Origin of the sequence: Bradyrhizobium sp. LjRoot220 (assembly GCF_964252915.1) — a bacterium.
Lineage (GTDB): Bacteria > Pseudomonadota > Alphaproteobacteria > Rhizobiales > Xanthobacteraceae > Bradyrhizobium.
Genome location: NZ_CAXUPS020000001.1, coordinates 401248 through 516319, shown reverse-complemented (window position 1 = coordinate 516319; position 115072 = coordinate 401248). Strand labels below are relative to the sequence as shown.

102 protein-coding genes and 2 pseudogenes (2 of these 104 running past the window's edge) are annotated in these 115072 nt (G+C 63.1%); 47 read left to right on the top strand and 57 right to left on the bottom strand.

The genetic code is table 11. The features are described 5' to 3' along the window. Positions 1 to 766: the 3' portion of an ABC transporter permease gene (locus tag ACSQ84_RS02250; protein WP_436210016.1), read on the top strand. The gene continues 20 nt to the left of window position 1, outside the view; the window shows 766 of its 786 coding nt (coding positions 21-786); its start codon lies off the left edge, out of view; the stop codon is at positions 764 to 766. Between the two features lie 155 nt (positions 767 to 921). On the opposite strand, the gene ACSQ84_RS02245 is transcribed toward ACSQ84_RS02250, so the two are convergent. The 21 genes from ACSQ84_RS02245 to ACSQ84_RS02145 form a co-directional block, all read right to left on the bottom strand. Beyond that, a complete protein-coding gene (locus ACSQ84_RS02245; RefSeq protein WP_436210015.1) occupies positions 922 to 2139 on the bottom strand; it encodes a M24 family metallopeptidase in 1218 nt (405 codons plus the stop codon). Positions 2140 to 2158: 19 nt separating this feature from the next. After that, a complete protein-coding gene (locus ACSQ84_RS02240) occupies positions 2159 to 3043 on the bottom strand; it encodes an ABC transporter permease (RefSeq protein WP_436210014.1) in 885 nt (294 codons plus the stop codon). A gap of 20 nt (positions 3044 to 3063) precedes the next feature. Next, positions 3064 to 4107: an ABC transporter substrate-binding protein gene (locus tag ACSQ84_RS02235; RefSeq protein WP_436210013.1), complete on the bottom strand. Its 1044-nt coding sequence runs from the start codon at positions 4105 to 4107 to the stop codon at positions 3064 to 3066. 31 nt (positions 4108 to 4138) lie between these two features. Beyond that, complete coding sequence (locus ACSQ84_RS02230) at positions 4139 to 5191, bottom strand: ABC transporter ATP-binding protein (RefSeq protein WP_436210012.1); 1053 nt, start codon at positions 5189 to 5191, stop codon at positions 4139 to 4141. Between the two features lie 2 nt (positions 5192 to 5193). Further along, positions 5194 to 6024, bottom strand: a complete 831-nt coding sequence (locus ACSQ84_RS02225) for an ABC transporter permease (RefSeq protein ID WP_436210011.1) — start codon at positions 6022 to 6024, stop codon at positions 5194 to 5196. Between the two features lie 27 nt (positions 6025 to 6051). Further along, on the bottom strand, positions 6052 to 7290 hold the full coding sequence (locus ACSQ84_RS02220; protein ID WP_436210010.1) for an amidohydrolase family protein: 1239 nt from the start codon (positions 7288 to 7290) through the stop codon (positions 6052 to 6054). A 6-nt stretch (positions 7291 to 7296) separates the two neighbouring features. Further along, entirely contained in the window at positions 7297 to 8532 is a 1236-nt protein-coding gene (locus ACSQ84_RS02215) for an amidohydrolase family protein (RefSeq protein ID WP_436210009.1), read from the bottom strand. A gap of 229 nt (positions 8533 to 8761) precedes the next feature. Continuing rightward, positions 8762 to 8977, bottom strand: coding sequence for a hypothetical protein (locus ACSQ84_RS02210; protein WP_436210008.1), 216 nt, complete (start codon positions 8975 to 8977; stop codon positions 8762 to 8764). A gap of 96 nt (positions 8978 to 9073) precedes the next feature. After that, entirely contained in the window at positions 9074 to 10387 is a 1314-nt protein-coding gene (locus ACSQ84_RS02205; protein WP_436210007.1) for a c-type cytochrome, read from the bottom strand. Between the two features lie 73 nt (positions 10388 to 10460). Beyond that, on the bottom strand, positions 10461 to 10856 hold the full coding sequence (locus ACSQ84_RS02200; RefSeq protein WP_436210006.1) for a gamma-butyrobetaine hydroxylase-like domain-containing protein: 396 nt from the start codon (positions 10854 to 10856) through the stop codon (positions 10461 to 10463). 15 nt (positions 10857 to 10871) lie between these two features. Beyond that, positions 10872 to 11027 (bottom strand): hypothetical protein, encoded by a 156-nt coding sequence (locus ACSQ84_RS02195; RefSeq protein WP_436210005.1) that lies wholly within the window; start codon positions 11025 to 11027, stop codon positions 10872 to 10874. A 34-nt stretch (positions 11028 to 11061) separates the two neighbouring features. After that, positions 11062 to 12072 (bottom strand): formate dehydrogenase subunit gamma, encoded by a 1011-nt coding sequence (locus ACSQ84_RS02190; RefSeq protein WP_436210004.1) that lies wholly within the window; start codon positions 12070 to 12072, stop codon positions 11062 to 11064. A 65-nt stretch (positions 12073 to 12137) separates the two neighbouring features. Continuing rightward, positions 12138 to 12734 (bottom strand): formate dehydrogenase FDH3 subunit beta, encoded by a 597-nt coding sequence (fdh3B, locus tag ACSQ84_RS02185; RefSeq protein ID WP_100418683.1) that lies wholly within the window; start codon positions 12732 to 12734, stop codon positions 12138 to 12140. A gap of 14 nt (positions 12735 to 12748) precedes the next feature. Further along, positions 12749 to 15715: a formate dehydrogenase subunit alpha gene (locus tag ACSQ84_RS02180; RefSeq protein WP_436210003.1), complete on the bottom strand. Its 2967-nt coding sequence runs from the start codon at positions 15713 to 15715 to the stop codon at positions 12749 to 12751. A 13-nt stretch (positions 15716 to 15728) separates the two neighbouring features. Then, complete coding sequence (locus tag ACSQ84_RS02175) at positions 15729 to 15953, bottom strand: hypothetical protein (RefSeq protein ID WP_436210002.1); 225 nt, start codon at positions 15951 to 15953, stop codon at positions 15729 to 15731. A 41-nt stretch (positions 15954 to 15994) separates the two neighbouring features. After that, on the bottom strand, positions 15995 to 16786 hold the full coding sequence (locus tag ACSQ84_RS02170; protein ID WP_436210001.1) for a Cro/CI family transcriptional regulator: 792 nt from the start codon (positions 16784 to 16786) through the stop codon (positions 15995 to 15997). A gap of 140 nt (positions 16787 to 16926) precedes the next feature. After that, entirely contained in the window at positions 16927 to 17619 is a 693-nt protein-coding gene (locus ACSQ84_RS02165; RefSeq protein ID WP_436210000.1) for a DUF3306 domain-containing protein, read from the bottom strand. After that, complete coding sequence (locus tag ACSQ84_RS02160) at positions 17616 to 18140, bottom strand: DUF3305 domain-containing protein (protein ID WP_436209999.1); 525 nt, start codon at positions 18138 to 18140, stop codon at positions 17616 to 17618. The genes ACSQ84_RS02165 and ACSQ84_RS02160 overlap by 4 nt, the downstream gene beginning before the upstream one ends. Before the next feature lie 25 nt (positions 18141 to 18165). Next, entirely contained in the window at positions 18166 to 19188 is a 1023-nt protein-coding gene (locus tag ACSQ84_RS02155) for a DUF6352 family protein (protein ID WP_436209998.1), read from the bottom strand. Next, entirely contained in the window at positions 19185 to 19760 is a 576-nt protein-coding gene (locus ACSQ84_RS02150; RefSeq protein WP_436209997.1) for a DUF6505 family protein, read from the bottom strand. Before ACSQ84_RS02150 ends, ACSQ84_RS02155 begins: the two co-directional genes overlap by 4 nt. Positions 19761 to 19767: 7 nt before the next feature. Continuing rightward, a complete protein-coding gene (locus ACSQ84_RS02145; RefSeq protein WP_436209996.1) occupies positions 19768 to 20523 on the bottom strand; it encodes a biotin/lipoate--protein ligase family protein in 756 nt (251 codons plus the stop codon). Between the two features lie 183 nt (positions 20524 to 20706). Between ACSQ84_RS02145 and ACSQ84_RS02140 the strand changes: the two genes are divergently transcribed. From ACSQ84_RS02140 to ACSQ84_RS02130, 3 genes and pseudogenes are all read left to right on the top strand, one after another. Next, entirely contained in the window at positions 20707 to 22695 is a 1989-nt protein-coding gene (locus tag ACSQ84_RS02140; protein WP_436211148.1) for a 4Fe-4S binding protein, read from the top strand. 4 nt (positions 22696 to 22699) lie between these two features. After that, positions 22700 to 23557: pseudogene (locus ACSQ84_RS02135) on the top strand (Mrp/NBP35 family ATP-binding protein); the annotation flags it as partial. Positions 23558 to 23800: 243 nt separating this feature from the next. After that, positions 23801 to 24631: pseudogene (locus ACSQ84_RS02130) on the top strand (LysR substrate-binding domain-containing protein); the annotation flags it as partial. Positions 24632 to 24718: 87 nt separating this feature from the next. Here the strand turns inward: ACSQ84_RS02130 and ACSQ84_RS02125 are convergent. The 9 genes from ACSQ84_RS02125 to ACSQ84_RS02085 form a co-directional block, all read right to left on the bottom strand. Further along, positions 24719 to 26176, bottom strand: a complete 1458-nt coding sequence (locus ACSQ84_RS02125) for an amidase (RefSeq protein WP_436209995.1) — start codon at positions 26174 to 26176, stop codon at positions 24719 to 24721. A gap of 8 nt (positions 26177 to 26184) precedes the next feature. Continuing rightward, positions 26185 to 26988, bottom strand: coding sequence for an FAD binding domain-containing protein (locus ACSQ84_RS02120; RefSeq protein ID WP_436209994.1), 804 nt, complete (start codon positions 26986 to 26988; stop codon positions 26185 to 26187). 11 nt (positions 26989 to 26999) lie between these two features. Next, positions 27000 to 29387, bottom strand: a complete 2388-nt coding sequence (locus tag ACSQ84_RS02115) for a xanthine dehydrogenase family protein molybdopterin-binding subunit (RefSeq protein ID WP_436209993.1) — start codon at positions 29385 to 29387, stop codon at positions 27000 to 27002. 2 nt (positions 29388 to 29389) lie between these two features. Further along, positions 29390 to 29878 (bottom strand): (2Fe-2S)-binding protein, encoded by a 489-nt coding sequence (locus tag ACSQ84_RS02110; protein ID WP_436209992.1) that lies wholly within the window; start codon positions 29876 to 29878, stop codon positions 29390 to 29392. A gap of 27 nt (positions 29879 to 29905) precedes the next feature. Then, positions 29906 to 31012 carry an ABC transporter ATP-binding protein gene (locus ACSQ84_RS02105; RefSeq protein ID WP_436209991.1) on the bottom strand — a complete coding sequence of 369 codons (1107 nt, stop codon included), beginning with the start codon at positions 31010 to 31012 and terminating at the stop codon, positions 29906 to 29908. A 10-nt stretch (positions 31013 to 31022) separates the two neighbouring features. Beyond that, on the bottom strand, positions 31023 to 31889 hold the full coding sequence (locus ACSQ84_RS02100; protein WP_436211147.1) for an ABC transporter permease: 867 nt from the start codon (positions 31887 to 31889) through the stop codon (positions 31023 to 31025). A gap of 23 nt (positions 31890 to 31912) precedes the next feature. After that, positions 31913 to 32773, bottom strand: a complete 861-nt coding sequence (locus tag ACSQ84_RS02095) for an ABC transporter permease (RefSeq protein ID WP_436211146.1) — start codon at positions 32771 to 32773, stop codon at positions 31913 to 31915. Positions 32774 to 32864: 91 nt separating this feature from the next. Further along, positions 32865 to 34211: an ABC transporter substrate-binding protein gene (locus ACSQ84_RS02090; protein ID WP_436209990.1), complete on the bottom strand. Its 1347-nt coding sequence runs from the start codon at positions 34209 to 34211 to the stop codon at positions 32865 to 32867. Positions 34212 to 34516: 305 nt separating this feature from the next. Next, positions 34517 to 34972, bottom strand: a complete 456-nt coding sequence (locus tag ACSQ84_RS02085) for an Lrp/AsnC family transcriptional regulator (protein ID WP_436209989.1) — start codon at positions 34970 to 34972, stop codon at positions 34517 to 34519. Between the two features lie 158 nt (positions 34973 to 35130). Between ACSQ84_RS02085 and ACSQ84_RS02080 the strand changes: the two genes are divergently transcribed. Then, the gene (locus tag ACSQ84_RS02080) at positions 35131 to 38598 is read left to right on the top strand and encodes an indolepyruvate ferredoxin oxidoreductase family protein (RefSeq protein WP_436209988.1); all 3468 of its coding nucleotides are present in this window, start codon (positions 35131 to 35133) and stop codon (positions 38596 to 38598) included. Here ACSQ84_RS02080 and ACSQ84_RS02075 read toward each other — a convergent pair. Further along, positions 38595 to 39620 (bottom strand): histone deacetylase family protein, encoded by a 1026-nt coding sequence (locus ACSQ84_RS02075; RefSeq protein ID WP_436209987.1) that lies wholly within the window; start codon positions 39618 to 39620, stop codon positions 38595 to 38597. The genes ACSQ84_RS02080 and ACSQ84_RS02075 overlap by 4 nt on opposite strands. Positions 39621 to 39681: 61 nt before the next feature. After that, positions 39682 to 40368 carry a GntR family transcriptional regulator gene (locus ACSQ84_RS02070; RefSeq protein ID WP_436209986.1) on the bottom strand — a complete coding sequence of 229 codons (687 nt, stop codon included), beginning with the start codon at positions 40366 to 40368 and terminating at the stop codon, positions 39682 to 39684. A 152-nt stretch (positions 40369 to 40520) separates the two neighbouring features. Here ACSQ84_RS02070 and ACSQ84_RS02065 point away from each other — a divergent pair, with 152 nt between their 5' ends. The 8 genes from ACSQ84_RS02065 (at position 40521) to ACSQ84_RS02030 (ending at position 49833) form a co-directional block, all read left to right on the top strand. After that, positions 40521 to 41294, top strand: a complete 774-nt coding sequence (locus ACSQ84_RS02065) for a class II aldolase/adducin family protein (protein WP_436209985.1) — start codon at positions 40521 to 40523, stop codon at positions 41292 to 41294. Positions 41295 to 41351: 57 nt separating this feature from the next. Then, on the top strand, positions 41352 to 42923 hold the full coding sequence (locus ACSQ84_RS02060; protein WP_436209984.1) for an ABC transporter substrate-binding protein: 1572 nt from the start codon (positions 41352 to 41354) through the stop codon (positions 42921 to 42923). Positions 42924 to 43010: 87 nt separating this feature from the next. After that, positions 43011 to 43982: an ABC transporter permease gene (locus tag ACSQ84_RS02055; protein WP_436209983.1), complete on the top strand. Its 972-nt coding sequence runs from the start codon at positions 43011 to 43013 to the stop codon at positions 43980 to 43982. Beyond that, a complete protein-coding gene (locus tag ACSQ84_RS02050; protein ID WP_436209982.1) occupies positions 43979 to 44818 on the top strand; it encodes an ABC transporter permease in 840 nt (279 codons plus the stop codon). The genes ACSQ84_RS02055 and ACSQ84_RS02050 overlap by 4 nt, the downstream gene beginning before the upstream one ends. A 2-nt stretch (positions 44819 to 44820) precedes the next feature. Next, complete coding sequence (locus ACSQ84_RS02045; RefSeq protein ID WP_436209981.1) at positions 44821 to 46437, top strand: ABC transporter ATP-binding protein; 1617 nt, start codon at positions 44821 to 44823, stop codon at positions 46435 to 46437. A gap of 3 nt (positions 46438 to 46440) precedes the next feature. Beyond that, on the top strand, positions 46441 to 47376 hold the full coding sequence (locus ACSQ84_RS02040; RefSeq protein ID WP_436209980.1) for a 2-hydroxyacid dehydrogenase: 936 nt from the start codon (positions 46441 to 46443) through the stop codon (positions 47374 to 47376). Positions 47377 to 47607: 231 nt separating this feature from the next. After that, on the top strand, positions 47608 to 48549 hold the full coding sequence (locus ACSQ84_RS02035; protein WP_436211145.1) for a phosphotransferase: 942 nt from the start codon (positions 47608 to 47610) through the stop codon (positions 48547 to 48549). Positions 48550 to 48552: 3 nt separating this feature from the next. Further along, positions 48553 to 49833, top strand: coding sequence for an aspartate aminotransferase family protein (locus ACSQ84_RS02030; protein ID WP_436209979.1), 1281 nt, complete (start codon positions 48553 to 48555; stop codon positions 49831 to 49833). A gap of 12 nt (positions 49834 to 49845) precedes the next feature. Here ACSQ84_RS02030 and ACSQ84_RS02025 read toward each other — a convergent pair whose 3' ends face one another. Further along, a complete protein-coding gene (locus ACSQ84_RS02025; RefSeq protein WP_436209978.1) occupies positions 49846 to 51093 on the bottom strand; it encodes an aminotransferase class III-fold pyridoxal phosphate-dependent enzyme in 1248 nt (415 codons plus the stop codon). Positions 51094 to 51273: 180 nt separating this feature from the next. Between ACSQ84_RS02025 and ACSQ84_RS02020 the strand changes: the two genes are divergently transcribed. Further along, entirely contained in the window at positions 51274 to 53583 is a 2310-nt protein-coding gene (locus tag ACSQ84_RS02020; RefSeq protein WP_436209977.1) for a penicillin acylase family protein, read from the top strand. Between the two features lie 10 nt (positions 53584 to 53593). On the opposite strand, the gene ACSQ84_RS02015 is transcribed toward ACSQ84_RS02020, so the two are convergent. The 3 genes from ACSQ84_RS02015 to ACSQ84_RS02005 all read right to left on the bottom strand — a co-directional run bounded on the left by ACSQ84_RS02015 (position 53594) and on the right by ACSQ84_RS02005 (position 56465). Further along, positions 53594 to 54052 carry a RidA family protein gene (locus tag ACSQ84_RS02015; protein ID WP_436209976.1) on the bottom strand — a complete coding sequence of 153 codons (459 nt, stop codon included), beginning with the start codon at positions 54050 to 54052 and terminating at the stop codon, positions 53594 to 53596. An 84-nt stretch (positions 54053 to 54136) separates the two neighbouring features. Next, entirely contained in the window at positions 54137 to 55816 is a 1680-nt protein-coding gene (locus tag ACSQ84_RS02010; RefSeq protein WP_436209975.1) for a benzoate-CoA ligase family protein, read from the bottom strand. 154 nt (positions 55817 to 55970) lie between these two features. Beyond that, positions 55971 to 56465: a MarR family winged helix-turn-helix transcriptional regulator gene (locus tag ACSQ84_RS02005; RefSeq protein ID WP_436209974.1), complete on the bottom strand. Its 495-nt coding sequence runs from the start codon at positions 56463 to 56465 to the stop codon at positions 55971 to 55973. A gap of 214 nt (positions 56466 to 56679) precedes the next feature. On the opposite strand from ACSQ84_RS02005, the gene ACSQ84_RS02000 reads away from it, so the two are divergent. Beyond that, the gene (locus ACSQ84_RS02000) at positions 56680 to 57870 is read left to right on the top strand and encodes an ABC transporter substrate-binding protein (protein ID WP_436209973.1); all 1191 of its coding nucleotides are present in this window, start codon (positions 56680 to 56682) and stop codon (positions 57868 to 57870) included. 30 nt (positions 57871 to 57900) lie between these two features. Then, a complete protein-coding gene (locus tag ACSQ84_RS01995; protein WP_436211144.1) occupies positions 57901 to 58356 on the top strand; it encodes a cupin domain-containing protein in 456 nt (151 codons plus the stop codon). Between the two features lie 175 nt (positions 58357 to 58531). On the opposite strand, the gene ACSQ84_RS01990 is transcribed toward ACSQ84_RS01995, so the two are convergent. The 4 genes from ACSQ84_RS01990 to ACSQ84_RS01975 all read right to left on the bottom strand — a co-directional run bounded on the left by ACSQ84_RS01990 (position 58532) and on the right by ACSQ84_RS01975 (position 64117). Further along, on the bottom strand, positions 58532 to 59776 hold the full coding sequence (locus ACSQ84_RS01990) for a flavin-dependent oxidoreductase (protein WP_436209972.1): 1245 nt from the start codon (positions 59774 to 59776) through the stop codon (positions 58532 to 58534). Between the two features lie 77 nt (positions 59777 to 59853). After that, complete coding sequence (locus ACSQ84_RS01985) at positions 59854 to 62205, bottom strand: bifunctional salicylyl-CoA 5-hydroxylase/oxidoreductase (RefSeq protein ID WP_436209971.1); 2352 nt, start codon at positions 62203 to 62205, stop codon at positions 59854 to 59856. A gap of 201 nt (positions 62206 to 62406) precedes the next feature. Beyond that, the gene (locus tag ACSQ84_RS01980) at positions 62407 to 63243 is read right to left on the bottom strand and encodes an enoyl-CoA hydratase family protein (protein ID WP_436209970.1); all 837 of its coding nucleotides are present in this window, start codon (positions 63241 to 63243) and stop codon (positions 62407 to 62409) included. A 112-nt stretch (positions 63244 to 63355) separates the two neighbouring features. Continuing rightward, positions 63356 to 64117 (bottom strand): SDR family NAD(P)-dependent oxidoreductase, encoded by a 762-nt coding sequence (locus ACSQ84_RS01975; protein WP_436209969.1) that lies wholly within the window; start codon positions 64115 to 64117, stop codon positions 63356 to 63358. 142 nt (positions 64118 to 64259) lie between these two features. Here ACSQ84_RS01975 and ACSQ84_RS01970 point away from each other — a divergent pair, with 142 nt between their 5' ends. Further along, positions 64260 to 64709, top strand: a complete 450-nt coding sequence (locus ACSQ84_RS01970; protein WP_436209968.1) for a cupin domain-containing protein — start codon at positions 64260 to 64262, stop codon at positions 64707 to 64709. A gap of 418 nt (positions 64710 to 65127) precedes the next feature. Here ACSQ84_RS01970 and ACSQ84_RS01965 read toward each other — a convergent pair whose 3' ends face one another. Together ACSQ84_RS01965 and ACSQ84_RS01960 are read right to left on the bottom strand one after the other, a co-directional pair. After that, the gene (locus ACSQ84_RS01965) at positions 65128 to 65964 is read right to left on the bottom strand and encodes an SDR family NAD(P)-dependent oxidoreductase (RefSeq protein WP_436209967.1); all 837 of its coding nucleotides are present in this window, start codon (positions 65962 to 65964) and stop codon (positions 65128 to 65130) included. A gap of 59 nt (positions 65965 to 66023) precedes the next feature. Continuing rightward, on the bottom strand, positions 66024 to 67073 hold the full coding sequence (locus tag ACSQ84_RS01960; protein WP_436209966.1) for a hydroxyacid dehydrogenase: 1050 nt from the start codon (positions 67071 to 67073) through the stop codon (positions 66024 to 66026). A 374-nt stretch (positions 67074 to 67447) separates the two neighbouring features. Here ACSQ84_RS01960 and ACSQ84_RS01955 point away from each other — a divergent pair, with 374 nt between their 5' ends. The 3 genes from ACSQ84_RS01955 to ACSQ84_RS01945 all read left to right on the top strand — a co-directional run bounded on the left by ACSQ84_RS01955 (position 67448) and on the right by ACSQ84_RS01945 (position 69064). Then, the gene (locus ACSQ84_RS01955) at positions 67448 to 68005 is read left to right on the top strand and encodes a thiamine pyrophosphate-binding protein (protein WP_436209965.1); all 558 of its coding nucleotides are present in this window, start codon (positions 67448 to 67450) and stop codon (positions 68003 to 68005) included. Between the two features lie 8 nt (positions 68006 to 68013). Then, positions 68014 to 68619, top strand: coding sequence for a thiamine pyrophosphate-dependent enzyme (locus tag ACSQ84_RS01950; RefSeq protein ID WP_436209964.1), 606 nt, complete (start codon positions 68014 to 68016; stop codon positions 68617 to 68619). A 79-nt stretch (positions 68620 to 68698) separates the two neighbouring features. Beyond that, entirely contained in the window at positions 68699 to 69064 is a 366-nt protein-coding gene (locus ACSQ84_RS01945; protein WP_436209963.1) for a VanZ family protein, read from the top strand. A gap of 43 nt (positions 69065 to 69107) precedes the next feature. Here the strand turns inward: ACSQ84_RS01945 and ACSQ84_RS01940 are convergent, their stop codons facing one another. The 4 genes from ACSQ84_RS01940 to gcl all read right to left on the bottom strand — a co-directional run bounded on the left by ACSQ84_RS01940 (position 69108) and on the right by gcl (position 73127). Then, positions 69108 to 69497: a DUF1236 domain-containing protein gene (locus tag ACSQ84_RS01940; protein WP_436209962.1), complete on the bottom strand. Its 390-nt coding sequence runs from the start codon at positions 69495 to 69497 to the stop codon at positions 69108 to 69110. A gap of 122 nt (positions 69498 to 69619) precedes the next feature. Continuing rightward, positions 69620 to 70507: a 2-hydroxy-3-oxopropionate reductase gene (locus ACSQ84_RS01935; RefSeq protein WP_436209961.1), complete on the bottom strand. Its 888-nt coding sequence runs from the start codon at positions 70505 to 70507 to the stop codon at positions 69620 to 69622. Between the two features lie 26 nt (positions 70508 to 70533). Continuing rightward, positions 70534 to 71319, bottom strand: coding sequence for a hydroxypyruvate isomerase (gene hyi, locus ACSQ84_RS01930; RefSeq protein ID WP_436209960.1), 786 nt, complete (start codon positions 71317 to 71319; stop codon positions 70534 to 70536). Between the two features lie 14 nt (positions 71320 to 71333). Continuing rightward, positions 71334 to 73127, bottom strand: a complete 1794-nt coding sequence (gcl, locus tag ACSQ84_RS01925; protein ID WP_436209959.1) for a glyoxylate carboligase — start codon at positions 73125 to 73127, stop codon at positions 71334 to 71336. 27 nt (positions 73128 to 73154) lie between these two features. On the opposite strand from gcl, the gene ACSQ84_RS01920 reads away from it, so the two are divergent. The 3 genes from ACSQ84_RS01920 to ACSQ84_RS01910 all read left to right on the top strand — a co-directional run bounded on the left by ACSQ84_RS01920 (position 73155) and on the right by ACSQ84_RS01910 (position 75650). After that, positions 73155 to 73388, top strand: coding sequence for a hypothetical protein (locus tag ACSQ84_RS01920; RefSeq protein ID WP_436209958.1), 234 nt, complete (start codon positions 73155 to 73157; stop codon positions 73386 to 73388). 107 nt (positions 73389 to 73495) lie between these two features. After that, positions 73496 to 74914 (top strand): APC family permease, encoded by a 1419-nt coding sequence (locus ACSQ84_RS01915; protein ID WP_436209957.1) that lies wholly within the window; start codon positions 73496 to 73498, stop codon positions 74912 to 74914. Positions 74915 to 75062: 148 nt separating this feature from the next. Continuing rightward, the gene (locus ACSQ84_RS01910; RefSeq protein WP_436209956.1) at positions 75063 to 75650 is read left to right on the top strand and encodes a GNAT family N-acetyltransferase; all 588 of its coding nucleotides are present in this window, start codon (positions 75063 to 75065) and stop codon (positions 75648 to 75650) included. Positions 75651 to 75667: 17 nt separating this feature from the next. Here the strand turns inward: ACSQ84_RS01910 and ACSQ84_RS01905 are convergent, their stop codons facing one another. After that, entirely contained in the window at positions 75668 to 76561 is an 894-nt protein-coding gene (locus ACSQ84_RS01905) for a LysR substrate-binding domain-containing protein (protein WP_436209955.1), read from the bottom strand. Between the two features lie 201 nt (positions 76562 to 76762). Between ACSQ84_RS01905 and ACSQ84_RS01900 the strand changes: the two genes are divergently transcribed. The 3 genes from ACSQ84_RS01900 to ACSQ84_RS01890 all read left to right on the top strand — a co-directional run bounded on the left by ACSQ84_RS01900 (position 76763) and on the right by ACSQ84_RS01890 (position 79827). After that, positions 76763 to 77233 (top strand): (2Fe-2S)-binding protein, encoded by a 471-nt coding sequence (locus ACSQ84_RS01900; protein WP_436209954.1) that lies wholly within the window; start codon positions 76763 to 76765, stop codon positions 77231 to 77233. A 10-nt stretch (positions 77234 to 77243) separates the two neighbouring features. Further along, positions 77244 to 79493 carry a molybdopterin cofactor-binding domain-containing protein gene (locus ACSQ84_RS01895; protein WP_436209953.1) on the top strand — a complete coding sequence of 750 codons (2250 nt, stop codon included), beginning with the start codon at positions 77244 to 77246 and terminating at the stop codon, positions 79491 to 79493. Between the two features lie 190 nt (positions 79494 to 79683). Then, positions 79684 to 79827: a hypothetical protein gene (locus ACSQ84_RS01890; RefSeq protein ID WP_436209952.1), complete on the top strand. Its 144-nt coding sequence runs from the start codon at positions 79684 to 79686 to the stop codon at positions 79825 to 79827. 78 nt (positions 79828 to 79905) lie between these two features. Here the strand turns inward: ACSQ84_RS01890 and ACSQ84_RS01885 are convergent, their stop codons facing one another. The 4 genes from ACSQ84_RS01885 to ACSQ84_RS01870 form a co-directional block, all read right to left on the bottom strand. Then, complete coding sequence (locus ACSQ84_RS01885) at positions 79906 to 80268, bottom strand: DUF6665 family protein (protein WP_436209951.1); 363 nt, start codon at positions 80266 to 80268, stop codon at positions 79906 to 79908. An 85-nt stretch (positions 80269 to 80353) separates the two neighbouring features. Beyond that, complete coding sequence (locus ACSQ84_RS01880; RefSeq protein ID WP_436209950.1) at positions 80354 to 81853, bottom strand: tripartite tricarboxylate transporter permease; 1500 nt, start codon at positions 81851 to 81853, stop codon at positions 80354 to 80356. Continuing rightward, on the bottom strand, positions 81853 to 82347 hold the full coding sequence (locus tag ACSQ84_RS01875; protein ID WP_436209949.1) for a tripartite tricarboxylate transporter TctB family protein: 495 nt from the start codon (positions 82345 to 82347) through the stop codon (positions 81853 to 81855). Before ACSQ84_RS01875 ends, ACSQ84_RS01880 begins: the two co-directional genes overlap by 1 nt. Continuing rightward, entirely contained in the window at positions 82344 to 83312 is a 969-nt protein-coding gene (locus ACSQ84_RS01870; RefSeq protein WP_436209948.1) for a Bug family tripartite tricarboxylate transporter substrate binding protein, read from the bottom strand. Before ACSQ84_RS01870 ends, ACSQ84_RS01875 begins: the two co-directional genes overlap by 4 nt. A gap of 266 nt (positions 83313 to 83578) precedes the next feature. Here ACSQ84_RS01870 and ACSQ84_RS01865 point away from each other — a divergent pair, with 266 nt between their 5' ends. Beyond that, positions 83579 to 84541: an aldolase/citrate lyase family protein gene (locus ACSQ84_RS01865; protein WP_436209947.1), complete on the top strand. Its 963-nt coding sequence runs from the start codon at positions 83579 to 83581 to the stop codon at positions 84539 to 84541. An 81-nt stretch (positions 84542 to 84622) separates the two neighbouring features. Here ACSQ84_RS01865 and ACSQ84_RS01860 read toward each other — a convergent pair whose 3' ends face one another. Both ACSQ84_RS01860 and ACSQ84_RS01855 read right to left on the bottom strand, forming a co-directional pair. After that, complete coding sequence (locus ACSQ84_RS01860; protein WP_436209946.1) at positions 84623 to 85471, bottom strand: IclR family transcriptional regulator; 849 nt, start codon at positions 85469 to 85471, stop codon at positions 84623 to 84625. A 233-nt stretch (positions 85472 to 85704) separates the two neighbouring features. Beyond that, positions 85705 to 87834, bottom strand: a complete 2130-nt coding sequence (locus ACSQ84_RS01855) for an acetate--CoA ligase family protein (RefSeq protein WP_436209945.1) — start codon at positions 87832 to 87834, stop codon at positions 85705 to 85707. 213 nt (positions 87835 to 88047) lie between these two features. Here ACSQ84_RS01855 and ACSQ84_RS01850 point away from each other — a divergent pair, with 213 nt between their 5' ends. From ACSQ84_RS01850 to ACSQ84_RS01795, 12 genes are all read left to right on the top strand, one after another. Next, positions 88048 to 88743 carry a GntR family transcriptional regulator gene (locus ACSQ84_RS01850; protein WP_436209944.1) on the top strand — a complete coding sequence of 232 codons (696 nt, stop codon included), beginning with the start codon at positions 88048 to 88050 and terminating at the stop codon, positions 88741 to 88743. 59 nt (positions 88744 to 88802) lie between these two features. Next, complete coding sequence (gene oxc / locus ACSQ84_RS01845; RefSeq protein WP_436209943.1) at positions 88803 to 90536, top strand: oxalyl-CoA decarboxylase; 1734 nt, start codon at positions 88803 to 88805, stop codon at positions 90534 to 90536. 62 nt (positions 90537 to 90598) lie between these two features. Further along, on the top strand, positions 90599 to 91876 hold the full coding sequence (frc, locus tag ACSQ84_RS01840) for a formyl-CoA transferase (RefSeq protein ID WP_436209942.1): 1278 nt from the start codon (positions 90599 to 90601) through the stop codon (positions 91874 to 91876). Positions 91877 to 92082: 206 nt separating this feature from the next. Beyond that, positions 92083 to 92220, top strand: a complete 138-nt coding sequence (locus ACSQ84_RS01835; RefSeq protein WP_436209941.1) for a hypothetical protein — start codon at positions 92083 to 92085, stop codon at positions 92218 to 92220. A gap of 532 nt (positions 92221 to 92752) precedes the next feature. After that, the gene (locus tag ACSQ84_RS01830; protein ID WP_436209940.1) at positions 92753 to 93763 is read left to right on the top strand and encodes a Bug family tripartite tricarboxylate transporter substrate binding protein; all 1011 of its coding nucleotides are present in this window, start codon (positions 92753 to 92755) and stop codon (positions 93761 to 93763) included. An 84-nt stretch (positions 93764 to 93847) separates the two neighbouring features. Then, a complete protein-coding gene (locus ACSQ84_RS01825; RefSeq protein WP_436209939.1) occupies positions 93848 to 94342 on the top strand; it encodes a tripartite tricarboxylate transporter TctB family protein in 495 nt (164 codons plus the stop codon). Positions 94343 to 94458: 116 nt separating this feature from the next. Beyond that, positions 94459 to 95961, top strand: a complete 1503-nt coding sequence (locus ACSQ84_RS01820; RefSeq protein ID WP_436209938.1) for a tripartite tricarboxylate transporter permease — start codon at positions 94459 to 94461, stop codon at positions 95959 to 95961. A gap of 241 nt (positions 95962 to 96202) precedes the next feature. Beyond that, on the top strand, positions 96203 to 97495 hold the full coding sequence (gene oxlT, locus ACSQ84_RS01815) for an oxalate/formate MFS antiporter (RefSeq protein WP_436209937.1): 1293 nt from the start codon (positions 96203 to 96205) through the stop codon (positions 97493 to 97495). A gap of 172 nt (positions 97496 to 97667) precedes the next feature. Further along, entirely contained in the window at positions 97668 to 98261 is a 594-nt protein-coding gene (locus ACSQ84_RS01810; RefSeq protein ID WP_436209936.1) for an NUDIX domain-containing protein, read from the top strand. Positions 98262 to 98643: 382 nt separating this feature from the next. After that, the gene (locus tag ACSQ84_RS01805; RefSeq protein ID WP_436209935.1) at positions 98644 to 99072 is read left to right on the top strand and encodes a CBS domain-containing protein; all 429 of its coding nucleotides are present in this window, start codon (positions 98644 to 98646) and stop codon (positions 99070 to 99072) included. A gap of 106 nt (positions 99073 to 99178) precedes the next feature. Then, complete coding sequence (locus ACSQ84_RS01800) at positions 99179 to 100198, top strand: 2-dehydropantoate 2-reductase (RefSeq protein WP_436209934.1); 1020 nt, start codon at positions 99179 to 99181, stop codon at positions 100196 to 100198. A gap of 230 nt (positions 100199 to 100428) precedes the next feature. Beyond that, positions 100429 to 101493, top strand: a complete 1065-nt coding sequence (locus ACSQ84_RS01795) for a ketopantoate reductase family protein (RefSeq protein WP_436209933.1) — start codon at positions 100429 to 100431, stop codon at positions 101491 to 101493. A gap of 100 nt (positions 101494 to 101593) precedes the next feature. Here ACSQ84_RS01795 and ACSQ84_RS01790 read toward each other — a convergent pair whose 3' ends face one another. Further along, on the bottom strand, positions 101594 to 101812 hold the full coding sequence (locus ACSQ84_RS01790) for a hypothetical protein (protein WP_436209932.1): 219 nt from the start codon (positions 101810 to 101812) through the stop codon (positions 101594 to 101596). Between the two features lie 320 nt (positions 101813 to 102132). On the opposite strand from ACSQ84_RS01790, the gene ACSQ84_RS01785 reads away from it, so the two are divergent. The 3 genes from ACSQ84_RS01785 to ACSQ84_RS01775 all read left to right on the top strand — a co-directional run bounded on the left by ACSQ84_RS01785 (position 102133) and on the right by ACSQ84_RS01775 (position 105287). Then, a complete protein-coding gene (locus tag ACSQ84_RS01785; protein ID WP_436209931.1) occupies positions 102133 to 103128 on the top strand; it encodes an NAD(P)H-dependent flavin oxidoreductase in 996 nt (331 codons plus the stop codon). A gap of 158 nt (positions 103129 to 103286) precedes the next feature. After that, positions 103287 to 104255 (top strand): zinc-binding dehydrogenase, encoded by a 969-nt coding sequence (locus ACSQ84_RS01780; protein ID WP_436209930.1) that lies wholly within the window; start codon positions 103287 to 103289, stop codon positions 104253 to 104255. A 183-nt stretch (positions 104256 to 104438) separates the two neighbouring features. Continuing rightward, positions 104439 to 105287, top strand: coding sequence for an SMP-30/gluconolactonase/LRE family protein (locus ACSQ84_RS01775; protein WP_436209929.1), 849 nt, complete (start codon positions 104439 to 104441; stop codon positions 105285 to 105287). A gap of 48 nt (positions 105288 to 105335) precedes the next feature. Here ACSQ84_RS01775 and ACSQ84_RS01770 read toward each other — a convergent pair whose 3' ends face one another. Beyond that, entirely contained in the window at positions 105336 to 105818 is a 483-nt protein-coding gene (locus ACSQ84_RS01770; protein ID WP_436209928.1) for a hypothetical protein, read from the bottom strand. A 432-nt stretch (positions 105819 to 106250) separates the two neighbouring features. Further along, positions 106251 to 107141, bottom strand: coding sequence for a LysR family transcriptional regulator (locus tag ACSQ84_RS01765; RefSeq protein ID WP_436209927.1), 891 nt, complete (start codon positions 107139 to 107141; stop codon positions 106251 to 106253). Between the two features lie 104 nt (positions 107142 to 107245). Here ACSQ84_RS01765 and ACSQ84_RS01760 point away from each other — a divergent pair, with 104 nt between their 5' ends. From ACSQ84_RS01760 to ACSQ84_RS01745, 4 genes are all read left to right on the top strand, one after another. Further along, positions 107246 to 107650 (top strand): cupin domain-containing protein, encoded by a 405-nt coding sequence (locus ACSQ84_RS01760; RefSeq protein ID WP_436209926.1) that lies wholly within the window; start codon positions 107246 to 107248, stop codon positions 107648 to 107650. 224 nt (positions 107651 to 107874) lie between these two features. Next, on the top strand, positions 107875 to 108375 hold the full coding sequence (locus ACSQ84_RS01755; RefSeq protein ID WP_436209925.1) for a hypothetical protein: 501 nt from the start codon (positions 107875 to 107877) through the stop codon (positions 108373 to 108375). Between the two features lie 875 nt (positions 108376 to 109250). After that, positions 109251 to 110642, top strand: coding sequence for a cation-efflux pump (locus ACSQ84_RS01750; RefSeq protein WP_436209924.1), 1392 nt, complete (start codon positions 109251 to 109253; stop codon positions 110640 to 110642). Between the two features lie 202 nt (positions 110643 to 110844). Beyond that, complete coding sequence (locus ACSQ84_RS01745; RefSeq protein WP_436209923.1) at positions 110845 to 113145, top strand: PAS domain-containing sensor histidine kinase; 2301 nt, start codon at positions 110845 to 110847, stop codon at positions 113143 to 113145. Positions 113146 to 113149: 4 nt separating this feature from the next. On the opposite strand, the gene ACSQ84_RS01740 is transcribed toward ACSQ84_RS01745, so the two are convergent. Continuing rightward, a complete protein-coding gene (locus tag ACSQ84_RS01740; RefSeq protein ID WP_436209922.1) occupies positions 113150 to 114040 on the bottom strand; it encodes a LysR family transcriptional regulator in 891 nt (296 codons plus the stop codon). A gap of 603 nt (positions 114041 to 114643) precedes the next feature. On the opposite strand from ACSQ84_RS01740, the gene ACSQ84_RS01735 reads away from it, so the two are divergent. Then, a protein-coding gene (locus ACSQ84_RS01735) for an acyl-CoA desaturase (protein WP_436209921.1) crosses the window boundary here: on the top strand, positions 114644 to 115072 show its 5' end (the start). 738 nt of this gene lie beyond the right edge of the window; 429 of the gene's 1167 nt are visible here — the first part of the coding sequence; it begins with the start codon at positions 114644 to 114646; the stop codon falls past the right edge of the window.

Below are 115072 nucleotides of genomic sequence, written 5' to 3'. Positions count from 1 at the left end.
CCGCATCGTCTTCGTCGTGTTCTGCGCGCTGGTGCTGCTGTATCTGATCCTGCCGGTGCTGATCATCGTGCCGATGTCGTTTTCGAGCACCCGCTTCCTGACCTTCCCGCCGCCGTCGCTGTCGCTGCGTTGGTACGAGGAATATATCGGCAATGCGGCCTGGATGCAGGCGACCCGCGTCACCTTTGCGGTGGCCATCCTCACCGTCCTGATCGCAACCCCGCTCGGCGTCGCCGCCGCCTACGCCATCAGCAATTCGAAAATGCGCCTCATGCGCATCGTCCACATGATGCTGATGCTGCCACTGGTGGTGCCGATCATCATCACGGCGGTCGGCATCTTCTTTGTCTATGCCAAGGTCGGCCTGGTCGCGACGATGTCGGGACTGGTGCTCGCCAACGTCATGCTCGGTCTCCCTTACGTCATCACCTCGGTGGTGGCGGGCCTGCAGAGTTTTGATCCGGCACAGGAGATGGTGGCGCGCAGCCTCGGCATGAACCGCTTGCGCAGTTTTTTCGCCGTCACGCTGCCGCAGATCAAGGCCAGCGTGCTGACGGGCGCCATCTTCGCTTTCATCTCGGCGATGGATGAGACGGTGGTCGGCCTGTTCATATCAGGCGGCCAGTACCAGCCCCTGACAAAACGGATGTTCACGGCGCTGCGCGACGAGATCGACCCGACCATCGCCGCGATCAGCACGCTGATGACGGCGGCCTCATTCCTGCTCGTGCTGATCGCCAGCACGCGGCAGAAGAAGAGCGGCTGACAAGGCTCCTTGCCCTAGCTCGCCCTATCGCGTCATCCTGAGGTGCGCGCTCTTGCGCGCCTCGAAGGATGAGAAGCGCCCGTGGCCCATCCTTCGAGGCTCGCTTCGCTCGCACCGCAGGATGACGTGTGCCGATACGATCTAGTCATCCCGCCTTACTTCTCCAGGCCGAAGGGGTCGTCGACCGAATGCGCCGGCTGGGTGAACCAGCGCGCGCCGGTTTCGGTGATGACCATGTGGTCCTCCAGCCGCACGCCGAACTCGCCGTAGATGCAGATGGTCGGCTCGTTGGAAAAGGTCATGCCGGGCTTCAGCACGGTCTTGTCGCCCTTCACCAGATAGGGCCATTCGTGCACATCCAGGCCGATGCCGTGGCCGGTGCGATGCGGCAGGCCCGGCGTCGCATAGCCAGGGCCGAAACCGGCGCCATTGATGACACCGCGCGCGGCGATGTCGATGTCCTCGCAGCGGTTGCCCGGCCTGGCGGCGGCGAAGCCGGCGGCCTGCGCCTCCTTCTCCAGATTCCAGACGTCGCGCTGGCGCTTGCTCGGTTCGCCGAACACGTAGGAACGCGTGATGTCGGACAAATAGCCATCGACCGGCGCGCCGGTATCGATCAGGATCATGTCGCCCTGCTGCAACGTCTGCGGATAGGGCACGCCGTGCGGATACGCCGTCGCCTCGCCGAACAGCACCGCGTTGAACGGCGGATCGCCTTCCGAGCCGAGCTTGCGGTGCGCGGCGGTGAGGAAGGCCTGCACTTCGGTGGTGGTAATGCCTTCGCGCATGATGCGGGCTGCGGCTTTGTGGGCTTCGAGCGTGATGTTCTTGGCCGTCTGCATCAGCGCGAGTTCCTGCTCGGACTTGATCATGCGGCAACCGGCGGTGACGTCGATCGAATTGATGAAGGTGTAGGCGTTGCCGGCGCGGCGCAGCCCATCGAACGTAAAGAACGGCGTCGCCTCATCGACGGCGATGGTGCCGGAGGGATAGCCGAGCGCGCGCACGGTCTCGGTGACGGTGGCTGTGGGGTCCTCGTCCTCCTCCCACACCGCGATCCGTTCGCCGAACGAGGTCATGGTTTTGAGTTTCTCGACCTCGAAGGCCGGCGAGATATAGACGATCTCCCCCCTCGCCGGCAGCACCGCGCTGTGCATGCGCTCGGTGCGGCGGAACTTCAAGCCGGTGAAATAGGTCATGCTGGAGGAGACATCGAGATAGAGCGCGTCGATGCCCTTCTCGCGCATGATGGCCTGGGCGCGGGCGATGCGCTGCAGCCGTTCCTCGACACCGATCGGCGGCGCGTCGCCGCGCATGTTCTTGAGGGCGGCGAGTTCCGCCTCCGCGGTCGAACCGCCAACACCAACCGTCATCGCACGTGCCTTTCAACGTTCATCGCCGGAACCGGCGCTGTATCAGGATATTTGCCGCCGCCGTCAACCCGAGGGTTGCCGTCATCAGGACGAACGCGACGGACGCACCGAACGGCCAGTTGTTGAGTTGAAACTGTCCGTACACCAAAGGTCCCATCATCTTGAACCTGGGGCCGCCGAGCAGCACCGGGGTCGCATAGGCGTTCATGCCGAGGATGAAGGTCAGGATGGTGCCGGCAAGGATGCCCGGCAGCGACAGCGGCAGCAGCACGCGGCGAAACATCGTCGCCGGCCCGGCGCCGAGACTGAAGGCGGCCTCCTCGACATTGCGGTTGATACCCTCGATCACGCTCTGCAGCGACAGCACCATATAGGGCAGATTGACGGCGATGATGCCGGCAATCACGGCGCCCTCGGTAAACATGATCTGCAGAGGCTGGGTGATGATTCCGATCTGCATCAAGGTGACGTTGAGAAAGCCCTTGGAACCGAACAGCGTCATCCAGCCGGCGGCGCGCACCGCATTGCCGACGAACAGCGGCAGCACCACCAGCATGATCAGCACATTCTTGTACCGCGACTGGGTGCGCGCCAGCACATAAGCAAGCGGCAGACCCATCGCGAGGCAGACGACGGTGCAAAGCGCGGCCACCCGCAACGTCGTCGCCAGCACGCCGGTGTAATACGGGTCGGAGAAGAACTTGACGTAATTGTCGAACGAGAATGTGTCGATCATGATGCGCCGCGCGTCGACCTTGTCGAAGCTGTAGCGCAGCAGGATCGCCAGCGGCAACACCAGACCAGCGACCACGAACACCGTCGCCGGCCCGACCAATGTCGTGGCCGAGAGCAGCGACGAAGGCTTCTCGTCGGACTGGAACTGCGCTGGCGCGGGCACGGCCATCGGCTGCTGCTAATGCCAGCTCAACCCTTCAGCTCCTTGTCCCACCATTCCTTGAGCGCGACGTCGTTCTTGTTGAGATAATTGTAATCGAGATCGACCAGTTTCTTGATCTCGTCGGGGGTGAAGCCGATCCGCTTGTTGAGATCGGGCGCGACCGTGGCGTTGGTGACCGTGGGATTGTAACCCATGTCGACGGCGAAGGCCTCCTGCGCGCTCTTGTCCAGCATGGCGTCGAGATAGGCGTAGGCGCCTTCCTTGTTGGGCGAGTTTTTCGGGATGACGAAGCCCGAGACATAGGCCAGTGCGCCTTCGGTCGGAGTCATCGACGTCACGGAAATACCCGCGTTCTGCCATTGCACCACGCGGGCTTTCCACATCACGCCGAGGCCGAATTCCTCCGACTTCAGACCTTGGGCAAACGCCTCGTTGGTCGGATAGATCCGCATGCCGGCCTTCTTGCACTCCAGCAGCAGTTTCTTGCCAGGCTCGAGGTCATCGACCTTGCCGCCGGCGGCGAGCGCGGCGCAGACCAGTGTGTATTGGTACTGGATGTCGATGATGCCGACCTTGTTGCCTTGCTTGGGGTCGAACACGTCCTTGTAACTGACCGGCGGGGTCGTGATGATCTTCGGATTGTAGACGCCGACCTTGCCCGAATAGATATGGCCGACGCCGTAGGGATATTTCATCGCCGGCAGCAGATTGCCGGCATTCTTGAGCTTGCCGTAGTCGATCGGCAGCACGGTGCCGGCGTCGTGCATCTGGAACATGTTGATGGCCGAAAGACCCTGCACATCGGTCGTGCCGCGCGGCAGCCGCTTTTCGGCGAGCATTTTCGAGCGCCGTTCGGGATCGCCGGCCTGATCCTGTACCACCTCCCAGCCGTCCTTGATCAAGAGCGGCGCCTCGACATTCTTGTTGAGCAGGCGGGCATAGTCCCCGCCCCAGGTGCCGACGACGATGCGGCCCTTGGCTTGCGCCGATGCCATGCGCGGCAGACCGGCGGCGCCGGCCAGGGCAGCGGCACCGAGCAGGACTTCACGGCGGGATTTCGATCGGTTCATGGTGGTGCCTCCGGGTGTTGGTTGGCAGATATCAGGATTGAAAGACGCGGCCTGTCGATTTGCTCCAGCCGATATGGACCTGTTCTCCGATCACCGGCAGCGGCTGCTCCGGGCGGTTCTGGATCTGCACGATGACGCGCTCCTTGGGCGACAGGCGGACATGCAGATCCACCTGCGAGCCGAGATAGGAGATGAACTCGACCGAGCCGGGAAAGCTGTTGTCCATCGCCGGTGCTGCCGCCGACATCAGCGCGAGCCGTTCGGGACGGAGCGCCAGCGAGGCGCTGCCGGCAGCGGTCCCTTCGCAGGCAACCACGAGGCCGCCGGCCGAGACGAAGCGCCCGGGGCCATCCATGCGGCCGTCGATGAAGGTGGAGCGGCCGACGAAATCGGCGACGAATTTTTCCGCGGGGCGTTCGTAGAGATCCTGCTGCGAGCCGATCTGGCGAACACGGCCTTCGCTCATGACGACGAGGCGGTCGGCCATGGTCAGGGCCTCCTCCTGGTCGTGGGTCACCATCACGGTGGTCAAGCCGAGCTTGCGCTGCAGTTCGCGGATTTCAACGCGCACGTCCTGGCGCAGCTTGGCGTCGAGATTGGACAAGGGCTCATCGAGCAGCAACACGTCGGGGTGGAACACCAGCGCACGAGCCAGCGCCACGCGCTGTTGCTGGCCGCCGGACAATTGCCGCGGCAGCCGGTCGCTGAGATGATCGAGCCGCACCAGGCGCAGGGCCTCGGTGATCTTCGGCGCCATCTCCGCCTTCGGCATCTTGCGCATCTCGAGGCCGAACGCGACGTTCTCGGCCACGCTCATGTGCGGAAACAGCGCATAGCTCTGGAACACGAGGCCGGTGTTGCGCTTCCATGGCGGCAGCGAAGTGACGTCGCGATCGCCCACGCGCACGCTGCCCGAGGTCGGCTCGATGAAGCCGGCGATGATGCGCAAGGTCGTGGTCTTGCCGCAGCCGGAAGGGCCGAGCAGGACCAGAAACTCGCCATCGGCAATGTCGAGCGACACGTCGTCGGCGGCCTTGAACTCGCCATAGCGCTTGGTGATGCCGGTTAATTGCAGACGCGCCATGCTCAGACCACGCGACCGATCTTGACGAACCGATCGGTCAGCAGCATGGCCCCGGCGATAAACAGGATCTGCAGCACCGATACCGCGGCGATCGTCGGATCGATCTTCCATTCGAGATATTGCAGGATGGCGATCGGCAGCGTGGTGCGGCCGGGGCCGACCAGGAACAGGCTCATTTCCAGATTGCCGAACGAGGCAATGAAGCCGAACAGAGCGGCCGCGACGATGCCGGGCAAAATGGCCGGCAGCGTGACGCGCCGGAACGTGGTCAGACGATCGGCGCCGAGGCTTTGCGCCGCTTCCTCGACGGCGCGATCCATCCCGACGAGGCTCGCGGTGATCAGGCGCACCGTCCAGGGGATCGCGATCAGCACGTGACCCGCCACCAGACCGCCGAGCGAGCCGAGGATCGGCCAGCCCGTCATGATCTCGGTTTCGACATGGAAGACATAGAGCGCAATGCCGAGCACGATGCCCGGCACGATCAGCGGCAGCAACAGCAGGTTGTTCACGGCCTCACGTCCGGCAAAGCGCCCGCGCACCAGGCAAACCGCGGCGGGAACGCCGATCGCAAGACCGATCGATGTCGAAACCACGGCGACCTGCAGGCTGAGGAGGAATCCGTTGACGAACCTGTCATTGCCGGGAACAGCGCGAAACCATTTCAGCGAATAGCCTTCCGGAGGGAATGACGGAATTTCCTGTGCGAAGAACGCCAGCCAGATCACGAAGAACATCGGCAGCAGGATATATGCAAGCGACACGCCAGCCGCCGTCCCGAGCGCCATCCGGCCGACAACGCGTGATGAAGTCCATCGGGGTACGACGGTCAAGATCGCCTCTTTATGAGAACCCTGCGATCAATTCAGCCGGTTCTTGTGCAGAACGCCGGCCTTCATGATCAAGGAGAGATGTTTGCCTTGATCGCCAAGCAGCGCAAGGTCTTTCAGCGGATTGCCGTCGACCAGGATGGCGTCGGAGAAGGCACCTGCCTGCAATGTACCCACCCTGCCCGGCATGCGCAGAACCTCGGCGCCGATCGTGGTCGCCGAGCGGACGATCTCGATCGGCGAGACCACCTCCTGGCGGATCGTGAACTCCTTGGACTGGTCCCAATGCAGTTCACCCAGGAGGTCGCTGCCATAGGCGACCGGAATATTATGCCGCTTGCAGATCTCCAGCGATTTCAGCCCGCCCTGCAGCACGATTTCGTTCTTGGCGAGGCTTTCGCCGATCATGCCGAACTGCTTGGCGCGGTCTTTCATGGCGTAATAAGTGACGAGGTTGGCCACCAGGAACATGCCCTTCTCGGCCATCAGCCTGGCCGATGCATCGTCGATCAGATTGCCGTGCTCGATGGTGCGGACGCCAAGCCGTGCGGCGCGGGAAATGGATTCAGCGGAATAGGCATGGGCGCAGACGTAGCGGCCGAAGGCGGTCGCCTCCTCCACCGCCGCGCTGACTTCGCCGTCCGAGAATTGCAGGCTGTCGAGCGGATCATAGGGTGACGCGACGCCGCCGGACATCATGATCTTCACATGGTCGGCGCCCTGGCGCATCTGCTCGCGCGCGCATTTGCGCACTTCGTCGACGCCGTCGGCGATCGCGGACTTGAATTGCAGGCCGTTGCAGCAGACGCACTCGCCGCCCGGATTGGTGCGGCGGCGCGAGTCCGAATGGCCGCCGGTGGGACCGATCGACTGGCCGGCGATATAAAGCCGCGGACCGGTAATATGCCCGGTTTCGATCGCGGTCTTGATGCCCCAATCGGCACCACCGGTGTCACGTACAGTGGTGAAGCCGCGGTCGAGCATGGCGCGCAACCGCGTCGCCGCGCGCGCGGTGACCAGCGTCAGCGGCAACATCTCCATGAAGCGAACGTTGACCTCGCTATGGATCGCGTGGACGTGGCAATCGATCAGTCCCGGCATCAACGTGCGCTTGCCGCAGTCGACGATTTCAGCCCCAGCGGCCTTGATCGAGCCCTCGCTGAGTTCCTTGATGGTATCGCCCTCGACCAGCAACTGATAGCCGCCGCGGAGCTCGCCGAACGAAGGCTCCAGCAATTCGAAATTCTTGAACAGGATTTGCTTCGTCATCCGAACTCACTGCAGCCGGTTCTTGTGGAAGCGCCCGGCCTTCATGATGACCGAAAGGTGCCGGCCCTGGTCCCCGAGCAGCTTGAGGTTCTTGAGCGGATCGCCGTCGACAACCAGCAAATCGGCAAACGCGCCCGGCTTCAGGCAGCCGATCTTGCCTTCCATGCGGGTGACCTCAGCACCGATCGTGGTGGCGGAGCGGATGATCTCGGCCGGCGACAGCACTTGCGCGCGCAGCGAAAACTCCTCCGACTGCGCCACCTGCAACTCGCCGAGCAGATCGGTGCCGTAGGCGACCGGGACACCGTGGCGCTTGCAGATTTCGAGCGATTTCAGAGCGCCGTCGATCACGAGATCGTTCTTGGCCAGCATGTCGGAATTCATGCCGTATTCGGCCGCATGCTTCTTCATCTCGAAATAAGTGACGAGATTGGCGATCAGGAACATGCCCTTCTCGGCCATCAGCTTTGCCGAGGCATCGTCGATCAGATTGCCGTGCTCGATGGTGCGGACGCCGGCGTTCGCCGCGCGCGTGATCGCCTCCGGTGTATAGGCGTGCGCGCAGACATAGCGGCCAAAGGCGTGCGCTTCCTGCACGGCAGCCTCGACTTCGCCGACCGAGAACTGCAGGCTATCGAGCGGATCATACGGCGAGGCGACACCGCCGGACATCATGATCTTGACCTGGTCGCAGCCCTGACGCATTTCCTCGCGCACTGCGCGGCGGACCTCGGTGATGCCATCGGCGACGCCCATGGAGAACGACATGGCGTTGCAGCAATGACAGCGTGAACCAAAATCGGTGCGACGGCGGGCGTCGCTGTGGCCACCGGTGGGGCCGATCGCGCGCCCGGCGATGAACAGCCGCGGCCCGGGTATCAGCCCTTTATCCGTCGCCTCCTTCAGGCCCCAATCGGCGCCGCCGGTGTCACGCACGCTGGTGAAGCCGCGATCGAGCATCTTGTGCATCAGGCGGGCGGCGCGCGCCGTCATCAGCGTCAACGGCACGTTTTCCATGTTGCGGATCACGACCTCCGACAACACCACATGGACATGGCTGTCGATCAGGCCGGGCATCAGCGTACGCCCGCCGCAGTCGATCACGCTGGCCTCGGCAAGCCGGATCGGTTTGGCCGAGATTTCCCGGATCGTGCCGTCTTCGACGACCAGTTCATGGCCGCCGCGCAATTCCCCAACCTCCGGGTCGAGCATTTCGAAATTCTTGAAATGGATGACATCCATAGTCCGGCTTCCGATCATTCGCGCGTTGATCCGCGCGTTGATCGAAATGTCCTATGCCGGTTTGCCCACGTCAATGGGCAAGCCATGCGCTCATTTGCTGAGCGCTGTGCCCTGGGCGATGTGGCTATCGGGCGAATCGAAACTGCTGACGGAAGCAAGCGCGTCGTGATGCGAGTTCACGCGCCGGCGTCGGCGAAGTCGCGATAATCAATCATGCCGTCCGCACGGTTCAGCGCTTGGGCGGCTCCGAGAAGACCAGCGACATATCCTCAAACTCCTCGATCGGAAGTTTGTTTCGGACGGTCGAGGTCTGGTGTTGTTGCGGCGAGGCCATGCCAATCGTCGCGGTGGCACGATGGCCCCAGAGTGCGTGCGACGGCAGCATGGTGATTGCAGCAGCGAGAATGGCGACCGCAATGAATCCAGAAAGCATCAAACGGTTCATGGGAACCTCCGTTCGGAGAAGCCCACCCCGTTCTTGCCTTAGCGCAACGCCCGACCCACGCATGTGAACTGTGTCACAGACGCCGCACGCTTTCTCCTACCGCTTCGTCGCGCGCTCGAGGAACTGCACCAAAGCGGCACGGTCCTGTTCGGAGCCAATGCGCTGCTCGGGCATCTTGGTGCCCGGCGTGTAGGCCGCAGGCCCGATCTCGAACAATCTGGAAACCGTCTCCGGCGTCCAGACGATATCGAGCCGCTTGAGCGCGTCGGAAAAATCATATCCCGGCAAGGTCGCGATGCGCCGGCCGAACAGGCCCGCCAGCGTCGGCCCTGCCCGGTTAACCTGATCGGAGCCGAGCGTGTGGCAGGCTACGCAGGCGCGAAAAATATCCGCGCCGCGGTCGCCGGCGTACGCGGCCAGCGGGTCTGCCGCATTTTCAAACAGCAACGCGTCGACGAGATCGCCTGTCACCGCGTTCCAGCGGCGGATGGTGCTGTCCGCACCGCCGGTCAGCAGCGTTCGACTGTCCGGCAGAAACGCCACCGACCAGACCGGCATCCCGGGACCGACCAGCGTGCGTGCGAGATTGCGCGTCTTGCGATCGATCACCGCGACCGCGCCGCCGATACCGGCGGCCGCGACCCACGCACCGTCAGGCGAGATCGCCATCGAGATCACGGGCCTCGGGCCGGCTTCGACGTCACCGGAGCGGGTGCCGTCGCTGCCCAGAAAATACAGCCTGCCGTCAGCGCCTCCGGCCGCGATTTCGCCATCGCGGCCAATCGCGACCGCGTTGAGCGGGCTCGGCATCGCAATGACGGATGGTGGCGACGTGTCCGCCAGCGGCCAGATGCGAATGCTCTGATCGTAGCTGACGCTGACCAGCGTGCGGCCGTCGGGCGCGAACGCCACGCCATTGACGTTTTGCGTATGCCCTTCCAGCACGCGCGGCGCGCCGCCCGCCAGCGGCCACAGACGCACGGTGTGATCCCACGACACGGAAGCCAACGTTGCGCCGTCAGGCGAAACCGCAAGGGCTGCGATCGGCGCGCTATGGCCTTCCAGCACCGCGTCGGGCCGGGTGCGGCCGGCGGTCCAGATCGCAATGCGGCCATCGGCGCCTGCCGTTGCGGCCCTTCCCTCCCCAAGCAAGGCGACCGCGTTGACGGCATCGGCGTGGAAACGAAGCACCTGCTCGGCGGCATTTGATGTCAGCGACCAGCGGATCGCGGTTGAATCGAAGCTGCCAGAGATGGCGGTCGCACCGTCGGGCGAAATCGCCAAGGCCCGCACCGGTCCGCCATGGCCGCGCAACTGCGCGTGGGCGGCGCTGGTTCCAAAGGCCGGCAGGACCAGCAAAGCGGCCCAGGTCAGCCACACGAAACGGAAGATGGTGTGAGCACGGAGCATTCGCGGCGATCGTTTCGTCCGTTCGTGTCGCCGTCAAGGCAGCTGTGCTGAAAGGAGGCGCTCGAAAACGCTATCAGCGCATGCCCGGCTTGTCGCGATCGAGGGCCTTGGCCTGCAGTTCGTCGAGATAATCCTGAAAGCGCCGCTCGGCGTTGAGGCCGAGATCGCGCAGGAACGCCCAGGAGTAGATGCCGGTATTGTGCATGTCGTCGAACCCGAGCCGCACCGCGTAATTGCCGACCGGATCGACCGAGAGAATGGTCACGTTGCGCTTGCCGCCGACCGTCTTGCGTTGCGCTTCGGAATGCCCCTGCACCTCGGCGGATGGACTGGTCACGCGCAGCAGTTCGGCCGACAGGTTGAACTCCGCGCCGTCGTCAAAAGTGACGCGAAGGGCGCGGCGGTCCTTCACCAGCCGGATTTCAACCGGCCACGCCGCGACTGGCTTAGCTTGCTTCGGTGCGTTCACGATCCGAACCGAAAATCAGTTCGGCCCGATCAGATTGTGGCCGGGATCGCCGACCCTCGCCCCGCTGGTGGTGTAGGCAACCGAACTCGGCTGCTGGATGGTGTCGAGCACCGACGACACACCGAACGCGGCGATTGCCGCAAACGCCAAAGCTGCCAGAAAGCTCTTCATCGTATTTCCCTCGAACCGCTCCGCATCTGCACCGTCATTCGGCCGCTACGGCGCGGGTATCGCTTCCCGACGGCGCGCGGCCCTTGGCCTGCTCTTCCTCGACCCAGAGCGCGTGATGCTCCTTGGCCCAGTTGAGGTCGACCTCGCCGGTGCCCATCGCATCGAACGCGCCCTCCATCCCGACCGAACCGATATAGATGTGGGCGAGCATGACCGCGATGAAGAGCATCGCAATCACGGCATGGATCACGGTCCAGAACTGCAACGTCGTGACATTGCCCGGAAGATACGGGAACAGCATGTACCATCCCGACACCGACATCAGCACGCCGCCGATGATCACGATCCAGAAAATGCCCTTCTGCCCGGCATTGAATCGTTTGGCCGGTGGATGTTTGCCGTTGGGCAGAATGCCGCCGCCCTGTTTCAGCCATTGCCAGTCGAGCTTGCCGGGGATGTTATCCTTGATCCAGATCAGGAACATGATGGCGAGGCCGAGCATGAACGGAAACGCCAGGTAATCATGCGCGATCTTGGCCCAGCCCGACATGGTCGCAAACGCCTGGGCGCCGAACAGCGGCATGATCAGGACCCGCCCGAAGCTGATGTTGAGGCCCGACAGCGCCAGCACGACGAAGCAACTGGCCGTCAGCCAATGCGTGAAACGCTCGAAGCTCGCAAAGCGAAGGATCTTGGTGCCGGAGAAACCGTGATCGACGCGAATCCGGCCGCGCACCATCAGGAAGACCGCCAGCAGCACGAGCATGCCAAGGATGGCGACGCCGGCGATGATCGGCAGCTTGCTGCGTTGAAAATCGCGCCAGTCGCGGCCCGCGGGCTGGATCAGGCTGGAGGCCATGGTGTCCGGGATCGTTATCCGCCCGGTGATCTTGTCGCCCTCCTTCAGCGCGTTCAGGAGTTTGTCTTCCTGAACCGCTTCGGCGGTCGGCTTGAACGAGAGCTGCGCGGCGGCAGGATGCGCGAACACAAACAGCAGCGCGATGGCGGCGCATAGCGCCCGGAGGCTTGAAAGTGAGCTTGGCATAGGCCCGTGACCTTCCCGTTTCTCGTGACATGAGCGCCGCCGCGCGCCGCGCGACGGCCAAGGCATCAGCCGGTCGGTGAATCCGCGTAAGCCGTTTTCCAGCCCCACATGCCCGAACCGTAACCGCGCTTCATCACGCGCTCCTTGTAGATTTCGGCGATGATGGCGCCGTCGCCGGCGAGCAGCGACTTGGTCGAGCACATCTCGGCGCAGATCGGCAGCTTGCCTTCGGCCAGACGGTTGGCGCCGTATTTGGCGTATTCGGCCGGCGTGGAATCCGCCTCCGGCCCGCCAGCGCAATAGGTGCATTTGTCCATCTTGCCGCGCGAGCCGAAATTGCCGACCTTCGGATATTGCGGCGCGCCGAACGGGCACGCGTAGAAGCAATAGCCGCAGCCGATGCAGAGATCCTTGGAGTGAAGCACCACGCCGTCGGCGGTGGTGTAGAAGCACGACACCGGACAGACCGCGGCGCATGGCGCATCCGTGCAATGCATGCACGCCATCGACACCGAGCGTTCGCCGGGCTTGCCGTCATTGATGGTGACGACGCGGCGGCGATTGATGCCCCACGGCACTTCATGTTCGTTCTTGCAGGCCGTCACGCAGGCATTGCATTCAATGCAACGGTCGGCATCACAGAGAAATTTGACGCGAGCCATGATCTATTCTCCCCTCACGCCGATCGGATCTGGCACAGGGTCACCTTGCCCTCGTGCATGCCCGTGACCGGATCGTAACCGTAGCTTGTGATCGCGTTCACGCTTTCGCCGAGCACGATCGGATCGCTGCCTTTTGGATATTTGCCGCGCTGGTCGACGCCCTGGAACCAGCCAGAGAAGTGGAACGGCATGAACGCCACGCCCTTGCCGACTCGGTCGGTGACGAGCGCCTTGACGCGCGCCTTCGAGCTGTTTTCCGGGCCGTAGACCCAGACCCAGCCGCCGTCCTTGATACCGCGCTCGTTCGCGTCCGCGGTGTTGACCTCGACAAACATGTCCTGCTGCAACTCGGCAAGCCAGCGGTTCGAGCGGGTTTCCTCGCCGCCGCCTTCATATTCGACGAGACGACCGGAGGTGAGGATGATCGGGAATTGCTTCGCAAGCCCCTTGTCCACCGCCGCCTTCTGAATCGAGAAGCCGAGATTGGCCATGCGGAACTGACGGCCGTCCGGACGCGTCGGGTATTTGGCGACGAGGTCCGGGCGCGCCGTGTAGATCGGCTCGCGATGGACCGGCACGGGATCGGGCAGATTCCACGCCACCGCGCGGGCCTTGCCGTTGCCATAGGCCATCACGCCATGTTCGAGCGTGACACGGATGATGCCGCCGGACAGATCGACCGCCCAACCGACGCCGTCCGGGTTGTTGCCGCCGATCTTTTTGATGGTGGCAAGTTCAGCTTCGGTGAGGTCCTTGTCCCAGCCGAGCTTCTTCAGCACGCCGTAGGTGAACTCAGGATAGCCGTCGGTGAGTTCCGAGCCTTTGCTGTAAGAGCCTTCGGACAGCATGTTGACGCTCTTCACCGAACCGTCCGGCTGCTTCTCTTCATAGACCACGCCGAACCGCGCCCGGAACGTCCCGCCGCCATCCTTCACATGCAGGTTGGTGTTGTAGAGCGTGTGCGTTCCCGGATGCCTGATCTGCGGCGTGCCCCAGCACGGCCACGGCAGGCCGTAATAGTCGCCGCCGATTTCGGGCTCGTCGGCCTTGGCGCGCAGGGTCACCAGGTCGAACTTGCCCTGGTTCTTCATGTGCGCCTTCAGCCGCTCCGGCGACTGGCCGGAATAGCCGGTCGAGAATCCGCCGCGGTTGATTTCGCGCAGCAGCTCTTCCGGCGACGGCCGGTTGTTTTCCACCTTGAGGTTCTTGAACATCGGATCGGCGAAGCCGAGCTTCTTGGAAAGCAGGTAGATGATCTCGTAGTCGTCCTTCGATTCGAAGATCGGCTTGACGATCTGCTCGCCCCACTGCAGCGAGCGGTTGGAAGCCGTGCGCGAGCCCGAAGTCTCGAACTGGGTGCAGGCCGGCAAGAGATAGGTACCGTTCTTACGCTCGGAGATCGCAGCGAATGTGGTCGGATGCGGATCGGCGACGACGAGCAATTCGAGTTTTTCGAGGCCCTTCACCATCTCCGTCATGCGCGGCACGGTATTGCCGCCGTGCCCCATGATCACCACGCCCTTCACGCTGTCGCGTTGATCGACGTCATCAGGGTTGGAAAGCGTCGCATCGAACCAGCGGGTCCACGGGATACCTGGCAGTTCCATGTTCTGCTTGCGGGTACGGGCCGGACGGCCGGCCTTGGCCGGCACTTCGTCGAAGCGCGACTGGAAGTAATCATAATCGACTTCCCATACACGCGCCCAGTGTTTCCAGGCACCTTCGACCAGACCGTAATAGAGCGGCAACGACGTGATATCGAGACCGATGTCGGTCGCACCCTGTACGTTGCAGTGGCCGCGGAAGATGTTGGCGCCGCCACCGAAGGTGCCGACATTGCCGGTCGCCAGCAGCAGGTTGCAATACGCCCGGACGTTGGCGGTGCCGACCGTGTGCTGAGTGCCGCCCATGCACCAGATGAAGGTCGATGGCCGCTGCTTGGCAAAGGTCTCGGCGACCTTCTTCAGTTGCTCGCCGGGAATCCCCGACACGCGCTCGACTTCTTCCGGCGTCCACTTGGCGACTTCAGCGCGGATCTGGTCCATGCCGTAGACGCGTTGCTTGATGAATTCCTTGTCTTCCCAGCCATTGTTGAAGATGTGGTGCAGCATGCCCCAGATCACCGCGATGTCGGTGCCGCCACGGAACCGGACATATTCGGTGGCGTGGGCTGCGGTGCGCGTGAAGCGCGGATCTAGCACGAAGACGTTGGCGCGGTTGATTTCCTTGCCGGTGAGGATGTGCTGCAGCGACACCGGGTGCGCTTCGGCGGCGTTCGAGCCCATGAAGACGATAGTCTTCGAGTTTCTGATGTCGTTGTAGGAGTTGGTCATCGCGCCGTAGCCCCAGGTGTTGGCAACACCCGCGACCGTGGTCGAGTGACAGATGCGCGCCTGGTGATCGATCGAGTTGGTGCCCCAGAACGCCGCGAACTTGCGGAACAGGTAGCCGCCTTCATTGGAGAATTTCGCGGAACCGAGCAGGTAAACGGAATCGGCACCGGACTTGGCGCGGATTTCCAGCATCTTGTCGCCGATCTCGTTGATGGCGACATCCCACGATATTTTCTGCCACTCGCCGTTGACGAGCTTCATCGGGTACTTAAGTCGGCGGTCGCCATGCACCAGTTCGCGCACCGAGGCGCCCTTGGCGCAATGCGAGCCACGATTGAGCGGACTGTCCCACGCCGGCTCCTGACCGACCCAGACGCCGTTCTGGACTTCGGCGATCACGGTGCAGCCGACCGAGCAATGCGTGCAGATATTCTTTCTGATTTCCGTCGGCGCGCCGACCTTCTCCGGTCCCGCCTGCGCCTTGCGCACCGAGCCGAGCGGCATCAAACCAAGTGCCGCGCCCGCGCCTGCCGCCAGACCCGACCGGCGCAGGAACGTGCGGCGGTCGAGAACCCCCGAAGCCAGGCCGGCGGCGACACCCTGCAAACGCGCCCTGCCTGCGGATCCGTCTCTTCGCTTCATCAACATGTGCGTGGTCCCATCAATAGCGGTTGACGCGGTAGAAATTCTTGACGTGATCGGTTTCCTTGTAGCGGGCCTTGACGCGCTCGGCCTGCGGCTCGTCCGCAACCGCCTCACCGCCCGCGAGCGGCACGACGGCAGCTGCAGCCACCGCCGATCCGCCCATCAGGAACAAGCGGCGGCGATCGAGCCCCTTGGCATCGAGCGGCTTATCGGCCGGTGCCTTGTCGGATGGCTTGCTCATTGCGGTCTCCTCCACTTCGAACTTTCAGTTGCCTTTGCGCGTCACTCGGACAGCGTGAAGGCCTCGGCTTCCAGTTCCATAAACACGCGGCCGACGCCGCCGACGGCACGATAGAATTTGGCGGTCCCGGACATCTCCAGATCGGCGAACATCCGCGCCGCCCACGGCTTGAGATGGCGATCGAAGAATCGCGCCTGTTCGGCGAACTCGGCGTCGAAGTCGCCGCGGGTGAGGCCTGCCATCACTTCAAGAAGAATCGCGATGTGGTCTTCCGGCTCGCGCGACGGGCCGGCGCGCTCGATGCCGAGCAGGTCCAGATCCTCGCGCACACGCGCCAGCGGGCGCTCGTGCAGGAAGCCGGTCAGGTAATAGGAGGCATAAGGCAGCAGCTCGCCGCGCCCGAGCCCGATGAAGAGATCGAAGAATTCCTTATTGGCGGCGCGATCATCCGTCGCTGACGCGGCCGCGGCGAGTTCGACATGCGCCATGCCGAGATCGGAGGCGTCGCCCTTCAACTGCGCGACGCGCGCGAGCGTGTCCGCGGCCGGCGCCTTGCCGAGCAGCAGCGACAGCAAGCCGTACTCCGCGGCGCGCAGCTGATCGATCTCGTCGATTTCCGGTCTCGATGACAGGTTAGGTGACACGGATAATCCATATAGATCGGGGCGAAGCACGGAACGCTCGACGCGGGTCAAGGCCTCGACCGCAAGAACCCGCTCGGCGGGAACCTGCGACCAAGCAGAAACCGACGGCTGCGCAATGCCGATCGCCCGCGCTAACGACGCGACGCCACCCGCTGCCTTGATTGCCTGTCCCAGTCCGGCATCACGCATGGTGAACCCGACTTCTCCCCCGCCCGCGCCCACTGCCTCAGAATCTCACTGCCTCTTAATCGGGCATACAATTTAGAACTGGAATTATTCCAGTCTCAAATTAGTAGCATAGGTGTTGCCTATGTCTCGAAAACTTTTGTCTAAACAACAGGTTTTGCCGAGCCATGGCGTCGCACCGCTTGCTGCGGTGCAACAGAATCGGACGCCTTATGGGAGGCCTGGGAGTCTGTTTTCTGCCCGTTTTGGGGGCCGGCCGCCTCGTCACCACCCCGGGAATTCTGCTCCGACCGAGCCGCTTGAGCACTCAATCTCAGCGGTTGTTCCGGCAGATCCGGCTTTGGATCATCGGACGATTCAGGCGCGTTCGCGATCTCTGCCGGGACCTTGGGGACCGCAACTGGTTGCTCGGCGGGCGCTTCGCCGGTGCCCATGATCTGGGTGACCATTCGCGCGACATCGATTCCGGCGCCGAGCTCGCTGTTGCCCGGCACGCCGCCCGGCGTGTTCCAGTCATAGGCGTAGTCGAGCGCGGGATTGACATAGTTACGGATCGCGGGATCCAGCGCCCAGGACTTTCTCAAAGCCGCATTGCGCAGATGCTCGGGAACGCCCTTGCGCAGAAAGGCGGTGATGTCCGTTTCCGACGTCAATTCATCGAGCGATGGCAGGCTGGAGAGATCGAACTCAGGCGCAGCCTCAGACTCAGTCGCCGGAGCAGCAGCGATTTCAGCGTCGGCAACGGGCGCTTCGCGCTCGGGCTGCTTGGCCTCCTGCTTGCGCTGCGACCATCGCGCCAAAAACCCCTTATCGTCGCCCTGGTCCGGACCACTCATGCGCGCCCTGTCCCTTCCCCTTCCGGGCCGCGATCCTTTGGATCACGCGGGCGATCGCCGCCGGCCCGATCGCGCTTGCGCTTGTGGAATACCCGCTCGACGTGAAACTCATCGACAAAGGCGGCGATCCAGGACGCGATCTCCGAAGACATCGGAACCGTGCCGATGACGTCGCAACCGCTTTCGAAGATCGCCTCCCCTTCGGTCGGATCGGCCGTGACCTTGGTTAGCTCGAGTTCAGATCCGCCGGCTTGACGCCGCAGCGCCACCCAGATCCGCGGTTCGCCGTCGGCGAGATTGTCGCGATAATTCGCGGTGTCGGAGCTGAACAGATCGATGCTGGCCGCGCCCGCGTAATACGTCATCGCGTCGGGCTCGGTGGACAGCACGGTCCATGGCGCGGTCGCCGGCACTTCGTCCAGCACCATCGCCGGCGACCACACGTGATCGATCCAGGGATTATCGACCGCACGGCGCCGCACGACCACGCCCACTTCGCGGGATGTCTCGGTCATCGCCATGACACATCCTCCGTCAGCCGGCCGATCATGCCGCATTCTCCTTCGGCGCGAGCGGCAGCCCGGCGACCAGGTTTTGCGGCTTCAAGCGCACGATCTTGTCCGCGCCCATCGCCAGAATAAGGTAGACCGGTTTGTTGCCGACGCGTTCATCCACCAGCCGCGTATCCGCGATGGTCAGGCGCATCAGGGCCACGATGCGCTCTGAAGCGTTGGCGTCGACCCCGCTGCCGTTCCACAGCGCATTGCCGATTTTGGTGCCCTCGCTGTCGAGGCCGACAAACCAGCGCCAGTCGCGGTCTTCGATCGAGGGAACCGTCTCGACGCTGACGGTAACGCCGAGCAGATGGGCGATCCATCGCTCGATCACCCGGCAAAGCCCGGCGCGCGCCTTCGGATTGCCGCCGATGTTCATGACCATCGCGTGCGCATCCGAACGTGACCAATAGGTCCAGGCGTTCTCGTCGTCCATCACGTCCATTTCGCCGAACGCCTTTGGCGGCGCCAGCATCGCCGTCAGCGGCGACGCATGCAGGTCATGCTCGGCGTGTTGCTGCGCCTCGATAATTTCGGCATCAGCGAGCAGCAGCGTGCCCTCATGCAACGCCGCCTGCTGGCCGCGATAGAATAGTTCCGCCGCGCGCAGCATGTAGGGATCGTCGCAGCCTTCGAGCGCGTTGCGCAGGATCAGATGGCAAAGCTGCGAGACAAAGATCGGCGGCAGGTCGCCGGCGCCATTGCGGGCGAGATTGAGATAAACCGCCTCGAGCGAGGGTGCCGCGACCAGCCGGTCGCGGAAGTTCATCATAAAGGTCCAGTTCTCGCGTGCATCGGGATCGGCGAGTGCGGCGATATCGGTTTTAGAGACCGGGCGAAGCGGATCGGCCAACAAGCCCGCATGCAGATTGCGTTCGGCCTCGCAGGCGTCCGCCGGCGGCATCAGTTCGGGCCGCGCCAGATAGGCCATGATCAGTTCGGGTGTCGCGATCAACCCGCCGTGATCGGCGCGTCGCGTCAGATGATGGCCGGAGGCAACCCAGAATTCTCTCATTTGCGTGTTCCGCTTACCCGGTCGGTTCCCATCAAGCCCAGCAGATCGACCTCCTCGGCAGGTTCATCGTCGCCTTCGACCTCATGAAAGGTAAAGGCGCGGGCATGCGCGTGCAACCGGTCGGCATCGGCTGCGGCTTCGCGCGGCTTGAGGGTACGAAAGCGCTCGCGGATTTCACCATCCTCGATGCTGCGTTGCACGGCGAGCAAGGTCTGCGCCGGGTGGTCGCACAACGAGGCCGCAAACGCGACCTCTTCTTCGGCGGCGGCGCGCGCGGCTTTAAGATCCGGCGCCCTGAATTTTTCCAGCAATTGCGCTGCAAGCCGATCGACCATGGTTTGCCGCTCTGCCTCCGTCGCCTCGGTCACGATCGCGAGCGTCGACCAGCCCAGACTTTCGATGCCCAGAAAGCCGGACCGCAGCGCCACACGCTGCTTCTGGGCGAGATCAGCCGGATCCTGGTTCCAGAAAACGAACGCGCCCGAAACCGCCCATTCGCCGGGTTCCGCGGCACGCTCAAAGACAAACGTGTCGGAAGGGTCGAGCCTGATGGTTCGCGGCAGCTTCAGCATGTCCGCCTCATCCGAGTTTCGGACCGCGCGCTTGCGGATCATACCAGTCCGCTTGCGCCAGCGCATCCACGAGACTGGACCGATCGGGCGGCCCGCTGCCGGCAGGCGGCTTGACCAGCAGATCGCCGTTGGCGTCGATGGCTCTGGTCTCACCGGCTTTACGCCTGGGAAGCCGTTCCAGATAATCCTTGGCGATGGCGTCAAAACCGCGCTCGTTCCAGCGGTCGAACGCCGTCATCAGATGGCGGGCGAAGCTGCCGATGATCGCATCGGTGTCGACCATCTCAAAGCCTGCGCCCAGCATGGAAACCCCGGATGCGGCCTGCACCTCGTCGAGATGCACCATGTCGGCGGCGCGCAGGATCACGCCGAACACCAGCCACGGCGGCACCTCGGTCTCGGCGCAATCGCCGGGCCAGCCGAGCCGCGCGCCGCCCAGCAATCCTGCGTCGAACCTTATTGCATCGGGCCAGATGAAACTTACATCCCGTTCGGGAGGACAATGGGCCGCGATCGCGTCCGCCAGCGCGTTCATGCCGGCGAACAACGCCCGGCGCGCCGAGTTCAAGGGTTCGTCGGGTTCGAGAACCACGGCGAATTCGACCAGGTCATAGCGCCGCACCCAGACCAGCGTTCCGGCGCCGGCTTGGGCCGCGATCTCGCACCCGTGGGCAAACGCATCGCCGAGTTCGCGTAACGCGACCAAAGTATAACCGGGTGGCAGATCGGGTGTCTGATCCGCTTCCCCGCGACGCGATATCATCGAACGGCTCATCCTGCGTGGCTTTGCTAAATTGCTTTGCAATCCGCCGGTGTATGCTATCCCCGTTGGGCTCGCAACGCGAGCGGAACCAGAAAACGAACCGTGTGATGTGTGCGCCGGTTCAGGAAGTTAACGATGGCTACGGTGGCGTCTCATCTTCTGATTTGCAGTTGCGAGAAGACCATGCCGCTCGACGTGCCGGCGATCAGCCGCGGCTGCGCCGGAACAATCACCCAAGCCAACCAGCTGTGCGGCCTCGAACTCGAGCGGTTCAAGCAGGCGCTTGCCGACGGCGCGCCGATCACGGTGGCCTGCACGCAGGAAGCCCCGCTGTTCCGCGAAGTCGCTGAGGATTTCCCGCAAGCCCAGCTCACCTTCGCCAACATCCGCGAAGCCGGCGGCTGGTCGAATGATGCGGCCGCGGCCGGCCCAAAGGCTGCGGCACTGATCGCGGCCGCGCAGGAAGACATGCCGCCGATCTCAATGGTGACGCTGGAGAGTAGCGGCGTCGCGCTGATCTATGGCCGCGACGAACTCGCCATCGAGGCCGCGCAGCGCCTCGCCGACCGTCTCGACATCACCGTGCTGCTGAGCAAGCCCGGCGATGTCGTCCCGCGCCGGAGCAATGAGTTTCCGGTTCTCAAAGGCACGATCCGCAACGCGCGCGGTCATCTCGGCGCGTTCGAGCTTGGGATCGACGACTACGCGTTGCCGCTGCCCTCCTCGCGCGCAAAGCTCGTGTTCGGCCCCGCGCGCAACGGTGCGACATCGACCTGCGACCTGATCCTCGATCTCAGCGGCGGCACGCCGTTGTTTCCAGCGCACGAGCTGCGTCCGGGATATCTGCGCGCCGATCCGCGTGACCGCGCCGCCGTCGAGCGTGCGATCGCGGATGCGGGCAATCTGGTCGGCACCTTCGACAAGCCACGCTTCGTTCAATTCGACGAAGCGCTGTGCGCCCATTCGCGCTCAGGGATCACCGGATGCAGGCGCTGCCTCGATCTTTGTCCGACCGGCGCGATCACGCCAAACGGCAATGCCGTCGCGATCGACGCCAATGTGTGCGCCGGCTGCGGCGCCTGCGCCTCGGTGTGTCCGACCGGTGCGGCTTCATATGCACTGCCCAGTGCGGACGCGTTAATGCGGCGATTGCGCACGCTGCTGCAGACCTATCGCAAGGCAGGCGGCAGCAACGCGATCGTGCTGTTCCACGACGGCGAGCATGGCGACGCACTGATTGATGCGCTGGCACGGTTCGGCGCCGGGCTGCCGGCCCACGTGCTGCCGCTGCGCGTCAATGAAGTGACGCAGCTCGGACCGGAGAGCCTTGCCGCGGTGTTTGCTTATGGCGGCGCCGGCGTCGCGATCCTGACTCGAGCCAAACCCAGGCACGATCTTGCAGGACTGCGCCGAACCGTCGAAACGTCCGATACCGTGGTTGCAGCGCTCGGTTTCGGCGCGGGCCTCGTGCGCGTCATCGAGACCGACGATCCGGATCAGCTGCGCGAGATGCTCGATGCGGCGCCAATTGGCGTCGCGACGCAAAAGCCGGCCGGCTTCGTGCCGCGCGGCGCCAAACGCGGCGTGCTCGAAACGACGTTTCGCGAACTCCATCTCGCCGCCCCCGCGCCGGTCGATGCGGTGCCGCTTGCGCCGAATGCGCCGTTCGGCGGCGTCAATCTCAATGTCGAGGGCTGCACGCTCTGCCACGCCTGCGTCACCGCCTGCCCGACCGGCGCGCTATCAGACAATCCCGATCACGCCATGCTGCGCTTCACCGAAAGCCTGTGCGTACAGTGCGGGCTCTGCGAGGCGACCTGTCCCGAGAAAGTCATCACGCTCGAGCCGCGGCTGGATTTTGCGGCTTGGAACGCGCCGCTGCGTGTTCTCAAGGAAGAAGAGCCGTTCAACTGCATCGCCTGCGGCAAACCGTTCGGCACCAGGAGTTCGATCGAGCGCGTATTGGCAAAACTCGGCGAGAAGCACTGGATGTTCCAGGGCGCCAACGCCAGACGTATCGATGTCATCAAGATGTGCGCGGACTGCCGCGTCGAAGCCGTGGTCAATGAGGGTTTTGATCCGCACGGCGCGCCGCAGCGGCCGCCTGTGATGTCGACGGAAGATTATTTGCGGGCGCGCGAGGGCAAGAAAGGCGATCCCATTGGATCGTAAGGAGCCCGCTGTGTCCGCCGCCCAGCCGGCCCCGGCAGCCCGTGCGACGTCGCGCGCGTCCGGCATTCCCGGCGTCAAACACGTCATCGCGGTCGCCTCCGGCAAGGGCGGCGTCGGCAAGTCCACCACCTCGTGCAATCTGGCGCTCGGTTTTGCCGCCATCGGGCTGAAAACCGGCATCCTCGACGCCGACATATACGGCCCCTCGCAGCCAAAGCTGTTCGGGCTGCGCGGCAAGCCGCGCCAGGTCGGCGCGCGCATGCTGGAGCCGCTGGAACGCTTTGGCGTCAAGGTGATGTCGATCGGCTTTCTGGTCGAGGAAGACCTCGCCATGATCTGGCGCGGGCCGATGGTGATCTCGGCCATCACCCAAATGCTGCGGGAGGTAGCATGGGGCGATCTCGATATATTGGTTATCGACCTGCCGCCGGGCACCGGCGACGCGCAGCTCACGATGGCGCAGCAGGCACCGCTGGCGGGAGCGGTTATCGTCTCCACGCCGCAGGACATCGCGCTGATTGACGCGCGGCGCGGCATCGCGATGTTCGAGAAAGTGAACATCCCGATACTGGGTCTGATCGAAAACATGTCGGCGTTCTGCTGCCCGGCCTGCCAGAAGCTCACGCCGATCTTCGGCCAGGGCGGCGCACGGCAGGAGGCCGAACGGCGCGGGATTCCGTTTCTCGGCGAGATACCGCTCGATATCAATATTCGTCAGACCTCGGACGATGGACGCCCGATCGTCGCAACCGAACCTGACGGCGTTCATGCGCGCCACTACATCGAGATCGCCCGCGAGGTCTGGACCACGATCACCTCCGGCGCAGCAAGCCGGCCGCCGCCTCGCATTGTCATTGAGTGAACGAAACGGCCGTGCTTCATTGCATCGGTATGGGCGATCCATGGGCTGGCCGCCGCTTTGGCCGGTCCCCGCGACCGTTCGCGCGATCGCGGGGTCCGAATGATCGTTAGGCGACCAAAATCCAACGAGATTGGCGCCCTTGTATACAATACGCTGTGCGCAGCGCTCCGGCGTGCGTTCCGCTTGCCGTATCCCAGCACGAAAATTGCATGACCGAGCCCGGTCTGGAGAGCGAGCAACGTCATGAACCTGATCAACCTGGACATCCGCATGCTTCGCTCGCTGATGTCGGTCGTCGAGACCGGAAGCATCACCGAGACCGCGCGGCGGCTCGGCCGCACCCAGCCGGCGATCACCCTTCAGCTGCAGCGGCTGGAGGAGCTCACCGGAAAGGCGATCTTCATCCATGAGGGCCGCCGGCTGTTTCTGACGGCCGAAGGCGAAACCGTGTTGAGTTACGCGCGGTCGATCGTTGGCTTTCACGACGAAATGCTGTCGCAGCTCGCCTCCCCCGACATCGAAGGTCATGTCGTGCTCGGCACGCCCGACCTCTATGCGGCGTTCATGTTGCCGTCGATCCTCAAGATCTTTCGAAAAGCCTTTCCGCGCGTGCAGCTGGAGCTGAACTGCTCGCTCTCGACGCCGCTGGTCGGATGCGTGAAGCGCGGCGAAGTCGATATCGCACTGGTGACGCGGATGAACGATTTCACCGGCGGACAGGTGGTGCGGCAGGAGCAACTGATCTGGATGACTGGCGAGCAATCCACGGCGCATAACGAAAAGCCGATCCCGCTGGCGCTGCTGCCGCCGGGCAACATCTTCCGCGACCATGCGATCGAACGGCTCGAAGCCGCCAAGCTGCGATGGCGCATTGCCTGCGTCAGCCATAGCGTCAGCGGTTTGCAGGCTGCGGCGTTCGCCGGCATGGCCGTGACCGTACTCGGTCGCAGCGCGCTGGTGCGCAACATGCGCGAGATCGGCGAGAACGAAGGGCTGCCGCCGCTGCCGAAAGTCGATCTTCTGCTGTACAAGTCGCCGGCCGCGACATCGAAGGCCGCGAGCGCCCTGCACGACTACCTCGCGCATTATCTCAATCTCGACGACGAATTGCTGCTCGGCAAGGAACTGCCGTTGTCGGCCGAAGATAGCGGCGCGGGCCGGTCAGGACATCTGGGGACGAAACTGGCTCCAGGGTCGCGCCCGCTCGAACGCGGCGGCGATGCGCACGATCAACCCCTCGTCGAGCCACGGCGCAACAATCTGAAGCCCGATCGGAAGTCCGTCGCTGTCGAAGCCACAGGGAATCGTGGCGGCCGGCAGCCCGGTCAGGTTTATCGGCCAAGAGAACGGCGACCAACCTAAGTGGCGGTCGACGGTCACGCCGTCGACCTCGTCAACACCGAGCGCACCGGCGGAAAACGCAGTCACTGCAACAGTCGGGGTGACGATCGCGTCGACCTTGCCGAATATTTCCAGGAACGAGGCGCGCAGGTTATTGCGGCGATAGCCGGCCTCGACATAATCGACGCCGCTATAGGCCGACCCTTTCGCGACCATGTCGCGGTACTCGATGTCGGACGCCACCAACGCGCTGGCACCACGCGCCGAGACGGCCGCCGCCTGTTCGGTATAGGCGATCGGCTTCAGGATTCGTTCGAGCATGTCAGGCTCGAAATGAATGCAATCCGGAACAATGTGGGCGCCGAGCGAACCCAATGTCTCGACCGCCGACTGGAATGCGCGGCGAATGTCAGGCGCCACCGCGGCATAGCCGAGATCGACGCTGCTTCCGATTCTGATGCCATCGAGCTTCACCGGCGTGGCATCGAAACTCCGCGCCGGCACCGGCAGGCTCGCGGCATCGCGCAAATCGTGGGTCGCAACCGCTTCCAGAAGCAGCGCTGCGTCGGCAACGGTGCGCGCGATCGGGCCGGTGTGCGCCAGCGACGCCCATGACGGCGGTGAAAAGCCCGGTGACCGCGGCACCAGGCCGAAGGTCGGCTTGATACCGACCACGCCGCAAAACGCCGAGGGAACACGGATCGAACCGACGCCATCGGTGCCGATCGCCAGCGGACCGCATCCGGCGGCTATCGAAGCCGCCGCACCGCCGCTCGATCCGCCGCTGGTGCGGGCGCGGTTCCAGGGGTTGCGGGTGATGCCCGACACCGGACTGTCGGCGGTGAGCTTGTAGCCGGACTCGCAGGTCGTGGTCTTGCAGGTGACGATCGCGCCCGCTGATTTGAGTGCCGAAACGGCGGCCGAGTCGAAGGTCGGCACCAGGTCCTTGTTGGCGGGAGCACCGCCCAGCGCCGGCACGCCCGCGACATAGACGAGGTCCTTGATGCTGACCGGCACGCCGGTCAATTTGCCGGGTGGCCGCCCGGCGGACCAGGCCGCGGTGGCGCGATCGGCGGCGGCGCGTGCCTGTTCGTAGGCCGGAGTAACCACCACGTTACAGGACGCGTTGGTCAGCTCCAGCGCGGAAATCACGTCCTCGATGACGTCGCGCGGCGTGAACCGCTTGGCGCGATAACCCTCCAGCAATTCAACGGCCGAGAGCCTGGCCAATTCATTCGCCTCAACGACGCCGTCGGCGCGGACGCTTCCTGCTTTCACCGCGCGCCTCATGAGATCTGCAGGGCGGCCCTCACCGCCTTCTTCGCCATAACTGTCACGAGATGGGCGCGGTATTCCGCGTCCGCATGGATATCGGAGCTGAGATTTTCCGAACCAAGCTTGATTGCTGCGACGGCATCGGGCGTGAACGCGGCTTCGAGTGCAGCTTCCATCGCGGCGACGCGAAACACGCCGGGCCCCGCCCCGGTCACCGCGACACGAATTTTTTCGGCCCGCTTCGCCACGCAGACGCCGACCACCGCATAGCGCGAGGCCGGGGATTTGAATTTGGCATAGCCGCCGGCCAACGGCACCGGGAAACGCAACGCCGTGATGATCTCGCCCGGTTCGAGCGCCGTCTCGAACAGCCCCCGGAAGAATACGTCAGCAGCGATCTCGCGGCGATCGGTCACGATCACAGCATCGAGCGCGAGCACCGCGGCCGGATAATCGGCCGAAGGATCGTTGTTGGCGACCGAGCCACCGATCGTGCCGCGGTTGCGAACCGCGGGATCGCCGATGCCGGCGGCAAGGCTCGCCAGCAGCGGGATAGTGCTGCGAACCAGCTCCGACTCCGCGACATCGACATGCCGTGTCATGGCGCCGATCGTCAGGACGTCGTCCGCAAGTGAAATTCCCGACATCTGCGGGATCTTCGACAGATCGATCAGGGCGGCCGGCGCCGCCAGCCGCTGCTTGATGGTCGGCAGCAACGTCATGCCGCCGGCCAGCGGCATGCTGTCGGCGACGCCACCGAGCAGCGCCGACATTTCATAAAGCGTGCTCGGCCTGTGAAATGCAAATGATCTCATTTTGCCTTCTCCTACTCTGCGGCCAGCGGCATCGCGGCGTTCTGAATGACGCGCCAGATCCGGTTCGGCGTCGCCGGCATGTCGACGTGCGTCACCCCGAGATGCGACAAGGCATCGACGACGGAATTGATGACGGCCGCAGGCGATCCGATGGTGCCGACCTCGCCGCAGCCCTTCACGCCCATCGGGGTGTGGGTGCAGAGCGTGGAGTGGGTCTTGATCGTCATGTTCGGCAGATGATCGGCGCGCGGCATGGTGTAGTCCATGAACGATCCCGACAGCAGCTGCCCTGAGACATCGTCGTAGACGGCATTCTCATACAGCGCCTGGCCGACGCCCTGCACGATGCCGCCATGCAACTGGCCCTCGACAATCATCGGGTTGATGACGGTGCCGACGTCGTCGACCGCGGTATATTTCTCCAGCGTCACAATCCCGGTCTCGGGATCGATTTCGACTTCGGCGATGTGACAGCCGCCGGGATAGGTGAAATTGACCGGATCGTAATAGGCCTGCTCCTCCAGCCCGGGCTCGAGGATTTCCAGCGGATAGTCGTGCGGCACATAGGCGGCACCGGCGATTTCCTGGAACGTCTTGCTGCGGTCGGTGCCGGCGACCGAGAACACCCCAGCCTCGAACGCGATATCCTGTTCGCTGGCCTCGAGCAGATGCGCGGCGATCTTCTTGCCTTTGACCACCACCTTGTCGCTCGCCTTCGAGAGCGCGGCACCTCCGACTACCAGGGAACGCGAACCGTAGGTGCCCATGCCGAACTGGACGCGGTCGGTATCGCCGAACACGATGTCGACATTGTCGAAGGCGACGCCGAGTTTTTCCGACACGATCTGCGCAAAGGTGGTCTCGTGGCCCTGCCCGTGATTGTGGGTTCCGATCAGCACCGTCACCTGTCCAGTCGGATGCACGCGCACCGTGGCGCTTTCGTAAAGCCCGCCGCGGGCGCCGAGCCGGCCGGCAAAGCGTGACGGCGCGAGGCCGCAGGCTTCCACATAGGTCGAATAGCCCAGTCCGCGGAATTTGCCGTCGCGTTCGGACGCCGCTTTGCGTTCCCCAAAGCCCGCGACGTCAGCTGCCGCCAGCGCGCCTTCGAGGCAGCCCATCGGATCGCCGGAATCATATTCGACCAGCACGGGGGTCTGATACGGATAGGCTTCCTTGGGAATGATATTGCGGCGGCGCAGTTCGACGCGGTCGATGCCCATTTCCTTGGCCGCGACATCCACCACGCGTTCGACCACGAAGGTCGCCTCCGGCCGCCCCGCGCCGCGATAGGCGTCGACCGGCACCGTGTTGGTGAACACCACCTTCACATTGCAGTAGATCGCCGGCGTGGTGTAGACGCCGCTGAGCAGCGGCGCATAGAGATTGGTCGGAATGTTGGGACCGAAAGTGGAGAGATAGCCGCCCATATTGGCCAGCGTGACCACCTTCAGCGCCAGGAATTTTCCGTTCTCGTCGAGCGCGAGTTCAGCCTCGGTGACGTGATCGCGGCCGTGCCGGTCCGAGACAAAACCCTCCGAACGATCCGCCACCCATTTGACGGGACGGCCGACGCGCCGCGCCGCCCAGGTGATCACGGCCTCCTCGCCATAGTGGAATTGCTTGACGCCAAAGCCGCCGCCAACATCGGGCGCCACCACGCGCATCTTTTGCTCCGGGATTTTCAGCACCAGCGCGCTCATCAGAAACCGCACCACATGCGGAAACTGGCTGGTGGTCCACAGCGTATAATGGCCGGTGCCGCCATTGTACTCGGCAATCGCCGCCCGCGGCTCCATCGGATTGCCGATCAGGCGATTGTTGACGAGGCTGAGACGCGCGACATGCGCGGCCTTCTTGAACGCGGTCGCGACCGCCGCCTTGTCGCCGAGTTCCCAATCGCAGCACAGATTGTTCGGCACGTCGTCGAACAGTTGCGGCGCGCCGGGCCGAACGGCTTCGAGCACGCCGACCACCGCAGGCAGCACGTCATAATCGACCACGACCGCTTCCGCAGCCGCGCGCGCGAGTTCCAGCGTATCGGCGATTACGAAGGCGACCATGTCGCCGACGAAGCGCACCTTGCCCTGCGCGAGCATCGGAAACGCCGGCTCCTTCATCGGCAGCCCGTCCGAACCGTGAATGCCCCAGCCGCACGGCAGCGAGCCGAGCCCGTCAGCGGCAACGTCCTCACCGGTCAGCACGGCTTCGACGCCCGGCATCGCCAGCGCCGCCGTCTTGTCGATGCCGCGGATCACCGCATGGCCGTGCTGGGAGCGAATGAACACGCCGAACGTCATGTCGGCGCGCTTGACGTCGGCGACATAATTGCCGCGGCCGGTCAGAAATCGAAAGTCTTCCTTGCGGCGGGGCGCGGCGCCAATTCCGATGATGTCAGACATGGCTATTCTCCGATCGCAGGTGCGTTCATGGCAGCCGCACCGGCCAATACCGATGCCACGATGTTCTGATAGCCGGTGCAGCGGCAGATATTGCCTTCGAGGCCGTGGCGGACCTCGGCCTCCGTTGGTGCCGGATTTTTCGCAGTCAGCGCCACCGCCGTCATCACCATGCCCGGGGTGCAGAAGCCACATTGCAGCCCGTGATTTTGGTGAAACGCCTGCTGCATCGGATGCAGGGCGTTCGAACCGCCCAGCCCCGACAATCCCTCGATCGTCGTCAGCGTGCCGCCGTCGAGCATCGGCGCGAGCAGCGTGCAGCTCTTCACCGCCTCACCGTTGAACAACACGACACACGCACCGCACTGGCTGGTGTCGCACCCGACATGCGTCCCCGTCAGGTTGAGATTCTCGCGCAGCAGTTCGGCGACCAGCGTCGCGGGTTCGACATCGACCGTCCGGGACCGGCCGTTAAGCGCAAAACTGATTTTCATCTGAAACCTCCGGGGCTGGGGCTGACATCAGGCAAGAACGCGGGCGCGGCCTGCCGACCAGGTGGCCAGCAGCATGTCGCCGACATCGAAGGGATCGCGGAAGAAGGTCCGCTCCGGGATGTAGGCGACGAAGTCTTCGTCAGGCAGCGTGTCGAGCATCACCTTGACGAACGATCCCTGGTATTCGATGGCGACAACGCGGCTCGGCAGCGCCGTGGCGCCATCGCCGAGGCCGCCGGCATCGACGCGCATCAGTTCGACGTCGTCGCGCCGCACCGCCAGATCGATCCGGTCGCCGACGGACAGTCGCGTATCGGCGCACAGCCCGACCTGGATTCCGCCGCGGTTCGGCTGCGACAGCACGACGTGCCCCTCTCCGATCTTTTCGACCTTGCCCGACAGCACGTTCTGGCCGCCGAGGAACTCGGCGACATAACGGTCGCGCGGATAGGCGTAGACGTCGCGCGCAGGCCCGGATTGCTTGATCTTGCCCTTTTCCATCACCACGACGATATCCGCCAGCGCGATCGCTTCGAGCTGGGTGTGGGTGACATGAATGAAGGTAATCCCGAGTTCGCGCTGCATCCGGCGCAGTTCCTGGCGCATCTGCACCCGAAGCTGCTCGTCCAGCGCCGACAGCGGCTCGTCGAGCAGCAGCACCCGCGGTTCGGTAATCGCCGCCCGCGCCAGAGCGACGCGCTGCTGCTGCCCGCCGGAGAGATTGGCCGGCAACCGGTCGGCCAGTTCGGTCAGGCGGACCTTTTCCATCATCAGATCGGCGGCCTTGTAGCGCTCGGCCTTCGACTGGCCGCGCACCCGCAGCGCAAAGGCGATGTTGTCACGCACGGTGAGATGCGGAAACAGCGCGTAGGACTGGAACATCATCGCGGTGCGGCGCTCGACCGGCGCGAGGCCAGCGACATTCTCGCCGCCGATCACGATCTCGCCCGCGGTCGGATCCTCATGGCCGGCGATCATGCGCAGGATCGTGGTCTTGCCGCAGCCGGAGGGGCCGAGAAAGCAGCAATAGGCGCCATCAGGGATTTTCAGATTGACGCCGTCGACCACGTTGGTCGCGCCGTCGTAGCTCTTGCAGAGACCTGCCAGTTCGATATCGCCGGCGCCAGCGCGCATTCCAAATCCCTCAGTGCGTTGTCGCGTGCACGCCGCGGCGCTTGTTGATGAGAACGATGGCGGCGATACAGCCGCCGATGATCGCAAAGGACACGATGGTGGTGACGGTGCCGAGCGCATACAGCGACGGCGAGGTCACGTTGAGCGTCATGCTCCAGATTTCGAGCGGCAGGGTGTTGAGCGAGCCGGCGGTCTGCAGCGTGCGGGCGAATTCGTCGTAGGACAGCGTGAAGCCGAACAGCGCGACCGCGACCAGGCCGGGCGCCAGCACCGGAATGACCACCAGTCGGATGGTCTGCCAGCGGGTGGCGCCGAGATCACGGGCCGCCTCTTCCCACACGCTGTTGAAGCGGGACATCACGGCGAACATCACCAGCACGCCGAACGGCAGCGTCCACGACAGCTGCGCGCCCAGCGCGGAGGTGTACCAGCTCGCGTTGATGCCGAGCCACTGAAACAGCAGACCGATACCGAGCCCGAGCACCAGCCCGGGCGCCACCAGGCTGCCGATCATCAGATAGAACACGACGCTGTCGCCGAAGAAACGGCGGCGGAACGCCAACCCGGCCATCAGCGAGACGACCAGCGTGATCACCGTGACCAGCGCCGCCAGCTTGATCGAACGGTCGAACGACCCCTTGACGTCGCCGGTGCGCACCTGCGTGAACAGGTCGACGAACCAGTGCAGCGAGTGGCCCTTCATCGGAAACACCAGCCCGCCGCGGATATCCTGGAACGACAGGATGTAGATGCAGATCATCGGGCCATAGAGCGCCGCCACATAGAGCGCGAAAACAGCCGCCAGCGCGTAGAACGTCCAGGGGCGACGATCGCCGCGCGCGACGGCGGGCACACGCCGGGTCCTGACCACTGCCATATCGGCCTCGCCGAGAGCGACCGTCATTGGGTGATCTCCCGGCGAATATCGACGACGCGCAAGATCAGGGCGATGACGGCAATCAGGACCACGGTGAGCAGCACCGCGCTGGCCGCGGCGATCGGATATTGCAGGACGCCGACATTTTCGTAGAACGCGCTGACGACGGACGCCGAACCGCCGCCGGACATCACCTTGACCACGAAGAAGTCACCCATCACGATCGAGATGACGAAGGTCGATCCCAGCGCGATGCCGCTTTTTGACATCGGAATGACGATGAAGCGCATCACGTCGAGACGGCTGGCGCCGGCATCGAGCGCCGCCTCCACCACCCGCTTGTCGATGCGCGCCAGCGAGTTGAAGATCGGCACCACCATGAAGATCGTCAGCTGGTGGACATAGGCGATCACGACCGCGAGCCCGGAATAGAGCAGCACTTCCAGCGGCTCGCGAATTACGCCGGTGCCGAGCAGCGCCGAATTGATCAGGCCTTCCTTTCCGAGCAGCGGAATCCAGGAAATCATCCGGATGATGTTCGAGGTCCAGAACGGTGTGGTGCAGATCAGGAACAGGCCGATCGCAAGCAGCTGGTTCCTGACATGAAAGACCAGGAAATAGGCGACCAGGAAGCCGATGATCAGTGTGAACAGCCAGGTCAGGACCGCAAATTTCAGCGTCGCGACATAGAGATGGAAGGTCTGCGCCGAGGTGAGCACGTCGGCGTAGTTGGCCAGCGTGAACGTCGGCAGCAGCCCGCCAAAACCATCGGTCTCGAAGAAGCTCGCCACCAGCAAGACCAGCGTCGGCAGCAGGAAAAACGGCACCAGCACCAGCATCAGCGGCGTCACGTAGAGCCATGCGCTCAAATTATGTTGCCGCATCACCTGGCCTGACTGAACTTCATTCTGGATCTTTCGGAACGGCAATTCGAAACCGGCCGGCGGCCGCACGGCACCGGCCGGTCCGTTCACGTCAAGCGACCTTGAAGTCGTTCCATCGCTTGTTCATGTAGGCCGCTTCATCCATCAACGTGTTCCAGCACGAGATGTTCTTGACGCGGTCGAGGAACGAGCCGCCGTCGCGCTTGGTGCCGGCCTTCTCCATCGGCACGCCGTAGGGATCGTTGATGACCGAAGGCGCCGGCTTGCCGTCGTACCAGAAGTCCCACTCCGCCGCGGTCAGGAATTTCTTGGCCGTCGACGGCACCGGGCTGTAATAGCCGTAGCGTCCGACGAAGCCGCCCTGCCAGCCCGAGAGATACCAGTTGAGATATTCGTAGGCGGCGCCGAGCTTCTTGCCGGACAAATGCTTCATCAGGCCCATGCCGTTGCACCAGCCGCGATAGCCTTCCTTGCCGTTCTTGACGTTGACAGGCGCATAGACGCAGGGAATTTCCTTGACGCGGACCGCGGCCACCGCCGGCGACCACATCGACTGGATCACCACCTCGCCTGCCGCCATCAGCTGCACCGACTGATCGAAGGTGGTCCAGGTCGCGCGGAACTGGCCGGCCTTCTTCAGTTCGATCAGCTTGTTGCAGGTAAAGTCGATTTCCTGCTTGGTCATGTTGCCCTTGTTGCCGTACTTGATCAGGCTGGCGCTTTCGAAGCACAGCGCGGCGTCCATGATGCCGATGGCGGGAACGTCGAGGATGGCGGCCTTGCCCTTGAATTTCGGGTCGATCAGGTCCTTCCACTCGGTGATTTCGCGGCCGACGAGATCGGGACGATAGCCAATCGAGTCCGCATTATAGACCTGCGGCAGGAAGGTCGCCCATTCCGTCACGCCGTCGTTCAATTCGGTCGAATTCGGCTTGGCGATATACATCGCCTCATAGGGGGAGATGCCCTGACGTGGAATCTTGTGGCCGTCGATCTCGCCCTTGGTGAAGATCGGCAGGATGTTGTCGAACTCCTTGATCTTCTTGACTTCGATGCCCTGGATCACCGAGCGCTTGGCGGCGAGTTTGGCCTGCCAACCCTCCATGTCCGCGATATCGACCGAGTCGGGCTGACTGATGAAGCGGTTGATCGCCGCGGACGTATCCAGGTTCTGCATCGTGACCTTGAAGCCGAGGTCCTTGGCCGCCTGATCGCCGATCGCCTTGACGACCGAGTATGAGACGCCGACATGCCGGAGCTCGATGTCCTTGATCTCCTGCGCCCAGATCGTCGGAAAGCCGCGAACCGCGTCGGAGCCAACAGCCGCGCCGGCCGCGGCCGCAGCCGTCTTGAGCAGCGCCCGTCTCGAAAGACCTTTCTTCTTCGCCGGGAGCTTGGACGAACCGGCCTTCACGTGATCCTTGTCGTCATCAAACATGGTTCTCTCCGTTCGCGTTTGCTGGACCAGCCTGCACCCCAACCGGCTCGTTCGTTTGCGCGACCGTGTTGATGATGAAGCGTAGCGAGGGAGAAATCCGCTTGTAAAATCGGAAGTTAAAATTCCTCCTATAAGAGCGACTAATGGAAATCGCGACCTGCCCAAGGCGGCGGCACGCCGATCTACAGTTTGATCTTTACTTTAGAAATGCTTCGGCGCGCGACGAATTTGCGTACCAACTTCTGAGCTGATCCAGCTATTCGAAGTGCATCCGTCGGATGCGCGCGAACTTCGGCCCAATCAGCTCAGAACGGCAGCGCGATGTCGCACTTGATCTCCTTGAGGATGACGTTGGTGCGGACGTGGCGGATACCCGGAATCTTGAACATGAACTCGTCGAGAAACCGGTTGTAGGCGGCCATGTCGGTGACCACGACCCGAAGGTGATAATCGGCGTCTCCCGTCGTCGCAAAACACTCGAGCACCTCGGGACGCCGTTTCACCCGCGCGACGAACTGGGTGACGAAATTTGTGTCGTGACGATCGAGCGAGACATGCAGAATGGCCGAGGTCAGGAATCCGGCCCGCTCGCGATCGACCAGCGCCGCATAGCCGGTAATGACGCCGGACTCTTCGAGCGCGCGGACCCGCCGCCAGCACGCGGAAGACGACATACCAACATCGTCCGCCAGATCCTGATTGCTGCGGCGGCCGTCCTTTTGAAGATGAGTCAGCAGCCGTCGGTCTTGTCCTTCAATCATGTTGGGCTCCTCCAAGGAATGCGCTGACAAATTGTACCATATTATGCGCCAATTTTGGCAGCTTCTACCACAACTGGCGATAAATTCGGACAATCAGGACAATCCTTCCACCCGATCGGGTCGACACTTTCTCCGAACCGGTCCCGCGGGAGGACGACATGACACAGGCCACCCAGACGACGGGCAGAGACCTCGACAACTACGCCTTGATGGATCGCTACACGCGCCGGACCGGCCGCGTGCTGCTGACGGGCACGCAGGCGCTGGTGCGTATCCTGCTCGACCAGCGCGACCGCGATCGCGCCGACGGATTCAACTCGGCCGGATTCGTTTCCGGTTACCGCGGCTCGCCGCTCGGCGGCGTCGATCTGGAACTCTGGCGCGCCAAAAAGCTCCTGAGCGAACGGCGCATCGAATTCCTCCCCGCCGTCAACGAAGACCTCGCCGCCACCGCCGTGCTGGGATCGCAGCAGGTCGAAACCAATCCGGCGCGCGAAGTCGATGGCGTGTTCGGCCTCTGGTACGGCAAGGGCCCCGGCGTCGATCGATCCGGCGATGCCTTGAAGCACGGCAACGCCTATGGCTCGTCGCCGCATGGCGGCGTGCTGGTCGTTGCCGGCGACGATCATGGCTGCGTGTCGTCGTCGATGCCGCACCAGTCGGACGTCGCCTTCATGGCGTGGTTCATGCCAACGCTTAGCCCGTCGAGTGTGGCCGAATATCTCAGCTTCGGCGAATATGGTTATGCGCTGAGCCGCTTTTCCGGCATGTGGGTCGGTTTCAAGGCGATCTCCGAAACCGTCGAGTCCTGCGCCTCGGTCGAATTGCCGCCGCGCCGCATCTTCAATGCGCCGGCATTCGAACCGCCGCCGGGCGGCCTGCACTATCGCTGGCCGGACCTTCCGGGCCCGCAGATCGAGCAGCGGCTGGAAGCCAAGAAGAACGCGGTGCTGGCCTTTGCCGCCGCCAACCCGATCGATCGCCGGATCTACGATATTCCGGACGCCACCTACGGCATCGTCACGACCGGTAAGGGCCATCTCGACCTGATGGAAGCGCTGCAGCTGCTGGGATTGACCGAATCCGAATGCCGCAGGCTTGGCATCGACATCTACAAGGTCGGCATGGTCTGGCCGCTGGCGCATCACGACGCGCTGGAGTTCGTTCGCGAGAAGCGCGAAATCCTCGTGGTCGAGGAAAAGCGCGGCATCATCGAAAGCCAGTTCAAGGAATACTTTTATGACTATCCGGGCCACAAGCCGGAGCACATGGCCGGCAAGAGCGACGAAAACAACGATCCTTTGGTGCCGTGGGTCGGCGAGTTGTCGCCGCGGTTGCTGGCGCCGATCATAGCCAAACGACTTGACCTGATCTTCCCAGGCCTCGACCTCACATCGCGCGCCGAACGCCTGCAGCGCCCGAGTGCGGAGATCATCAACATATCAGGCGCGACCCGCACGCCGTATTTTTGTTCCGGCTGCCCGCACAACACGTCGACCAAAGTGCCCGAGGGATCGCAGGCGCTGGCCGGCATCGGCTGTCATTTCATGGCGAGTTGGATGGACCGCGATACCAGTTCGCTGATCCAGATGGGCGGCGAAGGCGTCAACTGGGTGGCCTCCTCGCGCTTTACCGGCGGCAGACACGTGTTCCAGAACCTCGGCGAAGGCACCTATTATCATTCTGGTTCGATGGCGATCCGCCAGGCCGTCGCCGCCAAGGCCAACATCACCTACAAAATCCTGCTCAATGATGCGGTCGCGATGACGGGCGGCCAGCCTGTGGATGGACCGATCAGCGTCAACGCCATCGCGCACGAGGTTCGCGCCAACGGCGTGACCCGGATTGCGATCGTTTCCGACGCGCCGGAAAATCTGCATGCGGGCGATTTTCCAAAGGGGGTGACGATCCATCCCCGCGCGCAGCTGGACGCCGTACAGCGTGAACTGCGGCAGGTCGCGGGTGTCTCCATCCTGATCTATGAGCAGGAATGCGCCACCGAGCGGCGACGCCGGCGCAAGCGCGGCCAGGCGCCTGAGCTGAAGAAGTTCGCCATCATCAATGATCTCGTCTGCGAGGGCTGCGGCGATTGTTCAGTGGAATCCAATTGCCTCAGCGTCGAACCCAAGGACACGCCGTTTGGCCGCAAGCGCCAGATAAACCTTTCGACCTGCAACCAGGACTTTTCCTGCGTTAACGGCTTTTGCCCGAGTTTTGTCACCGTCGAAGGCGCAACGCGACGCAAGAGGCAGGGCGCCGGCATCGATGCGCTTGCGCGCACGACGACGTTGCCCGAGCCGCAGTTCGCTTCACTTGAAAAGCCATTCAACCTGCTGGTGACCGGCGTCGGCGGCACCGGCGTCATCACCGTCGGCGCATTGATCACGATGGCGGCACATCTGGAGGGCAAGGGTGCCTCGGTGCTCGACTTCACCGGCTTCGCGCAGAAATTCGGCCCCGTCCTGAGTTTCATCCGGCTCTCGAACAGCCCTGACGATATCCATCAAGTCCGGATTGATCAGGGCGCCGCCAACGCGCTGATCGGATGCGATATCGTGGTCAGCTCCTCGCCCAAGGCATCAAGCACCTATGGGCCGGAAATGCGAGCGGTCATCAACACGGCTGAAATGCCGACCGGCGACATCGTACGTCATCGCGATGCCAGCCTGGAGACGGCGGTAAGGTTGCGGCACCTTGAGCGTGTCGTCGGATTCGACAAAGTCAGAAGCCTCGATGCAAACAGAATGTCGGATGCGCTGTTCGGCGACACGGTCTTTTCAAATGTGATCCTGCTGGGTGTGGCGTGGCAGCAGGGGCTTGTGCCGGTAACACTGGAAGCACTGATGCGCGCGATCGAATTGAACGGCGTTGCGATCGAACAGAACAAGCAAGCTTTTGCGAGCGGGCGTCTTGCTGCGGCGGATCGCAGTTTTGTCCCGTCGCTATTGGGAAACGCCAGCAAAGCGGAAACGCTGGACGAAATCATTTCCCGACGCGCTGAGTTCCTGACCGCTTATCAGAATGCAGCCTATGCCGATCGTTACCTCAAGTTCGTCGGTCAAGTCAGCGCCGCCGAAGCACGTCACCTGCCCAACTCCCAGGCGCTAACGATCGCCGTCGCTCGATCCCTCTTCAAGCTGATGGCCTACAAGGACGAGTACGAGGTAGCGCGGCTGCACGTGGAAGCCGGTTTTCAGGACAAGCTGCGCGAGGAATTCGAAGGCGACTTCACGATCAAATACCATTTGGCACCGCCGATCCTGTCGTTCGGCAAGGATTCCCGCGGCCGTCCACTCAAACGCCAATTCGGGCAATGGATACAGACACCATTCCGACTATTGGCGCGCCTCAAATTCCTGCGAGGTACTCCGGGGGACGTGTTCGGCTATACCCACGAGCGCCAAATGGAGCGGGGCTTGATCGACTGGTACGAAAAACTTGTGACTGACTTGATGCCATGGATTTCGCCTGACACCATCGAACCATTGGTCAAGATCGCAGCCGCACCGATGGACATTCGCGGATACGGACCTGTGAAGATGGAAGCGGTGGCGAAAGTACAGAAGGAGACGGAGGACTTGATCCGCCTCCTGAAGGCGTCGATATCGGAACGTCGCGCAGCTTAACGGGCTTCTTCGAACCCTGCGAGCACCGAAGTCAGGTTGGCACCGAGAATATCGGAGAGGTAGCCGCCCTCCTGGACGAAGACGGTCGGAAGTCCGAGCCGCGCGATGGCGGCACCAATGCGGCGGAAGCCGGCCGTCGTCACGGCAAGGCCTGCGAGCGGATCGTGCTCCGACGCATCGAGGCCGAGTGCTATGACCAGCGCGCCCGGCGCAAAGGCATCGATGGCCTTTTCCGCGACGCCGAGCGCCGCGATATAGCCGTCATCCCCGGTGCCCATCGGGAGCGGAATATTGAGGTTGGTGCCAAGGCCCGGCCCCGCACCGCGCTCATGCGCATAGCCCCAGACGTACGGGTAGTAGGACGTGGGATCGGCGTGGATCGAAACCGTAAACACGTCGGGTTGTTCGTAGAAAATGCCCTGCGTGCCGTTGCCATGGTGCACATCGACATCGAGGATGACAACACGTTCATGCCGCTGGCGCAGTTGCGCCGCCGCGATCGCGCTGTTGTTCAAGAAGCAGAAGCCGCCCGCCATGTCGCGGTAGGCGTGATGACCGGGCGGACGGCACAGCGCGTAGGTCGCGTCTTCGCCGTCCAGAACAAGCTGGGCCGCCGTCGTCGCCACATCGGTTGCCGCGCACGCCGCAGCAAAGGTGCCGGGGCCGATCGGACAGCCGGTATCGGCCGTATGCCAGCCCAGCCGTCCGACGATGTGGGTCGGATAGGTCGCGGCGTGACGCACCGGATGAACGTTGGCGATCATTTCCGGACCGGCATTGCCGAGCGCGGACCAGGCCTCCCAGGCTTCGGCGAGAAAGCCGAGATATTCCGGACTGTGAATTCTCGCGCGCGGGCCCTGCCCGAATACGATGGGCGCAACCAGATCATGCTTGCCGGCTTTCAAGCCCGCAAGCAGGCGGTCGGCGCGTTCGGGCTGCTCGGTGGTGCGCTGGACGACGCCGCGAACCAGAAAGAATTGCGGATCGTGACTGCGATGCAGTTCAGTGTAGACGGCCTTCACGCGAATACTCCTGTTTCCTGTAAATGATATTGGTTGCGCCCACGGCGGTGCGACATGCCGGCTATGCGGGAATCTCCCGCACGAGCTTTCCGACTTCGCGCCACGCATGACCGATGTGATAGTCGATATGCGCCACGATGCGTTCGGGATGGCCTTGTTCGATCGCAGCGAGCACGGGTTCGTGTGTCCGGGCGATTTCATGCGGATCGTCGTACAGCCGGCCGATCAGTCCGATCACCATGCGCATTTCCGATGCGAGATCGTCGAACAGCCGCAACAGGCGCCGGTTCGCCGCGATCTCGCAGATCAGGCGGTGAAAGCGGTAGTCCTCCTCGACCTGCCTGGCGGGATCGTCGAGATCAGCAGTCTGGTGCAGCACATCGATCTGCCGCCGCAGCATGTCGCGCGTCTCCGGCGTGAGATTGCGCGCGGCGAGCACGGCCGCGTGCCGCTCGACACACAGCCGTAGATCATAGATATCGTCGATATCGTCAGCAGCGAACTTGCGCACGAAGAAGCCGCGTCGCGGACTGGCCACCAAAAGTCCCTGCTGTTCCAACAGCCGCGCGGCCTCGCGCACCGGCGCCCGGCTCACGCCAAGCTCCCGCGCGATCCCCGCTTCCACGACTTTGGAACCCGGCGCCAGCCGGCCTTCGACCACCGCCTGGGTCAAAAGGCGGGCGACCTGACCGACGAGATCGGTGTCGGCAAGGGCTGGCAGTCCGACCGGTGGGGACAGCGTGCGCATCAAAATGGTCCGTTTTGGCCCGTTCCTAACCGATTTCGGCTCGTTTTACCACTTGTACATAATTTAAGCGTCGATTGTCGACAGTTTAGTCTTGTCATATGCCTTGTTGCAGGGCAACCCTTAGACCGGTTCAAAAAGGGTGCATTCCAATAATGACAGCGCACGTACCGCCTCCGGCCATCAAGGACGGAACCCAGCAAAGCCGGATCGATCTCGCAGCCGCCTACCGGCTGATTCATCGGCTCGGTCTTGACGACAGCATCTACACCCACATCTCGGCCCGGCTGCCCGGCAGCCACGATCGCTTTCTGATCAACCCCTACGGCCTGCGTTTTGAAGAGGTCACCGCCTCCAACCTGGTCACCGTCGACATCGATGGCAACGTCATCGACGATCCGAAGGGCCTCGGCATCAATCCGGCCGGCTTCACCATCCACAGCGCGGTGCACGCAGCGCGGACGGATGCTGCCTGCGTCCTGCACACCCACACCGTCGCCGGCGTCGCGGTGTCCTGCCAGAAGCAGGGACTGCTGCCGCTCAATCAATGGTCGATGCAGTTCACCGATCGACTCGCCTATCACGACTATGAAGGCATCGCGCTCGATCTGGATGAACGCGAGCGGCTGGTCGCCGACCTCGGCGACAAGTTCGTCATGGTTCTGCGCAACCACGGCATGCTCACCTGCGGCCGTTCTGTCGCCGAAGCGTTCAAGCTGATGCACAATCTGGAGCGCTCGTGCCGCGCGCAACTCGCGGTTCAGGGCGCCAGCGCAGAGATCGTGCCGCTCTCGGAAAGCGTCGCCCGCAAGACCGCCGGACAATACGCGACCTTCTACGACAGCATCGAACTCAAAGGTGTCCCCGATATCGAATGGATCGCCTTCAAGCGGATGCTGGAGCGGTCAGATCCGGACTTCATGAACTAGCCGCACATTCAACCCCAACGCAACGCGCCCCGGTCAGGCGATCAAGAGAGAGATGTCATGCTGAAGCAATTTGTAATGGGTCTTGCTGTGGTCGGCGGCCTTTCCGGAGGCGCCCTTGCGCTCTCCGGCGCAGCGTATGCGCAAGAGCCGAAGGCCGGCGGCGTGGTCAACGCCGTGATCCAGCCCGAACCGCCGGGGCTGATGATGGGCCTGGTGCAGAACGGCCCGACCCAGATGGTGTCCGGCAACATCTATGAAGGCCTGCTGCGCTATGGCCCGAAGCTGGAGCCGCAACCGGGTCTGGCCGAGAGCTGGAGCGTCAGCGAAGACGGCAAGGTCTATTCCTTCAAACTCAGGAAGGGCGTCGCCTGGCATGACGGCAAGCCCTTCACCGCGGCCGACGTGGCGTTCTCGATTGAATTCCTCAAGCAGACCCATCCCCGCGGACGCAACAACCTGCTCCAGGTCGACAAGATCGAGACCCCCGACGACCATACCGTCGTGTTCACGCTGAAGCAGCCGTTCGGGCCGTTCATCGGCATCTTCGAGGTCGGCTCGATGCCGATGATCCCAAAACACATCTATGCAGGAACCGACTACAAGACCAACCCGGCCAACAATACGCCTATCGGCACCGGCCCCTTCATGTTCAAGGAATGGCAGAAGGGCTCGTTCATCAAACTGGTCAAGAATCCGAACTACTACATCAAGGGCAAACCCAACCTCGACGAGATCTACTGGCACGTCATTCCCGACGCCGCGGCGCGATCGGTGGCATTCGAAACCGGCAAGGTCGACGTGTTGCCGGGTGGTTCGGTCGAGAATTTCGACGTTCCGCGCCTGAGCAAACTCAAGAACGTATGCGTCACCGGCGCGGGCTGGGAATTCTTCAGCCCGCATTCCTGGCTGTGGCTCAACAACCGCTCCGGACCGACCGCCAACAAGAAATTCCGCCAGGCCCTGATGTTCGCCATCGACCGCAATTTTGCAAAGGACGTGATCTGGAACGGCCTCGGCAAAGTCGCGACCGGCCCGTCCGGCTCCGCGATCAAATATTACACCGACGCAGTGACGAAATACGATTTCAACCCGGCGAAGGCGAAGGCCCTCCTGAAGGAGGCCGGCTACAATGGCGAGAAGGTTCGTCTGCTGCCGCTGCCTTACGGCGAAACCTGGCAGCGTTGGGCCGAAGCCGTGAAGCAAAATCTGCAGGATGTCGGCATCAACGTCGAAATGGTGGCGACGGATGTCCCCGGCTGGAATCAAAAAACCTCCGACTGGGATTATGATATCGCCTTCACCTACCTGTATCAGTATGGCGATCCCGCCCTCGGCGTCAGCCGCAACTATGTCACCAGCCAGATCGTCAAGGGCAATCCGTTCAACAACGTCGAAGGATATTCCAATCCGGAGATCGATCAGCTGTTCGCTGACGGCGCTGTCGCCTTCCCGGATGCCAAGCGCCAGGAGATCTACACCAAGGCGCAGAAGATCCTGACTGACGATGTGCCGGTGGCATGGCTGCTCGAATTGCAGTTCCCGACCATCACCCGCTGCAACGTCAAGAACCTCGTCACGACCGCGATCGGCGTCAATGACGGTTTTCGCGACGCATGGATCGAAAAGTAACTCCGCAACCTTTCGGCCGCGGCGGCGCTCCGGCGCTTCGCCGCGGTCTGCAAATTCCAACACCAAGCTTCGAAGCGGAATCCCACGATGCTCGCATTCATTGCCCAGCGCATTGGCAAGGCCGTCATCGTCCTGCTGGCAATCGTCGTCCTCAACTTCTTCCTGATCCGGATGGCGCCGGGCGATCCGGCGCTGGTGATGGCCGGCGAGGCCGGCGCCAGCGACCAGATTTTCCTGACCCAGCTCCGCGAGAAGTTCGGCCTCGACCAGCCGCTTCCGGTACAGCTGTTTCTCTACGTCAAGGGCATCGTCAGTTTCGATCTCGGCTTTTCCTTCCGCCAGCAAATGCCGGTCTCGAAACTGATCCTCGACCGGCTGCCGGCCACCCTGCTGCTGACCGGCACGGCGTTCGCGATCTCGCTCGCCTTCGGCATCCTGTTCGGAACGCTGGCGGCGCGCCGCGCCGGCAGCTGGCTGGATACCGCCATCACGGTGTTGGCGCTGATCTTCTACGCCACGCCGCTGTTCTGGGTCGCGCTGATGGCGATCCTGCTGTTCTCGGTCACGATGGATTGGCTGCCGAGCTTTGGCTACGAGACGGTCGGCGCCAACTACACCGGGCTCACCCACGTGCTGGATGTCGGCGCGCATCTGATCATGCCGGCGACGACGATCGGCCTGTTCTTCATGGCGACCTATGCCCGCATGACCCGCGCCTCGATGCTCGAGGTCAAGCGGCTCGACTTCGTCAAGACCGCCCGTGCCAAGGGCCTGCGCGACGCCGTGATCCAGCGCCGCCATGTATTGCGAAACGCGCTGCTGCCGGTGGTGACGCTGGCAGGATTGCAGGCGGGCACGCTGGTCGGCGGTGCGGTGCTGACCGAAACCGTATTCGCCTGGCCCGGCATCGGCCGCCTGATGTACGAGGCGCTGCTGCAGCGCGACTATAATCTGCTGCTCGGCGTCTTCGTGGTCTGCTCGGCAATGGTGCTGACCTTCAACCTGATCACCGACCTGATTTATCGCTCGGTCGATCCCCGCATCGAGTTCGCAGCATGAGACAGTTCTGGCGAATGATGCTGCGTAACCCCGGCGGCCTGATTGGCCTCGTGATCCTGACGATCGCGATTGCTGTCGCCGTGTTCGGCCCCCTGCTGTTTCCGACCTCGCCCTGGCGCATGGTGCAGCGGCCATTCCTGCCACCGTTCACGCTGGCGGGATTGCCACTCGGCACCGACGCACTCGGCCGCGACGTGATGGCGGGCATCATCTATGGTGCCCGCGTCTCGCTGCTGGTCGGGCTCGTCTCGACGCTGGCGGCGCTCGCGGTCGGCATTCCCGTAGGCGCCGCAGCCGGTTACTTCGGCGGCCGGATCGGCGACGCCCTGATGCGCTTTACCGAGTTCTTCCAGACCGTGCCGAGCTTTGCGCTGGCAATCGTGCTGGTCGCCGTGCTGCAGCCGTCGATCGTCTCGATCGTGATCGCGATCGCCATCGTCAGCTGGCCGCCGGTGGCGCGGCTGGTCCGCGGCGAGGTGTTGTCGCTGCGCACCCGCGAATATGTGCAGGCCGCGATCGTGACCGGGCAGACCAACAGCTGGATCATCTGGCGCGAGATCCTGCCCAACGCGCTCTCCCCGGTCATCGTGCTGGCCTCGCTGATGGTCGCAACCGCCATCCTGCTTGAATCGTCGCTGTCGTTTCTCGGTCTTGGCGATCCCAATTTGATGTCGTGGGGTTACATGGTCGGCGCCGGCCGCACGGTCATTCGCCAGGCCTGGTGGATCACGGTGTTTCCCGGCGTTGCCATCCTGATCTCGGTGCTGGCACTGAACCTGATCGGCGAAGGCCTCAACGACGCGCTCAACCCGCGCCTCGGCAAGGACGGGCGCTGAGCATGTCGGACACCGCAGTCACCATCAAAGACCTCAAACTGGCGCTGCCATCCGGCAGTGACCGCGCTTACGCCGTGGACGGCGTTTCGTTCGATCTCACCGCCGGCAAGATCCTTTGCGTGGTCGGCGAATCCGGCTCCGGAAAGTCGATGTGCGCGCATGCGCTCATGGGTCTGTTGCCAGACACCGTGATTGCCGAGGCCGGCGAGATCATGTTCGGCGGACAAAATTTGCTAACCCTCGATGCCGATTCATGGCTCGGCCTGCGCGGTCGCCGCGTTGCCATGGTGTTTCAGGAGCCGATGACCGCGCTCAACCCCTTGATGCGGATCGGCGACCAGATTGCCGAGATGTTCGAGGCGCATGGTCTGCTGACGCCGAAGGAACGAAAACAAAAGGCCCTCGGCTTGCTGCGCGAGGTCGGTCTGCCGGATCCGGAACGAAGCGTACGCGCCTATCCGCACCAGCTCTCCGGCGGCCAGCGGCAGCGCGCCATGATCGCTATGGCGCTGGCCCTTGAGCCGGCCGTGCTGGTCGCTGACGAGCCGACCACCGCGCTCGACGTCACCACGCAGGCGCAAATCCTGAAACTGATCCGCGACCTGCAACGCAGCCGCAACATGGCGGTCATGTTCATCACCCATGATTTCGGCGTCGTCGCCGATATCGCCGACCGCGTCGTCGTGCTCCAGCACGGCAAGGTGGTCGAACAGGGCGCGGCCGACGACGTGCTGCAACGTCCGCAACATCCCTATACCCGCGCGCTGCTCGCGGCCGTACCAAAACTGCAGCCGCCAGCGCGCGCTTCCCGGCTCGATCAGCCGAAAGTGGTTGAAGTGATCGGTATCGAAAAGACCTATGTCAGCGGCGGCGGCTGGTTTCAGCCCACACGAAGTGTCCAGGCCGCGAAGGAAGTCAGCTTTGACATTTTTCAGGGCGAGACGCTCGGCCTGGTCGGCGAATCCGGTTCCGGAAAATCCTCCATTGCCCGCCTGATCATGCGCCTGATCGAAGCGGACCGCGGCACCGTCCGGCTCGGCGAAATTGATCTGACGCGGATCAACGGAAAGGCGTTGCGCGAGCAGCGCAAGCGTATCCAGATGATATTTCAGGACCCGTTCGCCTCGCTCAATCCGCGCCGCAAGGTCGGAAACATCATCACCGATGGACCGATCGCGCACGGCGCGGACCCTGCGGCCGCCCGACAACGCGCCCACGATCTGCTGGGACTGGTCGGCCTCAATGCCAGCGCCATGGAACGCTTTCCGCACGAATTCTCCGGCGGCCAGCGGCAACGCATCGGGATCGCCCGCGCGCTGGCGCTCGACCCTGAAATCCTGGTGGCCGATGAAGCCGTCTCCGCGCTCGACGTTTCCGTGCAGGCGCAGGTTCTGAACCTGCTGGAAGATCTCAAGACGCGGCTCGGCCTGTCGATGCTGTTCATCACCCATGATTTGCGCGTGGCCGCCCAGATCTGCGACCGGATCGCGGTGATGCAGCGCGGATCGATCGTCGAACTCCGGCCTGCCGCAGCGCTGTTCTCCGCCCCCGAGCATCCCTATACGCGCGAGCTGCTGGCCGCGGTACCGGGCCAGATATCATCGTCCAAGGCGGCGTGACCGATGCGGTGCGCGCTTGTCAGCAGCAGCCTCGATATCAGAGGCTACCTCGGTGCGGAATTCGCGCGCATCGCCGACCGCATCGAAATCGTCGACCACCGCCGCAATGGCTCGGATGCCGACATCAACCTTGCGATTGCCTGGCATCCGCCGGCCGATGCCTTTGAGCGTTACCCGAACCTCAAGGCCGTTTGCTCCCTCGGCGCCGGCGTCGACAATATTGTCGCCTGCCCGAGCCTGCGACCGGATATCGACGTCGTTCGCATCGTCGATCCCTTGCAAGCGCAAACCATGTCCGGCTTTGTCATCTGGCACGTGATCTCGCATCAGCGACGCTTTGCAACCTATCTCGCTCAGCAGCGCGACGGAATTTGGCAGCGCCTCAGCCAGCGGGCCGCGCAGGACGTGCCGGTCGGCATCCTCGGGTATGGCGAAATCGGCCAGCGCGTGGCCGCTGATCTCGCCCAACTCGGTTTCCCCGTCATGGTGTGGAGCCGGACGGCGAAGCCGACGCCTGTCCCTGTCAGGGGATTCCATGGTCCAACCGGCCTTTCCGCCATGCTTGGCGAAACCGAGGTGCTGGTGAACCTGCTGCCGCTGACGCCGGAGACCCAGCGCATTCTCAACGCCGAGCTGTTCTCCCGCATGCGGCGCGGCGGCTATCTCATTCAGGTCGGGCGCGGCGAGCATCTGGTCGAGGCCGATCTGCTGGCGGCGCTGGAAAACGGTCAGCTCGACGGCGCCGCACTCGACGTGTTCGCGGCCGAACCGCTGGCGCCGGGACATCGGTTCTGGCATCATCCCAAAATCGTGGTGACGCCGCACGACGCCTGCGAAGTCCGGGTCGAGGCCGTCGCGACCACGGTCGTCGCAACCGCGGACGCGATACAAACCGGCCGGCGGCCGCCGAACGCCATCGACCGCCAACGCGGCTACTAAAGCGTTTTCGAGCGAAGTGGATACCGGTTCGCGTGAAGAAAACGCGTCAAAAAAATAATCTAGAGCTTCGGTCAGAACCGAAGCTCTCCACGCCCGAAGGATTGTCTGTTGTCCAACCCCTCGCCCGCGATTGAGGCGGCACATCCGATCGATGGCCTGCGCGCCGCGTCAAGCATTCCGGAATCGCTTGCGGCGGAGCTGGCAGCCGAACATTACGGCCTATCCGCCACGGTGCACCGGCTCGACAGCGAACGCGATCAGAATTTCCGGCTTCGCACGCCCGATGGCCGCGAATATGTGCTGAAGATCGCGAACCCATCTGAAGACCGCGCGGTCACGAATTTGCAGACCGAAGCCCTGGTTCAACTGGCAGCCGTCGATCCCGACCTGCCGGTCCCGCGGATGTTTCCGGCGCTGAACGGCGCCAACGAAATCGATATCAGCTTCGACGACGGCTCGACCAGGGTGGTGCGGCTCTTGTCGTTTCTGCCCGGAAAGCCCTTCCACACGGTCGAGAGTTCAACCGCACTTCGGCGCGACCTCGGCCAATGCGCCGCACGGATGGCGCGCGGGCTACGTGAGTTCCGACATCCCGGCGCCAACCACAAGCTGCTCTGGGATCTGCAACACGCCGCAGAATTGCGCCCGCTGATCGACGCTGTCCCCGCCGACCGGCGCGGTCTGGTCGAGCGCACCCTCGATCGTTTCGAGACGCACGCGCTCCCTGTGCTATCGGGCTTACCCAAACAGCCACTTCACAACGATCTCAATCCGCACAACATCGTCGTCGATTCCGCCAACAGCGAGCGGATCGCGGGGATCATTGACTTTGGCGACCTCACATCGACGGCCCGGGTCGTTGACCTCGCCGTGACCGCGGCCTACCAAGTGGTCGACGGCGACGATCCCCTCGCCCCCGCCTGCGATATGATCGGCGCCTACCATGCGGTCACGCCGCTGGACGGAACCGAGTTCGAGATATTGTTCGATCTGATAGCGACGCGCATGGTCATGACCATCGTGATCAGCAGCTGGCGGGCCATCCGTTATCCCGGGAATCGGGACTATATTTTGCGTAACAACCCGGCGGCCTGGGGCAGACTGCAGCGAATCGCTGATATTCCCCGGGCGCAGGCCAAGCGGCAGATTCGATCTGCCTGCAATGCGGAGTGACCGATGTCCACCGACCATGAGACCGCTTCGAACGAGTTGATCGCGCGGCGCAAGCGCCTGCTCGGGCCAGCCTACCGGCTGTTCTACGAACAACCGGTGCAGTTCGTCCGCGGCGAAGGCGTGTGGCTCTATGATCCCGAAGGCAACGCCTATCTGGACGCCTATAATAACGTGGCGTCGGTCGGCCACTCGCATCCCCACGTCGTGCAGGCGATCGCGCGGCAGGCCGCGGTGCTCAACACGCATACGCGCTACCTGCACGAGACCGTGCTCGATTATGCCGAAAAACTTCTCGCCACCTTCCCGGCCGAGATCAGCCAGATCATGTTCACCTGCACCGGCAGCGAGGCCAACGATCTCGCGTTGCGCGTGGCCCGGACCTGCACCGGTGGCACCGGCTTCATCGTGACAGAAACCGCCTATCACGGCGTCACCAGCGCTCTGGCCGAGTTGTCGCCTTCACTAGGCCTTCCGATCGCAAAGGACAGCCACGCACGGCTGGTGCCGGCGCCGCGCTCCGCTGGCGACGACACCGGTGAAATGTTCGCCCGACACGTGCGCGGCGCGCTCGACGACATGCGCAAGAACGGCATTCGACCGGCCGGACTGTTGGTCGATACGATCTTCTCCAGCGACGGCCTGTTCGCGGACCCTGCGGGCTTCCTGCGCCCCGCGGTCGAAGCCGTGCGGGCCGCCGGCGGCCTCTTCATCGCCGACGAAGTGCAGCCCGGCTTCGGCCGCACCGGCGAGCAGATGTGGGGGTTTGCCCGCCACGGTCTCATTCCCGATCTTGTCACGATGGGCAAGCCGATGGGCAATGGCCATCCGGTCGCCGGAATGGCGGCGCGTCCGGAAGTGCTGGCCGAGTTCGGCGCGCGGTCGCGCTATTTCAACACCTTTGGCGGCAATCCCGTCTCCGCCGCCGCGGGAATGGCCGTGCTGGAGGTGATCGAGTCCGAGGGGCTGATCGCGAATGCACAGCGCGTCGGCGCCTATCTGCGTAGACAGTTTCAGCAGTTGCAGGCCCGCCATCCACTGATTGCCGAGGTACGCGGCGCCGGATTGTTCTTTGGCGTGGAGCTGCGGTACGGCGGAACGGCGGGGACGCCGGCCGCCAGCGAAACCGCGGGCATCGTCAACATGCTGCGCGAGCGGCGTGTGCTGATCAGTGCGGCCGGGCCGCAGGCCAACGTTCTGAAAATACGGCCGCAGCTGGTGTTCACCACTGAGCACGCCGATTTGCTGGTCGGGAAGCTGGATGAATCATTGCAGGCGCTGAGATAGCCCGCAGCGCCACTAGCTGAGTGCGCGAACCGCCTTGAAACCGTGCGAGGCCGCTTCCAGCGCCGCGTCGATATCGGCGGCTTGATGGGCCGACGACAGGAACATGTTGTGCACGGGGTGGAAGAATGCGCCGTGGCGCAAAGCCGCCGAACAGAACGCCCGGCCCTTCTTCACCTCCGGATCGGCGTCGAACAGCATTAGCGGCATCTGTGGCGGACCGCTCTGGCGGATGGCGATGCCGTGCTGGTTTGCCAGCGATGTCAGGCCTTCGCGCAGTCGTAGTCCCATGCTTCTGATATGGCTGGGCACATCGGTTTCACGCGCAATCCGCAGCGTCGTCCGCGCGGCCGCCATCGCTACCGCGCCACACCAGAACGAGCCTGTCACGAATACCTTTGTCGCCGCCTCGCGGAATTTGTCGTTGCCGGTAATCGCGGCCAGCGCATAGCCGTTGGCGATCGCCTTGCTCCAGGCGGCCAGATCCGGCCGCACGCCGAGCGCTTCCCAGCTTCCCCTGACGTCGAGCCGTAGGCCCGTCCGCACCTCGTCGAGAATGAGCGCGGCGTCGGTGGCGTCGCACACGGCGCGTGCAGCGGCGGCGAATTCCCGTGTCGGCATTTCGAGATCGCGGGCAATATCGTGCCTGAAGCCCGTAACCAGGATCGCGGCAAGATCCTTACCGGCTTCCGCCACTGCCGCCTGCAGGCTCGCGATGTCGTTATATTCGAAGTGCAGCAGATGCGCGCGGTCCTCGCTGGTGACGCCGGCGACGCTCGGCGAGCACCATGGCAGCGCGCCGTGATAGCTGCCCTTGGCGACCAGCACCTTGCGCCGCCCTGTCCCGGCTCGCGCAATGGTCACGCAAGCGGTGGTCGCGTCGCCGCCGTTCTTCTGAAACATCGCCCAATCGGCATGCGGCACCATCGCGACGAAATCCTCTGCGAGCTCCACCATGACCTCGCCTGGGCCGTTGAGGCAATCGCCCAGGGCAGCCTGCGCTTCGGCAGCCGCCTGCACTTCCGGATGCTTGTGCCCAAGCAGCACCGGGCCCCAGCTGCACATGAAGTCGATGTATTCGCGCCCGTCGACGTCGCGCACCCGGCAACCCTCGGCAGAGGCAAAGAACTGCGGATAGCCTTCCGGCAACCGCGCCGCATTGAGATGTCCCCACATCCCGCCGGGCACGACGCGCTGGGCACGAGCCCGCAACATCGCATCCGCGGTCTGCGTTTCGCTCAATGCCATCGCTTGCCTGGTCATGACGTCCTCTTGGCGTTCTCGCGCACAGCTTGTGCCTACGCCCCATCAAACCATCGCCGGCGCGCAACGGCAAGATACCGCTGTGCGCCCAATCCGGTTCGCGGCCATAGCTTTGTCGTCGCGCATGCGTATGATGATCGTCGCCAAGAACAATAAATCCGACAAACTCGGGACCGCCTCATGAACGCATCCTCCGCCCGGATCAATCCAGCCGATCACTTGCCGAACTATGGCAGTCCGGCGCAGGTCAAGGGGCTGCTCGGCAATGTCGATATCTGGCGCGATACGTGGGGCATCCCGCACGTGCGCGGCGGCAGCTTTCAGGATGCGTTTGCCGGGCTCGGCTTCGCGCAGGCGCAGGATCGGCTCTGGCAGATGGAAGCGCTGCTGCGACGTGGCACCGGCCGCTATGCCGAGTGGCTCGGCGCGCGCGCCGTTGGCGGCGACGTGATTGCCCGGCAGATGAATGGCGACGCCGCTTCGCGCCGCGATTACGCACTGCTCGGCGACGAGGCTAAGGCAATGCTGGTGGCTTACGCGCGCGGCGTCAACGCGTTCATCGCGCTGCGGCGATGGCCGGTCGAATACAAAATCCTCGGCTGCGAACCTGCAGCCTGGGAGCCCTGGCATTCCATCGCCGTCATGCGCCAAATCGGATTCCTGATGGGATCGGTGTGGTGGAAGCTGTGGCGTGCCGCGGCCCTGCCGATCGTCGGTGCCGACAACATCGCAAAGCTCCGCTTCGATGACGGCGGCAGCGATCTCTTATGCGTACCGCCGGGCGTGGAAGGCAAACGGCTCGCGGCTGCCCTTGCCGATCTCCAGCCCGGCATCACAGCGCTGCTCGATACCGCGCAGGAGCAGATGGGCGCCGAGCTTGACGGCGGCAGCAATAATTGGGCGATCTCGGCCGAGCGCACCTCGACAGGCCGCCCAATCGTCGCCGGCGACCCGCACCGCCTGCTGGAAATGCCGAACATGTATGCGCAGGCCCACCTCGCCTGCGATGAGTTCGACGTCATCGGCCTCACTTTCCCCGGCGTACCCGGCTTCCCGCATTTCGGGCACACGGCGAATGTGGCCTGGGGCGTGACGCACGCCTTTGTCGACATCCATGATCTCTATGTCGAACAATTCGACGCCGGCGCACGGCACTATCGCTTCAAGGACGAGATGCGGCCTACGACGCATCGGCCCGAAACCATCAAGGTGCGCGGCGGCAACGAGGTCACGGTCAACGTGATCGAAACCCAGCATGGCCCGGTCATCGCCGGCGATCCCATGGAGGGCACCGCGCTGGCGCTGAAATCCGTTCAGTTCGCGGTGCCGGATTCGTCGTTCGACTGCATGGTGCGGATGCTGCGCGCCAAATCGGTCGAGCAGCTATACGAAGCGACGCGCGGTTTTGCCTTGCTGGATCACAATGTCGTCGCCGGCGATACCTCCGGTAAGATCGGCCATCGTGTGCGCGCGCTGGTGCCGAAGCGGCCGCGCTCCAACGGCTGGCTGCCGGTACCGGGTTGGACCGGCGAGCATGAATGGGAAGGCATGGTGGCGTTCGAGGACATGCCGCACACGATTGCGCCCGATAGAGGGATGATCGTCACCGCCAATAATCGCGTGGTGGACCCTGAGCGCGAGCCCTATCTCTCCACCGATCCGATGCCGCCGCACCGCACCCGCCGCATCTGGCTGCGGCTCAACGAATTGAAGCGGCCGTCGCCCGAACAGATGCCGGCTATTCACCGCGACCTCCTGAGCATTCCCGCCATCGAAATCCGCGAGCGGCTCCGCGCGATCGGGCTGCCGGCGGAAACGAAGGCATTGTGCGACCTGATCCTCGGCTGGGATGGCGAGATGCGCGGCGACTCGGTGGCCGCCGCGGCGTATTCCGCCGTCCGGCTGGAATTGACAAAACTGGCGCTGCGCCGCTCGGGCCTCGACAAGACTGCTGACAGCGACTTTACAAAAGTGGCGCCGGGGCTGTTTCCGGAAGTGCAGTTCTGGTGGACATTGCCGCAACTCTTGCGCAGCAACGACGAAAGCCTGCTCAAGGGCGCGACCTGGGATGAGCTGCTGCGCCAAGCCATCGTCACGGTGTCGAAGAATCCGCCGACCGCCGATTGGGGCACGCTGCATACGCCAAAGCTAAAGCACGCGCTGTCAGTGGCCTTCCCCGATCATGCCGGCCAGCTCGACAAGGATTGCGCGAAGATCTCCGGCGACAATGATTGCGTGTTCATGGCGGGCTATTCGATGAAGTTCGGCTTCCAGGCCACCTCATCCGCGCTGTCCCGCTACGTCTTCGACGTCGGTGCCTGGAACAACTGCCGATGGATCGTCTTCCACGGCGCGTCTGGCCATTCGGCCAGTCCATACTACGCGAACCAGAACGCGACTTGGGCGAAAGGCGAAATGGTGCCGATGCTCTATGACTGGGAAGCGATCAAGAGCGCGGCGAGCTCGCACCAGACGCTCAGCAGGGCATAGAACGGGAGAATTAGCGCGGCACTATCGCCGTCGCTTCGATCTCGACGCGTGCGGCTTTTTCGACGAGGCGCACCACCTGCACCAGCGCCATCGCCGGATAGTGCGCGCCGAGGATTTCGCGATACACTTTTCCAAGCGCCTTGAGGTTGGCCAGATATTCCTCGATATCGACGACATACCAGGTCAGGCGCACGAGGTGTTCGGGCTTCGCACCGCCCTCCGCCAGGATGGCGGATATGTTCTCCAGCGTCTGGCGCACCTGCGCGATGAAATCGTCTGGCAAAATACCCTGGGTATCCCAGCCGATCACACCGCCGGTCACGACGAGGCGGCCATCGGCGGCCATGCCGTTGGCATAACCTTTCGGCGCCGGCCAGCCGCTCGGCTGCAGGATTTGCAGGCCCGAGGCCGGCGTTTTGCCCTTTGCCACCGGCAGTACCGCCAGCGTGGGCCCCTTTGACGTGCTCACGAAAATCGCTCCATTACTTCCAGATTCCTGTTCGACGCTTCTTTAGGCGTGCTGGCATCCGCGTCGCTCGAAACGCTCTGCATTTCATTCCGCGGCCATGCCGGCTGAAGCCGGATTGGCTTGCGCCATTTGCCGCAAAGCGAACCGCCGCAATTTGCCGGTCTCGGTCTTGGGCAGTTGCGCGACGAATTCGATCGCGCGCGGATATTTGTATGGCGCGATCTCACGCTTGACGTGCTCCTGCAATGCCGTCACCAGCGCCGCATCAGCGTCGATGCCGGGGGCGACCACGATGTAGGCCTTGACGATCATGCCGCGTGCCTCATCGGGCGCGCCGACGACGCCGCATTCGGCAACCGCCGGGTGCGTCAGCAAGGCCGCCTCGATCTCGGGACCCGCGATGTTGTAGCCGGAAGAGACGATCATGTCGTCCGACCGCGCCACGAAAGACAATCGTCCTGTCTCGTCGCGAACGAAGGAATCGCCCGTCAGATTCCAGCCGTCCCGCACATAGTTCGATTGTCGGCTATCCGCAAGATAACGGCATCCGGTCGGGCCGCGGACTGCGAGCTTGCCGACGGTGCCCGCTGGCAATTCATTCATGTCATCGTCGACGATTTTGGCTTCGTAACCCGACACCGGGCGCCCGGTCGTTCCCGCGACGGCCTCGCCGACCCGGTTGGTGATGAAGATATGCAGCAACTCGGTGCTGCCGATGCCGTCCAGAATCGGCTTTCCCGTTTTGCGGGTCCAGCTCTCGAACACCGGTGCCGGTAAGGTCTCACCAGCCGACACTGCCAGCCGCAGCGACGACAGATCCGCGCCGTTGTCCATCGCAGCCATCATCGCCCGATACGCCGTCGGCGAGGTGAAACAGATGGTGGCTTTATAGGCCTCGATGATCTTGACCATCTCGGGGGGCGAGGCGTTTTCCAGCAGTGTGGCAGTGGCGCCGAACCGCAGCGGAAAGATCGCAAGGCCACCGAGGCCGAACGTAAAGGCCAGCGGCGGCGAGCCGACGAAGACGTCGTCTTCCGTTACGTTGAGAACTTCGCGCGCATAACCGTCTGCCACGATCAGAAGATCGCGGTGGAAATGCATCGTCGCCTTCGGCTCACCCGTGGTGCCCGAGGTAAATCCGAGCAGCGCGACGTCGTCCCGTCCGGTCTTCACGGCGTCGAACCGGACCGGCTTGTTCAGCGCCACCCGATCAAGCTCGGCGTCATGGTTCGACGTGCCGTCGAAATTCACGACCTGCTTGAGGAATTTGCTGGTCTTGGCGCAGGCAACCAGTTCATCCGCGATGCGGCTGTCGGTCAGCGCCAGCGCGATCTCGGCCTTGTCGATGATCTTTGTCAGTTCACCGGCGCGCAGCATCGGCATGGTGTTAACGACGACGGCGCCGGCCTTTGTGGCCGCAAGCCACGCCGCGACCAAAGCGGGATTGTTGCCGGAGCGGATCAGCACGCGGTTACCTGGCTTGACGCCGTAATTCTCCACCAGCGCATGCGCCAGGCGGTTGGACCAATCAGCGAGTTCCTTGTAGGTACGCTGGCGGCCATTGCCGATCAGCGCGGTCCGATCGCCAAAGCCCTTCTCGACAATCCGGTCGGTCAGTTCGACCGCGGCGTTGAGATATTCGGGGTATTGAAATTCCGGCCGGTCGAGAACCAGTTCCGGCCACTGCTCCGGCGGCGGCAGATTTCGCCGCGCAAAATCATCGACGTGGCCCGATGGGCCGAGGTTCAAATTTCTACCTGACATTTTCCATCGCCCTCGCGTTTGGGTGAAAGGCTCGAGACCGTCCGGCAGCGCTCACTCTCCAATCATTTTATACTTAAAGTAATTTGGCGCAAGGGCCCACGTCAGGGCCGTTCCACTCTTTTTGAAGCCGGCGCGCCGCCGGTTCCGGCCGCGGTTACGCCGTCCGCGCCGTCGCGGATCTTTGCGCCGAGGCTTTGGTCTTGGCGAGCAGCCGCATCAATTCACGGACATCCTTCGGCGTCAGGTCACCAAAAATATCGGCGATCCACAACTCGTGCTCGGCCGCCATCTTGCGGAATTCGGCGCGGCCGGCCTTGGTCAGGCGGATCACCTGGACGCGGCGGTCGACATCTGACGTACGCCGGTCGAGATGGCCGGACTCCACGAGGCGTTCGACCAGCCCGGTGACGTTGCCGTTCGACACCATCATCCGTTTCGAAACGTCAGATAGCGTCATGCCGTCGGGCACCTTGTCGAGCTGGGCCATCAGGTCGAAGCGCGGCAGCGTCACATCGAAGCGCTCGCGCAAACGGCCGCGAACTTCGCCCTCGATCAGGGTGGTACAGGTCAGAAGGCGGAGCCACAGCCTGATTTCCTCGCCGTGATCTTCGGGGAGTTCGACAGCCTTGGTCTCTGAATCAAGAATCATGACGCCATCTTGCCTGACTAATGCGCGAATCCGAACGGACCGCAGCTTGGCATCATTGCCCAGATTTCTTTAGGGTTCAAGCATTTGGCGCGCAGCTTGCATAGGTTCTTATGGGCGGCCTTGTTGCTTGCCGCAGACGTTGTCCTCGGAATAAGCTGGATACCGAGAATTTGACTGGGGTGGTTTCGGCGCTCGCCGAATGAAGGAGTTAGTGATGATGCAGCCGTTGAAGTTGGCGGGACTTAAATTGACCTTGCTTGCGGTCTTGCTGAGTGTCGCCGCAGGACAAGCCACGGCGCAGGAGAAGATCAAGATCGGCGTGATCGTGACGCTGTCCGGCCCTCCGGCAGCCCTCGGCCGGCAGGTCCGTGACGGTTTTGCGCTCGCGGTCAAGGATCTCGGCGGCAAGATGGGCGGCAAGGATGTCGAACTCGTCGTGGTCGACGACGAACTGAAGCCTGACGCCGCCGTGACCAAGGTCAAGGGACTGCTGGAACGCGAAAAGGTCGATTTCGTCGTCGGACCGATCTTCTCCAACATCCTTCAGGCCATTCACAAGCCGGTCATCGACAACAAGACGTTTTTGATCAGCCCGAACGCGGGTACGTCGACCTATGCCGGCAAGGAGTGCAGCCCGTTCTTCTACGTTACTTCCTACCAGAACGATCAGGTCCATCAGATCCTCGGCAAGGTTGCGCAGGACCGCGGCTACAAGCGCGTCTATGTGCTGGTACCGAACTATCAGGCCGGCAAGGATTCCGCCGCCGGATTCAAGATCGACTACAAGGGCGAGATCGTCGAGGAAAGCTATTTGCCGCTGAACACCTCCGATTTCCAGGTGGAGCTCACCAAGATCTCGTCCGCCAAGCCCGACGCGCTCTTCACCTTCATGCCGGGCGGCCTCGGTGTCGGGCTTGTCAAGCAATACCGCCAGGCCGGCCTCGCCGACCGCATCCCCGTTCTGTCCGCCTTCACCGTCGACGAATCGACGCTGCCGGCGCAGCAGGATGCCGCTGTAGGCATGTTCGGCGGCTCGAACTGGGCACCCAATCTCGACAATCCGCAGAATAAGAAGTTCGTCGCCGGCTATGAGGCCGCTTACAACATCGTGCCCGGCACCTACGCCTTCCAGGCCTATGATGCCGCCCTGCTGATCGACAGCGCCGTCAAGGCGACCAAGGGCGATCTTTCCAACAAGGACGCGGTGTCGGCGGCGCTGAAAAAGGCCGACTTCACCTCGTTGCGCGGCGACTTCAAGTTCAACGTCAACGGCTATCCGATCCAGAACTTCTATCTGACCAAAGTGGCAAAGCGCCCGGATGGTAAATTTCAGACCGAGATCGTCGAGAAGGTCTTTTCGAATTACGGCGACCGCTACGCCAAGGACTGCACTCCGACAAAATAAGCGGTGAAAATGCTGGAAGGAAACAACATGATGAAAACCGAAATCGCCGGGATCACCCGCGCCAATGAGGGCATCCAGGGAATCTCCTGGAACATCCTCGGCCAGACCTATGTGCCGAAGAGTGTCACCGAGCATTCCTTCTCATGGCATGCGACCTTCCCGCCCGACACCTTCGTGCCGCCGCACATCCATCCGGACCAGGATGAGTATCTCTATATCCTGGAAGGCAAGCTCGACTTCTTCCTCGACGGCGCCGAGACGCAGGCCTCGTCGGGCGATCTGGTGCGGCTGCCAATGGGCAAGCCGCACGGCATTTTCAACAAGTCCGGCCGGACTTCAAAGGTGCTGTTCTGGGTCTCGCCGACGCGCCGGCTCTACGATCTGTTCTGGAACATTCACAACATGAAAGAGCAGACGCCCGACGCCGTCGTCGCGCTGGCCGCCGAGTACAACGTGCACTTCCTGCCGCCGCCTCTGGGGGCGTGAGGTTCTCGACCCTCATGGTGAGGAGGCGCGTCTTCGCGCCGTCTCGAACCACGAGGCCCGCGTGTGGCCATCCTTCGAGACGACCGCTTCGCGGCCTCCTCCAGCGATGAGCTTACGCTCACGCGGGGATGAGGATATTCATTGTTGCGATCGGGCTTCGATGCCCTGGCGGCCCCTACCGCACCGCCGCAAGCGACGGCGCCGCAAAGCCCGCCTTGGATGCATAACCGCGCACGATCGCTTCGCGCTGGCTGTAGCTCAGCACCTTCTCGATATCCCTAAAACCATCGGGCGCCAGTTGTTCGACCGCGTCGATCACGCCTTCGGGGCCGCCGCGGCGGTTCGCGCGCACGATCTCCGCCGTCATTGGCAGTCGCTTCTGCTCATAAGCCAGCAGCGCCTGGCGCGGATGTTCGGCATGGGCCAGCGAATCCGCAAGCGCCCGTGCATCGAGGATCGCCTGCGAGGCGCCGTTGGAGCCGACCGGATACATCGGATGCGCGGCGTCGCCGAGCAGCGTTACCCGGCCCCAGGTCCAGTACGGCAAGGGATCGCGGTCGCAGCAGGGGTATTCATAAAACTCCGGCGTCGCCGAGATCAGCGTGCGGACGTCGACATGCGGCACCGAGAACCGCGCCACATGCGGCATCAGTTCTTCGCGCTTGCCCTGCCGCGACCAGTCCTCGCGACGCGGTGGCGGCGCATTGCCTTCGCCGACCCGCACCATCACGGCCCAATTGGTCAGCCGGTTGGCGGGGCTCGATCCCTCCGCGATCGGATAGACGACGACTTTTGCATTCAACCCACCGGCCACGATCATCGAACTACCGGTCAAGAACATCGGCCAGTCGCGTGCGCCGCGCCACAACATCAGTCCGTTCCAGCACGGCGGCCCCTCGTCCGGAAACAGCATCTCGCGCACGCGCGAATGAATGCCGTCGGCCCCGATCAGGACATCACCGCGCGCGGTCTTGATATGCGCGCCGGTACGGTCGAAGAAATGGGCGATCACGCCGCCTTCGTGCTGCGCGAACGCGCCGAGCCGGCAACCGGTGTGGATCGCCTCCGCGCCCAGACGTTCCTCGACCGCGCGATGAATGACGCTCTGGAGGCGGCCGCGGTGAACCGAGAATTGCGGCACGTCATGACCGGCACCGAGGCCGCGCGGCTCGCGCCAGACTTCCTGGCCGTGTCGGTTCAGATAGTACAGCTCATCGGTACGAACAGCCGCCGCATCCAATCGATCCAATAGCCCGAGGCCGGCAAGTTCGCGGATCGCATGCGGCAGCGTGTTGATGCCGACGCCGAGTTCGCGAATGCTGTCGGACTGCTCGAACAATTCGCAATCGATGCCACGGGCGCGCAGCATCAGCGCGGTGGTGAGGCCGCCGATGCCGCCTCCGACGATGATCGCTTTCATCCGCTCAAACTCCACTCAACTGTCTCTCCCTCTCCCCGCAAGAGCGGGGCGGAGAGCGACAGAGCGTGCCATCCTGCCTATTCGGCTGCAAGCGGCTTTGTCGCCTCGGCCTTGAGCTCGGCGCGGGTTTTCGGCTTACCCTTAATTTTGAGATCATCGAAATCCTGCCGGTCGCGGACAGAGTTGCGGAAAATCTGCTCTTTTCCGGGGAGATATTGCGGCGGGCAGGCGATATCCGAGGCGCCGTACCAAGCCGCCGCGCGCATGGTGAAGGAAGGATCAACCAGATGCGGCCGGCCCAGCGCCACCAGATCGGCGCGGCCGGCGGCGAGGATGGTGTTGACCTGATCTGCTGTCGTGATGTTCCCCACGCACATCGTCGCAACCCTTGCCTCGTTGCGGACCTGCTCGGAGAATGGCGTCTGGAACATGCGGCCGTAGATCGGCTGTGCATCGCGCACGGTCTGTCCGGTGGAGACGTCGACGAGATCGACGCCGGCCTCGCCGAACGCGCGCGCAATCGCCACGGCATCGTCGCCGGTGACGCCGCCCTCGGCCCAGTCGGTGGCGGAGATGCGCACCGACATCGGCTTGTGCGCGGGCCACGCCGCGCGCATCGCCTCGAATATCTCGAGCGGATAGCGCAACCGGTTTTCGAACGTGCCGCCATATTCATCAGTGCGGGTGTTGGTCAGCGGCGAGATGAAACTCGCGAGCAGATAACCGTGCGCGCAGTGCAGCTCCAGCAGGTCGAACCCGCAGGCGTCGCCACGGAGCGCGGAGGCGACGAATTCGGCCTTGACGCGATCCATCGCGGCGCGATCCATCTCCCGCGGCACCTGGCTATCGGGGAAATAAGGAATTGGAGAAGCCGACAGCGTGTCCCAACCGCCCTGCTCCAGCGGCCGGTCCATGCCCTCCCACATCAGCTTGGTGGCGCCCTTGCGGCCGGCATGGCCGAGCTGCAAGCAAATCTTGGCCGCCGAATTGGCGTGGACGAAATCGACGATTCGCGTCCATGCGGCCTGCTGCGCGTCGTTCCACAGCCCGGTGCAGCCCGGCGTGATCCGCGCGTCACGGCCAACGCAGGTCATCTCGGTAAAAATCAAGCCGGCACCGCCGATCGCGCGCGAGCCGTAATGCACCAGATGGAAATCGCCGGGCACGCCCTCCTTCGCCGAGTACATGCACATCGGCGACACTACCGCGCGATTGGCCACTGCCATCTCGCGCAATTTAAATGGCTGGAACATCGGCGCGACGGGTTTTTCGATATCGACGTCAAACCCCCTCGCGCGGACGGTCTTCGCAAACGCCTTGTCGACCTCGCCCACAAAATCGGGCGCGCGCAGCGTGAGATTATCGTAGGTGATCGCCTTGGCGCGGGTCATGACGCCGAAGGCGAACTGCACGGGATCGAAATCCCAGAAACGGTCGACATGTTCGAACCAGACCAGCGAGACGTCGGCGGCATGCTGGGTCTTCTCGACCTCCTCGCGCCGGCCCCGCTCGTAGGTCTGCAAGGCGGCATCGACGGTCGGCGCGTGCGCCATCGCTTCCGCAAGCGCGATGGCGTCTTCCATCGCAAGCTTGGTGCCGGAGCCGATCGAGAAATGGGCGGTCGCCTTGGCGTCGCCGAGCAGGACCATGTTGTCCTTGACCCAGCGCTCGCTGCGGATCATCGGGAAATTGCGCCACATCGACCGGTTGGTCAGCAGCTTGTGCTCGCCGAGGAACCAGCCAAAAATCTCCGCCATGCGATCGGCGGATTGCGCTTCACTCAGGCCTTCAAGGCTAGCGCGCGCAAACGTCTCGGCATCGGTCTCGAAGATCCAGGTCGACCGGCCGACTTCGTATTGATAGGCGTGGGCGATGAACGGGCCCCACTCCGTCTCCTGGAAGATGAAGGTGAAGGCATCGAGCGGCCGGGTCGAGCCCATCCAGGCGAACTTGTTGGAGCGTAAGTCGACTTCGGGGCGGAAATGCTCGATGTATTTGTCGCGGAAGCGGCTGTTGATGCCGTCGGCCAGCACGATCAGGTCGGCATCGGCGAAACATTCCTCGTCGTCGACGTCGGTTTCGAACAGCAGCGTGACCCCGAGTTCGCGGGCACGCTCCTGCAGGATCAGCAGCAGCATGCGGCGCGAACAGCCGCAAAAGCCGTTGCCGCCGACCCGATGCACCGTGCCGCGGAAATGCACGGCAATGTCGTCCCAATAAGCGAATTCCTGGGTGATGCGGCGGTAGCTCGGCGGGTCGTATTTTTCGAAATTGTCCAGCGTCGCGTCCGAAAACACCACGCCGAAGCCGAACGTGTCGTCGGCGCGGTTGCGCTCGTAAACCGTGATCTCGGCCTGCGGCCGCTGCTTCTTCAAGAGGATCGCGGCATAGAGCCCGGCCGGTCCGCCGCCGATTATCGCCACCTTCATCAGCGCCTCCGAAGCAAGCTGCCGGGTCATCGAAAATTACTTTAAACCTAAAGCAATTTTCCCGCAAGGCCCCCTCGCAACATCTGCCGACCTCATCCTGAGGAGCGGCCTCTTGGCCGCGTCTCGAAGGATGGGCCGCGGGCCTCCATGGTTCGAGACGGCGTTGACGCGCCTCCTCACCATGAGGGGAAGAAGCCTACCTCAATCCCCTTGGAACACCGGCGTCCGCTTGTTGGAAAACGCCTCGAACGCCCGGGCAAAATCCTCGGTCGTCATGCAGAGCGCTTGCGCCACTGCTTCCGCCTCGATCGCCTCCTCCACCGACATCGCCCATTCCATCGCCAGCATGCGCTTGGTCATGGTGTTGGCGTAGGTCGGCCCTTCCGAAACCTGTTTCGCCAGCGCTTGCGCCTGCGTCAGCACCTGGTCGGGTGCCACGATACGACTGAAGAAGCCCCAGCGCTCGCCCTCGTCAGCGGTCATGAAGCGGCCGGTATAGAGCAGTTCCGACGCCCGTGACTGACCGATGATGCGCGGCAGGATCGCACAGGCGCCCATGTCGCAGCCGGAAAGACCGACCTTGTTGAAGAGGAACGCGACCTTGGCGCCTGATGTCGCCAGACGCATGTCCGAGGCCATCGCGATGATCGCGCCGGCACCGGCGCAGATGCCATCGACGGCGGCGACGATCGGCTGCGGACAGGCGCGCATCGCCTTGACAAGATCGCCGGTCATCCGCGTGAACGCCGTGAGGCCCTTGGTGTCCATCTGCACCAGCGGGCCGATGATCTCGAAGACGTCGCCGCCGGAGGAGAAGTTCCCGCCGGCGCCTGATACCACGATGGTCTTGACCTCGTCATCCATCGCACAGGCACGGAAGAAATCCGTCAGCTCGCGATAACTGTCGAAAGTCAGCGGATTCTTTCGCTCCGGACGGTTCAGCGTCACGGTGGCGACCTTGCCATCGACATCAAGCAGAAAATGCTTCGGCGAATATTCCGCCAGCGGCAGCGTGACGGGATTGGCGGGTCTGCTCATGGGATTTTCCTTTTATTATTCGTCATTGCGAGGAGCGAAGCGACGAAGCAATCCATTCTTCCTTTGCGGCGAGATGGATTGCTTCGCTGCGCTCGCAATGACGAGTTCAATTTCAAACCTCGCCGCCCGCCACCGCGACCGCCTGGCCCGTAATGGCGCCGGCTCCCGCGCCGCACAGCCACAGCACGGCATCGGCAACTTCCGACGGCGCAACAAGGCGGCCCTGCGGATTGTGCTTCGATAGTTCGGCGATCGCCTGCTCCCGGCTGCGGCCGGTCTTCTTGATGATGTTGTCGATCGAGCCTTCGAGCAGATCGGTCTCGGTGAAGCCGGGGCACACGGCGTTCACGGTAACGCCGCTCTTGGCGGTTTCCAGCGCCAGCGAACGGACGAGGCCGATCACCGCATGCTTCGCCGCACTATAGGCGCTCACATAGGCGTAGCCCTTCAGGCCTGCGGTCGAAGCGATCGCAACCACCCGCCCCCGGCGGCGCTCCAGCATTCCGGGCAAGACGGCCTGCGTGGCGTGTACCACACCCATGAAATTGACGTCCATCATGCGCTGGAACAACGCCGCATCGGAGCGGCCGAACGGCGCAGATTCGGCCGCGCCAGCATTGGCGACCATAATGTCGATGGGCTGCCGCGCGGCGGCCTCCGCGATGGCCGCCTTGACGGAAGCCGCGTCGGCGACATCGGCAGTAGCAGCGAATTGCGCAGCACCCGATGCGATGGCTTCATCCAGCGTCGCCCGATTGCGGCCGAGCACGGTGACGACAGCGCCAGCTTCGGACAGTGCCGCAGCCACCGCACGGCCGATGCCCCGTCCGCCGCCGGTAACGAGCGCATGCTGGGAATGCAACGGTTTGGACATCGGTCGGCCTCCCGGAACTGAGCCCCACACTTATTTTAAACTTCAAGCTTTTGCAAGGAACGCAGCGCGCCCGGCCGGATGCGCTTGACAGGGAACAGCTTGAGGATAGCGTCATCGCGACAGCTACACAGGGGTCAACAACATGGCGGCGCTCGAAAAAGGCATCACGCGGAACGGCACTGGATATTCCGGCAAGACCTGGAACATCCTCGGACAGGTGTATTTCCCCAAGGCCGTGACGGACTCGACCTTTGCGTTCGAAACCAACAGCGATCCCGGCCAGTTCGTGCCGGTTCACATCCATCCGACCCAGCACGAATTCATCCTCGTGCAAGACGGCACGCTGGATCTCAAGCTTGACGGGGTCTGCGTGCAGGCCAAGGCCGGCGATCTGGTGCGGCTACCGCGCGGCATCCCGCACGGCTATTTCAACAAGTCGGACAGACCTGCGCGCGCGCTGTTCTGGGTTTCACCGACTCAGAAGCTGGAAGCGCTGTTCAACCAGCTGCACAATCTAAGCGATGTCACCGAAATCGTGCGCATCTCGGCCGAGCATGAAGTGAATTTTCTGCCGCCGGAAGCTAACGACTAGAATTCTGCGCAAACTTTAGCTGCGCGCGGGCACAAGGCAGCACAGGCAGGGTCATGTCGGCGAAGCTAATTCGCGCGACGAAGCATCCAGGCTTTCAGTTGAAAATGGACTGCCTACGCCCCGGCAGCCGGCAGGCTGGCGGCGGCGATCGCGACGATCTGGGCCAGGCGGCGTCCGATCCGGGACGGCGCGTTGCGCAGAAATGTACGTACCTGTCGCATCACTTCATCTTCCATCGGCGCCGGCGGAACGGTCGTTCCACAAATCAGGCGCACCACGGAAAATGGTCGCAACGGGCTAACTAGTCGAGATACTTAGGAAAATAGCAATGTGCGCTTCGTCTGGAGGCCAATTGGCAGTGGATTTATTGCCGTGATCGAGCCCGCCGCGGGGGAAATCTTCTCCCCCCTTTTTGGGTTCATAGCCCCGTGATGCCGCTGTCGACCGCCAGGGTCTGCGCATTCACGTAAACGCTCTCGTCGGACATGAAAAACAGCGCGGCGTAGGCGATCTCCCATCCTGTCGCCATCCGGCCGAACGGAGCACCGGCCGCACTTCGCGATGGCCGGCCGGCGCTGGTGTGGCGGCCGAGCGGCGTGTCGACCAGCCCGGGGCAAATGATGTTGGCGCGAATGCCGCGCCGCGCGCCCTCCTTGGCGACGTTGCGCATCAGGCCGCCAAGCGCCGCTTTCGACGTGTCATAGGCAATCAATCGCGAGCCGGACCGCAGGCCTGCGATCGACGAAATGAAGACGATCGATGCGCCGTCGGCGATGTGCTTCAGCGCCTTGCGGCAGCAGAGCATGGGACCCGTCAGATTGACCGCAAACGTGTCGTTCCATTCCTTGAGGTCGACGCCGTCGAGACCGAGTGCTCCGACCCCGATGCCGACATTGAGCACCATGCCATCGAGACCACCGAGGCCATCGATCGCCTCATCGATCATCCTGACGACATCGGCTTCACGCGCAATGTCAGCCTCGATCGAAAAGGCCCGACCGCCTTCGCCCGCAATGCGAGTGACCGTGTCATCCGCGCTCGCACGATGAATATCCGCGACCGCGACGTGCGCGCCTTCGCGCGCAAACAGCATCGACATCGCCCTGCCGTTGCCAACCGGATCGGTAGCGGCATCGAAGGTCCGCTGCCCGCCGCCGACGACCAGGATCCGGCGCCCCTGGAGCCGTCCGCGTCCCGGCGCCTGACCTTCGGACTCCGCACTCCGCTGGCGGACGTAACGTGGCTTGTCGGTCATTCGCTTTCCTCACGTCGATCTCAGAGCAGCGCGGTCCGGCCTTCGCCCAAAATCGACGTCTATTTCGGCGAATACCCGAACGCCTGTTCGAAGCGCTTGGCGTAGGCCGGCCAGACCTCGGGATTAACAATGCGCGGCGGCCGCTTGCCGTCAAGCGCATCGAGAATTTGCTCGGCGGCGATCCTGCCCATGTTGACGCGGGCTTCCCTGGTGACGCCGGCGGTGTGCGGGCTCGCCAGCACATTGTCGAACTGCAGCAGCGGATGTTCCGGCGGCGGCGGCTCCTTGTCCCAGACGTCGAGCCCGGCACCGGCGATACGCTTGTCGCGCAGCGCATCATACAACGCGGCCTCGTCGTGAATGAAGCCGCGTGCGGTGGTGATGAAGAACGCGTGCGGCTGCATCAGCGCGAACTGCCTTGCGCCGATCATGCGACGGTTGTCCTTGGTGAGCGGGCACGAGATCGACACGAAATCCGAGCGCCGCATCAAATCGTCGAGTTCAACCTTCTCGGCGCCCCGTGCGGCGATTTCTTCTGCCGTGAGATAGGGATCGTAGGCGATCACCTTCATGTGCAGCAGGCCCTTGCAGAGCTCGGCGATGCGACGGCCGACATGGCCAATCCCGACAATGCCGATGGTCTTGCCCTGGGCTTCGTTGCCGATCAACGCATTGCGATTGACATTGGCCTCACGCCGCAGCGCGCGGTCGGATTCAAGTATGCGCTTCGACAAGGTCAGCAGCATGCCGAGTGCGTGTTCGGCTACCGAATTGGCGTTGCCGCCGGACTGGTTGACCACCAGCACGCCCGCCGCGGTGCAGGCGTCGACATCGACAGGGTCGAAGCCCGCGCCGTTGCTGGAAACGATCAAGAGATTCGGCGCCCGCTTCAACAGGTCCTGATCGACATGGAAGTGCGGCGCGAGTTCATCGCGCGCCGCGCCGATCTGATAGGCATGCGCCGCCGACAGGATCGGCGCCGCGACGGTATCGGGGCTTTCGTTCTCCAGCCGATCGAGCCGCACGTCGGGGCGGGCCTTGAGGATCTCGGTGTAGATCTCGTGGGCGAGATATTTGACGTAGAACACGCGCTTGTTGTTGACGGTCATCTTGTTGTGCAACTTTCAGTTCGGGAAGCCATAGAGATTTGCGGGATTGGTGACGAGGATGCGCTGCTGCGTCGCTTTATCAGGCGTCCAGGTCTGAAACAATTGCCGGCGGAAGCAGCGCCGGTCGCGGCGAGCATCAATACTCCAGCCGCAGCCAGCCGGAACCGAACTCCCATGACCACCCTCCCAATGTTCTCGTTATCTCACATTGTCCCATGCTGGCGCGTTGAAGCCATCGCCAAATCTGCAGATCACTGTAATGATGAGGCATGTTGACAATCCCGCCCGCGGCGTCAAGTTTCGGCGCAGTCGGCATGCGGTCAGCACCATGTCGCGAATGAAGAATTGTTGCGAGTTCAGGGGAGAAGACAGAGATGGCGGTAGCGGAGGAAAAACACTCGCCCGGGATCGCGCAGGAGAAAAGCTGGCACGGCATCTTGCTGCAATCGCTCAAGCGCAACGACATCAGCCTGGTGCCCTATGTGCCCGACCGCGTCCTGACGACGCTGATCAAGAACCTGCATGCCGATCCGTTTTTCACGACCTTTCCGACCGCGCGCGAAGAAGAGGCGGTCGGCATCGTCTCCGGCGCCTGGATGGGCGGGCGGCGCGGCGCGGTGCTGATGCAGACCTCGGGCTTTGCGACGCTCGCCAACGTGCTGGCCTCGCTGGCGATCCCCTACCAGATCCCGCTGATCATGTTCGTGTCCGAACGCGGCACGCTCGGCGAGTTCAACTACGGCCAATCACTGGTGTGCCGCACCATGCGGCCGGTGCTGGATTCGCTGGCGATGGAGCATCATACCGTGACCCGGCTCGACGAGTTCGAGTTCATCTGCGACCGCTCGATCAAGCAGGCCGTCACCACGCAGGCGCCGGTGGCGCTGATCCTCTCGCCGCTGTTGACCGGCGGCAAGACCTTCGACAAGTGAGCGATCTCATGAACAGCACCGCTGCCCGCAACACCAAGGTCATGAACCGGTTCGATCTCACCTCGCGGCTGATCGCCAAGCTGAAGAACGAGGAAGCCGTGGTCGGCGGCATCGGCAACACCAATTTCGACCTGTGGGCCGCCGGCCATCGCCCGCAGAACTTTTACATGCTCGGCAGCATGGGCCTCGCCTTCCCGATCGCGCTCGGCGTAGCGCTGGCGCAACCCAAGCGCCGCATCTTCGCGCTCGAAGGCGACGGTTCGCTCTTGATGCAGCTGGGCGCGCTGTCGACGATCGCAACGCTGGCGCCGAACAATCTCACCATGGTGGTGATGGACAACGGCATCTACCAGATCACCGGCTCGCAACCGACGCCGGGCGCGGCAGTGGCCGACATCGTCGCCATCGCCATTGCCAGCGGCCTCGGCAACAGCGCCTGGGCGGCGGACGAGGATGACTTCGAGCGCCTGATCGATCAATCCATGTCGGCTGCGGGACCGACACTGATCGGCGTGCGGATCGACGACAAGCCCGGCGTCGGCACCACCCGACGGGATCCCGTGCAGATCCGGGAACGCTTCATGCACGGGCTGGGGGTGCGGGAACCGCTCTAAAATTGGGCATTAACCAAGCGGCGCGGCAAGTGTTCGCAGGTGCAATATTTGCATCCCAAGACATGCTATCCCCCAGGGCATGTCAATCGTTCTCAAGCTCTTTGCCTGGTGTCTTGCTGCTGCCGTTGCCTTCGCCACGCTGGGACCGCCGGGATACCGGCCGCATGCCCATGGCCTTGGACAGGACGGGGAGCATGCGCTGGCCTTTGTCCTGATCGGGCTCGCCTTCGGCCTGGCCTACACGAAAAGCCGGTTGTTTACGGCGGCCATTGCCGTCGGCCTGACGGGCCTAATCGAGATACTGCAATTCTGGGCGCCGGGACGGCATGCCCGCCTGGAGGATTTTCTGGTCGACGCGCTCGCGGCCTGCGTTGGCCTCGCCGCCGCGGCGGTATGCGACGTGATCGTCAGGCGAACGCAGCGATCGAGCGCCGGCGCGTCCTGACAGAAACTCCCCGCGGGAGGATTGCTCCCGCGGAGATTGACGCTTAGTCGATGATCTTGATCACTCTGCGCGTGCGCGGCTCCACGATCACCCGGCGATCATTGACCACCGCGTAGCGATATTCGGTGTAGCGCGGCACCGTGCGCAACTTGACCGTCGGCGGCAGCGGTTCGCCCACGACGACACGCTCGCGCACCACGACTGACGGCGCACGCTCGGCCTGAATCGACGTGATCACGGCATTCGGAATTTCCAATCCAAGGCCTACCGCCGCACCCACGGTGCCGCCAACGACCTCGCCGACCGGACCGCCGACGGCGCCACCCGTTCGCGCGCCCTCCTGTGCACCCTGGACAGTGGTGGATTGAGCAAACGCCGCGCCCGAAGTCAGCAGCGAAGCGGCAATCAGCGAAACAGCAAAACGATTTTTCATCATGTCCTCCAGTGCATTGAAATGGTGTGTTTCAACCATCGGAGGCATCGGATGTTCCGGTTCCTTTCGCCGCTAAAAGCCGCCGTTCCACAGGTCAAGTTCCTCAGCGGTTCCGCGTTCGATCAAGCCTTTGCAATCTCATGGTTGGCCAACAGTTCCAGCGCGCGCACCATGCCGGAATGATCCCACGCCTTGCCGCCATGGGCGGTACAGGAGCTGAACAATTGCTGGGCCAGCGCCGTGCTCGGCAAGGAAATGCCGAGCGAACGCGCGCCTTCCAGCGCGAGATTGAGATCCTTCTGATGCAGTTCGATGCGGAAACCGGGATCGAAATTCCGTTTGATCATGCGCTCGCCATGCACTTCGAGAATCCGCGACGAGGCAAAGCCGCCCATCAGCGCCTGCCGTACCAATGCGGGATCGGCACCGGCGCGTGACGCAAACAGCAAGGCCTCGCCGACCGCCTCGATCGTCAGCGCCACGATGATCTGGTTCGCGACCTTGGTGGTCTGACCATCGCCATTGCCGCCGACCAGCGTGACGTTCTTGCCCATCTTGTCGAACACCGGCTTCATGGTGTTGAACGCGCGCTCCGGTCCGCCGACCATTATTGTGAGGCTCGCCGCCTTGGCGCCGACCTCGCCGCCGGAAACCGGGGCATCGAGATAATCGGCGCCGAGCGCCTCGATCCTTTTCGCGAACTCCTTTGTTGCAAGCGGCGAGATCGAACTCATGTCGACCACGATCTTGCCTTTCGAAATCCCCTGCGCGACACCGCCTTCGCTGAACAACACCGCTTCGACATGCGGCGTATCCGGCACCATGATGATGACGGCGTCGGATTTCTCCGCGACCTCCCGGCCCGATTTGCAGGCCACGCCGCCTTCTGTGACGAGCTCCGGCGCGATCGACGCGACGTCGTGCAGGTACAGGCGATGGCCGGCGGTCTGGAGATGCCGTGCCATCGGGCGCCCCATGGTGCCGAGGCCGATGAAGCCGATATCAATCATTTGGATTTTCCCTTGTTATTGACCAATCAGGTATCGAGCGTCAGGGCCGCGTGCCATCCGAGGCCGTCGACGGTTGTCGTCCTCGGCTTGTACTCGCATCCGACCCAGCCGCGATAGCCGATCGCGTCGAGATGCCGGAACAGGAAGGGATAATTGATTTCACCGGTGCCGGGCTCGTTGCGGCCGGGATTGTCGGCGAGCTGGACATGGGCGATCCGCGGCAGATGCTTCTGCAGGCTTCGCGCGATGTCGCCCTCCATCACCTGCATGTGGTAGATGTCGTACTGCACGAACAGATTACCCGATCGCACGTCGGCGATGAGCTGCAGCGCCTGCGCCGTTCGGCTCAAGAAAAAACCGGGGATGTCCGTTGTGTTGATCGGTTCGATCAAAAGCCTGATCCGCTCTTTTCCTAACGCGTCCGCGGCAAAACGCAGATTGCCGATCAGCACTTCGTTCAGTTCGCGCGCATCGGCCCCATCGGGTGCGATACCGACCAGGCAATTGAGCTGATGGCAATCCAGCGCCTTGGCGTAATCGATGGCGCGCGCGACGCCGTCGCGGAATTCCTCGATCCGGTCAGGAAAGATCGCGATGCCGCGCTCGCCGGCCGCCCAATTGCCGGCGGGCAGGTTATGCAGCACTTGCGTCAACCCGTGCTGCTGCAATTGTTCGCTGAGCTCGGCCTTATCGAAATCATACGGGAACAGATACTCGACACCACCGAAGCCGGCGGCCTTGGCCGCCGCAAAACGATCGAGAAACGGCTGCTCGCCGAACAGCATGGTGAGATTGGCGGCAAATTTCGGCATCGTCGATATCCCCCTTAGGCCGGCAACAATGTGCCAGGCGTGCTCGACTTCGCCGGTGCATCGTCCAGCGGCAGGTCGAGCACTTCCTCGAACTCGACGATGTTGTCGATCTCGGTGCCCATCGAGATGTTGGTGACGCGCTCGAGGATGAACTCGACCACGACAGGCACCCTGTGTTCCGCCATCCATTCGCGCGCGGTCGCGAACGCCGCCTGGGCGTCGTGCGGATCGGTGACGCGGATCGCCTTGCAGCCGAGGCCTTGCGCGACCGCAACGTGATCGACGCCGTAGACGCCGAGTTCCGGCGCGTTGATGTTCTCAAACGACAGCTGCACCTGATAATCCATCTCGAAGCCGCGCTGCGCCTGGCGGATCAACCCGAGATAGGAATTGTTCACGACGACGTGGATGTACGGCAGCTTGAACTGGGCGCCGACCGCAAGCTCCTCGATCAGGAACTGGAAGTCATAGTCGCCCGAGAGCGCCACGATCTCGCGGGTCGGATCGGCGGCGCGCACGCCAAGCGCAGCTGGCAATGTCCAGCCGAGCGGACCAGCCTGCCCGGCATTGATCCAGTTGCGCGGATGATAGACGCTGAGGAACTGCGCGCCGGCGATCTGCGACAGGCCGATCACGCTGACGTAGCAGGTATCGCGGCCGAACGCCCGGCTCATCTCCTCATAGACGCGCTGCGGCTTGATCGGGATGTCGTCGAAGCGGCTCTTGCGCAGCATGGTGCGCTTGCGGTCCTGGCACGCGGCCGGCCATGCCTGACGCTCCCTGAGCTTGCCGGCTTTGCGCCACTCTCTTGCGACCGTGACGAACAATTCCAGCGCCGCCTTGGCGTCGGAGACGATGCCGAAATCCGGATTGAAGACGCGGCCGATTTGTGTCGGCTCGATATCGACATGCACGAATGTGCGGCCCTTGGTGTAGGTCTCGATCGAGCCGGTGTGGCGGTTGGCCCAGCGGTTGCCGATCCCGAGCACGAAGTCCGATTGCAGCATGGTCGCGTTGCCGTAACGGTGGCTGGTTTGCAGCCCGACCATGCCCGCCATCAGCACGTGGTCATCGGGAATGGCGCCCCACCCCATCAGCGTCGGCACCACGGGCACGTTGACAGCTTCCGCAAACGCGACGAGCAACTCGCTGGCATCGGCGTTGATGACGCCGCCGCCCGCGACGATCAGCGGCCGCTCGGCAGCGTTGAGCATGGCGAGCGCCTTTTCGATCTGCTTGCGTGTTGCCGCAGGCTTGTAGACCGGCAGCGGCTCATAGGTCTCATCGTCGAATTCGATCTCGGCGAGTTGCACGTCGAGCGGCAGGTCGATCAGGACAGGCCCGGGACGGCCCGAGCGCATGATGTGAAACGCCTGGCTGAACACGCGCGGCACCAGTGCCGGTTCGCGCACGGTGACCGCCCATTTGGTCACGGGTTTGGCGATCGATTCAATATCGACCGCCTGGAAGTCTTCCTTGTAGAGCCGCGCGCGCGGCGCCTGCCCGGTGATGCAGAGGATCGGAATCGAATCCGCGATGGCGGAATAAAGCCCGGTGATCATGTCGGTGCCGGCCGGACCCGAGGTGCCGATGCAGACACCGATATTGCCCGCTTTCGCACGGGTGTAGCCCTCAGCCATGTGGGACGCGCCTTCGACATGCCGCGCCAGGATGTGGCTGATCGAACCGCGCCGCTTCAGCGCGGAATAAAGCGGGTTGATCGCCGCACCGGGAACCCCGAATGCGGTGACGACGCCCTCTTTTTCGAGGATACGTACCGCGGCATCGATTGCGCGCATCTTCGCCATTTTGCACCTCGCTGAAGTTTCCCAGCCGTGATGATCGCGGCAACGGCGTGCGATCTCAACGAAGTTGAATTTGTTTCCCGCAATGTGGAATGGATGGAGAAAAGCCCGAAGGATCAGGCGGTTGGGCGAGATGCGCGATGGAACGAGACAGTCGTCATTGCCTGCGACAAACGCGAGGCGTTTGCGCTGGGAGCTTGGCGACGAAGCAGTCCGCCTTTTCTTTGCGCGGCAGGATGGGTTGCTTCGCTTCGCTCGCAATGACGAGAGAACAGCGTCGCGTTCCCGCGGCACGGTGCGCCCGAGGTTTGCAGGTAACTCCATCTGCCGATACACTGCACCGGCGCAACCGAGAGTGGAAAGGACGTCCGATGGCCGATGTCACCGTCAACGCCGGAGCCCAGTCGAGCAGCATCGAGCCCAGCCTACAAAGAGTCATGGGACCCTGGCTGCTGCTGCTGTTCATCGTCGGCGATATCCTCGGCACCGGGATCTATGCGCTCACAGGCCAGGTCGCGAAGCAGGTCGGCGGGGTGGTCTGGCTGCCGTTCGTGGTCGCCTTCGTCGTCGCGCTGGTGACCGCATTCAGCTATCTCGAGTTGGTCACGAAATATCCGAAAGCGGCGGGCGCCGCCCTCTATACCCATAAAGCCTTCGGCATCCATTTCATCACGTTCATCGTTGCGTTTGCGGTCATGTGCTCGGGGATCACCTCGGCATCGACGGCTTCCCGGGCGTTCGCCGCGAACATGTCGAATGCGATGGGGCTCGGTCTCACCGGCTTTGGCATCACCGTCACGGGCCTCGCTTTCATGGCCGTCGTTGCCGCGATCAATTTCCGCGGCGTCGGCGAAAGTGTGAAAGCCAATGTGGTGCTCACCTGCGTCGAACTGACCGGACTGCTGATCATCATCGTCATCGGCCTTTGGGCAATCGGCCTCGGACAAGGCGATGTTTCGCGCGTCATGCAGTTTCGCGCGAGCCCCGACGGCGGCATGTTCTGGCCAGTGATCGCAGCGACCACGCTCGCCTTCTTTGCCATGGTGGGCTTTGAGGATTCGGTCAACATGGCCGAGGAGTGCAAGGATCCGACCCGTCACTTTCCCAAGGTGCTGCTGGCGGGCCTTGCGATTACCGGCGCCATCTATGTTCTGGTCTCGATTTCGGCGATTACGCTGGTGGCCCCGGAGCAGTTGGGCGAAGGCGAGACCCCCCTTCTGCAAGTTGTTCAAAAAGGCGCGCCTAATTTTCCGCTCTGGATCTTCGGCTTCATCACCATGTTTGCCGTGGCCAACAGCGCGCTCATCAACATGCTGATGGCCAGCCGGCTCGTATACGGCATGAGCCGCGAGCACGTGCTTCCAACCACCCTCGGCAAGGTGCACGAGACGCGACGCACGCCTTATGTCGCCATTGGCTTCACAACGCTGCTGGCATTCGGTCTGATTACCTTTGTCGGCGAGGTGCCGGCACTCGGCGGCACCACGGCGCTGCTGTTGTTGTGCGTGTTCACGGTAGTCAATGTTGCGGTGCTGGTGCTTCGGCGCGACCGTGTCGATCATAAGCATTTTCGCACGCCGACTATTCTGCCGATCCTGGGCGCCGTGTTCTGTGCCTTTCTGACCGGCCCCTGGACCGGCCGTGACCCGGTGCAGTACCGCGTCGCCGGCGTCCTGCTCGCGGTCGGCGTCGTTCTCTGGATGGTCACGATCATGGTCAACCGCGCGACCGGCGTGCAGCCAGCGGAACCGGATGTGGCAGATCTGGGTCGCAGCGGGCCCGTCAACTAGGCCGCGATCACGGTCAACGATTTGTGGATCCGGCCAATGCCGCCGGACGAATCCCGACGGCTTTGAACCGGACCCGCGGGCGAAGGCTGGAAGGAAAGCATTGACTTGCCTATACTGACAGCGGCCAAATCAAAACGAGGAACACCCGATGTCGGCGGTGCCGGAAGTGAAATCCGCAGACGCAAGCATGCAGGCAAGCGCGATCAGCACCATCGTGCTCGGTTTTGCGGCCGACCCGATGACGCGCTGGGTTTGGCCTGACTCGTCCGAATATCTCAAAGTGATGCCTCGATTCGTCAAAGCCTTTGGCGGCGGCGCATTCGAGCATGGCACAGCCGACATCACCGAGGGGGCTCGCGCCGCCGCCCTGTGGCTGCCGCCAGGCGTCGCGCCCGACGAAGCGGAGATGGGCGCAATCATGGAGGAAACCCTGCGCCCGGAGATCGCCGAGGATGTTGGCGCGGTGATGAAGGGCATGGCCGAATATCACCCCCACGAGCCGCATTGGTACCTGCCCCTGATCGCCGCCGATCCGAAGTGGATCGGGCAAGGGCTCGGCGCGTTGCTGATGAAACACGCGCTTCGACGCTGCGACGAGCAGGGCATCGCGGCCTACCTCGAAAGTTCGAACCCGCGCAACATTTCCCTGTACGAACGCCACGGCTTCAAGATTATCGGCAAGATACAACGCGGCGCTTCACCGGTATTGACGCCAATGCTGCGGCCGCGACCCTGAACGGTCCGCGCAAGACGCTATGATTTGTACCGCAGCGCTGCGATGAGTGCAGTAAGCGCCGGCGGCGTCTGCCGTCGGCTGGGGTGATAGAGATAATAGCCGGGAAAGGCCGGGCACCACTTCTCCAGAATCCGCTTGAGCCGCCCGGCCTTGACGTCAGCGGCCACATCGTCGTCGTAGGCATAGGCGAGGCCCTGGCCGGCCAAGGCTGCCTCGCGGATCAAGTCGCCATTGTTGAATGAGAGCGGACCGTCGACGCGAACCTGGAATGGCCGCCCCTTGTCCTCGAAATCCCAGGCGTAAAGCCCACCCGCCCGGACGCGCCGGTAGTTGATGCAACGATGTCCCGCGAGTTCGCGCGGCGTTCGCGGTACCTTGTGGTTCGCGAAATACGATGGCGCACCGACGACGACCATCCGGATATCAGGCCCAATGCGGACCGCGATCATGTCCTTTTCGACGATGTCGCCGAAGCGAATGCCGGCGTCGATGCGTTCCGCAACGATATCGGTCAAATTATCATCGACGAGGATGTCCACCCGGATATCGGGATACGATGCAAGGAAGCGCGGCAGCACCGGCATCACGACCGTCGAGACCGCATGCCTGGTCGCGGTGAGGCGCACGGTGCCGGACGGCTTGCCGCGCAGAGCGCCTACCGCGTCCACCCCGGAGGCAATGTCCTCCAGTGCCGGCCGCAACGAGCGAAGCATCGTCTCGCCCGCTTCCGTCGTCGATACCGAGCGCGTGGTGCGCGACAGCAGCCGCACACCAAGGCGCTCCTCCAGGGACTTCATGGCGTGGCTCAATGCCGACTGGGACATGCCGAGTTCGGCCGCCGCCCGGGTAAAGCTGCCCTGCTCCGCGACGACCGCGAACGCGGCAAGATCGTATAGATCGTCTCGTTTCATTTATGCACCGGATACATAAGCCTTAGTGAATTATAGCGGCTAATCGATAGCGACGGCCAGTGCTATCTCGTCGTCAACGCCGCCTGAGCGGACCAGTCCAGTCGGCGGCCGTTGCGGCCTTCCCAAGGTCGGCTGTCGGCATTCGGTCATCAAAATCATTCCAGTTCGACATCACCTCAACAGCCCGCAAGGAGCCGACTGATGAAGCTTAGCGTGAATAACCGGGAGACCGTGATCGACGCCGATCCCGCGATGCCCCTGCTTTGGGCGCTGCGCGACGTCGTCGGGCTGACTGGCACGAAGTTCGGCTGCGGCGCCGCCCAATGCGGCGCCTGCACCGTGCATCTGGACGGCCAGGCCATTCGCTCCTGCATCACGCCGATTTCAGACGCCGAGGGTAAAAAACTCACCACGATTGAAGCCGCGACCGATGGCAGCGACCGTATCGGCGCCGCCGTGCATGCCGCATGGGTGAAGCATGACGTGGCGCAGTGCGGCTACTGCCAGAGCGGGCAGATCATGAGCGCGATCGCGTTCCTCAAATCACACCCCCGCGGCAAGCTGCCGACAACCGCTGAAATCGACCAGGCCATGGACGGCAACATCTGCCGCTGCGGTACCTATGCCCGCATCCGCGCCGCCGTGACCGACGCCGCCCGCACGATTGCCTGAAGGAACCGCCATGTTGCCGAATATCGACTACCGCGATCTGCCGCGTGCCGCGCAGCGCCTGATGGCGCTCGATCAAATCGACGAAGCAGTCGCGCTGCCGCGCCGCAGCTTCTTGAAACTGGCCGGCGCCGGCGGCTTGGCGCTCGGCGCCTTTCCTCACCTGGTAATGGCGCAAGCTACTGGCCAAGGGACAAGCGCACTGAAGCCGACCGAACAGCCGTCGGCGTTCGTACAGATCGCCTTCAATGGCGAAGTGACGGTGACGATCAACCGGCTGGAGTTCGGACAGGGCGTGCATACCGCATTGCCAATGATCCTGGCTGAAGAACTCGACGCTGACTGGAGCCTGGTGCGCAGCCGGCACGGTTCGAACGATGGTGCTTACATCGACCCGAGCTTCGGCATTCACCTCACCGGCGGTTCCAATTCGATCAAGAATAGTTTTACGCAGTATCGCGAGCTCGGCGCGCGAGCGCGGGCGATGTTGCTCGGCGCGGCCGCCGCGCGCTGGAAGATGGACGTGGCCAACCTACGCACGCAAGCCGGCACGGTGCTGGGCCCGGATGGCCGCAAGCTGGGCTACGGCGAACTGGCGGAAGCCGCGATGGCTCAGCCGGTACCTGCGAAGGTCACGCTGAAGGACCCGAAGGACTTCCGCATTATTGGCCGCCCGACGACGCGTCTCGACGCGCGCGCCAAGAGCAGCGGACAACAGCATTTTGGTATCGACGTTCACCTGCCCGGTCAGCTGACGGCTGTGGTCGCCCGTCCGCCGGTGTTCGGGGCGCGCCTTGCCTCGGTGGACGACAGCGCGGCGCGCACCGTCAGGGGAGTGAAAGCCGTGCTGCGCGTGCCGCTGGATGGTGGCGCCGAAGGTATTGCCGTCGTGGCCGACGGCTATTGGCAGGCCACGCAGGGCCGCGAAGCTCTCAAGCTACAGTGGGACACCTCAGCCGTGGAGAAGGTCGATAGCGAGCGGCAACTCGCGCAGTATCGCGAACTGGCCGTTCGTCCCGGGCCCCGCACGTTCGATGCCGACATGGCGCCGCTCGACACCGCGCCGCGGCGACTGGAAGCAGAGTTCGTGTTTCCCTACCTCGCCCACGCCGCAATGGAGCCGCTCAACTGCACCGTTCAACTTTCCGATGGGCGTGCCGAGCTGTGGACTGGCAGCCAATGCCCCGGTCTCGACGCCGCCGCCGTCGCCCGCGTGCTCGGCCTCAAGCCCGAGCAAGTGGCGGTCCATGTGCAGATGGCCGGCGGCGGCTTCGGTCGGCGTTTCTCGAGCAGCAGCGACTTTGTAGTCGAGGCCTGCGAGATCGCGAAGGCTGCGCGCGCCGCCGGCCTGAACGCACCGGTGCGCACGCTCTGGAGCCGTGAGGACGACATGCGGGGCGGCTACTACCGCCCGATGCATTTGCACCGCGCGCGCATCGGCTTCGACGAACGCGGCAAGGTGCTGGCCTGGGACCACGTCATTGTCGGCCAGTCCATCACGACGGGCACCGTGTTCGGCGGTTTCCAGATCAAGGACGGCATCGACGGCACAGCGACCGAGGGCATGCGCGATCCCTACCCGCTGCCGATGCGCCTGACTGTGCATCATCCCAAGCTCAACGTGCCAGTGCTGTGGTGGCGCAGCGTCGGTTCCACGCATACCGCCTTCGTGATGGAGACCTTGATCGACGAGATTGCGCGCAGCACGAACCAGGACCCGGTGGCCTACCGAATGGATTTGTTCGGCGACAAACACCCGCGCCACCGCGCCGCGCTGCAGATGGCGGTGGACAAGAGCGGCTACGGCAAGACGCGCCTGCCCGCCGGCCGCGCCTTTGGCGTGGCGGTGCACGAGTCGTTTCAAACTGTCGTGGCCTATGTGGCGGAAGCCTCGGTGCAGGACGGCCGTCCGGTGCTGCACCGTGTAACCGCAGGCGTTCACTGCAATCTGGCCGTGAACCCGCGCACCGTGGAGGCCCAATTGCAGGGTGCAGCGGTCATGGGCTTGTCGATGTGCCTGCCGGGCTCGGCCATCACGCTCAAGGACGGTGTCGTCGAGCAGGGCAATTTCGGCGAGTTCACGGTCGCCCGCATCTCCAACGTGCCCGAGTTCGATGTCCACATCGTGCCCAGCGCCGAGCCACCCACCGGCATGGGCGAGCCCGGCCTGCCACCGCTGGCACCCGCCTTCGCCAACGCCATTGCACTGGTGACCGGCAAGCCGATGCGCCAGTTGCCCTTCGACATCGGAAACAAGAGCTAGACGAAGCACGCCTGAAGGAACTGCGTGCATACGAGGACTGTCCAGATCGACGGATGGCTCTTTCTGAAATTCAATTGGCCGTCAAATCCTCCCGAAGTTCGTGACGTGGATCACGGCTTCAGGAGAGGACCGGTTCTACCCTCCCCGGCACGGTGGATCAGGCGTCCACCGCTTGAAAGGAGATCAGCACGTGCATAACGATCAAGAGTTGAGCATCGACCAACTGTCCGGCGTGCTCGGAGGCATGACTTCAAACCAGAACGGCTCGCTGCCGTATCCAAAGCCTTCGCCGGTGGAACAACTCATCAAGTGGATCCTTAGCCAGTTCAAATGACCGCGATCCGCAGGGCGAATTGAAACAACAGTCCGCTCTGCGGCGCTCGCCTTAAGGACTCGCCGCGACAGCCGTGTTTCAGAACAATGGCGCCCGCGTTTCTGCAACGCCTGCGGCCTTCTTCGGATGGGTGCTCGGCACGGCCAATGGCCCCATGCGGGCAACTACCTCGTTCGGCACCCGGTACGCCTGTATCACGTGGTCGATCTTGTTGAGACCGCAGGCCTCGCGCTGCACGACAAAGAGCCAGAGCGCATAGCCTGCCTGTTCGACGAGACGATCGCGGATTTTTCGATCGGAACCGGCCGTCCGCGGGCATTCGGCAAGTGCCGCCAGCGCGGTCTCGAGCCGATGTCCGAGCCGTGCCAGCGCCGACGCCCGCTCCTCGGCGATCTCGTATTGGAGAGTAGCAAATCCGGACTGAAGTAAATTGAACGCCATACCGGCGCGCTCCGAAAGGTGTCTGCCAACCATCCCTATTTATTGGCGAGCCCGGAGCTGTTCAAGACAAAACGCCGTTATGCTTCTAATCCTCGTTCGCCTTGAACCGCCCCATTCCCTTCAGCACGAACGGCGCCAGCAGCGCGATCAGCGCGATGGCGAGCAATGTTGCCGACATCGGGCTTTGCAGCAGCACCATGGGATCGCCGAGGCTGATCGCCAGTGCGCGGCGCAGCTGGCTCTCGGCGATCGGTCCGAGGATCAGGCCGACGACGACAGGCGCGATCGGAAAATCGAACCGGCGCATCAAAAAGCCCATCACGCCAAAGCCCGCCAGCATCGACAGTTCGACCACCGACGGTTTTGCGGCGATGGTGCCCATGGTCGCGAACACGAGAATGCCGGCATAAAGCCACGGCTGCGGGATCGCCAGCAGCTTCACCCACAGGCCGACCAGCGGCAGGTTGAGAACCAGCAGCATGACGTTGGCGATGAACAGGCTGGCGATCAGGCCCCATACCAGATCGGGCCGCTCCGCGAACAACAGCGGTCCCGGATTGAGGCCGTATTGCTGAAAGCCCGCCAGCATCATAGCGGCGGTGGCCGAGGTCGGAAGTCCGAGCGTCAGCAACGGCACGAGGGTGCCGGCGGCGGACGCGTTGTTGGCGGCCTCCGGCCCGGCGACGCCTTCGATCGCGCCCTTGCCGAATTCTTCCGGATGCTTCGTCAGCCGCTTTTCGGTGGAGTAGGACAGGAAGGTCGGAATCTCGGCGCCGCCGGCCGGAAGCGCGCCGATCGGAAAACCGAACATCGTTCCGCGCAGCCACGGCTTCCACGACCGCTGCCAGTCCAACTTCGTCATCCAGAGCGAGCCGCGGATCGGCTCGATCTTCTCCTCGGTGTGATGGCGGCGCGATGCGACGTAGAGCGCCTCCCCCACCGCGAACAGGCCAACGGCCAGCGTCGTCACCTCGACGCCGTCGAACAGTTCGGGGATGCCGAACGCAAGGCGCGCTTGGCCGGTGAGCTTATCGATGCCAACAAGCCCGAGCGTCAGCCCGATGAACAGGCTGGTCAATCCGCGGATCGGCGAATCCCCGAAGGTGGCCGACACCGTGATGAAGGCGACGCACATCAGCGCGAAATAATCCTCCGGACCAAAGCGCACCGCGAAATCGACCAGCCATGGCGCCAGAAAAGCCAGACCAATGGTGGCGATGGTGCCGGCGACGAACGAGCCGATCGCGGCGGTGGCCAGCGCAGGCCCGCCGCGGCCGGCCTTGGCCATCTTGTTGCCTTCGAGCGCGGTGGCCATCGATGCGCTCTCGCCGGGCGTATTGATCAGAATGGCGGTGGTCGATCCGCCATACATGCCGCCGTAATAGATGCCGGCGAACATGATCAGCGAGCCGCCGGGATCGAGCTTGTAGGTGACCGGCAACAGCAGCGCCACCGTGAGCGCGGGGCCGATGCCGGGCAACACGCCGACCACGGTGCCGAGGAACACGCCGACCAGCGCATAGAGCAGGTTCATGGGCTGCACGGCGACCGCCATGCCATGCGCGAGCGCCGCGAAGGTTTCCATTACAGCAATCTTTCCAGAGGGCCGGCGGGAAGGCTCAAGGTCAGCAGCCGATCGAAGGCGAGATAGATCAGCGTGGTCATGACGAGCGCAATGGCGGTATCGACAAGAACCGCGCGCCGGCCAAAGGCGGTCGACGTGGTGACGAACAGCGCTGACGTCGCCAGGATAAAGCCGCCGCCAAGTCCGATGATGGTGATCAGCAGCGCTAGTCCGGCGAGAATGAGCCACACCGCTTTGGGATCGGCGCTCTCGCGCGCCGGCAGGTTGCCGCGCAGCGCGTCGAAGAGGTTACCGATCGCGAGAAGGCCGAGCCCGATGGCGATGACGACCGGCATCACCTCGGGGCCCATGCCGTACATCGTGGTGGTTTGCAGCTGCCTCGAATCCCACACCAGCACTGCGGCAAGGGCCGCCAACGTCAGCGCAATGACAACGCCGGCGGTATCGACGCGCCGCGGCGCCGGAGGATCGCCGGAAGCGCGCTCCGGCGTCATGATTTGACGAGGCCGACCGACTTCAGCACGTCGGTGACGCGCACCGTTTCCTTTTTCAGGAAATCCTCGAACGCATCGCCGGGAAGATAAGCGTCATCCCAGCCCTTCTGCTTGAGAATGTCCTTCCACGCATCGGACTTCACCATCTTCTCCACCGCATCACTCAGGGTCTTCTTCTGTGCCGCCGTAATGCCCGGAGGCGCGACCACCGCGCGCCAGTTGGCCAGCACGAGGTCGATGCCCTGTTCCTTGAAGGTCGGGATTTCGCTGCCGGCGATGCGCTTTTCCGAGGTCACGCCGAGTGCGCGCAGTTTGCCTGACTTGATCTGGCCGTCATATTCGCTCATTCCTGAAATGCCAGCGGTGACCTTGCCGCCAAGGATGGCCGCCAGCGACTCGCCGCCTCCGGAAAACGGGATGTAGTTGACCTTCTTGGCGTCGGCGCCGATGGCGCCGGCGAACAACGCCGCCATCACATGATCGACACCGCCGGCCGAGCCGCCGGCAAAGGTGACCTTGGCGATATCGGCCTTGAGAGCGGCGGCGAGATCCTGCGCCGTCTTGATCGGCGAGTTTGCCGGCACGACGATGACCTGGATCTCCTCGGTGAGGCGCGCAATCGGCGTCACCTGTTCGAGCGTGACCGGCGACTTGTTCATGGCCAGCGCGCCGACCATCACGAAGCCGTTCACCATCATCTGGTTACCGTCACCCTTGGCGCCGTTGACGAATTGCGCGATGCCGACGCTGCCCCCGGCACCGGCAACGTTGGTGACCTGGACGCTGCGCGCGATACCGGCGGCGACAAACGCCTGCTGCATCGCGCGGGCGGTCTGATCCCATCCGCCGCCGGGTGCGGCCGGCGCCATCAGCTTGAGTTCGAGCTGCTGCGCAAGCGCCGGGCTGCCTGCCGCGAGCGTAAGCGCGACCGCCGCGCCGATCAGGCGCGTATGAAACGGGATCATGGGAGTTCCTCCAGGCTGATGCAGAGCGACGATTGGTCACGATGTGCCGCATCGTGTCATTTCGTCGCATATCAGCCGGAAAACCGACCGCTGTCCAGACTGTTCGCCGACGTGATGCTTCGTCGTTCGCCGATCATCGAGAGTCATCCCGGTTCCAATCCGCCAATGGCCTCGAACAATCGCCCGACGACCCTGTCCCGCGGTGGCGCGGCAGCGTGCTAGCCTTTGCTCCGGCACCGCCGGAAAACTGTCGGAGGAAATCCTTGATGGACAAGCGGATCAGTCGCTGCATCGAACTGCTGGAGCAGGATCAGGCGATCTATTATGACGGCCCGCATAGCGGCCACGTGTTGACCCATGCGCAGGGCCGCATCGATGCCGGGACCTGGGCCGACTACATGAATATCGGCATGGAGCACGGCGCTTTCGATATGACCGGCCTTGCCGAGTATATGCGCGGCATGGTCGATGCCGGGCCGACGCGGTCGGGGCATCGGACGCCGACTGTCATCGTCGAGGCACCGGTGAACGGGATCGACGCCGCGCATGTGCGCTACAACGCTTGGCAGTTCCGCCAGATCCTCGGCCGCGGCGTCCATGGCATCCTGCTCTGCCAGGCGGAAACCGCCGACGCCGTGCGCGCCTTCGTGGAGTCCTGCCGCTATCCGCACAACACGCTTGGCGTCGATCCCGCGATCCCCTCGCCGATGGCGCGGATGGAGGGCGCGATACGGGCCAAGGACGGCGGCACCGACGCTGCCGGCCGCAAATGGCTCGGCATCGGCACGCGCGGGCGCGGCTCGGAAACCACCGCCGCCCCGGTCTGGGGCTTGTCGACCGAGGAGTACATGGACCGCTGCGATCCCTGGCCGCTCAATCCGAAAGGTGAGCTGCTGCTGGGCGTGAAGCTGGAAAGCCCGGAAGGCGTCGCCAATTGCGAGGAGATACTCGCGGTGCCTGGACTGGGATTTGCCGAGATCGGCCCGGGCGATCTCAGCCTTTCGCTCGGTTACCGCACGATTCCAGGCGAGCCTTACCCGGTTGAAATGCAGGCGGCGCGCGACCGTATCCTCACCGCCCGCCGCAACAACGGCGTCGCGTTCCTGCAAGGTTGCACAGCGGACAACATCACCGCGCGGATCGACGAGGGCGTGCGCGTGGTTGCCGGACATAGCGAGGCCGCCGCCATCAAGGGCCGGGCACACCAGAAGCGGAAGCTGCCGGTGTAATCGGGAAAGCGAAGCTCAACCTCACTCGGCGCGCCCGCGCGTCAGAGACATGAGGAAACAAATTACGGCTTCCGCCGCCGCTCAGGCCGGTTTCGCGGCCGGCATCACGCCGCCGAGCGCAACCGTCAGTTCGGCTGCCACCTCGCGGACGGTCTGGCCGAGCGACGGCAGGCGATCGTCGGTGAGCCGGCTGGTCATGCCGGACACCGAAATCGCGGCCAACGGTTCGCTGCAATCATTGTAGACCACGGCGGCAATGCAGCGCAGGCCCATGCAGGCTTCCTCGTCGTCAATGGCGTAGCCTTGGCGGCGGACTTTTTCGAGCTCCTTGAACAAATCGCTCGGCCGGACGATCGACTTCTCCGTCAGGCGCGGCATGCCGTGATGGCGGATGATCGCGTTGACGTCCGCGTCGGACCAAGTCGCGAGCACCGCCTTGCCGACGCCGGACGCTACCATCGCGACGCGGCCGCCGACTTTTGTCAATGACCGCATGATTTCGCGGCTTTCCATCCGCGTCAACACGACGATGAACTCGTCGTCGACGACGGCCAAATTGGCGGTCTCGCGCGTCAGGTCGCGCAATTTGCGCAAGTACGGCACGGCCTGCGCGGAGAAATTACGGCGGCGGGCAAAGGTCGCGCCGACGGTGAAGCTGCGCGCGCCGACATGCCATTTCGATTCGGTGCGGTCGAACTGCACGAAGCGCCGGCCTTCCAGCGTCGACAGCAGCCGGTGCACGGTCGAGGTCGACAGCCCGGTGCGGATCGCAAGATCGCTCAGGCGATAGCCCTCGTCGTCCTCGGCGAGCGTCTCGATGATCGAGAGCGCGCGATCAACGGACTGGACACCGCCGTCCCTCGACTCGGCCTCACTGTCGGGGGCGGATTTCGGCTCGACTGCTTTGCGCCGGATCACGTTTCGCTTCATCGCGACCTGCATCCATCCGTAACGTCAGACTGCTAGCGCGTTGGTCAGTGATCCCCTCGCCCCGCTCTTCGCGGGGAGAGGGTCGGGGTGAGGGGCTCCCTCCACGCAACTGGTGCGAGTGGATAGCCCTGTACCCCCTCACCCGAAGCCTTCGGCTTCGACCTCTCCCCGCAAGCGGGGCGAGGTAAACAAAAATGCCGCTCCGGCGAACCGAAGCGGCATTGATCATCAACTCAGAGCAGGCCCGCGCCGCGCGCCCATTTGTACTTGGCGCCCAGCACTTCGACCGGCAGTTCGGTCGAGTACGCATAGGCCGGGATGCCATTCTGGTAGAGATATTCGGCGGCTTCCTCGACCTCGACGTCGCCGGCCAGCGAGGCGACGATCGGCTTCACAAAGCCCTTCGCCTCCATCTCCTTCTTCACCTCGACCATGTTGCGGGCGAACACCATCGGCGGCGTGACGATGGTGTGCCAATAACCGAGGATCAGCGAGTGAATGCGATCGTCCGACAGGCCGAGCTTGACGGTGTTGACGTAGGTGATCGGCGGCTCGCCGCCGGTGATATCCACCGGATTTCCAGCCGCGCCGAACGGCGGAATGAATTTCCGGAACGCCGTATCGAGATCCGGCGGCATCGCCATCAGCGATAGACCATTATCGACACAGGAGTCCGACAGCAGCACGCCGGAGCCGCCGGCACCGGTGATGATCAGGATGTTCTCGCCCTTCGGCGTCGGCAAGACAGGCACGCCGCGCGCGAATTCGAGCAATTGGCGTAAGCTACGCGCGCGGATCACGCCGGATTGCGCGAACACGTCCTCATAGATCTTGTCATTACCGGCAAGCGCGCCGGTGTGCGACGAAGCCGCCTTCGCACCTGCAGACGTGCGGCCCGCCTTGAGCACCACCACCGGCTTCTTCTTGGAAACCCGCTTGGCGGCTTCCGCGAAGGCGCGGCCGTCTTTCAGATCCTCGCAATGCTGCGCGATGATCGCCGTATTCGGATCCTGCTCGAAGAAGGCCAGCAAATCGTCCTCGTCGATGTCGGACTTGTTGCCGAGGCCGACAATCGCGGAGACGCCCATCTTGGCCGAGCGCGAGAAGCCGATGATCGCCATGCCGATGCCGCCGGACTGCGACGACAGCGCCGCCGAGCCCTTGACGTCGTAGGCGGTGCAGAACGTGGCGCAGAGATTGGCCGGCGTATAATAGAAGCCGTAGATGTTCGGCCCCATCAGGCGGACGTTGTACTTCTTGCCGATCTCGACGATTTCAGCCTGCAACTCGGGCGCGCCGGCTTCGGCAAAGCCCGACGGAATCAGCACGGCGCCCGGAATTTTCTTCTCGCCGCATTCGATCAACGCACCGGCGACGAATTTTGCCGGGATCGCGAACACGGCGGTGTCGATCACGCCGGGAACGTCCTTGACGCTCTTGTAGGCCTTGTAGCCCAGGATTTCGGCGGCTTTGGGATGGATCGGGTAGATGTCGCCTTTATAACCGCCGTTGATCAGGTTCTTCATCACGGAGTTGCCGATCTTGCCGTCCTCGGCGGAGGCGCCGATCACGGCGACCGCCTTCGGCTGCATGATGCGGTTCATCGCCGCAACGATTTCGTCGTTCGGGCGCGGCGCCGGGCGCGGCTTGTAGTCGAAGTCGACGACGATGCGCACGTCGGCGGCGATCGCGTCGTTCTTGGTGGCGAATACCGGGTTGAGATCGAGTTCGACGATTTCGGGGAAGTCGCTGACGAGCTGTGACACCTTGACGATGACGGATGCCAGCGCCTCGCGGTTGACCGGGTCGCCGCCGCGCACGCCCTTGAGCATGTCATGGGCCTGGATGCCGTCGAGCATCGACAGCGCGTCATCCTTGGTGGCGGGAGCCAGGCGGAAGGTAATATCTTTCAAAACTTCGACCAAAACGCCGCCGAGGCCGAAGGCGACCAGCTTGCCGAACGAGCCGTCGGTGATCGAGCCGACGATGACCTCGGTGCCGCCGGCCAGCATCTGCTGGACCTGGATGCCCTCGATCTTGGCGTCCGCCTTGTACTTCTTCGCATTGGCGAGAATGGTCTCGTAATTCTTTTCCGCTTCCGCCGCGGTCTTGACCCCGACCATGACGCCGCCGGCCTCGGTCTTGTGGAGAATGTCCGGCGAGACGATCTTCATCACCACCGGGAAGCCCATATCGGCCGCGAGCTTGGCGGCCTCGGCCGCGGACTTGGCCACGCCTTCCTTCGGAACCGGAATTCCGTAGGCATCGCAGACCAGTTTGCCCTCCGGGGCCGTCAGGCTGGTGCGCTTATCGGCCTTGACCGCATCGAGAACTTTGCGGACCGCATCTTTGGGATTTGACATGGACTTCCTCCTGGGCGAATTTTATGGCATTTGGTATGCCAGCGAGGGGAAAGTCAAGCCACCTGATGTCCCGGAAACGCTGAAAACACGGGCAACTTGACATGGTGGTATTTGGTATGCCAAAAATCAGACGGTAATTCCCTGCTACAACAGGTCTCCCACTGGAGGAGACGAATCGTGCCCGCACGCAAACAACCCAAGGCGACGCCATTAATGGCTGAAGCAGATATCGCGATCGTTCGGATTGCACCTGAGACGAGCTTCAAGAACAAGGCCTATGAGGCCTTGAAAGAAGCCATTCTCAAGATGGATATCTATGCGACGCCCGAGCAGGTGATGCTCGACGAACGCGCTTTATCCGAACGCCTCGGCGTCAGCCGCACCCCCATTCGCGAAGCCATCGCGATGCTCGAGCAGGACGGATTCGTCAAAACCGTGCCACGCCGCGGCATCGTCGTCGTGAAGCGCACCAAGACCGAGATCGTCGACATGATCCGGGCCTGGGCCGCACTCGAGAGCATGGCCGCACGCTTGATTACGACCACCGCGCGCAAGAAAGACATCACCGCGCTGCGCGATTTCTTCAAGGATTTCGGCAAGGACCGCCTGCCGCAGGACCACGTCGAGGAATACTCCAAGGCCAATATCGCTTTCCACCAGGCGCTTATCTCGCTTTCGGAGTCGCCGGTGCTGGTCGATATGACCAACGACATCCTGCTGCATGTGCGCGGCTACCGGCAATTGACCATCGGGCGCACCGACCGCACCGCGACTTCGCTGCCCGAACATTTGGGCATCATCGAAGCGCTCGAAGCCCGCGACACCGAACTCGCCGAAAAACGCGCGCGCGATCACACGCTGGGTCTTGCCGCTTACGTCGAGGCGCACGGTCAGGAACTATTCAGTTAGAACGACTTCAGCAGAAGACGATCAACTCGTCCGAATCACACGATCAGGGAGAAAGTGGAATGTCCGTTACAGCAGCCAAGAACATCGATCCCAATCAAGCCGAGCGCGAGCTCACCGACGGCTTTAATCTCATGATCGATGCGCTGAAGCTCAACGGGCTTACCACGATCTACGGCGTGCCCGGCATCCCGATCACGGATTTCGGCCGCATGGCGCAGGCCGCGGGCATTCGCGTCATCTCGTTCCGCCACGAACAGAATGCCGGCAACGCCGCCTCGATCGCCGGCTTCCTGACCAAGAAACCCGGTGTCTGCCTCACGGTTTCGGCGCCCGGTTTTCTCAACGGCCTGACGGCGCTGGCCCACGCCACTACCAACTGCTTTCCGATGATCCTGATCTCGGGTTCATCCGAGCGCGAGATTGTCGACCTGCAGCAGGGCGACTATGAAGAGATGGATCAGCTCGCGATTGCAAAACCGCTGTGCAAGGCGGCATTCCGCGTGCTGCACGCGCAGGACATCGGCATTGGACTCGCGCGTGCCATTCGCGCCGCGGTCTCGGGCCGTCCGGGCGGCGTCTATCTCGATCTGCCGGCGAAATTGTTCGGCCAGGTGATGGACGCCGAGGCGGGACAGAAGTCGCTGGTGAAGGTGATCGACGCCGCTCCGGCGCAGATCCCCGCCCCCTCCGCCGTCAAGCGTGCCCTTGATGTGCTGAAGGGCGCAAAACGTCCGCTGATTATCCTCGGCAAGGGCGCCGCCTACGCGCAGGCCGATGACGCGATCAAGAGCCTCGTCGAGAAGAGTGGCATCCCATTCCTGCCCATGAGCATGGCCAAGGGGCTGTTGTCCGACCTGCATCCGCAATGCGCGGGCGCGGCGCGTTCGACCGTTCTGAAAGACGCCGACGTCGTGATGCTGATCGGCGCGCGCCTCAACTGGCTGCTATCGCATGGCAAGGGCAAGAGCTGGGGCGATGCGCCCAAGAAATTCATCCAGATCGACATCGAGCCCAAGGAAATGGATTCCAACGTCGAGATCGTTGCCCCCGTGGTCGGCGACATCGGCTCCTGCGTCTCGGCGCTGCTCGAAGGCATGGGCGCGAACTGGGTGGCGGCGCCGTCAGACTGGACCGGCGCGGTCGCCAGGAAGCGCGAAGAGAACGTCGCCAAGATGGCGCCACGGCTGATGAACAACAACTCGCCAATGGATTATCACGGCGCGCTCGGCGTGCTCCGAACGATCATCAAGGAACGGCCTGACGCCATCCTCGTCAACGAAGGCGCCAACACGCTCGATCTCGCCCGCGGCGTCATCGACATGTACCAGCCACGCAAGCGGATCGACGTCGGCACCTGGGGCGTGATGGGCATCGGCATGGGCTATTGCATCGCCGCCGCGATCGAAACCGGCAAGCCGGTGCTCGCGGTCGAAGGCGACTCGGCGTTTGGTTTCTCCGGCATGGAGGTCGAGACCATCTGCCGTTACAACCTGCCGGTCTGCATCGTGATCTTCAACAATGACGGTATCTATCGCGGCACCGACGTGAACTCGGTTGGTTCGGATCCGGCGCCCACAGTGTTCGTCAAGGGCTCGCGCTACGACAAGATGATGGAAGCGTTCGGCGGCGTCGGCGTCCACGCCACCTCGCCGGACGAATTGAAGCGCGCGGTCAACGCCGCGATGGATTCCGGCAAGCCGACGCTGATCAACGCGGTGATCGATCCGGCGGCCGGCTCCGAAAGCGGCCGCATCGGCAACCTCAATCCGCAAAGCGTGCTGAAGAAGAAATAACCCAATCACTTTCCAAAGCATCCTGCGCGTTGCAGGGCAGAACAGAGTACGGAGCAAAGAATATGACAAAGGCGCTTGAGGGCGTTCGCATTCTCGATTTCACCCACGTTCAGTCGGGACCGACTTGCACGCAGTTGCTGGCCTGGTTCGGCGCTGACGTGATCAAAGTCGAGCGTCCCGGCGTCGGCGACATCACGCGCGGCCAGCTGCAGGACATCCCCAATGTGGACAGCCTGTATTTCACCATGCTGAACCACAACAAGCGTTCGATCACGCTCGACACCAAGAACCCGAAGGGCAAGGAAGTCCTGACAGCGCTGATCAAGAGCTGCGACGTGCTGGTGGAGAATTTCGGCCCTGGCGTGCTCGATCGCATGGGTTTCCCCTGGGAGAAGATCCACGCCATCAACCCGAAGATGATCGTGGCCTCGATCAAGGGCTTCGGTCCCGGCCCTTACGAGGATTGCAAGGTCTATGAGAACGTCGCGCAGTGCACCGGCGGTGCGGCGTCGACCACCGGCTTCCGCGACGGCCTGCCGCTGGTCACCGGCGCGCAGATCGGCGACAGCGGCACCGGCCTGCATCTCGCACTCGGCATCGTCACCGCGCTCTATCAGCGCACGGTCACCGGCCAGGGCCAGAAGGTCACCGCTGCGATGCAGGACGGCGTGCTCAACCTCGCGCGCGTCAAATTGCGCGACCAGCAGCGCCTCGCCCATGGTCCGCTGAAGGAATACAGCCAGTACGGCGAAGGCATTCCATTCGGCGACGCGGTGCCGCGCGCCGGCAACGACTCCGGCGGCGGTCAGCCCGGCCGCATTCTGAAGTGCAAGGGCTGGGAGCAAGATCCCAACGCCTACATCTACTTCATCACCCAGGCGCCGGTGTGGGAGAAGATTTGCGACGTGATCGGCGAGCCCGGCTGGAAGACTCATCCGGATTACGCCAAGCCGCCTGCCCGGCTGTCGCGCCTCAACGAAATCTTCGCCCGCATCGAGCAGTGGACGATGACGAAGACAAAATTCGAGGCGATGGAAATCCTGAACAGGGACGACATCCCCTGCGGCCCGATCCTGTCGATGAAGGAGATCCTCGAGGACCAGTCGCTGCGCGCGACCGGCACCGTGGTCGAGGTCGATCACCCGACCCGCGGCAAGTATTTTTCGGTCGGCAATCCGATCAAGATGTCCGACAGCCCGTCTGAGGTGACGCGTTCGCCGCTGCTCGGCGAACACACCGACGAGATCCTGCGCCAGGTACTCGGCTTCTCCGATCACCAGGTGGCCGAGATCCACGACTCCGGCGCGCTTGAACCGCCGCGAAAGCAGGCGGCCGAATAAGCCGCTCCTTTCACCAAATCCTGCCAAGGCCGCCGGTTCCCCGGCGGCCTTTTTCGTTATTTAAAATCCCAGCAGCACCATCATGCTGCGATGCAGAACGACAATTGCTGCTATGCAAACAAATGCGTTGAAACTGGCATCTGGTATACATAAATTTCCTTCAGACGATAAAGCGGAGCCATCCGCACCTTCGAAAAGAGGACCAAATGTCCAAGACTGCTTCCATCGGCCTCGTGCCCTCCAGCACTTACTTCGGCCGGTTGACGGCCTCCATCGACCGCCTGCTGACCGCGAGCGCCCGCATCGCCATTCGCAATGGCGACCTCCCCCGTTTCGGTCTCTGAACACGCTAAGGCTCAGTCCAGACTGCGTTTTCAGGCTTGACCACTTCAGGTTTCCTCCCAGACTAAAAGGCCCCGGTTTTCCGGGGCCTCTTTTTTTGCCGTCGCCTTGGGCATCCGGCCAACGCGCCAACTGCGACAAATTAGCCTGAGCTATGCTGTCACATCATTATTCGTTTGCAGTATTGGCATATCGCATACCAATATGCTTCCAAGCGTTCCGGCCAATAACAACGGAGGCGATCAGGAGGATGGTGGCGGCAGGCTCTACGGCGCCAAGGCGGCAACAACCGCAGGCGGTGCCGCGGTTCGCAGTTCAGACTTATCCGAAAGACGCGGATGCTGCGCCGAGAGGTCAGGCTTACAGTTCAACACAGCCTGCAACTTTGGCCTGCAATGCCACCTGAACAAACCTCACGAGATCGTCGAAGAAGTGGGGAAATCCCGGTTGGATCGGAAGTGTTGCGTTAAGACTTGAGTTAAAGCCAAAGCCGGCAAAGAACGGCACGTTTAAATTCTATGGGGAGTACGTCGCATGAAGCATTCTGTCTTGCATACCGCGTTAGCCGCAGTTGCCATGTTGGGCGCGAGCAATATGGCCGCCTCTGCTGCCTGGGAGCCGGTTCGCCCGGTCGAATTCATCGTACCCGCCGGCACCGGCGGCGGCGCCGATCAGATGGCCCGCACCATCCAGGGCATCGTGACGAAGCACGGCCTGATGAAGCAGCCGATGGTCGTCATCAACAAGGCAGGTGGCGCCGGCGGCGAAGGGTTTCTCGACGTCAAGACCTCGGGAAACAATCCCCACAAGATCATCATCACCCTTTCCAACCTGTTCACGACACCGCTTGCAACCGGCATTCCCTTCAGCTGGAAGGACATGACGCCGGTCGCGATGCTGGCGCTCGACGAGTTCGTGCTCTGGGTCAATGCCGAGAAGCCCTACAACACCGTCAAGGACTACGTCGATGCCGTGAAGAAGGCGCCTGCCGGCAGCATGAAGATGGGCGGCACCGGATCGAAGCAGGAAGACCAGATCATCACGGTCGCCGTCGAGAAGGCGACCGGCGCCAAATTCACCTACATTCCCTACAAGGGCGGCGGAGAAGTCGCGGTCCAGCTGGTCGGCAACCACGTCGATTCGACCGTCAACAATCCGATCGAGGCGGTCGCGCAATGGCGCGGCGGCAAACTTCGTCCGCTCTGCGTATTCGATGGCAAGCAGATGGCCTATGACGAAGTCGTTGCGGACGGCAAGAGCTGGAAGGATATTCCGACCTGCAAGTCGCAGGGCCTCGATATGGAATATCTGATGCTGCGCGGCATCTTCATGTCGCCCAAGGCTACCAAGGATCAGGTCGAGTATTACATCGAGCTGTTCAAGAAGGTGCGGGCCACGCCGGAATGGCAGGACTTCATGAAGAGCGGCGCCTTCAACACCACCTTCCTGACCGGGCCTGAATACGCCAAATGGGTCGAGACGGAAGAGAAGCGTCACGAAACCCTGATGAAAGAGGCCGGTTTCCTCGCTACTCCCGGAAACTGAGCCAGGTCACATCGAGTACGCCGGCGAATGCGCAACGCGGGAAGCGGCTGCGAACCCAAAACCGTGAATCCGGATGGAGTTTGAATGACTACGAACAGCCCGCACGCCGGCCCGACCCACAAGGCCGTGGAAGCCGGCGTCACCCTGCTGATCGCCCTGTTCGGCGGGATCGTCATCTACGGCAGCGTCAAGGCCGGCACCAACTGGGGCGCGGAAGGGCCGCGCGCCGGCTTCTTCCCCTTCTACATCGGAATCTTCATCGTCGCCTCCAGCGCGATCAATCTCTGGCACGGGCTGCGTGACGGGGACGACGGGCTGTTTGCGGAATGGGGGCAGCTGCGCCAGGTCCTGAGCGTCGTCATACCGACTGCGATCTATGTCAGCGTGATGCCGTTCACCGGCCTCTATCTCGCCTCCATTATCTTCATCGGCTGGTTCATGCGATGGCTCGGCAAATACCGATGGGTAGTGGTCGTCGCCGTCGCGCTTGGCATGCCTGTCGTCACCTACTTCATTTTCGAACGCTGGTTTCTGGTCCCGCTTCCCAAGGGCCCGATCGAGGAATGGCTTGGTCTCTAGAGCATCCCTCGCGACAAACGCGGAACGCGTTTGCGCGAGATCATGCTCAAACAAAATAGAATTCTCGTGTCGTCGGAATCGTCATCTCATTAGCTCACGGTTGCAGGACTTGAAGCATGGAAGAACTCGTCAACCTTTTTCACGGCTTTGCGGTCGCCCTGCAGCCATTCAACATCATGGTGATGGTGCTGGGCATCGTGCTCGGCGTCATCATCGGCGTGCTTCCGGGATTGGGCGGTGCCAATGGCGTCGCGATCCTGCTGCCGCTGACCTTCAGCATGCCGCCGACGTCGGCCATCATCATGCTGTCCTGCATCTACTGGGGCGCGTTGTTCGGCGGCGCCATCACGTCCATCCTGTTCAACATACCCGGTGAACCCTGGTCGGTGGCGACCACGTTCGACGGCTATCCGATGGCGCAGCGGGGCAAGGCCGGCGAGGCCCTGACCGCGGCCTTCACCTCCTCGTTCGTCGGCGCGCTGTTCGCCGTCGTCATGATCACGCTGGTCGCGCCGCTGGTCGCAAGTTTCGCGCTGCGGTTTGGTCCAGCGGAAAAATTTGCGGTGTATTTTCTGGCGTTCTGCAGTTTCGTCGGCTTGAGTAAAGAGCCGCCGTTCAAGACCATCGCCGCGATGATGATCGGCTTTGCGCTGGCTGCGGTCGGCCTTGATTCCATCACCGGACAATTGCGGTTGACGTTCGGATCCACCGAGTTGCTCAATGGCTTCGACTTCCTGATCGCCGTCATCGGCCTGTTTGGCATCGGCGAGATCCTGCTGACCATGGAGGAGGGTTTGGCCTTCCGCGGCGGCAAGGCGAAGATTGACCTGCGTGTCGTGCTGCAGACCTGGAAGGAAATGCCGAAGTACTGGGTGACGTCGCTGCGCTCCTGTCTGATCGGCTGCTGGATGGGCGTGACGCCCGCAGGCGCCACGCCGGCGTCGTTCATGAGTTACGGCATCGCCAAGCGGGTCTCCAAGCAGGGCAAGAATTTCGGCAAGGGCGAGATCGAAGGCGTCATCGCGCCGGAGACCGCCGCACACGCGGCCGGTACCGCGGCGTTGCTGCCGATGCTTTCGCTCGGCGTGCCCGGCTCGCCCACCGCGGCCGTGCTGCTCGGCGGTCTCCTGATATGGGGCCTGCAGCCCGGTCCGATGCTGTTCGTCGAGCAGAAGGAATTCGTCTGGGGCCTGATCGCCTCGATGTATCTCGGCAATCTCGTCGGGCTGATCGTCGTGCTGACCTGCGTGCCGATCTTCGCGGCCATCCTGCGTGTGCCGTTCAGCATCATTGCGCCGCTCATCCTGGTGCTGTGCGCAATCGGCGCCTATTCGGTACACAGCTCGACCTTCGACGTCGTGCTGATGCTGGTGTTCGGCGTGGTCGGCTATCTCCTGAAGAAGTGCAACTATCCCCTCGCCCCTCTCGTGCTGGCCATCGTGCTCGGCGACAAGGCGGAGGAAGCCTTCCGGCAATCGCTCTTGGGCTCGCAAGGCTCGCTCGGCGTGTTCTTCTCGAACTCGCTGGTCGGCACCATTATGGCGCTGGGACTGGTCGCGCTGTTCTGGTCCGCGATCCAGGAAGGCTACAGCCGCTTGCGTACTTCGGTCGCCGCCTGACGGCCAAAAATACCAGGCTCAAAAATTTTCCAACCACCTAAAGCCGTCGGATCGCAAAACGATCCGGCGGCTAAGTCTTTTCATTTGCGTCACTTTTAAAAAGAAATGCAGAAAAAACATCTGCGGAAAAATCCGCCGCCCTGCGACAAGCCGTCAAGATTTCTCTTGTCTACTGGCATATCATATACCAAACTCCTCCCCAGAGCTGTCGGGCGATAGAACAGCGCATATAGGAGGGAAGATGACGGACACGGTTCACGGAGCGGCCCCTGCAGTAGCCCGCGTCAGCGATACCTACCGCTGGACGCAATTGGCGATCGGCGTCGCCGCAATGGTGATGATCGCGAACTATCAATACGGTTGGACGTTCTTCGTCCCCGACATCCAGAAAAAATTCGGTTGGGATCGCGCGTCGATCCAGTGGGCGTTCACCCTCTTTGTTTTGTTTGAAACCTGGCTGGTGCCGGTCGAAGGCTGGTTCGTCGACAAATACGGCCCGCGCATCGTCGTCCTCGTCGGCGGCATCCTGTGCGCCGTCGGCTGGGCGATCAACGCGCAGGCGACCACGCTCAACGGCTTCTATCTCGGCATGATCATCGCGGGCATCGGCGCCGGTGGCGTCTACGGCACCTGCGTCGGCAACGCGCTGAAATGGTTTCCCGACAAGCGCGGCCTCGCCGCCGGCATCACCGCGGCCGGCTTTGGCGCGGGCTCCGCGCTGACGGTCGCGCCGATCCAGGCGATGATCAAGGATTCCGGTTTCCAGACCACCTTCCTCTATTTCGGTCTCGGACAAGGCATCATCATCGTGCTGCTCGCCTTCCTGATGTTCGCACCAAAGGCGGGACAGGTCCCCGCCGTGATCCAGAACGCCAACGTGATCCAGAGCCGCCGCAACTATGCGCCGACCGAGGTGATCCGCCAGCCGATCTTCTGGCTGATGTATTTCATGTTCGTGATCGTGGGCGCCGGCGGATTGATGGTCACCGCCAACCTCAAGCCGATCGCGGTCGACTGGAAGGTCGACAGCGTGCCGGTGACGCTGATGGCGGTGACGATGACCGCGGTGACGTTTGCCGCGACCATCGACCGTGTCCTCAACGGCCTGACGCGTCCGTTCTTCGGCTGGATCTCCGACATGATCGGCCGCGAGAACACCATGTTCATCGCGTTCGGCATGGAAGGCGTCGGCATCTGGGCGCTGTACATGTGGGGTCACGATCCGATCTGGTTCGTGCTGCTGTCGGGCTTCGTGTTCTTTGCCTGGGGCGAGATCTACTCGCTATTCCCCTCGACCTGCACCGATACGTTCGGCGCAAAATTCGCGACCACCAACGCGGGCCTGCTCTATACCGCCAAGGGCACGGCGGCGTTGCTGGTGCCGATCGCGAACTACATGCAGCAGTCGTCAGGCACCTGGGACAGCGTGTTCATCATCGCGGCCGGCGCCAACGTCCTCGCCTCGCTGCTGGCGATCTTCGTGCTCAAGCCATGGCGCAAGGTGGTGGTCGCGAACGCGCAGGCGTCCTCGTAACACCTGCACTGCTTCGATCTGACGACAAGCGCGCTCATCCCCAGGGATGGGCGCGCTTTCGTATTGGATAGGCGGTGGATTGACTTTTGGGACCTCGGCCATGATCTTCCGAAATGCGCGGAGCTGCGAACTTCTGGCGGGGCGCTTGCCAGCATAACCTGAGAGGCATGAGATGGAGACGCGCCAAGTCTTTGCAGCGTATGACCGCGAAATCACTGTCGAACACAGCTGGATGTACTGCCCGGCATGCGGTTCTGAACTGATCCGATTGACCGAGGGTGACGCGGCAAAGAAATGCGCCAGCCATAGCTGCGGCTTCATGCTTTACCGAAATCCAATTCCGATCGTCGCCGTTCTCATTGTCGACGGCGACAAGTTTCTATTGTGCAGGCGGAAGCCAGAGACCTTCGAAGGAGGCAAATGGTGCCTGCCGTGTGGGTACATTGAATTTCACGAGGACTATCTGTCGGCAGGCAGACGCGAGGTGAAAGAGGAGACGGGCCTGGACGTGGAAATTACCGGCCTGCTTAGCGTCGCTTCCAACTTTCTACGGCCGGATATCCACACGCTGGCGGTTGCCTTGCTCGCCAAGCCGGTAGGTGGCGTGACATTCCCCGGCGATGACGTCGATGAACTGGGGTGGTTCTCCCTCAAGGACGAATTGCCGAGCTTTGCATTTGCCGCCGATCGCCACATGATTGAGCGCTACTTTGCAACGCACCGCCCAGGCGCGTCGATCGACCTCGCCTACGCAAGGCAACCGTAAGAATCGAGCACGCGCGTTAAATCGTGCTGGTTGAGCACGTATTTTACTATGTTCGATATCAGCAGACGTCGGTAACGGGCAGCGCTCGCAAGGCCAAAAATGCTGAAACGATTTGCGGTGGAGACGCGCTGCGGGCCGCAAGGGGCTTGATCGGCTACGGCGGGGTCAGCCGGGCCAACCCTTAACTGGTATACCTGGCGGCCCGAAATGCCGCCTGTCGAGAGCCTGATCTCCTCGCCCCGCCTTCCCGCTCCAGCCCAAAAACGTCAACAATACTGCCTGTTTCTGACGGCCAACTCAGCCAAGGATCGGGCGTCATTTCGTGTTGACTTATGGTATTATGTATACCAGATTAGCACACGTTCCACCCAAGGAGGTTGCCATGCAAGTCGGAGATATCCTGCGCAAGAAAGCCGCCCGTGTCGCAACGGTTCGCATGAACGAGACGGTCGCCATCGCCGCGCAACTGATGCGCTCCAGCAATATCAGCGCGCTGGTGGTCAAGGATGTCGTTCGCACCGAGGGCAACACGGCGGTCGGCATGTTCACCGAGCGTGACGTGGTGCGCGCGATCGCCGAGCATGGTGCGGCCGGTGCCAATCTCAAGGTTTCGCAATTCATTTCGGTGCAGCAGTTGGTGTCGTGCAGTGCGCAGGATTCGCTCGAACACGTTCGCCATCTCATGAACAAGCACCACATCCGCCACGTGCCGGTGCTCGACAATTACAGCCTGATCGGTGTCGTCAGCATCCGCGACATCTCGACCGCGTTCGACGAGGAAGCCAACGCCACGCTGGCCATTTCGGCCTGACATTCGTCCTGAACCTCAGCTGCAACGCGCTGGTCTGAGGAGACCTTTTGCGCCGGCGCCTGCTTGACGCCGGAATTGTCAACCATTGGCTTTGGCGAAGGACCCCATGAAAATCTGTATCTACGGCGCCGGCGCGATCGGCGGCTATCTCGGTGTGCAGCTTGCGCGCGCCGGTGTCGATGTCAGCCTGGTGGCGCGCGGCGCGCATCTGGCCGCGATGCGCACCAATGGGCTCAAGCTCCTGATCGGCGACGAAGAGCGGGTGGTGCATCCGCGCTGCACCGACAATCCGGCCGAACTCGGGCCGCAGGACTACGTCATCATCTGCCTGAAGGCGCATTCCATCACCGGCGTGCTTGATCAGATGCAGCCGCTGCTCGGACCGCACACCCGCGTCGTTACCGCCGTCAACGGCATTCCCTACTGGTATTTCCACAAGCATGGCGGCGCCCATGAGGGGTCGACGCTGGAGAGCATCGACCCCGGCGGCCGGCAGTGGCGCGAATTGACGCCGCAGCGCGCGATCGGCTGCATCGTCTATCCCGCAACCGAGATCGAGGCGCCCGGTGTGATCCGCCACGTCTATGGCGACCGCTTCCCGCTCGGCGAGCCCTCCGGCGAGGCGACCTCCGACGTGCAGCGGCTGTCCGAGGCGTTCGTCAGGGCCGGCATGCAGGCGCCGGTGCTCGATCGCATCCGCGACGAGATCTGGCTCAAGCTGTGGGGCAATGTCTGCCTCAACCCGATCAGCGCCCTCACCCATGCCACGCTCGACGTGATCTGCTCCGATCCGGCGACGCGCGCGCTGTCGAAGGCGATCATGATCGAGGCGCAGACCATTGCGGAAAGTTTTGGCGTCAACTTCCGGGTCGACGTCGAACGCCGCATCGAAGGCGCCCGCAAGGTCGGCGCGCACAAGACGTCGATGCTGCAGGATCTCGAACGCGGCCGCCCGATGGAGATCGATCCGTTGGTCACGGTGGTGCAGGAAATGGGACGGCTGACCAAGATTCCGACGCCGGCACTCGATGCCGTGCTGGCCCTGGTCGGCCAGCGCGCCAATATCGCCGGGCTCTATGACGGCACGGTCCGCCCGGCCGAGACAATTGCGTCGGCCTTCGCATGATAGGGGTTTGTTCGACGCTGCTAAGGATCAGGAGGCGACGTGATTGTAATGCCGATGTACTTGCGATAAGCACGGCCGCTCCTTGCCCAAAGGAGCTGCCCCAAGCGAAATAGACTTGGCCTGCTCCGTTCCTCCGCCTGCAAGCGCGGATGTTGGCCGGAAATTCTAATAGGCCAGGCGCGGGCGAAACATCAAAGCAAACCCAGCACAACCGGTGGAAGAGAGAGAGTATGGCGCGCAACATTCTGATCCTTGGAGCTTCCTACGGCTCGTTGCTGGGAACGAAACTGCTGATGGCCGGTCACAACGTGACGCTGGTTTGCCGCAAGAAGACGGCCGAACTCATCAATCGCGAGGGCACCGAGGTTCGCATCAAGCTGCGTGACGAACCCACACACCGCCCGATTTTCTCGCGCGACCTGCCCGGCAAGCTCGATGCGGTCACGCCCGCCGAGGTCGACCTGTCCCGCTATGATCTGGTCGGTCTTGCGATGCAGGAGCCGCAATACACCAACCACACCATCCGGGTGCTGATGATCAAGATCGCCGAGGCGAAGCTGCCCTGCCTGTCGATCATGAACATGCCGCCGCTGCCCTATCTCAAGCGGATCCCGGCACTGGCGGACATGGACCTCGAGGAGGCCTACACCAATGCGCTGGTCTGGGAGCGGTTCAAGCCGGGACTGGTGTCGCTGTGCTCGCCCGATCCGCAGGCCTTCCGCCCGCCGGACGAGGCGGCGAATATCCTTCATGTCGGCCTGCCGACAAACTTCAAGGCAGCGGCATTCGAAGACGGGAAACATAACCAGCTGCTGCGCGAGCTGGAAGCTGGCATCGACGCGGTGAAGCTGGACGGCCAGGACGTTCCGGTCAAGCTCAAGGTGTTCGATTCGCTGTTTGTCCCGCTGGCGAAATGGTCGATGCTGCTGACCGGCAATTACCGCTGCATCACGCCGACCGAGCCGCAGTCGATCCGCGACGCGGTGCACGGTGATCTGAAACTGTCGCGATCGATCTACGAACATGTCGACGGTATCGCGCGGCGCCTCGGCGCCGACCCACAGGATCAAGTGCCGTTCGAGAAATATGCCAAGGCGGCGGAAAGCCTGCTCAAGCCGTCGTCGGCGGCGCGTGCGGTCGCCAGCGGCGCGCCGTTCATCGAGCGGGTCGACCTGCTGGTGAAGTTGATTTCGCATCAGCTCGACGCGCCCAATGCCGAGATCGACAATACCGTGCAGGTCGTCGATCAGAAACTGAGCGAGAAGATCGTGGGGAGCGGGTCCGGCTCGGCGTGATCGCCAATGCGCGCGCAGCCGGCAGGCTTCGCACGCGCGGCTTCGTCAGACCCGCAGAGGCAGCCGGATGCCAACAAGCTGCATCGGCTGCCTCGTTGCCTCAGAAAGTCGGCGTCGGATACGGCTGGCCGATCCAGGGATTCCAGGTCACCGTTCCCGGGGGATAGCCGCCGAACGGGGGCCGCGTGGTGCAGCCGATGATGACGACCTTGTCGCCGAAGAGGCCGCCACCGATGCGACCGCCGCTGACGGCCTCGAGTTGGTCGAGGCTAAGAATTTCGCAGTCAGCGCCCGTGTTCTGATTCAGGGAATTGTTCATGATCATCCTGTCCGTTCGCTAGAGTGGTTGATGTTCCCGGGCCTCCGCGGCCCGTGATCGCACCTTGCCTCAGCTCTTCCGGACGGACCGTGATTTTGATCACCCAGGAATTGGCATCGCCCGCGCCCCAACCATCGCAGCGAAACAATGGCCCAGTGTTCCGCTCTGCGGAAAACAACAGCCGCGCTTTTGCATGCTTGCGATGCCCTGCTCCCGGCCGGCCGCCGGTAGACTTTTGCGGTGGCTGACGGCATCCTGACCCTCGAAATCCAACAAAAAGCGTGCGTGGCCCTGGCCGCGCCGGGGAAACAGAGGGCCACATGATCAAGACGCGGTTCACCGAGATGTTTGGCGTTGAGCACCCGATCGTCCAGGGCGGGATGCAGTGGGTCGGACGGGCCGAACTCGTCGCGGCCGTCGCCAATGCCGGCGCGCTCGGGCTGATCACCGCGCTGACGCAGCCGACGCCGGAGGACCTGACAAAAGAAATCGCGCGCTGCCGCTCGCTCACCGACAAGCCGTTCGGCGTCAACCTCACCATCCTGCCTTCCATCAAGCCGCCGCCTTACGCGGAATATCGCCAGGCCATCATCGAGGCCGGCATCAAGATCGTGGAAACCGCCGGCAATAAGCCGCAGGAACACGTCACCGAATTCAAGAAACATGGCATCAAGGTCATTCATAAATGCACCAGCGTCCGCCACGGGCTGTCGGCGGAGCGGATGGGTGTCGATGCGCTTTCGATCGATGGCTTCGAATGCGCCGGCCATCCCGGCGAGGACGACACGCCCGGCCTGATCCTGATCCCGGCGGCCGCCGACAAGATCAAGATCCCGATGATAGCCTCCGGCGGATTCGGTGACGGCCGCGGCCTGGTCGCAGCGCTCGCGCTCGGCGCCGAGGGCATCAACATGGGCACGCGGTTCATGTGCACCAGGGAAAGCCCGATCCATCAGCTGGTGAAGGAGCGCATCGTCGCCAATGACGAGCGCGAGACCGAACTTATTTTTCGTACCATGCGCAACACCTCGCGCGTCGCCAAAAACGCGATCTCGACCAAGGTGGTGCAGATGGAAAAGGAAGGCGCCAAATTCGAGGACGTGCGCGAGCTCGTCGCCGGCGCCCGCGGCAAGATGGTCTACGCATCAGGCGATGCCGACGAGGGAATCTGGTCGGCCGGTCAGGTGCAGGGCCTGATCCACGATATCCCGACCTGCGCCGAACTGGTGTCGCGCATCATGCGCGATGCGGAAGCGATCATCCAGAGCCGCCTCGAAGGCATGATGTCAGGCGCCGCACGTCAAGCCGCGGAATAGGAGGCTGCTTCACCTCTCCCGCTTGCAGGGGAGGTCGGATCGCATCGGAGATGCGATCCGGGTGGGGGCTCTCTCCCCACGAAGAGTATCGCTCGTGGCAACACCCCCACCCCGCCCTCCCCCGCAAGTGCGGGAGAGGGAGAAAAAGAGAAGCTCCCATGAAAGCCTATGTCTACGGTGCCAACGGCGCCGAAATCGCCGAGGTCGCAAAACCTTCACCAAAAGGCACGCAGGTGCTGGTCAAGGTCAACGCCTGCGGCCTCAACCGCGCCGATCTCGGCATGACCAAGGGCCATGTGCATGGCGCGGCCGGCGGTGTCGGCACCGTGCTGGGCATGGAATGGGCGGGCGAAGTCGCCGAGCTCGGACCCGACGCCAGGGGCGTCAAGGTCGGCGACAAGATCATGGGCTCCGGCGGCGCGGCGTTCGCTGAGTACACGCTGGCCGACCACGGCCGCTTGTTCCGCGCCCCCTCCAACATGAATTTTGAGGAGGCCGCTACGCTACCCGTCGCGCTCGCCACCATGCACAACGCCGTCGTCACCAACGGCGCGCTGCAGCCCGGCCAGACCGTGCTGATCCAGGGCGCCTCCTCCGGCGTCGGCCTGATGGCGATGCAGATCGCAAAATACAAGGGCGCGAAACTCGTGATCGGTTCTTCCACCGACGCGACGCGCCGTGGCCGCCTGAAGGAATTCGGCGCCGACCTCGCGGTGGATTCCTCCGATCCCGGCTGGGTCGATGAAGTGCTGAAGGCCACCGCTGGCGAAGGCGTCGACCTGATCGTCGATCAGGTCTCGGGGTCCGTCGCGAACCAGAACCTCAAGGCCACCAAGGTCAAGGGCCGCATCGTCAATGTCGGCCGGCTCGGCGGCACCCATGCCGATTTCAATTTTGATCTCCACGCCGCCCGCCGCATCCATTATATCGGCGTCACCTTCCGCACCCGGACCATCGAGGAGATCCGCGAGATCTTTGACGAGGTTCGGAAAGACATCTGGCCGGCGGTGGAGTCCCGAAAATTGCAGCTGCCGATCGACAAGGTTTTTCCATTCGCCGAGATCGGCAAGGCGTTCGCACACATGGAAGCCAACAAGCACCTCGGGAAAATCGTGGTGACGCTGTAGCGCTGCGCCGTGCCACGGGACGCGGTGCAGCGCGCCCTCCTCATGGTGAGGAGCGCATCTTCGCACGTCTCGAACCATGAGGCCACCAGTCGGGCCACATCCTTCGAGACGCGCGCGAAATTGCGCGCTCCTCCAGCGATGAGCGCAATTGCGCTCACGCAGGGATGAGGAAAGGCCACCACAATGACACAGACCAAACTCCACACCATCCACGACGGCGGCCGCTACTTCGAGGGCCCGCGCTGGCACGATGGCCGACTCTGGTTCGTCGACTGCATGGCGCGAACGCTGCTCAGCCTCGCTACCTCCGGCGAATGCGAGCAGCACGCGAAATTCGACGACACGCCGTGCGGCCTCGGGGTACTGCCGGACGGCAGGCTGATCGTGCTGACGATGTTTCAAAAACGCCTGCTCGCCTTTTCCGGCGGCGAACTGTCGCTCTACGCTGATCTTTCCGACATCGCGACCGGTACCATCGACGACATGATCGTCGACGGGCTCGGCCGCACCTATGTCGGCGATCTCGGCTTCGATCTGCCGCCGAAGGGCGATCACGGCGCGGTCGGCCGCATCATCCTGGTCATGCCCGACGGCGCACGGCGCGTGGTCGCCGACGGCTTGCGGTTTCCCAACGGCATCGCGGTCTCGCCCGATAACGACCGCCTCGTCGTCGCGGAAATGGCGGGCGCCTGCCTTGCCGACTACGACATCGCCGCCGATGGCGGCTTGAAGCTGCGCGGCCGCTTCGGCAGCATGAAATCGCCAGACGGCATCTGCCTCGACGCGGATGGCGCGGTCTGGGTTGCGGCCTTCGAGGAGGACGCCTTCATCCGGCTCGACCGTGAGGGCCGCGAATTGCAGCGCATCGAGGTCCCCGGCCGCCGCGCGCTGGCCTGCGTGCTCGGCGGCCCCGAGCGGCGCACGCTGTTCTGCCTGAGCGCCGCGACATCGTACGAAGAGCTGCGGCAACGGAAATCGTCATCGCGGATCGATGTGGTGGAGGTGGAGATTCCGGGCGCGGGCAATCCCTGAGCGCAGACGCACGCACGGAACCAAAGTTCGAACAAGCCCGAAGCTGGATCAGGCCGTGGCCGGAGCGGCGATCTTTTCCTTCAACTCGGTGCAGGTCCTGCGGACCTCCGCGGTCATCTGTGAACAATCCTCGATTTGGACGAAGATGCGTTTGGCTTCCTCGCGGTACCGCGCTGCGGTTTCCTTCATTTCGTGGGTCACGGCGAGCGCATCGCGGGTCATCGCCTCGCATTGCTTGACGCGGTCGATCAGTTCCGCGCCCATCGCCTCGATTTCTTTCGCCGCAGCTTCGTATTCGCGGACAATGGCTTCCGCCGTCAGCTTGCCGATCTCGGTGGCGCCCTCGCGGTGCTCGACATAATCAGGCATCGACGCAGTGTCCGGCATCGAGCCGGCCGGCTCATGCACCCTTGCTGGCGCGAAAGTGACTGGCCGCCGCTCGTGGACCGGCGGACTTCTTCGAAACTCCGCTTCGATTTCACCCTCCAGATCAATCACGCTCGAGACGCGCTCTACTATAGACTGTACCATCACTAGTACTCCCCTTGTCCAAAAGTGAGTCTTCGTAATCGACCTAATCAGACTCCACTTTGTTGGGCGCTGCGCGCCCGCGCTCTTGCTTAGGGCGAAGAGAATATCGCCAAAATTCCGGCAGTTCTACTATGCCCGAAGCCCCTTGTTCACTTAACGTTCTTACTCCTGAATTGCCGACTACGTTGTTTAACTAGGTTTCGAGGGCACCGGATTCACAAAAAACTCCGCGCGCCTTGCCGACAACGTTAACCGGCGAAACCGCGCCCTGACGCTGCCGTCAGGAACCACTTAACGGGCGGCCAGGCGTCGTCATGTTAAGGTACTCGGCGACCAGGCAGTGACAGCCGCATCGTCGGTGGACGCAACGGGCGTGCGGTTGCCTCTTGTTTTTCTTTTCGAGAGCCCCTATCCGATTTTCTCGAGAACGCTTTAGCCTGTCAGGATCGACTTCAGCGCTTCGCGTTCTTCGATGATGAAGTCGAAGAATGCCGCGATGCGAGGGACGCGCCTGAGGTCGGGATGGACCAGCAGACGCCAGCTTCGGGCCAGCTCCGGGATCGGTCCCAGTACGCGCAGGAGATCCGGCTCCGCATCGCCAAGTGCGGTGGGAAGCGCGCCAATACCGATGCCGGATTTCACTGCCGAGACCAGACCAAGCACGCTGGTATGACGCGCGGACATCGTCGCGTTCGGGACAACCTCGGAAAGCCATTTGGCCGCGCGATGCTGGCTCAGGGATTCATCGAATCCCACCCAGGCATGCGACGAAAAATCTTCGGCCCGCGCCGGCTGGCCGTGGCGCGCGACATAGGCGCGGCTGGCATAGACCGCCCAAATCGAGTCAGCAATCTTGCGGCCCACGAGTTCGTCCTCGGTATCGCCGGAGCGAAACGCCACATCCGCTTCTCCCTTGGACAAATCGAGGTAACGATCGCTGGTCACGAACTCGATCCGAAGCCCGGGATAACGGGCATGAAAGCGATCGATCAGTGACGATTTCGTCATGCGGTAGACGATCGGCTCGGGGCATGTCACCCGGATAACCCCGGCCAGTTCGCGCGCGGTGTCCTTGGTCCGCAGTTCGAAATCGCCGACCGCAGCCTCGATGCGCTCGGCGTAAGGAAGCAGCATCTCGCCGAATTCGGTGAGCCGATAGCCGGTCGGGTGGCGCGCCATCAATTGCCGCCCGATCCGCCTTTCGAGTTCATTGACCCGCCGCTGCACCGTCGACTGACTGAGCCCAAGCGATTTTCCGGCCGCAATGGTGCTGTGATGCCGGGCGACGGCGAGGAAATATCTCAAGTCGTTCCAATCGAACATCCGCGCATTATGCACTTCTGCGGCCCGGGACCGCAATGTTGCGGCTCCCGCAGAGCCCGATCGCTGGCTAGCCTTTGGCAGGCTTAGACCAACGGAGGCGACACATGCGTTTCACACTGAGCTGTGCACTCATCGCCATTCTCGGCATCCCCGCCCACGCCCAGCAGGCGGGGCTGGCCAAGCCCAATCTGGTTCTGCAGCAAATTGTCGAGGGTTTGCCGAATGACGCCAAACAGACCGTCCGAGTCCTGACCGCCACATTCAAACCGGGCGACAAAACTGTCTACCACACCCACCGCTTCCCCGTGACGGTCTATGTCGTGGAAGGCGCCTTCACGCTCGACCTGAAGGATCGCCCTCCCCTGACGGTGCGCGCAGGAGAAGCGATGGTGGAGCCGCCGAACGTGGCGATGACCGGCTACAATCCCAGCGCGACCGAACTGACCAAGGTGGTCATCTTCTACGTCTCGACGCCCGACACGCCGTTCCTTGACCCGTTGCACCATTGATGCCGCCGCACGGGCGGGCTCGGCGGCATCCATGCCGATTTTCAGATCCGACCAGCTCGTAGCGCATATTAGCGCAGCGTAATCCGCCATCTTGTTTGAATGCACCGGGATTACGCCTTCGGCAAATCCGCGCGCGGATTCCTAACTGCACTGTGGCGCCTACCTACTCGCGAATGGGGAACGAACGGGCCTAACGGAAGTTCGTTTCGATAAGGAGAGCGCTCATGGCTGACAAATCAACATTTACCGCCGACGAATGGAAAACGCTTTTGGAAAGCGTGATGGCACCCGGCCTCGCCGTAACTGCAGCCGAGCCAAGTGGGATTTGGGGCCTGCTCCAGGAGAGTTTCGCAAGCGGAAAAATGCTGGCGAAGGCGAAGACGGAAACAAGTTCAAACCCACTCATTAAAGCCGTTGCCGATGACTTCGCAACAAGCGAGGGGCGAGCCGTGTCACACGACGGTTTGAAGGAAAATCTCAGCGGCAGAAAACCGTCCGAGGTAAAGACGGCATGCATCGAAATCCTGAGAAAAGCTGACGCCGTTCTAAGTGCGAAAGCGCCGGGCGACGCCGCTGCGTTCAAGAACTGGTTGCGCGAGATCAGCCAACACGTGGCCGAGGCATCCATCGAGGGTGGATTTCTCGGCATTGGCGGTGTTGTGGTTAGCGATACCGAAAAGGCGACGCTTGCTGAAATCTCCAGCGCACTCAAACTGCCGAGTTAGAGCAGGTAGGCGATTAGCGTAGCGGAATCCGCCATGAGGTAAATCGGCGGATTACGCTTGCCAATCGGCCCTGCGCGGCTCGCGGCGAGCCATGAGGCCAGCACGGCTGCGGCAACGTCTGGCAGCCGTCAGCCCCTCCAATTATTTTCCGATTTCCGGAAGTTTCTCTTGACACCACCCCAAATCACCGGCATATCATGGCCATCCCGTCCTACTCAGAAGGGCGTCGGCCGTCGTCACGGACGTTGGACGGGTTGCGGTGGACGCTGATGTCGCGATGGACGATCGCGGCGGATAGCGTACGGTGAAGACGTGTGGTCCTGACGTCGCGGTGCTGGCGTCAATGCACCTGGAGACAATAGCTTCCAGGGCGCAACGGAGGCAAAAGAGCCGTTCTCCGGGGAGAGCTCGTTATAAGCCGTAAAGCCATTGCGCAGGGAATGTCGGATTGCCTCCGCTGCCCTGTATGCTCGTGTGCAGCTTTCTATGCACAATTCGCACACGAGACCGCGGGTGCAGCGCGCATCCGGCATTCCCTGCGCCCTCTGTTTTCAGAGGTGCGAAAATAAGAGCAAACCTCGGGCGGATCACGCCGCGAGAATGCGAAGCTATTTCCTCGTCGTCCCTGCGAACGCAGGGACCCATAACCACAGGATTTCATGGTGACGCAGAATTATCGAACAGCGTCTTCCAACACAGGCGACACGGCGTATGGGTCCCTGCGTTCGCAGGGACGACAAAACGGATAGACCTTCGCAAATGACAGCTCTCTTAACTCGGAACAATTCGCAACAAACCTGCTTCTGCAAACCAGTTGCGACTAGCGCTGTGGATGGCCGCTTGATGTTGACGGACGCCCTGCTAAACCGCCGGTCATGACATTAACCCACGCCCGCGTTTCCAGCCTCAAGACCAATGTCGCCGCGATCTCGATTTTCGCCAGCGCCGGCATGGCCGCGGCGAAATTTGCGGTCGGGATTGCGATCGGCAGCCTGGCGCTGATCTCGGAGGCGCTGCACTCCTCCGTGGACGTGGTCGCGACCATCATCACCTGGCTGGTGGTGCGGGTCTCCGACCAGCCGGCCGATGCGGAACATCATTACGGCCACGGCAAGTTCGAAAGCCTCTCCGCGCTGTTCGTCATCGCGCTGCTCTATGTGCTGGCCGGCGGCATTTTGGTGGAATCCTGGAGCCGCCTGCGCGAAGGCGCTCCGCCGCCGACGCTGTCGGCCGTGCCCTTCGTGGTGCTGGTGATCGACATCGCCGTCAATTTCTGGCGGGCGCGGGCGCTGCATCGCACCGCGCGCGAAACCAAGAGCCAGGCGCTGGCCGCCGACGCGCTGCATTTCGCCTCCGACGTGCTCGGCTCGACCGCCGTCATCATCGGCCTGGCGCTATCAGGTCTCGGCTATGCCTGGGGCGACACGGCGGCGGCGATCGCGGTGGCCGTGATGATCTCGGTGCTGGGATTGCGGCTGGGACGATCCACCATCGAAACCCTGCTCGACCGCGCGCCGGAGGGCGCGGCGGAGAAAGCTGCGATCGCAATCCGCGCCGTGCCCGGCGTGGTCGGCGTCGAGCGCCTGCGCGTGCGGATGGTCGGGCCGACCCATTTCATCGACGCCATCGTCAACGTGCCGCGCACCACTCCGATCGACCGCGTCGAGGCGATCAAGCGGACCGCGCAGCAAGCGGTCAGCACGGCGCTCGGCGATGCCGACCTGACGTTCACCGCGGTGCCGGTGGCGCGCGACAATGAGAGCGTGCGCGAGCGCATCATGGTGATCGCGCGCAATTCCGGCCTCGCGGTCCACCATGTCACGGTGCACGATCTTGGCGGCCGGCTGACGGTTTCGATCGACCTCGAGGTCGACGGCGACATGGCGCTGACGGCGGCGCACGATATCGCCCATGAACTGGAGCGCAGCATCCGCGAGGAGTTTGGCGAGGACGTCGAGGTCGACACCCATATCGAGCCGCTGGAACCGGAATTGCCCCACGGCACCGATGCCTCACCCGAACGGGTGGAGGTCATCAAGGCGGCACTGGCGGGCTTTGCCGGCAATGGCGGCGCCATCCATGACATCCACAATGTGCGGGTGCGCGACACCGACGCCGGCGAAATCGTCAACTTCCATTGCCGCGCCGCGCCCTCGATGAGCGTCATCAAGGTGCATGACAACGTCGACGAAATCGAGCGCGCGCTGCGCCGCGCCTTCCCCACCATCAAGCGCGTCATCAGCCACGCCGAGCCGACGCGTGCATAGTCCTTGCGTAAGTTTACGGGCGCGTTCCTGTTTCGGACTCTTTTTGGAGTCCCTGATTCCCCATTGGACAAGATTTATTTCGTATTAACGAATCGTTGACTCTCGACAGCCCGGAAAAAACGGATTCAAATCGCTGTGATTCGGAAGCGACGTGGGGTTCTTCCGAACGGGTGCAAAAATTGAATTCGGTGGGGTCTTAAGCATGGCGCGTGCGCATGCGGCGAACGCGTGCGTCCAATCCGACTCGATCAAGGGATTGGCGCAATCGATCGCTAAGCCGGCTTACCACAGGCTGCTGATCGCCGAACCGGCGCTGCGACGCGCCGTGCCGACGCTGATCATCGCCTTCCTGATCACCATCTGCCTTGGCGCGGTGGTGCAGGTGATCGACCAGAGCCGGCAAAAACGCGCCGCAATCAAGCGCGACCTCGCCGCCGTCACCGACCTGCTGGCCGAGCGTCTCGACCGCCTGGCCTCGATCCGGCAGGACCGCGCTGTTAACATCGACCGGCTGCAAAGCCTGCTGCCCGAACTCATTCCCTCCTGGGGCAACTCGGGCGGCCGTCATTTCATCATCACCGGCGCGGATCATCGCGTGCTGGCGCGGCTTCCGGTCGAGGGCCTCGGCGGCAGCGACCGCGTGCTCGACGTGATCTCGACGGCGCAATTGCTCGCTGCCCCCAGCCAGCAGGGCGTCGTCAGCGAGATGACGCTGCCGAGCGGCAACGGCGCCATGGCGATCTCGCGGCTGATCAAGGCGCTGCCCGGCCAGATCATCGTGATCCAGGAAAGGAACGATCCCCTGTGGGGATCGGACGCGGCGCTGTCGGTGACGCTGTCCGCGACCACCGGGTTCGTCGTGCTGATCCTCGGCTTTGCCTTCCACTGGCAATCGACCCGCGCCCGCGAGGGCGACCTGATCAACGACGCGGTGCGCGGCCGCATCGACACCGCGCTCAACCGCGGCCGCTGCGGCCTGTGGGACTGGGATCTGTCGCGCGGCCGGATCTTCTGGTCGCAGTCGATGTTCACGATGCTCGGCCTCGACTCCCGCAACGACCTGCTGACCTTCGGCGAAGTCAACGCGCTGGTGAAATCCGACGACATCGACCTGTTCGCGATCGCCGATCAACTGATCTCCGGCAAGCTCGACCATATCGACCAGACGTTCCGCATGCAGCACACCGACGGCCACTGGATCTGGCTGCGCGTCCGCTGCGAACTCAGCCAGGCCGCCGCCGACAACGGCCTGCATCTGATCGGCATTGCGGTCGACATCACCGAACAGAAGAGCCTCGCCGAGAAGACGGTCGAGGCGGATTTGCGGCTGCGCGACGCGATCGAGACCATCCCGGAAGCCTTCGTGCTGTGGGACGCCGAGGACCGTCTGGTGCTCTGCAACTCGCATTTCCAGCGCCTGCACAAATTGCCTGATACCGCGGTGACGCCCGGCACCTCCTATGAAACCGTGATCGAAGTCGGCAGCATGCCGGAGGTCCGCACCAGATTGCAGGAGACCGGCGCGCAGGCGCCGGGCGCGCGCACCTTCGAAGCCCAGCTTGACGACGGCAGCTGGCTGCACATCAGCGAGCGCCGCACCAAGGACGGCGGCTACGTCTCGGTCGGCACTGACATTACCCGCATCAAGGAGCACGAGCACAAGCTGGTCGAGAACGACGCGCGGATGCGCGCCAACGTGCTCGATCTGAAGCGTTCGCAGGCCGAACTCGCCGACCTCGCCGAGAAATATTCGCAGGAGCGAACCCGCGCCCAGGAAGCCAACCAGGCCAAATCAAAGTTCCTCGCCAATATGAGCCACGAATTGCGCACGCCCCTTAACGCCATCATCGGATTCTCCGAGATCATGGGCAGCGGCATGTTCGGCGTGCTCGGCTCCGACAAATATCAGGAGTACTGCCACGACATCCTCACATCAGGCAAATATCTGCTCGAAGTCATCAACGACATCCTCGACATGTCGAAGATCGAGGCCGGCCGCATGAAGCTCGACATGGAGCCGCTCGATCTGTCGAACATCCTGGCGGAGTCGCTGCGCGTGGTCTCGGGGCGCGCCGAGGACAAGCATTTGACGCTGGACGCCGACATCGAAAGCACCATCTCGGTCATGGCCGATCGGCGCGCGGTCAAGCAGATCTTCGTCAACCTGCTGTCCAATGCCGTCAAATTCACCCCCGACGACGGCCGGGTGACCGTGCGCGGCCAGGTGCTCAGCGATTCCATCGTGCTCATGATCGCCGACACCGGCATCGGCATCGCCCCGGATTCGCTGCGCCGGCTCGGCAAGCCGTTCGAACAGGTCGAGAGCCAGCTCACCAAGACCTATCAGGGGTCGGGTCTCGGTCTCGCCATTGCCCGGTCGCTGACCAGTCTGCACGGCGGAACGATGCGGCTGCGCTCCAAGCTCGGCGCCGGAACGGTGGTGCGGATCAAGCTGCCGCGCGAGCCGCACACGCCGAGGGCCAGGCTTTCCGAAGCGGCGTAATCGCCTATTCCAGGGTCGGCGCCACTTCGCGGGCGATCTGCACCAGGGCTGCGATCAACGGCGTCATCGGATCGCGCTGCGGCACCACCATGCCGATGCTGTAATCGACGACGGGATCGACGATCGGAATACTGCGGACGGTGTCCGCGAGACCCAGCGTCTCCGCCAGCTTCGCCGGCATCACGCTGGCCCAGCGCCCGGTCTTGACGTGGGTATAGAGCACCAGCAGCGAGTTCGACGTTAGAGTCGGCATCGCCTCGGCGCCGACCGACTTCAGCGCGCGGTCGATGATGCGGCGGTTCTGCATGTCCGGCGTCAGGAGGCAGAGCGGCACCTGGCCGACTTCTTTCCAGGTGACCTGCTTGCGATCGCCGAACATCGCATCGGGCGCCGTCAGCAGGCGGTAGTTCTCGTTGTAGAGCGGAATGGTGCGAACCTTGCCGATCGGTTCGTTCTCGATATAGGTCAGCCCGGCGTCGACCTCGAGATTTTCCAGGAGGCCCAGCACCTCGGCCGAGGTGCAGGACCGGATCTGGAAACGCACATCGGGATGGCGCGCGCGGAACGGGGTGGTGAGCTGTGCCACCATGCCGAGCACGGTGGGGATAGCGGCGAGCCGGATCTCGCCGGAGAGCTTGTCCTTGAGGCTGTTGATCTCCTGCCGCATGGCGCGGGTGTCGCCGACGATCCGCCGCGCCCAGTCGAGCGTGCGTTCGCCCTCGGGCGTAAAACCCTGAAAGCGCGAGCCGCGCTGCACCAGCATGACGCCGAGAATTTCCTCGAGCTGCTTGAGGCTGGTCGACATCGTCGGCTGGGTGACGCCGCAGGCTTCCGCGGCGCGTCCGAAATGCCGCTCCTTGGCAAGCGCCAGCAGAAGTTCAAGCTTGTCGATCAAGACGATGGCCCCGATGAATCTGGTCGTTAACGCCGCGCTCCGGCGGCCACAAATACCACGGGCGCCGCTGGGCCCATAATTCAAAAGCCGCATTCCAGAAGGGTGATTTCGGCACTCATTGGAACTGCAAATCGTCCGATTTCAATGACAGATCAATCGGGTTTCACCATCGCTGCACATGAGATAGCGCTATCGATCTTTGGAGCGATTCCAATCTCACCGGAGGCGTGGGCGACGCGATCCAGCTGCTGAAGCAGGCGTAAGCCGGCCGGGCCGATCCAGAACATTCAAGCCGCACCTTTCCGTAAAAACACGGAATGCGCTGCGCCATTTTGCCCCAGAATGCCCCTCAATTGTAATGTCGGAAACCCGACATAGCCTTGCGGGGCTGGCCTGTCGTCGCTATTTGTGGTTGGTGAGGTTTCGGCCGACCGAGTGGCCTGCGCGGCGTAGCGCGCGTGAGTGACCAGCCTCTATCCAACGCTCGACTAACATCGTCCGGCCCTTCAGGGGGTCTTTAACCGGTGGATGCGATACTCACTCGTCCATCAGCCGTGAGTCATGCCCGCGAATGCCGGCATCAGGGAGCCAAGTACGCCTTAAATGTTCGACAAGTCAGACAATGCCGACGCCCACATCACCGACGCGCATGACGACATCATGTATCCGTCCGCCCTGCCCTTCATCGTGCTGCACCTCAGCTGCTTTGCCGCGTTCTGGTCCGGCATCACCTGGCAGGCGGTGGCGATCTGCGGGACGCTGTACTGGCTGCGCATGTTCGCGATCACGGCGGGGTATCACCGCTACTTCTCGCACCGCGCCTTTTCGACCAGCCGGCTGTTTCAATTCGTGCTGGCGTTCCTCGCCCAGAGCACCACCCAGAAGAGCGTGCTGTGGTGGGCCGCCAAGCATCGCCACCATCATCTGCATTCCGATACGCAACATGACGTGCATTCGCCGCGGCACCGGGGCTTCTTCTACAGCCATGTCGGGTGGATTTTCTACCGCCAGCACGACCTCACCGATCTGGTC

Coding starts and splice junctions, on each gene's coding strand:
- gcl (WP_436209959.1), bottom strand. CDS start 73,127: ATGGCGAAGATGCGCGCAATCGATGCCGCGGTACGTATCCTCGAAAAA.
- ACSQ84_RS02175 (WP_436210002.1), bottom strand. CDS start 15,953: ATGAGCAAGCCATCCGACAAGGCACCGGCCGATAAGCCGCTCGATGCC.
- ACSQ84_RS01800 (WP_436209934.1), top strand. CDS start 99,179: ATGAAAATCTGTATCTACGGCGCCGGCGCGATCGGCGGCTATCTCGGT.
- ACSQ84_RS01835 (WP_436209941.1), top strand. CDS start 92,083: ATGTCCAAGACTGCTTCCATCGGCCTCGTGCCCTCCAGCACTTACTTC.
- ACSQ84_RS02010 (WP_436209975.1), bottom strand. CDS start 55,816: ATGTCAGGTAGAAATTTGAACCTCGGCCCATCGGGCCACGTCGATGAT.
- ACSQ84_RS01915 (WP_436209957.1), top strand. CDS start 73,496: ATGGCCGATGTCACCGTCAACGCCGGAGCCCAGTCGAGCAGCATCGAG.
- ACSQ84_RS01980 (WP_436209970.1), bottom strand. CDS start 63,243: ATGAGCAGACCCGCCAATCCCGTCACGCTGCCGCTGGCGGAATATTCG.
- ACSQ84_RS02070 (WP_436209986.1), bottom strand. CDS start 40,368: ATGCGCACGCTGTCCCCACCGGTCGGACTGCCAGCCCTTGCCGACACC.
- ACSQ84_RS01990 (WP_436209972.1), bottom strand. CDS start 59,776: ATGAAAGCGATCATCGTCGGAGGCGGCATCGGCGGCCTCACCACCGCG.
- ACSQ84_RS02220 (WP_436210010.1), bottom strand. CDS start 7,290: ATGACGAAGCAAATCCTGTTCAAGAATTTCGAATTGCTGGAGCCTTCG.
- ACSQ84_RS01745 (WP_436209923.1), top strand. CDS start 110,845: ATGGCGCGTGCGCATGCGGCGAACGCGTGCGTCCAATCCGACTCGATC.
- ACSQ84_RS01875 (WP_436209949.1), bottom strand. CDS start 82,347: ATGACGCCGGAGCGCGCTTCCGGCGATCCTCCGGCGCCGCGGCGCGTC.
- ACSQ84_RS02150 (WP_436209997.1), bottom strand. CDS start 19,760: ATGCTGAAGCTGCCGCGAACCATCAGGCTCGACCCTTCCGACACGTTT.
- ACSQ84_RS02005 (WP_436209974.1), bottom strand. CDS start 56,465: ATGATTCTTGATTCAGAGACCAAGGCTGTCGAACTCCCCGAAGATCAC.
- ACSQ84_RS01885 (WP_436209951.1), bottom strand. CDS start 80,268: ATGGCGTTCAATTTACTTCAGTCCGGATTTGCTACTCTCCAATACGAG.
- ACSQ84_RS01880 (WP_436209950.1), bottom strand. CDS start 81,853: ATGGAAACCTTCGCGGCGCTCGCGCATGGCATGGCGGTCGCCGTGCAG.
- ACSQ84_RS01770 (WP_436209928.1), bottom strand. CDS start 105,818: ATGGTACAGTCTATAGTAGAGCGCGTCTCGAGCGTGATTGATCTGGAG.
- ACSQ84_RS01995 (WP_436211144.1), top strand. CDS start 57,901: ATGAAAACCGAAATCGCCGGGATCACCCGCGCCAATGAGGGCATCCAG.
- ACSQ84_RS02245 (WP_436210015.1), bottom strand. CDS start 2,139: ATGACGGTTGGTGTTGGCGGTTCGACCGCGGAGGCGGAACTCGCCGCC.
- ACSQ84_RS01985 (WP_436209971.1), bottom strand. CDS start 62,205: ATGAAGGTGGCGATAATCGGCGGCGGACCGGCCGGGCTCTATGCCGCG.
- ACSQ84_RS01945 (WP_436209963.1), top strand. CDS start 68,699: ATGTCAATCGTTCTCAAGCTCTTTGCCTGGTGTCTTGCTGCTGCCGTT.
- ACSQ84_RS02050 (WP_436209982.1), top strand. CDS start 43,979: ATGAGACAGTTCTGGCGAATGATGCTGCGTAACCCCGGCGGCCTGATT.
- fdh3B (WP_100418683.1), bottom strand. CDS start 12,734: ATGGCTCGCGTCAAATTTCTCTGTGATGCCGACCGTTGCATTGAATGC.
- oxlT (WP_436209937.1), top strand. CDS start 96,203: ATGACGGACACGGTTCACGGAGCGGCCCCTGCAGTAGCCCGCGTCAGC.
- ACSQ84_RS01860 (WP_436209946.1), bottom strand. CDS start 85,471: ATGAAGCGAAACGTGATCCGGCGCAAAGCAGTCGAGCCGAAATCCGCC.
- ACSQ84_RS02160 (WP_436209999.1), bottom strand. CDS start 18,140: ATGGCGATGACCGAGACATCCCGCGAAGTGGGCGTGGTCGTGCGGCGC.
- ACSQ84_RS01960 (WP_436209966.1), bottom strand. CDS start 67,073: ATGACCGTCAACAACAAGCGCGTGTTCTACGTCAAATATCTCGCCCAC.
- ACSQ84_RS01755 (WP_436209925.1), top strand. CDS start 107,875: ATGGCTGACAAATCAACATTTACCGCCGACGAATGGAAAACGCTTTTG.
- ACSQ84_RS01975 (WP_436209969.1), bottom strand. CDS start 64,117: ATGTCCAAACCGTTGCATTCCCAGCATGCGCTCGTTACCGGCGGCGGA.
- ACSQ84_RS01865 (WP_436209947.1), top strand. CDS start 83,579: ATGGACAAGCGGATCAGTCGCTGCATCGAACTGCTGGAGCAGGATCAG.
- ACSQ84_RS02190 (WP_436210004.1), bottom strand. CDS start 12,072: ATGCCAAGCTCACTTTCAAGCCTCCGGGCGCTATGCGCCGCCATCGCG.
- ACSQ84_RS01760 (WP_436209926.1), top strand. CDS start 107,246: ATGCGTTTCACACTGAGCTGTGCACTCATCGCCATTCTCGGCATCCCC.
- ACSQ84_RS01870 (WP_436209948.1), bottom strand. CDS start 83,312: ATGATCCCGTTTCATACGCGCCTGATCGGCGCGGCGGTCGCGCTTACG.
- ACSQ84_RS01940 (WP_436209962.1), bottom strand. CDS start 69,497: ATGAAAAATCGTTTTGCTGTTTCGCTGATTGCCGCTTCGCTGCTGACT.
- ACSQ84_RS02210 (WP_436210008.1), bottom strand. CDS start 8,977: ATGAACCGTTTGATGCTTTCTGGATTCATTGCGGTCGCCATTCTCGCT.
- ACSQ84_RS02020 (WP_436209977.1), top strand. CDS start 51,274: ATGAACGCATCCTCCGCCCGGATCAATCCAGCCGATCACTTGCCGAAC.
- ACSQ84_RS01965 (WP_436209967.1), bottom strand. CDS start 65,964: ATGACCGACAAGCCACGTTACGTCCGCCAGCGGAGTGCGGAGTCCGAA.
- ACSQ84_RS02240 (WP_436210014.1), bottom strand. CDS start 3,043: ATGGCCGTGCCCGCGCCAGCGCAGTTCCAGTCCGACGAGAAGCCTTCG.
- ACSQ84_RS02145 (WP_436209996.1), bottom strand. CDS start 20,523: ATGATATCGCGTCGCGGGGAAGCGGATCAGACACCCGATCTGCCACCC.
- ACSQ84_RS02120 (WP_436209994.1), bottom strand. CDS start 26,988: ATGAGATCATTTGCATTTCACAGGCCGAGCACGCTTTATGAAATGTCG.
- ACSQ84_RS02205 (WP_436210007.1), bottom strand. CDS start 10,387: ATGCTCCGTGCTCACACCATCTTCCGTTTCGTGTGGCTGACCTGGGCC.
- ACSQ84_RS01955 (WP_436209965.1), top strand. CDS start 67,448: ATGGCGGTAGCGGAGGAAAAACACTCGCCCGGGATCGCGCAGGAGAAA.
- ACSQ84_RS01775 (WP_436209929.1), top strand. CDS start 104,439: ATGACACAGACCAAACTCCACACCATCCACGACGGCGGCCGCTACTTC.
- ACSQ84_RS02195 (WP_436210005.1), bottom strand. CDS start 11,027: ATGAAGAGCTTTCTGGCAGCTTTGGCGTTTGCGGCAATCGCCGCGTTC.
- ACSQ84_RS02100 (WP_436211147.1), bottom strand. CDS start 31,889: ATGGCAGTGGTCAGGACCCGGCGTGTGCCCGCCGTCGCGCGCGGCGAT.
- ACSQ84_RS01895 (WP_436209953.1), top strand. CDS start 77,244: ATGTTGCCGAATATCGACTACCGCGATCTGCCGCGTGCCGCGCAGCGC.
- ACSQ84_RS02000 (WP_436209973.1), top strand. CDS start 56,680: ATGATGCAGCCGTTGAAGTTGGCGGGACTTAAATTGACCTTGCTTGCG.
- ACSQ84_RS02060 (WP_436209984.1), top strand. CDS start 41,352: ATGCTGAAGCAATTTGTAATGGGTCTTGCTGTGGTCGGCGGCCTTTCC.
- ACSQ84_RS02215 (WP_436210009.1), bottom strand. CDS start 8,532: ATGGATGTCATCCATTTCAAGAATTTCGAAATGCTCGACCCGGAGGTT.
- ACSQ84_RS02230 (WP_436210012.1), bottom strand. CDS start 5,191: ATGGCGCGTCTGCAATTAACCGGCATCACCAAGCGCTATGGCGAGTTC.
- oxc (WP_436209943.1), top strand. CDS start 88,803: ATGTCCGTTACAGCAGCCAAGAACATCGATCCCAATCAAGCCGAGCGC.
- ACSQ84_RS02085 (WP_436209989.1), bottom strand. CDS start 34,972: ATGATTGAAGGACAAGACCGACGGCTGCTGACTCATCTTCAAAAGGAC.
- ACSQ84_RS01935 (WP_436209961.1), bottom strand. CDS start 70,507: ATGATTGATATCGGCTTCATCGGCCTCGGCACCATGGGGCGCCCGATG.
- ACSQ84_RS01900 (WP_436209954.1), top strand. CDS start 76,763: ATGAAGCTTAGCGTGAATAACCGGGAGACCGTGATCGACGCCGATCCC.
- ACSQ84_RS01850 (WP_436209944.1), top strand. CDS start 88,048: ATGGCTGAAGCAGATATCGCGATCGTTCGGATTGCACCTGAGACGAGC.
- ACSQ84_RS02025 (WP_436209978.1), bottom strand. CDS start 51,093: ATGACCAGGCAAGCGATGGCATTGAGCGAAACGCAGACCGCGGATGCG.
- ACSQ84_RS01820 (WP_436209938.1), top strand. CDS start 94,459: ATGGAAGAACTCGTCAACCTTTTTCACGGCTTTGCGGTCGCCCTGCAG.
- ACSQ84_RS02045 (WP_436209981.1), top strand. CDS start 44,821: ATGTCGGACACCGCAGTCACCATCAAAGACCTCAAACTGGCGCTGCCA.
- ACSQ84_RS01780 (WP_436209930.1), top strand. CDS start 103,287: ATGAAAGCCTATGTCTACGGTGCCAACGGCGCCGAAATCGCCGAGGTC.
- ACSQ84_RS01810 (WP_436209936.1), top strand. CDS start 97,668: ATGGAGACGCGCCAAGTCTTTGCAGCGTATGACCGCGAAATCACTGTC.
- ACSQ84_RS01970 (WP_436209968.1), top strand. CDS start 64,260: ATGGCGGCGCTCGAAAAAGGCATCACGCGGAACGGCACTGGATATTCC.
- ACSQ84_RS02170 (WP_436210001.1), bottom strand. CDS start 16,786: ATGCGTGATGCCGGACTGGGACAGGCAATCAAGGCAGCGGGTGGCGTC.
- ACSQ84_RS02165 (WP_436210000.1), bottom strand. CDS start 17,619: ATGAGTGGTCCGGACCAGGGCGACGATAAGGGGTTTTTGGCGCGATGG.
- ACSQ84_RS01905 (WP_436209955.1), bottom strand. CDS start 76,561: ATGAAACGAGACGATCTATACGATCTTGCCGCGTTCGCGGTCGTCGCG.
- ACSQ84_RS02235 (WP_436210013.1), bottom strand. CDS start 4,107: ATGAACCGATCGAAATCCCGCCGTGAAGTCCTGCTCGGTGCCGCTGCC.
- ACSQ84_RS01950 (WP_436209964.1), top strand. CDS start 68,014: ATGAACAGCACCGCTGCCCGCAACACCAAGGTCATGAACCGGTTCGAT.
- ACSQ84_RS02040 (WP_436209980.1), top strand. CDS start 46,441: ATGCGGTGCGCGCTTGTCAGCAGCAGCCTCGATATCAGAGGCTACCTC.
- ACSQ84_RS02095 (WP_436211146.1), bottom strand. CDS start 32,773: ATGCGGCAACATAATTTGAGCGCATGGCTCTACGTGACGCCGCTGATG.
- ACSQ84_RS01830 (WP_436209940.1), top strand. CDS start 92,753: ATGAAGCATTCTGTCTTGCATACCGCGTTAGCCGCAGTTGCCATGTTG.
- frc (WP_436209942.1), top strand. CDS start 90,599: ATGACAAAGGCGCTTGAGGGCGTTCGCATTCTCGATTTCACCCACGTT.
- ACSQ84_RS01805 (WP_436209935.1), top strand. CDS start 98,644: ATGCAAGTCGGAGATATCCTGCGCAAGAAAGCCGCCCGTGTCGCAACG.
- ACSQ84_RS01750 (WP_436209924.1), top strand. CDS start 109,251: ATGACATTAACCCACGCCCGCGTTTCCAGCCTCAAGACCAATGTCGCC.
- ACSQ84_RS02180 (WP_436210003.1), bottom strand. CDS start 15,715: ATGTTGATGAAGCGAAGAGACGGATCCGCAGGCAGGGCGCGTTTGCAG.
- ACSQ84_RS02030 (WP_436209979.1), top strand. CDS start 48,553: ATGTCCACCGACCATGAGACCGCTTCGAACGAGTTGATCGCGCGGCGC.
- ACSQ84_RS02080 (WP_436209988.1), top strand. CDS start 35,131: ATGACACAGGCCACCCAGACGACGGGCAGAGACCTCGACAACTACGCC.
- ACSQ84_RS02090 (WP_436209990.1), bottom strand. CDS start 34,211: ATGTTTGATGACGACAAGGATCACGTGAAGGCCGGTTCGTCCAAGCTC.
- ACSQ84_RS01790 (WP_436209932.1), bottom strand. CDS start 101,812: ATGAACAATTCCCTGAATCAGAACACGGGCGCTGACTGCGAAATTCTT.
- ACSQ84_RS01795 (WP_436209933.1), top strand. CDS start 100,429: ATGGCGCGCAACATTCTGATCCTTGGAGCTTCCTACGGCTCGTTGCTG.
- ACSQ84_RS01765 (WP_436209927.1), bottom strand. CDS start 107,141: ATGTTCGATTGGAACGACTTGAGATATTTCCTCGCCGTCGCCCGGCAT.
- ACSQ84_RS02065 (WP_436209985.1), top strand. CDS start 40,521: ATGACAGCGCACGTACCGCCTCCGGCCATCAAGGACGGAACCCAGCAA.
- ACSQ84_RS02105 (WP_436209991.1), bottom strand. CDS start 31,012: ATGCGCGCTGGCGCCGGCGATATCGAACTGGCAGGTCTCTGCAAGAGC.
- ACSQ84_RS02110 (WP_436209992.1), bottom strand. CDS start 29,878: ATGAAAATCAGTTTTGCGCTTAACGGCCGGTCCCGGACGGTCGATGTC.
- ACSQ84_RS01910 (WP_436209956.1), top strand. CDS start 75,063: ATGTCGGCGGTGCCGGAAGTGAAATCCGCAGACGCAAGCATGCAGGCA.
- ACSQ84_RS01855 (WP_436209945.1), bottom strand. CDS start 87,834: ATGTCAAATCCCAAAGATGCGGTCCGCAAAGTTCTCGATGCGGTCAAG.
- ACSQ84_RS01785 (WP_436209931.1), top strand. CDS start 102,133: ATGATCAAGACGCGGTTCACCGAGATGTTTGGCGTTGAGCACCCGATC.
- ACSQ84_RS01825 (WP_436209939.1), top strand. CDS start 93,848: ATGACTACGAACAGCCCGCACGCCGGCCCGACCCACAAGGCCGTGGAA.
- ACSQ84_RS02115 (WP_436209993.1), bottom strand. CDS start 29,387: ATGTCTGACATCATCGGAATTGGCGCCGCGCCCCGCCGCAAGGAAGAC.
- ACSQ84_RS02155 (WP_436209998.1), bottom strand. CDS start 19,188: ATGAGAGAATTCTGGGTTGCCTCCGGCCATCATCTGACGCGACGCGCC.
- hyi (WP_436209960.1), bottom strand. CDS start 71,319: ATGCCGAAATTTGCCGCCAATCTCACCATGCTGTTCGGCGAGCAGCCG.
- ACSQ84_RS02140 (WP_436211148.1), top strand. CDS start 20,707: ATGCCGCTCGACGTGCCGGCGATCAGCCGCGGCTGCGCCGGAACAATC.
- ACSQ84_RS02055 (WP_436209983.1), top strand. CDS start 43,011: ATGCTCGCATTCATTGCCCAGCGCATTGGCAAGGCCGTCATCGTCCTG.